The sequence below is a fragment of the Streptomyces sp. P9-2 genome (assembly GCF_051903975.1).
Lineage (GTDB): Bacteria > Actinomycetota > Actinomycetes > Streptomycetales > Streptomycetaceae > Streptomyces > Streptomyces cellulosae.
This window is the reverse complement of sequence record NZ_CP192633.1, coordinates 1642471-1755852: the sequence shown is the minus strand read 5'-3', so window position 1 is coordinate 1755852 and position 113382 is coordinate 1642471. Positions and strand designations below refer to the sequence as shown.

General features: G+C 71.5%; 101 protein-coding genes, 6 tRNA genes, 3 rRNA genes, 1 pseudogene and 1 riboswitch (2 of these 112 cut by a window edge). Of the genes and pseudogenes, 52 read left to right on the top strand and 59 right to left on the bottom strand.

Translation table 11 applies throughout. The annotated features are described in order from the left end of the window. The 4 genes from ACQY0Z_RS08290 to ACQY0Z_RS08275 form a co-directional block, all read right to left on the bottom strand. On the bottom strand, positions 1-1513 hold the 5' portion of the coding sequence (locus ACQY0Z_RS08290; RefSeq protein ID WP_439812021.1) for a HelD family protein. 527 nt of this gene lie to the left of the window's left edge; the window shows 1513 of its 2040 coding nt (coding positions 1-1513); the start codon lies at positions 1511-1513; its stop codon lies off the left edge, out of view. A gap of 40 nt (positions 1514-1553) precedes the next feature. Continuing rightward, positions 1554-2165, bottom strand: coding sequence for a TetR family transcriptional regulator (locus ACQY0Z_RS08285; RefSeq protein WP_439812020.1), 612 nt, complete (start codon positions 2163-2165; stop codon positions 1554-1556). A gap of 36 nt (positions 2166-2201) precedes the next feature. Continuing rightward, the gene (locus tag ACQY0Z_RS08280) at positions 2202-4292 is read right to left on the bottom strand and encodes an aminoglycoside phosphotransferase family protein (protein WP_347224946.1); all 2091 of its coding nucleotides are present in this window, start codon (positions 4290-4292) and stop codon (positions 2202-2204) included. A gap of 290 nt (positions 4293-4582) precedes the next feature. Continuing rightward, entirely contained in the window at positions 4583-5458 is an 876-nt protein-coding gene (locus ACQY0Z_RS08275; protein ID WP_275981413.1) for a winged helix-turn-helix domain-containing protein, read from the bottom strand. 184 nt (positions 5459-5642) lie between these two features. On the opposite strand from ACQY0Z_RS08275, the gene ACQY0Z_RS08270 reads away from it, so the two are divergent. Continuing rightward, the gene (locus ACQY0Z_RS08270; protein WP_189896347.1) at positions 5643-5825 is read left to right on the top strand and encodes a hypothetical protein; all 183 of its coding nucleotides are present in this window, start codon (positions 5643-5645) and stop codon (positions 5823-5825) included. Here ACQY0Z_RS08270 and ACQY0Z_RS08265 read toward each other — a convergent pair. Beyond that, positions 5816-6550 carry an HAD family hydrolase gene (locus tag ACQY0Z_RS08265; protein ID WP_189896349.1) on the bottom strand — a complete coding sequence of 245 codons (735 nt, stop codon included), beginning with the start codon at positions 6548-6550 and terminating at the stop codon, positions 5816-5818. The genes ACQY0Z_RS08270 and ACQY0Z_RS08265 overlap by 10 nt on opposite strands. 29 nt (positions 6551-6579) lie before the next feature. Next, positions 6580-7464, bottom strand: coding sequence for a GntR family transcriptional regulator (locus tag ACQY0Z_RS08260; RefSeq protein WP_254587717.1), 885 nt, complete (start codon positions 7462-7464; stop codon positions 6580-6582). A gap of 173 nt (positions 7465-7637) precedes the next feature. Here ACQY0Z_RS08260 and ACQY0Z_RS08255 point away from each other — a divergent pair, with 173 nt between their 5' ends. Continuing rightward, entirely contained in the window at positions 7638-7826 is a 189-nt protein-coding gene (locus ACQY0Z_RS08255; protein WP_439812019.1) for a hypothetical protein, read from the top strand. Positions 7827-7887: 61 nt separating this feature from the next. On the opposite strand, the gene ACQY0Z_RS08250 is transcribed toward ACQY0Z_RS08255, so the two are convergent. Continuing rightward, on the bottom strand, positions 7888-8802 hold the full coding sequence (locus ACQY0Z_RS08250; protein WP_189896351.1) for a winged helix-turn-helix domain-containing protein: 915 nt from the start codon (positions 8800-8802) through the stop codon (positions 7888-7890). A gap of 175 nt (positions 8803-8977) precedes the next feature. Between ACQY0Z_RS08250 and ACQY0Z_RS08245 the strand changes: the two genes are divergently transcribed. Next, on the top strand, positions 8978-9163 hold the full coding sequence (locus ACQY0Z_RS08245) for a hypothetical protein (RefSeq protein WP_254587720.1): 186 nt from the start codon (positions 8978-8980) through the stop codon (positions 9161-9163). A 193-nt stretch (positions 9164-9356) separates the two neighbouring features. Here ACQY0Z_RS08245 and ACQY0Z_RS08240 read toward each other — a convergent pair whose 3' ends face one another. Together ACQY0Z_RS08240 and ACQY0Z_RS08235 are read right to left on the bottom strand one after the other, a co-directional pair. After that, positions 9357-10613: a GNAT family N-acetyltransferase gene (locus tag ACQY0Z_RS08240; RefSeq protein ID WP_381725088.1), complete on the bottom strand. Its 1257-nt coding sequence runs from the start codon at positions 10611-10613 to the stop codon at positions 9357-9359. A gap of 84 nt (positions 10614-10697) precedes the next feature. Beyond that, positions 10698-11369, bottom strand: a complete 672-nt coding sequence (locus ACQY0Z_RS08235; RefSeq protein WP_347224941.1) for an RsiG family protein — start codon at positions 11367-11369, stop codon at positions 10698-10700. Positions 11370-11546: 177 nt separating this feature from the next. On the opposite strand from ACQY0Z_RS08235, the gene dtd reads away from it, so the two are divergent. Further along, on the top strand, positions 11547-11972 hold the full coding sequence (dtd, locus tag ACQY0Z_RS08230; protein WP_189896354.1) for a D-aminoacyl-tRNA deacylase: 426 nt from the start codon (positions 11547-11549) through the stop codon (positions 11970-11972). Between the two features lie 49 nt (positions 11973-12021). On the opposite strand, the gene ygfZ is transcribed toward dtd, so the two are convergent. From ygfZ to ACQY0Z_RS08215, 3 genes are read right to left on the bottom strand one after another with little or no spacing between them, the layout of a single operon-like run. Beyond that, positions 12022-12987, bottom strand: coding sequence for a CAF17-like 4Fe-4S cluster assembly/insertion protein YgfZ (ygfZ, locus tag ACQY0Z_RS08225; RefSeq protein WP_189896356.1), 966 nt, complete (start codon positions 12985-12987; stop codon positions 12022-12024). A gap of 9 nt (positions 12988-12996) precedes the next feature. Continuing rightward, a complete protein-coding gene (locus ACQY0Z_RS08220) occupies positions 12997-13434 on the bottom strand; it encodes a Fur family transcriptional regulator (protein ID WP_439812018.1) in 438 nt (145 codons plus the stop codon). A gap of 48 nt (positions 13435-13482) precedes the next feature. Continuing rightward, positions 13483-14058, bottom strand: a complete 576-nt coding sequence (locus ACQY0Z_RS08215) for an FABP family protein (protein WP_189896358.1) — start codon at positions 14056-14058, stop codon at positions 13483-13485. Between the two features lie 234 nt (positions 14059-14292). On the opposite strand from ACQY0Z_RS08215, the gene ACQY0Z_RS08210 reads away from it, so the two are divergent. After that, positions 14293-14655, top strand: coding sequence for a DsrE family protein (locus tag ACQY0Z_RS08210; RefSeq protein ID WP_189896360.1), 363 nt, complete (start codon positions 14293-14295; stop codon positions 14653-14655). A gap of 4 nt (positions 14656-14659) precedes the next feature. Here ACQY0Z_RS08210 and ACQY0Z_RS08205 read toward each other — a convergent pair whose 3' ends face one another. From ACQY0Z_RS08205 to ACQY0Z_RS08165, 9 genes are all read right to left on the bottom strand, one after another. Further along, a complete protein-coding gene (locus tag ACQY0Z_RS08205; RefSeq protein WP_189896362.1) occupies positions 14660-14920 on the bottom strand; it encodes a DUF3099 domain-containing protein in 261 nt (86 codons plus the stop codon). A gap of 72 nt (positions 14921-14992) precedes the next feature. Next, positions 14993-15280, bottom strand: coding sequence for a DUF1416 domain-containing protein (locus ACQY0Z_RS08200; protein ID WP_004986406.1), 288 nt, complete (start codon positions 15278-15280; stop codon positions 14993-14995). Between the two features lie 32 nt (positions 15281-15312). Further along, on the bottom strand, positions 15313-16158 hold the full coding sequence (locus tag ACQY0Z_RS08195) for a sulfurtransferase (protein ID WP_019524015.1): 846 nt from the start codon (positions 16156-16158) through the stop codon (positions 15313-15315). Between the two features lie 127 nt (positions 16159-16285). Further along, complete coding sequence (locus ACQY0Z_RS08190; RefSeq protein ID WP_350328463.1) at positions 16286-16393, bottom strand: putative leader peptide; 108 nt, start codon at positions 16391-16393, stop codon at positions 16286-16288. A gap of 182 nt (positions 16394-16575) precedes the next feature. Then, a complete protein-coding gene (locus tag ACQY0Z_RS08185) occupies positions 16576-17316 on the bottom strand; it encodes an LmeA family phospholipid-binding protein (protein ID WP_189896363.1) in 741 nt (246 codons plus the stop codon). A gap of 118 nt (positions 17317-17434) precedes the next feature. After that, entirely contained in the window at positions 17435-17812 is a 378-nt protein-coding gene (locus ACQY0Z_RS08180; protein ID WP_189896365.1) for a nuclear transport factor 2 family protein, read from the bottom strand. Positions 17813-18446: 634 nt separating this feature from the next. After that, on the bottom strand, positions 18447-19511 hold the full coding sequence (locus ACQY0Z_RS08175) for a hypothetical protein (protein WP_439812017.1): 1065 nt from the start codon (positions 19509-19511) through the stop codon (positions 18447-18449). Positions 19512-19514: 3 nt separating this feature from the next. Further along, complete coding sequence (locus ACQY0Z_RS08170) at positions 19515-19769, bottom strand: MoaD/ThiS family protein (RefSeq protein ID WP_189896369.1); 255 nt, start codon at positions 19767-19769, stop codon at positions 19515-19517. 40 nt (positions 19770-19809) lie between these two features. Beyond that, the gene (locus ACQY0Z_RS08165) at positions 19810-20718 is read right to left on the bottom strand and encodes an alpha/beta fold hydrolase (RefSeq protein WP_189896371.1); all 909 of its coding nucleotides are present in this window, start codon (positions 20716-20718) and stop codon (positions 19810-19812) included. Between the two features lie 245 nt (positions 20719-20963). On the opposite strand from ACQY0Z_RS08165, the gene ACQY0Z_RS08160 reads away from it, so the two are divergent. The 6 genes from ACQY0Z_RS08160 to ACQY0Z_RS08135 all read left to right on the top strand — a co-directional run bounded on the left by ACQY0Z_RS08160 (position 20964) and on the right by ACQY0Z_RS08135 (position 26787). Further along, positions 20964-21743 (top strand): winged helix-turn-helix transcriptional regulator, encoded by a 780-nt coding sequence (locus tag ACQY0Z_RS08160; protein ID WP_019527477.1) that lies wholly within the window; start codon positions 20964-20966, stop codon positions 21741-21743. A 107-nt stretch (positions 21744-21850) separates the two neighbouring features. Next, positions 21851-22873, top strand: coding sequence for a LacI family DNA-binding transcriptional regulator (locus tag ACQY0Z_RS08155; RefSeq protein ID WP_189896373.1), 1023 nt, complete (start codon positions 21851-21853; stop codon positions 22871-22873). A gap of 455 nt (positions 22874-23328) precedes the next feature. Then, positions 23329-24288 (top strand): S1C family serine protease, encoded by a 960-nt coding sequence (locus ACQY0Z_RS08150; RefSeq protein WP_189896375.1) that lies wholly within the window; start codon positions 23329-23331, stop codon positions 24286-24288. A gap of 99 nt (positions 24289-24387) precedes the next feature. After that, complete coding sequence (locus ACQY0Z_RS08145; protein WP_019527474.1) at positions 24388-25122, top strand: response regulator transcription factor; 735 nt, start codon at positions 24388-24390, stop codon at positions 25120-25122. Then, positions 25119-26588: a HAMP domain-containing sensor histidine kinase gene (locus ACQY0Z_RS08140; protein ID WP_381725079.1), complete on the top strand. Its 1470-nt coding sequence runs from the start codon at positions 25119-25121 to the stop codon at positions 26586-26588. Before ACQY0Z_RS08145 ends, ACQY0Z_RS08140 begins: the two co-directional genes overlap by 4 nt. Positions 26589-26601: 13 nt before the next feature. After that, entirely contained in the window at positions 26602-26787 is a 186-nt protein-coding gene (locus ACQY0Z_RS08135; RefSeq protein WP_189896379.1) for a DUF1737 domain-containing protein, read from the top strand. A 58-nt stretch (positions 26788-26845) separates the two neighbouring features. Here ACQY0Z_RS08135 and ACQY0Z_RS08130 read toward each other — a convergent pair whose 3' ends face one another. Continuing rightward, positions 26846-28660, bottom strand: a complete 1815-nt coding sequence (locus ACQY0Z_RS08130; RefSeq protein ID WP_189896381.1) for a bifunctional metallophosphatase/5'-nucleotidase — start codon at positions 28658-28660, stop codon at positions 26846-26848. A 183-nt stretch (positions 28661-28843) separates the two neighbouring features. On the opposite strand from ACQY0Z_RS08130, the gene mshD reads away from it, so the two are divergent. After that, positions 28844-29770 (top strand): mycothiol synthase, encoded by a 927-nt coding sequence (mshD, locus tag ACQY0Z_RS08125; RefSeq protein WP_189896382.1) that lies wholly within the window; start codon positions 28844-28846, stop codon positions 29768-29770. A 56-nt stretch (positions 29771-29826) separates the two neighbouring features. On the opposite strand, the gene ACQY0Z_RS08120 is transcribed toward mshD, so the two are convergent. The 5 genes from ACQY0Z_RS08120 to ACQY0Z_RS08100 form a co-directional block, all read right to left on the bottom strand. Continuing rightward, entirely contained in the window at positions 29827-30609 is a 783-nt protein-coding gene (locus ACQY0Z_RS08120; protein WP_439813352.1) for an ABC transporter, read from the bottom strand. Beyond that, positions 30606-32126: an ABC transporter permease gene (locus ACQY0Z_RS08115; RefSeq protein ID WP_189896385.1), complete on the bottom strand. Its 1521-nt coding sequence runs from the start codon at positions 32124-32126 to the stop codon at positions 30606-30608. Before ACQY0Z_RS08115 ends, ACQY0Z_RS08120 begins: the two co-directional genes overlap by 4 nt. Next, positions 32123-32983, bottom strand: a complete 861-nt coding sequence (locus tag ACQY0Z_RS08110; protein WP_189896387.1) for an ABC transporter ATP-binding protein — start codon at positions 32981-32983, stop codon at positions 32123-32125. Before ACQY0Z_RS08110 ends, ACQY0Z_RS08115 begins: the two co-directional genes overlap by 4 nt. Before the next feature lie 681 nt (positions 32984-33664). Continuing rightward, complete coding sequence (locus ACQY0Z_RS08105) at positions 33665-34516, bottom strand: zf-HC2 domain-containing protein (protein WP_189896388.1); 852 nt, start codon at positions 34514-34516, stop codon at positions 33665-33667. Further along, positions 34513-35064, bottom strand: coding sequence for a sigma-70 family RNA polymerase sigma factor (locus tag ACQY0Z_RS08100; RefSeq protein ID WP_189896390.1), 552 nt, complete (start codon positions 35062-35064; stop codon positions 34513-34515). The genes ACQY0Z_RS08105 and ACQY0Z_RS08100 overlap by 4 nt, the downstream gene beginning before the upstream one ends. 145 nt (positions 35065-35209) lie before the next feature. Here ACQY0Z_RS08100 and ACQY0Z_RS08095 point away from each other — a divergent pair, with 145 nt between their 5' ends. The 11 genes and pseudogenes from ACQY0Z_RS08095 (at position 35210) to pstB (ending at position 46697) form a co-directional block, all read left to right on the top strand. Further along, positions 35210-35635 (top strand): GntR family transcriptional regulator, encoded by a 426-nt coding sequence (locus ACQY0Z_RS08095; RefSeq protein WP_189896392.1) that lies wholly within the window; start codon positions 35210-35212, stop codon positions 35633-35635. Beyond that, complete coding sequence (locus tag ACQY0Z_RS08090; RefSeq protein ID WP_254588280.1) at positions 35632-36513, top strand: ABC transporter ATP-binding protein; 882 nt, start codon at positions 35632-35634, stop codon at positions 36511-36513. The genes ACQY0Z_RS08095 and ACQY0Z_RS08090 overlap by 4 nt, the downstream gene beginning before the upstream one ends. After that, positions 36510-37514, top strand: coding sequence for an ABC transporter permease (locus ACQY0Z_RS08085; protein WP_439812016.1), 1005 nt, complete (start codon positions 36510-36512; stop codon positions 37512-37514). Before ACQY0Z_RS08090 ends, ACQY0Z_RS08085 begins: the two co-directional genes overlap by 4 nt. 267 nt (positions 37515-37781) lie before the next feature. After that, the gene (locus tag ACQY0Z_RS08080) at positions 37782-40016 is read left to right on the top strand and encodes an RNA degradosome polyphosphate kinase (protein ID WP_189896396.1); all 2235 of its coding nucleotides are present in this window, start codon (positions 37782-37784) and stop codon (positions 40014-40016) included. Continuing rightward, positions 39997-40248, top strand: a pseudogene (locus ACQY0Z_RS08075) (CHAD domain-containing protein); the annotation flags it as partial. The gene ACQY0Z_RS08080 and the pseudogene ACQY0Z_RS08075, both read left to right, overlap by 20 nt. Positions 40249-40914: 666 nt before the next feature. After that, the gene (locus tag ACQY0Z_RS08070) at positions 40915-41889 is read left to right on the top strand and encodes a CHAD domain-containing protein (RefSeq protein ID WP_381730283.1); all 975 of its coding nucleotides are present in this window, start codon (positions 40915-40917) and stop codon (positions 41887-41889) included. Between the two features lie 20 nt (positions 41890-41909). Further along, positions 41910-42329, top strand: a complete 420-nt coding sequence (locus ACQY0Z_RS08065; RefSeq protein WP_189896398.1) for an NUDIX hydrolase — start codon at positions 41910-41912, stop codon at positions 42327-42329. A gap of 221 nt (positions 42330-42550) precedes the next feature. Next, positions 42551-43678, top strand: coding sequence for a phosphate ABC transporter substrate-binding protein PstS (gene pstS, locus ACQY0Z_RS08060; protein WP_189896400.1), 1128 nt, complete (start codon positions 42551-42553; stop codon positions 43676-43678). Between the two features lie 136 nt (positions 43679-43814). Continuing rightward, complete coding sequence (pstC, locus tag ACQY0Z_RS08055) at positions 43815-44819, top strand: phosphate ABC transporter permease subunit PstC (protein ID WP_189896402.1); 1005 nt, start codon at positions 43815-43817, stop codon at positions 44817-44819. Next, positions 44816-45874 carry a phosphate ABC transporter permease PstA gene (pstA, locus tag ACQY0Z_RS08050; protein WP_189896403.1) on the top strand — a complete coding sequence of 353 codons (1059 nt, stop codon included), beginning with the start codon at positions 44816-44818 and terminating at the stop codon, positions 45872-45874. The genes pstC and pstA overlap by 4 nt, the downstream gene beginning before the upstream one ends. Positions 45875-45920: 46 nt before the next feature. After that, positions 45921-46697, top strand: coding sequence for a phosphate ABC transporter ATP-binding protein PstB (gene pstB / locus ACQY0Z_RS08045; RefSeq protein WP_189896405.1), 777 nt, complete (start codon positions 45921-45923; stop codon positions 46695-46697). 105 nt (positions 46698-46802) lie between these two features. On the opposite strand, the gene ACQY0Z_RS08040 is transcribed toward pstB, so the two are convergent. Both ACQY0Z_RS08040 and ACQY0Z_RS08035 read right to left on the bottom strand, forming a co-directional pair. Further along, on the bottom strand, positions 46803-47801 hold the full coding sequence (locus ACQY0Z_RS08040; RefSeq protein ID WP_189896406.1) for an inorganic phosphate transporter: 999 nt from the start codon (positions 47799-47801) through the stop codon (positions 46803-46805). A gap of 7 nt (positions 47802-47808) precedes the next feature. Further along, a complete protein-coding gene (locus ACQY0Z_RS08035; protein ID WP_026244101.1) occupies positions 47809-48429 on the bottom strand; it encodes a DUF47 domain-containing protein in 621 nt (206 codons plus the stop codon). Positions 48430-48666: 237 nt separating this feature from the next. Between ACQY0Z_RS08035 and ACQY0Z_RS08030 the strand changes: the two genes are divergently transcribed. Next, the gene (locus ACQY0Z_RS08030; RefSeq protein ID WP_163090955.1) at positions 48667-49089 is read left to right on the top strand and encodes a metal-sensitive transcriptional regulator; all 423 of its coding nucleotides are present in this window, start codon (positions 48667-48669) and stop codon (positions 49087-49089) included. Between the two features lie 37 nt (positions 49090-49126). Here ACQY0Z_RS08030 and ACQY0Z_RS08025 read toward each other — a convergent pair whose 3' ends face one another. Together ACQY0Z_RS08025 and ACQY0Z_RS08020 are read right to left on the bottom strand one after the other, a co-directional pair. Further along, entirely contained in the window at positions 49127-49312 is a 186-nt protein-coding gene (locus ACQY0Z_RS08025; protein ID WP_189896408.1) for a hypothetical protein, read from the bottom strand. A 117-nt stretch (positions 49313-49429) separates the two neighbouring features. Then, positions 49430-50278 (bottom strand): hypothetical protein, encoded by an 849-nt coding sequence (locus tag ACQY0Z_RS08020; RefSeq protein ID WP_189896409.1) that lies wholly within the window; start codon positions 50276-50278, stop codon positions 49430-49432. Between the two features lie 102 nt (positions 50279-50380). Between ACQY0Z_RS08020 and ACQY0Z_RS08015 the strand changes: the two genes are divergently transcribed. Both ACQY0Z_RS08015 and ACQY0Z_RS08010 read left to right on the top strand, forming a co-directional pair. Beyond that, the gene (locus tag ACQY0Z_RS08015; protein WP_439813405.1) at positions 50381-50542 is read left to right on the top strand and encodes a hypothetical protein; all 162 of its coding nucleotides are present in this window, start codon (positions 50381-50383) and stop codon (positions 50540-50542) included. A 117-nt stretch (positions 50543-50659) separates the two neighbouring features. Next, positions 50660-52204 (top strand): FAD-binding oxidoreductase, encoded by a 1545-nt coding sequence (locus ACQY0Z_RS08010; protein ID WP_439812015.1) that lies wholly within the window; start codon positions 50660-50662, stop codon positions 52202-52204. Positions 52205-52288: 84 nt separating this feature from the next. Here ACQY0Z_RS08010 and ACQY0Z_RS08005 read toward each other — a convergent pair whose 3' ends face one another. Continuing rightward, a complete protein-coding gene (locus tag ACQY0Z_RS08005; RefSeq protein ID WP_189896423.1) occupies positions 52289-52996 on the bottom strand; it encodes a phosphatase PAP2 family protein in 708 nt (235 codons plus the stop codon). A 209-nt stretch (positions 52997-53205) separates the two neighbouring features. After that, positions 53206-54216 (bottom strand): bifunctional lytic transglycosylase/C40 family peptidase, encoded by a 1011-nt coding sequence (locus ACQY0Z_RS08000; protein ID WP_347224933.1) that lies wholly within the window; start codon positions 54214-54216, stop codon positions 53206-53208. A gap of 351 nt (positions 54217-54567) precedes the next feature. Between ACQY0Z_RS08000 and ACQY0Z_RS07995 the strand changes: the two genes are divergently transcribed. The 6 genes from ACQY0Z_RS07995 (at position 54568) to ACQY0Z_RS07970 (ending at position 61677) form a co-directional block, all read left to right on the top strand. Next, positions 54568-54876: a hypothetical protein gene (locus ACQY0Z_RS07995; RefSeq protein WP_006136301.1), complete on the top strand. Its 309-nt coding sequence runs from the start codon at positions 54568-54570 to the stop codon at positions 54874-54876. Positions 54877-55074: 198 nt separating this feature from the next. Continuing rightward, a complete protein-coding gene (locus tag ACQY0Z_RS07990) occupies positions 55075-55875 on the top strand; it encodes a hypothetical protein (RefSeq protein ID WP_189896424.1) in 801 nt (266 codons plus the stop codon). Next, positions 55865-57193 (top strand): hypothetical protein, encoded by a 1329-nt coding sequence (locus tag ACQY0Z_RS07985; RefSeq protein ID WP_189896426.1) that lies wholly within the window; start codon positions 55865-55867, stop codon positions 57191-57193. The genes ACQY0Z_RS07990 and ACQY0Z_RS07985 overlap by 11 nt, the downstream gene beginning before the upstream one ends. Further along, entirely contained in the window at positions 57190-58749 is a 1560-nt protein-coding gene (locus ACQY0Z_RS07980) for an SCO6880 family protein (protein WP_189896428.1), read from the top strand. Before ACQY0Z_RS07985 ends, ACQY0Z_RS07980 begins: the two co-directional genes overlap by 4 nt. A 14-nt stretch (positions 58750-58763) precedes the next feature. Continuing rightward, positions 58764-60173 carry an ATP-binding protein gene (locus ACQY0Z_RS07975; RefSeq protein WP_189896430.1) on the top strand — a complete coding sequence of 470 codons (1410 nt, stop codon included), beginning with the start codon at positions 58764-58766 and terminating at the stop codon, positions 60171-60173. A 22-nt stretch (positions 60174-60195) separates the two neighbouring features. After that, positions 60196-61677: a type VI secretion protein gene (locus ACQY0Z_RS07970; protein WP_189896431.1), complete on the top strand. Its 1482-nt coding sequence runs from the start codon at positions 60196-60198 to the stop codon at positions 61675-61677. On the opposite strand, the gene ACQY0Z_RS07965 is transcribed toward ACQY0Z_RS07970, so the two are convergent. Continuing rightward, positions 61666-62223: a GNAT family N-acetyltransferase gene (locus tag ACQY0Z_RS07965; protein WP_347224929.1), complete on the bottom strand. Its 558-nt coding sequence runs from the start codon at positions 62221-62223 to the stop codon at positions 61666-61668. The genes ACQY0Z_RS07970 and ACQY0Z_RS07965 overlap by 12 nt on opposite strands. Before the next feature lie 91 nt (positions 62224-62314). Here ACQY0Z_RS07965 and ACQY0Z_RS07960 point away from each other — a divergent pair, with 91 nt between their 5' ends. Genes ACQY0Z_RS07960 through ACQY0Z_RS07945 form a run of 4 tightly spaced genes read left to right on the top strand, consistent with a single transcriptional unit; the run spans position 62315 to position 65938 of the window. Continuing rightward, complete coding sequence (locus ACQY0Z_RS07960) at positions 62315-63238, top strand: ABC transporter ATP-binding protein (protein ID WP_439812014.1); 924 nt, start codon at positions 62315-62317, stop codon at positions 63236-63238. Then, a complete protein-coding gene (locus tag ACQY0Z_RS07955; RefSeq protein ID WP_254588635.1) occupies positions 63235-64008 on the top strand; it encodes an ABC transporter permease in 774 nt (257 codons plus the stop codon). Before ACQY0Z_RS07960 ends, ACQY0Z_RS07955 begins: the two co-directional genes overlap by 4 nt. Continuing rightward, entirely contained in the window at positions 64005-65279 is a 1275-nt protein-coding gene (locus tag ACQY0Z_RS07950) for a sensor histidine kinase (protein ID WP_381730243.1), read from the top strand. The genes ACQY0Z_RS07955 and ACQY0Z_RS07950 overlap by 4 nt, the downstream gene beginning before the upstream one ends. Next, on the top strand, positions 65276-65938 hold the full coding sequence (locus ACQY0Z_RS07945; RefSeq protein WP_189896438.1) for a response regulator: 663 nt from the start codon (positions 65276-65278) through the stop codon (positions 65936-65938). The genes ACQY0Z_RS07950 and ACQY0Z_RS07945 overlap by 4 nt, the downstream gene beginning before the upstream one ends. Before the next feature lie 64 nt (positions 65939-66002). Here the strand turns inward: ACQY0Z_RS07945 and rrf are convergent. The 4 genes from rrf to ACQY0Z_RS07925 form a co-directional block, all read right to left on the bottom strand. After that, positions 66003-66119, bottom strand: a 5S ribosomal RNA gene (gene rrf / locus ACQY0Z_RS07940). Positions 66120-66208: 89 nt separating this feature from the next. Then, positions 66209-69332: ribosomal RNA gene (locus ACQY0Z_RS07935) — 23S ribosomal RNA — on the bottom strand. Between the two features lie 310 nt (positions 69333-69642). Further along, positions 69643-71170: ribosomal RNA gene (locus ACQY0Z_RS07930) — 16S ribosomal RNA — on the bottom strand. Together the 16S, 23S and 5S rRNA genes form the textbook arrangement of a ribosomal RNA operon. Before the next feature lie 622 nt (positions 71171-71792). Beyond that, complete coding sequence (locus ACQY0Z_RS07925; protein WP_189897339.1) at positions 71793-72341, bottom strand: MarR family winged helix-turn-helix transcriptional regulator; 549 nt, start codon at positions 72339-72341, stop codon at positions 71793-71795. Positions 72342-72463: 122 nt separating this feature from the next. On the opposite strand from ACQY0Z_RS07925, the gene ACQY0Z_RS07920 reads away from it, so the two are divergent. After that, positions 72464-73732, top strand: a complete 1269-nt coding sequence (locus ACQY0Z_RS07920) for an MFS transporter (RefSeq protein ID WP_439813351.1) — start codon at positions 72464-72466, stop codon at positions 73730-73732. 9 nt (positions 73733-73741) lie between these two features. Here the strand turns inward: ACQY0Z_RS07920 and ACQY0Z_RS07915 are convergent, their stop codons facing one another. Further along, on the bottom strand, positions 73742-75397 hold the full coding sequence (locus ACQY0Z_RS07915; RefSeq protein WP_189897338.1) for a SpoIIE family protein phosphatase: 1656 nt from the start codon (positions 75395-75397) through the stop codon (positions 73742-73744). A gap of 169 nt (positions 75398-75566) precedes the next feature. Then, on the bottom strand, positions 75567-76943 hold the full coding sequence (locus ACQY0Z_RS07910) for an NAD(P)/FAD-dependent oxidoreductase (protein WP_439812013.1): 1377 nt from the start codon (positions 76941-76943) through the stop codon (positions 75567-75569). A 377-nt stretch (positions 76944-77320) separates the two neighbouring features. Between ACQY0Z_RS07910 and ACQY0Z_RS07905 the strand changes: the two genes are divergently transcribed. Continuing rightward, complete coding sequence (locus ACQY0Z_RS07905) at positions 77321-78040, top strand: TetR family transcriptional regulator (RefSeq protein ID WP_189897333.1); 720 nt, start codon at positions 77321-77323, stop codon at positions 78038-78040. A gap of 618 nt (positions 78041-78658) precedes the next feature. Here ACQY0Z_RS07905 and ACQY0Z_RS07900 read toward each other — a convergent pair. Further along, positions 78659-80782, bottom strand: coding sequence for an asparagine synthase-related protein (locus ACQY0Z_RS07900; protein ID WP_347226097.1), 2124 nt, complete (start codon positions 80780-80782; stop codon positions 78659-78661). Between the two features lie 738 nt (positions 80783-81520). On the opposite strand from ACQY0Z_RS07900, the gene ACQY0Z_RS07895 reads away from it, so the two are divergent. From ACQY0Z_RS07895 to ACQY0Z_RS07880, 4 genes are all read left to right on the top strand, one after another. Further along, on the top strand, positions 81521-82945 hold the full coding sequence (locus ACQY0Z_RS07895) for an MFS transporter (RefSeq protein ID WP_189897330.1): 1425 nt from the start codon (positions 81521-81523) through the stop codon (positions 82943-82945). 65 nt (positions 82946-83010) lie between these two features. Continuing rightward, positions 83011-84234, top strand: coding sequence for an L-2-hydroxyglutarate oxidase (gene lhgO / locus ACQY0Z_RS07890; protein WP_347226098.1), 1224 nt, complete (start codon positions 83011-83013; stop codon positions 84232-84234). A 109-nt stretch (positions 84235-84343) separates the two neighbouring features. After that, positions 84344-85180, top strand: a complete 837-nt coding sequence (gene trmB, locus ACQY0Z_RS07885; protein ID WP_439812012.1) for a tRNA (guanosine(46)-N7)-methyltransferase TrmB — start codon at positions 84344-84346, stop codon at positions 85178-85180. A gap of 60 nt (positions 85181-85240) precedes the next feature. After that, positions 85241-86560: a PrsW family intramembrane metalloprotease gene (locus ACQY0Z_RS07880; protein WP_254587789.1), complete on the top strand. Its 1320-nt coding sequence runs from the start codon at positions 85241-85243 to the stop codon at positions 86558-86560. A gap of 107 nt (positions 86561-86667) precedes the next feature. On the opposite strand, the gene ACQY0Z_RS07875 is transcribed toward ACQY0Z_RS07880, so the two are convergent. The 5 genes from ACQY0Z_RS07875 to ACQY0Z_RS07855 all read right to left on the bottom strand — a co-directional run bounded on the left by ACQY0Z_RS07875 (position 86668) and on the right by ACQY0Z_RS07855 (position 91257). Next, entirely contained in the window at positions 86668-87690 is a 1023-nt protein-coding gene (locus tag ACQY0Z_RS07875) for a M23 family metallopeptidase (RefSeq protein ID WP_189897323.1), read from the bottom strand. Between the two features lie 12 nt (positions 87691-87702). Then, positions 87703-87860: riboswitch (cyclic di-AMP (ydaO/yuaA leader) on the bottom strand. Between the two features lie 303 nt (positions 87861-88163). Beyond that, positions 88164-88237 (bottom strand) — tRNA-Met (locus ACQY0Z_RS07870). A 63-nt stretch (positions 88238-88300) separates the two neighbouring features. Then, positions 88301-89434: a dihydrofolate reductase family protein gene (locus tag ACQY0Z_RS07865; protein WP_189897321.1), complete on the bottom strand. Its 1134-nt coding sequence runs from the start codon at positions 89432-89434 to the stop codon at positions 88301-88303. A gap of 86 nt (positions 89435-89520) precedes the next feature. Next, positions 89521-90180, bottom strand: a complete 660-nt coding sequence (locus ACQY0Z_RS07860; RefSeq protein WP_189897320.1) for a response regulator — start codon at positions 90178-90180, stop codon at positions 89521-89523. A gap of 30 nt (positions 90181-90210) precedes the next feature. After that, positions 90211-91257, bottom strand: a complete 1047-nt coding sequence (locus ACQY0Z_RS07855) for a HAMP domain-containing sensor histidine kinase (RefSeq protein WP_189897318.1) — start codon at positions 91255-91257, stop codon at positions 90211-90213. 392 nt (positions 91258-91649) lie between these two features. Here ACQY0Z_RS07855 and ACQY0Z_RS07850 point away from each other — a divergent pair, with 392 nt between their 5' ends. Further along, positions 91650-91943 (top strand): DUF3040 domain-containing protein, encoded by a 294-nt coding sequence (locus ACQY0Z_RS07850; protein WP_189897317.1) that lies wholly within the window; start codon positions 91650-91652, stop codon positions 91941-91943. A 98-nt stretch (positions 91944-92041) separates the two neighbouring features. Here ACQY0Z_RS07850 and ACQY0Z_RS07845 read toward each other — a convergent pair. The 4 genes from ACQY0Z_RS07845 to ACQY0Z_RS07830 form a co-directional block, all read right to left on the bottom strand. Continuing rightward, positions 92042-92114 (bottom strand) — tRNA-Lys (locus tag ACQY0Z_RS07845). Between the two features lie 154 nt (positions 92115-92268). Then, the gene (locus tag ACQY0Z_RS07840) at positions 92269-94464 is read right to left on the bottom strand and encodes a DEAD/DEAH box helicase (protein WP_439812011.1); all 2196 of its coding nucleotides are present in this window, start codon (positions 94462-94464) and stop codon (positions 92269-92271) included. A gap of 228 nt (positions 94465-94692) precedes the next feature. Next, a complete protein-coding gene (locus ACQY0Z_RS07835; protein ID WP_254585760.1) occupies positions 94693-95241 on the bottom strand; it encodes a hypothetical protein in 549 nt (182 codons plus the stop codon). Positions 95242-95314: 73 nt separating this feature from the next. Further along, positions 95315-95665 (bottom strand): metallopeptidase family protein, encoded by a 351-nt coding sequence (locus tag ACQY0Z_RS07830; RefSeq protein WP_033273422.1) that lies wholly within the window; start codon positions 95663-95665, stop codon positions 95315-95317. Positions 95666-95749: 84 nt separating this feature from the next. Here ACQY0Z_RS07830 and ACQY0Z_RS07825 point away from each other — a divergent pair, with 84 nt between their 5' ends. The 7 genes from ACQY0Z_RS07825 (at position 95750) to ACQY0Z_RS07795 (ending at position 102468) form a co-directional block, all read left to right on the top strand. Beyond that, the gene (locus ACQY0Z_RS07825; RefSeq protein WP_189897312.1) at positions 95750-97399 is read left to right on the top strand and encodes a metallophosphoesterase family protein; all 1650 of its coding nucleotides are present in this window, start codon (positions 95750-95752) and stop codon (positions 97397-97399) included. Between the two features lie 80 nt (positions 97400-97479). After that, positions 97480-97552: transfer RNA gene (locus tag ACQY0Z_RS07820), tRNA-Glu, on the top strand. Positions 97553-97591: 39 nt separating this feature from the next. Then, a tRNA-Asp gene (locus ACQY0Z_RS07815) sits at positions 97592-97666 on the top strand. Positions 97667-97690: 24 nt separating this feature from the next. Further along, positions 97691-97764: transfer RNA gene (locus ACQY0Z_RS07810), tRNA-Phe, on the top strand. 107 nt (positions 97765-97871) lie between these two features. Beyond that, on the top strand, positions 97872-101852 hold the full coding sequence (hrpA, locus tag ACQY0Z_RS07805) for an ATP-dependent RNA helicase HrpA (protein WP_189897310.1): 3981 nt from the start codon (positions 97872-97874) through the stop codon (positions 101850-101852). 91 nt (positions 101853-101943) lie between these two features. After that, positions 101944-102018, top strand: a tRNA-Asp gene (locus ACQY0Z_RS07800). A gap of 219 nt (positions 102019-102237) precedes the next feature. Beyond that, complete coding sequence (locus ACQY0Z_RS07795; RefSeq protein ID WP_189897308.1) at positions 102238-102468, top strand: DUF6274 family protein; 231 nt, start codon at positions 102238-102240, stop codon at positions 102466-102468. Between the two features lie 436 nt (positions 102469-102904). Here ACQY0Z_RS07795 and bldC read toward each other — a convergent pair whose 3' ends face one another. Next, on the bottom strand, positions 102905-103111 hold the full coding sequence (gene bldC, locus ACQY0Z_RS07790) for a developmental transcriptional regulator BldC (RefSeq protein WP_003949541.1): 207 nt from the start codon (positions 103109-103111) through the stop codon (positions 102905-102907). Positions 103112-103651: 540 nt separating this feature from the next. Continuing rightward, complete coding sequence (locus ACQY0Z_RS07785) at positions 103652-104494, bottom strand: hypothetical protein (RefSeq protein WP_381729741.1); 843 nt, start codon at positions 104492-104494, stop codon at positions 103652-103654. A gap of 219 nt (positions 104495-104713) precedes the next feature. Here ACQY0Z_RS07785 and ACQY0Z_RS07780 point away from each other — a divergent pair, with 219 nt between their 5' ends. Together ACQY0Z_RS07780 and ACQY0Z_RS07775 are read left to right on the top strand one after the other, a co-directional pair. Beyond that, positions 104714-105802: a Leu/Phe/Val dehydrogenase gene (locus ACQY0Z_RS07780; protein ID WP_189897304.1), complete on the top strand. Its 1089-nt coding sequence runs from the start codon at positions 104714-104716 to the stop codon at positions 105800-105802. Positions 105803-106119: 317 nt separating this feature from the next. Further along, positions 106120-106368 carry a DUF3073 domain-containing protein gene (locus ACQY0Z_RS07775; protein ID WP_006133346.1) on the top strand — a complete coding sequence of 83 codons (249 nt, stop codon included), beginning with the start codon at positions 106120-106122 and terminating at the stop codon, positions 106366-106368. Positions 106369-106491: 123 nt separating this feature from the next. On the opposite strand, the gene purM is transcribed toward ACQY0Z_RS07775, so the two are convergent. The 7 genes from purM to purL form a co-directional block, all read right to left on the bottom strand. Next, positions 106492-107559: a phosphoribosylformylglycinamidine cyclo-ligase gene (gene purM / locus ACQY0Z_RS07770; protein ID WP_189897302.1), complete on the bottom strand. Its 1068-nt coding sequence runs from the start codon at positions 107557-107559 to the stop codon at positions 106492-106494. Positions 107560-107592: 33 nt separating this feature from the next. After that, a complete protein-coding gene (gene purF, locus ACQY0Z_RS07765; RefSeq protein ID WP_189897300.1) occupies positions 107593-109119 on the bottom strand; it encodes an amidophosphoribosyltransferase in 1527 nt (508 codons plus the stop codon). Between the two features lie 62 nt (positions 109120-109181). Further along, positions 109182-109967 carry an META domain-containing protein gene (locus ACQY0Z_RS07760; protein ID WP_254585764.1) on the bottom strand — a complete coding sequence of 262 codons (786 nt, stop codon included), beginning with the start codon at positions 109965-109967 and terminating at the stop codon, positions 109182-109184. A gap of 76 nt (positions 109968-110043) precedes the next feature. After that, a complete protein-coding gene (locus ACQY0Z_RS07755) occupies positions 110044-110841 on the bottom strand; it encodes a maleylpyruvate isomerase family mycothiol-dependent enzyme (protein WP_189897296.1) in 798 nt (265 codons plus the stop codon). Between the two features lie 9 nt (positions 110842-110850). Beyond that, positions 110851-111687, bottom strand: coding sequence for a M23 family metallopeptidase (locus tag ACQY0Z_RS07750; protein WP_439812010.1), 837 nt, complete (start codon positions 111685-111687; stop codon positions 110851-110853). A 26-nt stretch (positions 111688-111713) separates the two neighbouring features. Next, positions 111714-112214, bottom strand: coding sequence for an ArsR/SmtB family transcription factor (locus ACQY0Z_RS07745; RefSeq protein WP_439812009.1), 501 nt, complete (start codon positions 112212-112214; stop codon positions 111714-111716). A gap of 150 nt (positions 112215-112364) precedes the next feature. Next, a protein-coding gene (purL, locus tag ACQY0Z_RS07740) for a phosphoribosylformylglycinamidine synthase subunit PurL (protein WP_439812008.1) crosses the window boundary here: on the bottom strand, positions 112365-113382 show its end. The gene runs 1241 nt beyond the window's last position; only the last 1018 of its 2259 coding nucleotides appear in the window; the start codon falls outside the window, past its right edge; the stop codon is at positions 112365-112367.

The window sequence follows — 113382 nt, the reverse complement described above, 5'->3', positions numbered from 1 at the left end:
GTGATGCCCAGGGTGTCGTCCCCTGCGCCAGGTCGCCCAGCACCGTGAGCGACCCGAAGGCGGCCCTGCGGGCGATGGCCCTGCACTCCATCGGGGACAGGTCCTGCGCCTCGTCGACCACGACGTGCCCATACCCCTCGGGGTGCTCGATCAGCCCGGCCACCTCGTCGAGCAGCAGCAGATCGGCGGCCGACCAGACCGCCGACCGCCATGACCGCGGCGGGCACGCCCACAGCAGAGCCTTCTGCTCCTCCGCGTCCAGGATCCCGTCGGCCGCCCGCGCCAACCGGTCGGCGTCGGACAGCAGTTCCGCCACCACCTGCTCCGGCCGCACGAGCGGCCAGACGGCGTCCACGTACGCCGACACCGGCCGCGCCCGCTCGATCCGGCGCACCCAGGCGGCGCCCCGCGGACCGCTGCGCCGCTCGGCCTGGTCCTGGACGGCCCGCACGATCCGGGCCCGCACCCGCTCCCGCCCCACGGCGTACGGCGGTTCCTCGTGCAGCACGCCGGCGACGATCCGGGCGAGTGCGTCCCCGTCGACCCGCCACCGGTAGGAGCCGTCCGGGACGGCGAGGGAGTCCGCGTGATCGGTGTGCACCCGCGCGTACAACGCCCGGCGCAGCACCTCTGCGGTGCGGGCGTCGTGCTTGAGGAGGGCGGTCCGCTCGTCGTCCTCACCGGTCACCGGGTGCCGGGCGATCTCCTCGGCGAGGGTCGACTGCCGTACGCCGGTCTCGCCGAGGGAGGGCAGCACCTCGGCGATGTAGGTGAGGAAGGTCCGGTTCGGGCCGAGGACGAGGAGGCCGCCGCGGCGCATCCGCTGCGGATGGGTGTAGAGCAGATAGGCCGCCCGGTGCAGGCCGACGGCGGTCTTGCCGGTGCCGGGAGCGCCCTGCACGCACACGGTGAGGTCCAGGTCGCCGCGGACGAGGTCGTCCTGCTCGGGCTGGATGGTGGCGGCGATGTCCCGCATCGGCCCGACACGCGGCCGCTCGATCTCCCGGGCGACGATTCCGCTGACCCGGTCCTCGCCCCGCTCCAGGTGCTCGTCCTCCAGGCCGGTGAGGTCACGGGAGTCGCCCTTGCTGCCGGGCGCCCAGCCGAAGCGGCGGCGCACGGCCACACCGTGCGGGTCACGGGCGGACGCCTGGTAGAAGGTGCGGGACACCGGTGCCCGCCAGTCGACCACCAGGGGCGGGGCGGCCGGGTGTTCGGTGATCCGCAGGCGTCCGACGTGGTAGCTCTGCCCGGCGTGGTCGGGTTCGTCCCGGCCGAAGTCCAGCCGCCCGAAGAACAGCGGGCCGGGCGGCAGTTCACGCAGTTCCTTGGCCCGGCTGCGCAGCCGGTACCCGAGAACCTCGGCGTCGGCGCCGGACGCGGAGACGTCCTCACCGGAGATCACCTGCTCGTCGGCGCCTCCGGTCATGGCGGCGAGGGCTGCACGGCAGCGGTCGTGATGGGCGCGTTCCTGGTGGAGGGCGTGCTGGGGCACGGGGGCGTCGGACGTCATTCCCCCGAGCGTAGCAAGAAACGTTACTCAGTAATCTTTTTTACTTGGTTACGAAACCCGGAAGGCTGTGCTCCAGCACCCCGAACGCCCGCTCCGCCGCGGCCACCGCGTCCTCCCGTACGGCGTCGAGGCGCTCCCCCGCCGCGATCCGCCGCCAGTTCTCCTGCGCGAGGATCCGCCGTACGGCGATGATCTGTCCGGCGGCCAGCCGGGCGTCGAGCCCGCCGCCGAGCGCCTCGGCCAGCGCCTCCTCGGCGCGCTCGAGATGGCTGTGCAGCCGGGCGACCAGGGACGGTGTGCCGTAGAGCAGGGCGTGGAAGGAGAGCACCTCGGGGTCGTCGTTGAGCCCCGTCACCGGGTCCCGGCGCTCCAGCCCCTCCAGGAAGTGACGCTTCAGCGCCTCGATGGGTGTCGGCCCCTCCCGCACGACCCGGGCGGGCTCCTCCTCGTGGTCCGCGATCCGGTACAGGACGAGGTCCTCCTTGGCGGGGAAGTACCGGAAGAGCGTCGGCTTGGAGATCTCGGCCGCGGCGGCCACCTCCGCGACGGACACCGCCTCGAACCCGCGCTCCAGAAACATCCGGATCGCGAGGTCCGACACCGTCCGGTACATCCGCCGCTTCTTGCGCTCCCGCAGCCCGATCTCGCTCATGCGGCGAGCCTACGCACTGCCCGGGCCGCGCCCGCCTCAGCCCAGCGCGCGGGCCAGGTACGGGTTGGCCGTGGCCCGGACCGGCAGGCCGAGGGCGCCCGTGGCGACCGCCAGGGTCACCGCGTACGAGGCGACCGCCCGGCGGACGTTGGGGGCGTCGAGGCTCGCGCCGGTGACGATGCGGTCGAGGTCGATGTACGCGGAGCGGACAACCTCGAGGCGCCGGTACACCGGCCAGTCCTTCTGCCAGCCGCGCGTGTACTCCGGCGGGAGCTTGCGTGCCCAGCGGCGGAACATGCGGTCCCGGATCTCCGGGCGGGTCGGGGTGAGGTGCATGTGCCGGACCAGGTCGTAGAGGGGATCGCCGATGAGGGCCATCTCCCAGTCGATGATGCTCAGCCCGCCGTCCCGGCGCACCAGGTTCCACGGGTTGAGGTCGCCGTGGAGGAGGGAGGGCTTCCGGTGGCTCACCTCCTGTCGGGACAGGATGTGGGCGAGGCGTTCGGCGTCCGGCAGTCCCAGCTGCCGGGCGAGCTGCTGCGTCTTTCTGGGGAGCTCGGCGACGAGGCGCACCAATTGGGCCGTGAGCCACCGGTGGAAGCCCGGCTCGCCGGCCGTCGGGTCGATCTGCTTGTAGTCCACCCGGGTCAGGGCGCAGAGCTGGTCCACCAGACCGTCCGCCTCGTGGGGCAGAAGGCCGTGCACGGGGTGGTTCGGGGGGCGGTCGACATCCTCCGGTCCCATGTAGGTGTGGATCGCGAAGTGATCGTTCGCGTACGTCTCGCCCAGTGCCAGCGCCCTGGGCGCGTTCACGGCGACCTTCGCCTCCTCGATGCTGCGCAGCACGGCGTGCTCGCTGAGGAAGTGCGGCTCCAGCCGGGTGACGTCGGGCAGCCTGCGCCGGACGACCACCGGGTAACAGACCCCGGGAACCCGAACCACGGTGTTGAGGTGGGCCGTTCCCTTGAAGACGCGGCTGGCCGGGGCCGCGCCCTCGACCGACAGGGCATCGAGGACGTCCCTCTCACCGAAGTCGTCCGGCAGCGTGAGGCGCCGGTCCGGCAACCACCCGACGACCTGAGCGCCGCGCACCTCGCGTGACGCCAGCCAGCGGAACAGGGCGCGCTCGATCTCCTTCGGCCCGGGGAGGCTCCGCAGTCCGAGCGGCCGCGCGGCCGCGTGCAGCGCCCGGTCCACCTCTGCCGTCGCCTCGTCCAGGTTCTTCTGCGAGTACGCCTGCTCGAGGGACTGCGCCGCCCTCATCACGTCCGGGAACACGGACTGCGCGCGCTCGAAGTCGAGGTAGTGCTGGAGGTCCTTGCCCAGCCCGTTGACGGCCGCCGGGCGGACGCGACGCATGGCTTCCTCCCAGGCGGCGATCACCTCGGGCCACTGGTGATCCGGGTACCGCATGCGCACCAGGTGGGTCGCCAGGTCGTGGAGGGGGTCGCCGTAGGTCGCCAGCTCCCAGTCGACGCAGATCAGGGGGAGCGATTCGCCGTAGGAGACGATCACGTTGTCCCGGTGCAGGTCGGCGTGGAGCAGGCTGTACGGCCGCCGCGCCATGGCGGGGGTGCGCTCGGCCAGCCGGACCAGGGCGTCCTCCGGGATGCCGAGCGCCGCGAACAGTCCGCCGAAAGCAGTCCAATTGGGCCGGCGGATCTGCTCGTCCGCGAGATGCGCGAGGGTGCGCAGGAACGCCTGGCTGTCGGTGTCGTTGCTCGGCCAGTGGAGAGGCAGGGGTGGCAGGGAGCTGCGTCTGACCCGGGTCATCTGGGCGAGCAGTCCGGCCAGTGCCCGCACGAGCAGGGGGTCCACGGGCTTTCCGTTGGCGCAGATGCTGGAGAGCGGCACGCCTTCCACATAGCTGTGGACGGCGAAGTCCTCGCCCTTCGCGAGACACTGCGGTACATGCGGCAGCGCGTCCTTGACCGCCCCGAGGATCTCGTCCTCGTTGTCCCAGGTTCGGATCACCACCGGCAGCGCCCCGGCCCGGCGGATGCGCACCGTCACCGACGTCCCCGGCTCACGGCCCAGTAACCGCGCCTCGGGCTCGTCCGGTGCCAGCACGTAGTTCTGATTGTGGTGACCGCTGGCGGCCGTACCGCACAGCGTGGCGCGTGCCACGAAATCGCGGAGCCGGTCGTCCGGCGAAGTGGGCACCCCGAGGGCCGGTCGGGGAAGAGGTGGTGCGCCCACTGGCCGCTCCGTGACGTACGAGGGAGACACAAATGACGGTAGGCATGCGGCCTCCGTTTCCGCACGCGGAAGTCAACCGCATGGCGTCTGGCGCCGGACAGCGGGGTGTCACCCAAGTGCCCGAGTCACGGAAGCCCGTCCCAGTCGCTGATGTGCTCCCTGGTACGAACGGGGTAAGAGCTTTGCTCAATCGGTGGCCGGATCGTACAGCACCACGGTCACCGGGCGAGGTGATTCCACACGGAGTCGAACCATTCCTGGAGGCTGTCGACGAACACGGTTCCGGGAGCCCCGGAACCGCCCGGATCCTTCACATGGTGGGTGAGGGTCGCGCCCAGTCCCAGCACGTCCAGCGCGGTCACCACCTCGCCGTCCCTCAGCTCGAGCTGCCGCTCGATGATCTCGTACATGCCGTGCAACGCCTCGACCTCGTTGAGCAGGTAGAGCTTGAAGGTCGGGGTGAGCGGGGTGTGCCGCACCTGCACGTTGACGGTGGGGACCAGTCCCTCGGTCCGCAGGTCCCTCAGTGCGCCGACCAGGGAGTTCGTGTGCGTCTCCGTGATCGCCCGCAACCGCTCCCGCATCCGCGAATCGTCCGAATCCCCCTTCACCCGCGGATACGGCAGCGGAAGTGACGGGTCCGGAAGGAGCATACGGAGCGTGATGCGCTGGGGCGAGATGAAGCCACCGCGGATGCGTTCCGACTGGAGCCGGATGTGGGCGTCCAGGGACTCCGAGGTCAGGGTGTAGACGTCGAGCGTGACCTCCGGGCGCTCGAAGGCCTCGCTGATGAAGGGCGCCAGCGTCACCTGGCCGCGGAGGCGGGTCGCCTTGGCCGTCGACGACTGGATGCGCTGCACCTTCTTGACCCGCGAGCCGCTGCCGCGCCGTGACTCGATCCAGCCCTCGTTCACCAGTTCCCGCAGCGCCCGCTGCACGGTGTCACGGGAGACGCCCAGTTCCACGGCGAGGGCGCGCTGCGCCGGCAGGAAGGAGCCCAGGGGATAGACGTTCCCTATCCGCGCGCGCAACTCGTCGGCGACCCGCTGGGCCTCCCGCCCGCCGCCGCTTGACTCGCCACCCCTCCCGGCCATGCCCGGAACGTACCGCTTTCGGTCCACCGGCAAACCAACCGTCCACAACTCACATAGGCAGGCGGACTGTTGGTTAAGGGATCAACCGGTCCGGGCAGACAACCCTCAGGCCAACCAGTCCAATTGGACCGCGAGTTGAGGCCTTCCGGACGGTGCCGGAAAGTGGAGGGGAGATGGTCGGCTCATGTACCGCCTTCAGTTGATCACAGCGCTGGGCAAGCTGCTGATGAGCCTGCTGGCCGAGACGCGCCTCGGCGTGCTCGGCCTCCTGCTGCTCCTCCTCGTGGGCGTGGGCATACGGGCCCGCCGTGAGGGCCTCGCCGTCGGGGCGGCCGTGCTGCTCACCGCCCTGATGATTCAGGCCTGACCCAGCTCACCGGCTTCCCACACCCCCTTCAGCAGCGGCTCCAGCGACCCCACGATCCGCTCCGCCCCCGCCTCCCGCAGCACCTTGTGCTTCCGCTCGTTCCGCGCGTACCCCAGGAACGGCACCCCCGCCGCCCGCGCCGCGAGGAAGTCGGACGGGGTGTCCCCGATCATCAACGCCGTCGACGGGGCCGCGCCCATCGCGTTCAACGCCCGTTGTATGCAGTGCGGATGCGGCTTCAGGTGGCGGAGTTCCTGGGTGCGGCCGTAGATGTGCGGGGCGAAGCACGGCAGGATGCCGCGGGTCGTCAGGTACTCCTTCACCACCCGCGGCGAGTTGTTCGTGGTGATGGCCAGGCGGGCGCCCACCGCCGTCCAGGTGCGGACCAGGGGGTCGGCGTACGGCGTCGGTCTCGCCGAGGCCGCGGCCTTCAGCTCCTCCTGGGTGAGACGTTCCTCGAGTTCCGCCACGAGGTCGCTGCCGGGATGCCGGCGGTCCACCGCGCGCAGAACGAAGTGCGGGTCCAGGGACTCGCGCTCGGACTCTTCGAGCAGTCCGTGCAGCCCCTGCCCCTCCAGCCAGTCCACCAGGTCCCTGGCCACCCGCTCGGCGGAGTGGCCCGCGAACAGCCGGCAGACCGGGCCGTCGAAGTCCCACAGCACGACTCGGGCGCCTTCGATCAGGTTCCGCAGGTCGTTCGGTTCCGTCTCGGTCTCGGTTGTCACCGATTCAGTCTGCTGCGTCTCAGAAGTCACTAGGAGAGTGTCAGGTCCGTCGTGATGGTTTCCCAGAGGGCGTCGAACCACTTCTGGGATTCCTCCACGAACGCCTGGTCCCGCTGCCCCGCCCGCTTGGCGAAGGAGAAGAGGAGGGAGGCGGAGCCGAGGGCGTCGTACATCTCCAGGGTCCGGCTCTCCCACTCCTCCTCGCGCCGGGTCAGCATGTAGTAACCGATCAGCGCCTCCTCGCCGTTGAGCAGGTACAGCTTCACCGGCGGGGTGAAGGGCAGTGCCCGGAAGGACACGTGCACGTCGATGCCGTGCGTGGCGCGCAGCGCCTGGAGGTTGTGCTGGAGCACGCGGGCCTGGGAGTTGCGCTGGGCCAGCCAGCGCTCGTGCACCGGGTCCTCGTCGCCCGCGTCCCGCCCGTCGACCGGCACGGGGAAGGCGAGGTTGATCCGCCGGGACGGCAGCATGATGCGGACGTCGATCGCCTCGGGGCGGATACGGCCCTCGTGGATGTGCCGGACCGGCTCGCCGACCGCCAGCATGAAGCTTTCGGCGGTGAGGCACACGGCATCGACCCGCACGCGGGGCGTGGAGAACGCCTCCGTGAGCCGGGGCGCCAGTCCCACCATCGTCGGCTGGGGCTCCTCCCGGGCCGGTGCGGGCGCCGCGATGCGGGGCGGGCTGCCCTTGCTGACGTTGCTGAGGAGCCCGTCGTCCTGGAGGGCGCGCAGGGCCTGACGGACGGTGCCGCGCTCCACGCCGAACTCTTCGGCCAGCTCGGCCTGTGTGGGCAGCCGGTCGCCCGCCTTCAGTTCCCCCCCGCGGATGCGTTCCCGCAGGATGTCGGCGATCTCCTGGGCCGAGAGCCTGCTGCTGCCGTTCACTGACACGTTCTCCTGGGCCACGACCAAACGCTACAACTTTGATCCATCTAAAGGCAGTTGTTTGAAAGTTGTTTATGAGTAGGAGCCAAGCGGGGACAACTTAACTGAAGTTGGTTGCCAACTTGCCGCAGTTGGCGGAAGTTAGCGTTCCGCTCGCGCCGCCGCCCCGTACCACCGTCTCCGCCCGAAGGGGGTACACCATGCCCGTCATCGCCCTGATCTCCGCCGTCGTCGTCGTCACCGTCGAGCAGCTCGTCCGGTGGAGGTACGGCGCGGCCGGCCTCCTCGGCCTGCTACTGGTCACCGTGGGCATCCACGCGAACCGGCCGGGCGTCAGCTCGGCCGGAGCGGTGCTGCTGGCACTGCTCGTGGCCCGCCCGGCCCTGTGACCGGCCCGCCCCGGCCGCCACGGGACCGTGGCCGGCCCCGACCCGACCCCTGTGGGAGACGTCAGTCCGTGAGCTCCAGCTCCGAACTGATCGTCTCCCACAGTGCGTTGAACCACAGGTGGGACTGTTCCACGAAGGTCGTGTCGCGCAGGCCGCCGCCCTGCTCGAAGGCGAACAGCATCGACCGTACGCCCTGCGCGTCGTACGTCGGCAGGGTCTCCTGGCCGATCAGCGCCTCGCTGCGGGTCACCGTGTAGTAGGCGAACAGCGCCTCGGTGTTGTTGAGCAGATACAGCTTCACCGGCGGTGTGAACGGCAGCGCCCGGAAAGACACCCGCACGTCGATCCCGTGCGTCGCGCGCAGCGCCAGCAGGTTGTGGCGGAGCACCTGCCCCTGGGCGTTGCGCTGGGCCAGCCAGCGCTCGTGCACCGGGTCGTCGTCGCCCTGGCGCCCGCCGACCGGCACCGGGAAGGCCAGATCGATGTTCCGGCCGGGCAGCAGCACCCGGACGTCGACCTTGGCCGGTTTCAGTCGCCCCGCGTAGATCTGCCGCAGCGGCTCCCCGATGGCGAGAGTGAGCGAGACGGCGGTGAGGCAGACGGCGTCGATCTCCACGTGCTCCGCCTCGAAGGCGGAGGCTATCCGGGGTGCGAGCGCCACCGTGGTGGGCTGCGGCGGGGCCGCGGGACCCGCCGGGGCGCGGTCGGCACGGTCCGCGACCGTCGCCGGCGCCCCTTTGGAGATGTTCGTCAGCAGATGTTCCGACTGCAGGATGCGCAACGCGCCCCGCACGGCCTGCCGCTCGACGCCGAACTCGGCGGCCAGCTGCGCCTGCGTGGGCATGCGCTGGCCCGGCCGCAGCACCCCGGACCGGATCCGGGCGCGCAGCTCGTCGGCCACCTCACGATGCGTCCGCTGTGGCCGCTGTGGCTTCTTCCGTCCATTGACGGAGGCGTGTTCCGGCTCCACGGCCAAACACTACAACTTCTCGCCATCTTGCGGCAGTTCAATCGAGGGTGGTTATAGGACTCTTCCAAGTGGAGATAACTAAGAACAAGTTGGTCACCAACTCGCGCAACCTGGCAGACCCATACAGGGGTTGGCTCACCAGGAAGGCGGTGGGGAGGCCACCGGACTAAGGGGGACCGCCATGCCGTTCATCGCCGTCGTCGTCGCCGCACTGGCCATCGGGTTCGAACAGCTCGTCCAGTGGAAGTACGGCCCGATGGGGATCATCGCCTTCGTCGCCCTCACGGTGGGCATCAAGGCGCGCAACACCGTGATCAGCGGCATCGGCGCGGTCATCCTCGTGATGCTGTTCGCCCAGTCCGGCTGACGGCACTCCGCACGGACCGCCGGCCGGGCTCCCTTCCGGAGGGGAGCCGGGAGCCCGCCGGCGGGCGGCACCACCACAACCACAACTGAACAGCTCGCTACGGATGCACGAGCACGCCCACCCGTCCCCGCCGGAAGGAGGAAGCGGTACCAGGAGCGCGGCCACGCGAGCCGCGCTCACCCAGCGACAGCACTCAGAAGATGTCCGGGCACCACGGTCGCCTGGACGTACGCAGCAGGGCGTCGGCCTGACGGGCGGCGCCCGCTCGTTCTTCCCGGACCCGGCCCAGCGCCGCGAGCCGCACCGCCGACTCGTCGCCGAGCCACAGCGTGGCCAGGTCGGCCACGTCGAGGGAGAGGTCCGGGTTCTCGGTCGTCGGCGCGCAGGCCCCGGCGCCGTCCGCCGACGCCTCCAGCCGGTACCGCCCGCCGGCCGGCCCGCCCGCGTCGGCCACCTCCAGCACCAGCGCCCCCGCCCCCTCGTAGGTCCGCGCCTCCAGGGCCCGTACGACGTCGAGGATGCGCACCCACAGCCAGTCGGCGTGGGTGGTGACCGCGGCGGCGCGCGGGTCGGGGAGGAAGTGCGGAAGCAGGTCGTCCGGGGCGCGGTAGCCGGTCTTGACCTTGACCACCCAGTCGATCGAGCAGAGATACCGCCACAGCGCCCGCTCGGCGGCCGGGGTCACCCCGGTCAGCCACTTCACCTTGGCGGTGTTCAGCGGCTGCTTGGCGTCGCCCCACGTCTCGTCCGTGGTGTAGGCGGCCATGCCCTCGATCTCGCCGGCGGCCGAGCGGTAGGTCACGAAGTACGGCTCGTGGAACCCCGGAAGGAAGCGCACGGAGCCGGTGGTGAGCTGCCACCACAGCTCGTCGCGGCTCACCGCGCCCGGCTGGGACCGGCGCAGCCGCTGGTGCAGTTCGGGGCCGAGCTTGCGGACGTCCTCGGGGTCCACCAGGTCGATCCGGCCGCCGTCCTCCGGGCCCGCCCAGCGCGGGTCGAGCCCGGTGCGCGGCACGTCGATCGTCCACTGGGTGGTCCAGGTGGCCGGGCCGAAGCCGTACCGCCCGTAGATCGGGTACTCGGCGGCGATCAGCGTGGCGACGACGTCCCCGCGCTCCTTCGCCGCCGCCAGGTCCTGCGCCATCATCCGGGTCAGCAGCCCGCGCCGGCGGTGGGTCGGGGAGACGGTGACGTTGGTGACCGCGTCGGCCGGCACGGCCGCCCCGCCGACCGCGGTGAGCTCCTGAGAGAAGGAGCGGAAGGTGGCGACGCACCGCCCGTCGTCGAAGGCGCCCACCGTGCGTCCGGGTGTGAACTGCGCCCGGCGCGCCTCGAGAAGGTCCTCGCTGATGGTCGGTTCCCTCAGGAATCCGACGTTCATCGCCCGGCTCCAGTCGGGGAACTCGGACTCGTCGATGGGGCGTACGTCGATGTCGGCACGGGAGGTCATGGGCTCACGGTAGGTCGGCCTCCGGGCGGGTGTCGACGCGGTTTTCACCGGCCTCCGCCCGCCCCGCGTCCCCCGGCGTCCGTGTCACATCAGCAGGTCGTCGACCTGTGCCTCCCCCTCCCGGTAGCGCCGGGTGATCTCCGCCCCGCACGCGTCGGCGGTGCGCTGCAGCCGCTGCCGGCGGCGCGACACCTGCTGCTCGTACCCCACCAGCCGGCCCATCGCGGTGTGCAGCTCGCCGTCCGTGCGCGCGCCCAGGTCGGAGAGCTCCACCTCGGCGAGCATCTCGGAGGCCAGCCGCCGGTACTCCTCGCTCCGCGGTGTGCCCAGCGTCAGATGGCGGACGGAGGACCGGTGACGCGCGGGGGTGTCCCGCAGGATCTCCGGCAGCCGCTGCACGACGGAGGCCTCCCCCGGCGCGACGGCCGCGGGCACCCCTCCCGGCAGGTCACGCCGGGCCAGCTCCGCGCGCAGGATGTCGATCCGCCCCTGCAGCAGCCTCCGTACATAACTGAGGTCCGCCTCGTCGCGCTGCGCGTCCCGCCGCTTCGTGCGCAGCTCGGCCAGGCTCAGCCCGGTCAGTTCGTCCTCCGCCCCGTCCCCGGGCAGCGCGGGGCTGTCCGTGCGCTGCGTGGGCGGCCGGCGGAACTCCCGTTCCCCGCCGCCCCCTTGGGGCACCCCCTGGGCGAGCCCTTGGGTCAGCCCTTGGGTCAACGCGACAGCCGCGGACGACTGCCCGATCCCCGATGTGCTCATGTGCCTCAACCGTCCCCTCGACCGGCATGTGCCAGCATCGTGCCACCCCTGGCGGCCGCAATGTGAGCGAGTGGCACCGATCCGCCCCAGATGGGCGCTAAGGAGTAAAAATAGCCCGACCGGGGTGGATCGCGGGCCGCCGTCGGCCGTCTGTTCGCGGACCGGCATCATGGGCGTATGCGTGCAGTGGTGCAGAGGGTGGACGGCGCGAGCGTCGTCGTGGACGGCGAGACCGTGGGGGAGATCGAGGGCGAGGGCCTGTGCGTCCTGGTCGGCGTCACCCACGAGGACACCAAGGAGAAGGCGGCGCAGCTCGCCCGCAAGCTGTGGTCGATCCGGATGCTGAAGGACGAGAGGTCCTGCAGCGACGTCGGCGCCCCGCTCCTGGTGATCAGCCAGTTCACCCTCTACGGGGACGCCCGTAAGGGCCGCCGCCCCACGTGGAACGCGGCCGCCCCCGGCGACCTCGCCGAGCCGCTGGTCGACGAGGTGGTGGCGCGGCTGCGCGCGCTGGGCGCGACGGTGGCGACGGGCCGGTTCGGCGCGCAGATGCGGGTGTCGCTGACGAACGACGGCCCGTTCACGGTGCTGCTGGAAATGTGAGCCGCTCGGAGAGGTGAGCCGCACCGGACGTACGGCTCACTGCCACCGGTCACGGCTCGACGACGGTCTCCTGCGCGGCGGCCGTGTCCCCGGCGAGCAGCCGGGCGTCCACCGGGACGTTCCGCTTCACCAGGGCGAGGGCGACAGGGCCCAGCTCGTGGTGGCGTACGGAGGTCGTGATGAAGCCGATCTTCCGGCCGTCGGGGCCGTCGTCCGCCAGGCGCAGCTCGGTGCCCGGCGCGGGCAGGTGCACCTCACTGCCGTCCAGGTGCAGGAAGACCAGCCGGCGCGGCGGCTTGCCCAGGTTCTGCACGCGGGCGACCGTCTCCTGGCCGCGGTAGCAGCCCTTCTGGAGGTGCACGGCGGAGCCGATCCAGCCCAGCTCGTGCGGGATGGTGCGGTGGTCGGTCTCGAAGCCGAGCCGCGGCCGGTGCTGCTCGACGCGCAGCGCCTCGTGGGCGAGGAGGCCGGCCGCGGGGCCCGCCTTGCCGGCGAACTCCTCCAGGTCGCCGCGGGGCAGGAAGAGGTCCCTGCCGTACGGCGTCTCGCGCACGGCGACGCCCTCGGGCACCTCGGTGATGGACCCGGCGGGCAGGTGCACCACCGCGATGTCCTCGGTGCGGTCGGCGACCTCGACCCGGTAGAAGAACTTCATCGACTCCAGGTACGCGACCAGCGCCTCCTGGGTGCCGGGCTCGACGTGCGCCCAGGTCGTCTCGCCGTCGTCGACCAGGTAGAGCGCGTGCTCGATGTGGCCGTTGGCGGACAGGATCAGCGCCTCGGTGGCCTGGTGCGGCGGCAGCTCCTGCACGTGCTGGGTGAGCAGCAGGTGGAGCCAGCCGAGCCGCTCGGGGCCGGAGACGGTGACGACCCCGCGGTGGGACAGGTCGACGAAGCCGGTGCCGTCGGCGAGGGCGCGCTGCTCACGGAACAGGTCGCCGTAGTGGGCGGCCACGCCTTCGTCCACGCCCTCGGCGGGGACGGCGCCGGGCAGGGTCAGCAGGGGGCTTTTCATACGCCTAGCCTACGACTCGGTAGTTGGAGTCTTCAGGGAACAGTCCTGGCACCGGCCGAAGATCGCGAAGTGCTTCATGTCGGTGTCGAAGCCGAAGGTGCCCCTCAGCTTCTCCGTGAACTCGGCGGCCACCTCCACGTCCGCCTCGATCACCTTGGTGCAGTCGCGGCAGACCAGGTGGAGGTGGTGGTGGCGGTCGGCGAGGTGGTACGTCGGCGCGCCGTGCCCGAGGTGGGCGTGGCTGACCAGGCCCAGCTCCTCGAGGAGCTCGAGGGTGCGGTAGACGGTGGAGATGTTGACCCCCGACGCCGTCTTCCTCACTTCCACGAGGATGTCGTCGGGGGTCGCGTGCTCCAGGGTGTCGACGGCTTCGAGCACGAGCTGGCGCTGGGGCGTCAGCCGGTAGCCGCGCTGCCTGAGGTCGCTCTTCCAGTCGGTGCTCACCACACCACGAGTCTAGGGCCTGGTGTGTGGATCACCCTGGGGCCGGACGGCCTACTTGAAGAAGGCGATGCCGTCGTCCGGCATGTCGTCGGGCAGGGCCTTGGCCCAGCGCTCGACCTCCTCCGGGGTGACGACCTTCTTCAGGTGCGCCGACATGTAGGGGCGCAGCTCGACCTCGGGGGTCTGCTTCTCGCCGACCCACATCAGGTCGCCCTTGACGTAGCCGTAGAGCCGCTTGCCGCCGGTGTACGGGCCGGAGGCGGCGGTGCGCGCGACGGCGTCCGTGACCAGGTCGATCTGCGGCTTCTTCTCGGCCAGCTCGCCGTACCAGATCTCGACGACGCCGTCGTCGCGGACCATGGTCACCTCGATCTTGCGGTCGGCGTCGATCCGCCAGTAGCCGTGCTCCGACTCCAGCGGGCGGACCTTGTTGCCGTCGCCGTCGAGCACCCAGGTGCGCGAGCTGTACTCCAGGAAGTCCCGCCCGTCGTGGGTGAAGGTGACCTCCTGGCCGAAGTTGCACTTCTCGGAACCGGGGAAGTCGTGCACGCCCGCGCCCGCCCAGTTGCCGAGCAGGAACGCGAGCGGGACGAGGTCCTTGTGCAGGTCGGACGGGATCTCGATCATGAGGGGAACTTCCTGGCGTCGGTGATCAGCGCTGGCCCTGGAACAGCTTCTTCACGGTCAGCCCGGCGAAGGCGAGGACGCCGACGGCGACGAGGACCAGCAGGACTTCGAAGAAGATGATCACGGGGTGCTCCTTGAGCGGGGGGTGCGAGGGTTGCACGGGGCCGGCCCCCAGCTTACGCGGCCGGGTACGGGCCCCGTCGTGCGAGGTGGGCCGGTGACTACGATGCGGTCATGGCGAAAAAGCTCGTGATCAAGGTGACCGCCGGGGCCGACGCACCCGAGCGCTGTTCTCAGGCGTTCACGGTGGCCGCCGTGGCCGCGGCCAGTGGGGTCGAGGTGTCGCTGTGGCTCACCGGGGAGTCGGCGTGGTTCGCGCTGCCGGGGCGTGCCGCCGAGTTCGAGCTGCCGCACGCCGCTCCGCTGCCGGACCTGCTGGACTCGGTGCTGGCGGCCGGCCAGGTCACGCTGTGCACGCAGTGCGCCGCGCGCCGGGAGATCACGGAGAAGGACGTGATCGAGGGCGTGCGGATCGCGGGCGCGCAGGTCTTCGTGCAGGAGGCCATGGCGGACGGCACGCAGGCCCTCGTGTACTGAGGGGCTAACGGGGCCCTTTCCTGCCGTCGAGCTCGTCCCACCACTCGTCGGACTGCGGGTCGCCGGAAGGGTCGTCCCACCAGCGGTCGTCGGGGCCGCGCCGGTTGGCGACCACGGCGGCGACCGGTGGGATCACCATGGCGACCAGGCACATGGCCACGGCGGCGGGCACCGACCAGAGGCGCACGACGCCCCAGGCCAGGACGAACAGCCCGATGCAGCCGCCCATCAGCACGAAGTAGGCATGCCGCCTGCGCGCGTACATGTCTCAAGCGTAGATCCGAACATGCCGAAGGGCCGCGTCCGTCACCGACGCGGCCCTTCGTACGGACCCTGCTCAGACCGCGATCGCGACCTCGGCCAGGCCGCCCTGCTGGGCGACGACCGTGCGGTCGGCGGTGCCGCCGGGCACCAGGGCGCGGACGGTCCAGGTGCCCTCCGCCGCGTAGAAGCGGAACTGTCCGGTCGCGGAGGTCGGGACCTCCGCGGTGAACTCGCCGGTCGAGTCGAGGAGACGGACGTATCCCGTCACCGGCTCGCCGTCACGGGTCACCTGACCCTGGATGGTGGTCTCACCGGGCTTGATCGTCGAGGCGTCCGGGCCGCCGGCCTTCGCACCGCACATGTCTTACTCCTGAGAGGTCGGTCGGGGAGGGATTACTTGCCGGAGCCGAGCTCGATCGGCACGCCGACGAGGGAGCCGTACTCGGTCCAGGAGCCGTCGTAGTTCTTGACGTTCTCCACGCCGAGCAGCTCGTGCAGCACGAACCAGGACAGCGCGGAGCGCTCACCGATGCGGCACAGGGCGATGGTGTCCTTGGACAGGTCGATCTCCTCGTCCTCGTAGAGCTTCTTGAGCTCCTCGTCGGACTTGAAGGTGCCGTCGTCGTTGGCGTTCTTCGACCAGGGGATGTTGCGGGAGGTCGGCACGTGGCCGGGGCGCTGCGACTGCTCCTGCGGCAGGTGGGCCGGGGCGAGCAGCTTGCCGGCGAACTCGTCGGGCGAGCGCACGTCGACGATGTTCTGCTTGCCGATGGCGTCCACGACCTCGTCGCGGAAGGCGCGGATGGAGGTGTCCTGCGGCTTGGCCTTGTACTCGGTCTTCGGGCGCTCCGGCACCTCGTCGCCGGGGACCAGCTCGCGGGCGTCGAGCTCCCACTTCTTGCGGCCGCCGTCGAGGAGCTTGACGTTCTCGTGGCCGTACAGCTTGAAGTACCAGTACGCGTACGCGGCGAACCAGTTGTTGTTGCCGCCGTACAGGACGACCGTGTGGTCGTTGGCGATGCCCTTGTCGGACAGGAGCTTCTCGAAGCCCTCCTGGTCGACGAAGTCACGGCGGACCGGGTCCTGCAGGTCCTTGGTCCAGTCGATCCGGACGGCGTTCTTGATGTGGTTCTTGTCGTAGGCGGACGTGTCCTCGTCCACCTCGACGATCACGATGGTCGGGTCGTCCAGGTGCTCCTGGACCCAGTCGGCGTCGACCAGGACGTCGCTGCGAGCCATGCTGTTCTCCTCCGGGGCAGTTACGGGGGGCGTGCGGGTACGGGGGTGCGCGGCGCCCGGGCCGGGGCGGCGCACGGGTTCCCTGATCAGGGAACGGAACGGGAATGCGGACGGAAGACGCGTCCGCTCAGAAGGTGCGACAGAGCATGGCGGCGACACGGCACAGGTCCACTGCCCGCCGCTTCGTGAGATCCGCCTGTCCCCTCGGACGGAGGACGCTCGTCTGACACTGCATGGGGACGATCGTAGGGACGGACGAGGGGCCCTGTCACCGGCATGTCGCATACTGAGACAAGATCGTCCATCCATCGATACGGCGACCGGGAAAACGCCCCGCTCGGTCACCCGCGGCCCCACCCCCGAAGCCGCCGCATCTGTCCAGCGGACGAGACCGTCTCGCCCACCGGACACCCCGGCTCATCCCGCCAGGCGTACGTCCTTCCCCGTCACCGTCACGTCCACACCGTCCTCGGCCGCCTGGACCTTCTCCAGGCTGATCCCGCCGGGCAGTCCGTCGATCTTCTGCTCGAAGTCGGTGATCCGCCGCACCCGCGACTCGGCGATCTCCACCCCGCCCAGCACAGGCAGGGCGTCCGCCCGCACCCGCACGGTGTTCCCGTCGACGACGGTCACCGAGCTGAGCACGGACACCGGCTCGGGCAGCTTGGCGCCGAGCACGGTGGTCTCGAGCGCGACCTTGATCTTCCCGTTGCCCCCGTCGGACAGCGCCACCACCTCGGCGGTGATGCCGGGCGCGACCTGGGTGGGCTCGGCCTTGGCGTTCCTCAGCAGCTCGTCGTACGCGATGGTCGCCGTGCCGGTGGCGGTGTCGGCGACGGCGGAGCCGAAGTCACCGGAGAACTCGACGCCGCGGAGGTCGGCGCGGAGGTCGGCGATGCGGAGGGTCTTTCCGCCCTCGCCGGCGTCGGCCTCGTAGTCGGAGATGCCGACCCGCACCTCGTCGAACGTGCCGCCGAGCACCTGGGTGAGGAAGGGGAAGCCCTGGATGTCCACGTCGGGGGTGGAGGCCAGGCCCTCGGAGGCACGGACGCGGTCGGCGGCCTCGCCCTCGGCGAAGTGGACGGCGACGCGGTCGACGATCACGAAGATGCCGCCGAGTACCACGGCGATGACCAGCAGTATTCGCAGTGCGCGCATGCGGAGTCCCCCCACCTGACGTGTGCCCGTGCCGACGACCGGCGGCCGCCCTCACGCGAGCGTAGTGCGGGGGTGGTGGGGGAGCCGGGGATTGTGGATCACCTGTGACAGGGACGCCTCAGAAACGCTCGACATAGGGCGCCCTCCAGGCCGGGGAGGGGTCGGCGCCGAGCTCCGTCCAGTACTCGCGGCCCCGGGTGACCAGGCCGTCCCTGACCGTCCAGAGGGACACGACGCGGTGGGTGCCGAGGGTGGCGTGGGGGACCTCGACCTCGGAGACGACGTGGTCGCCGGCGTCGAGGACGCGGAGGATCTTGATGGACCAGCCCTCGGGGTATTCCGCGTTGACGCGGATGTAGTTGTCCTTGCCGCGGATGCGTTCTGCGCTGACGGGCCATTCGACGACTACGTCGTCGGCGAGGAGGGAGGCGAGGGCGGGCCAGTCCCGGGACTGCATGTGTGTCCACAGGGCGTGGATGGTGGCTGTCGGGTGCATGGTCGACATCCTGCACGGGGGTTGGGCGGGCGCGGGGGTGTTTCCGCGACCCTGGGTCCCGCTGCACGGGTGCCTGTTCGCGCACCTGGCGCCGACGAGGTGGCGCCGCGCCCACCCCAGTCGGCGGGGGCAACAGGCACCGGCGTGAGTGCGGGCCGGGGGGTGTTGGCGCACCTCGGCGCCAACGAGGCGCCGCCGCGCCCACCCTCCCCCACTCTCGGCTTCGCTCGAGCGGGAGGTACCCCCATCGCCCCAGGCAGCACGATTGCCCGCAGTTGGCGGGGGCCCCGCCGCCGGTGTCGGGGTAGCCGCACGCGGCGGGGAGGGGACGGGGTGGGGGTGGGCGCCCGCAGCGGCTGGCGCGTCCGCCCCGTTCACCACACAACACGCACTCTCGCGCCAGACCGAGGACGACCGCCCCCACCGCGGCCCCGCACCACCCACCACCCGCAGGCGCTACACCCGCCCCCACCGGACAGGTGACTGCGCCGCAGGCGTCACACCGCAACCCCCACCAGGCGTCGGGGGCACCGGACCTCAGCCCTCACCGCACAGAACCCCGCGCCGCAGGCGTCCGGGGAACAACGGACCCCAGCCCCCACCGCGCAGAACCCCACGCCGCAGGCATCGAGCCTCAGCCCAGTACCCGGCCCAGGGTGTAGACCACCGGGCCCGCCGCCGCCAAAGGCAGCGCGACTCCCGCCGTGAAGTGGACGAAGCGCGACGGATAGTCGTAGCTGGCCACCCTGTGGCCGATCAACGCGCAGACCGCAGCCCCCGCCCCCACCAGCGCCCCCTCCGACGACATCCCGCCGACGGCGTACCCCGCCCCGGCCCCCGCCGCCAGCGCCAGCACCGCCGACGCCGCCGTCCCCACCGGCAGCGCCCGCACGACCATCGCCGCCGCCACCGCGACCGCCCCGGCGACCACCGCGTCCGCGTCCGCCGCGAGGTAGCCGCCCGCCGCGATCGCCAGGGCCGCCGCGACCACCGTCGCCATCAGGCCGTACATCCGCTCGTCCGGATCCGCGTGCGACCGCAGCTGCAGCACCAGCGACAGCAGCACCCACACGCCCAGCGTCCCGAGGAGCACCCCGGGCGACCGGTCCGAGAGCAGCATCGCCGCGTCCGCGACCAGCGCCCCGAGGAAACCGAGCGCGATGCCCTGCCGCGCCGGCCACATCCCGTTGAGCCGGAACCAGCCCGCCGCGGTCACGCCCTGCAGCACCACCAGCGGCACGAGCAGCGCGTACGTACCCAGCGCGGCGCCGCCCGCCAGCAGCAGACCCAGCACCGCCGTCAGCACCGCGGGCTGCGTCCCGGGCTCGATGATCGGCGACCGCCCCTCGGCGCGGGCGCGCTGCGCGTCGGTGATCCGGGCGTTCCCGGCGAGGGTGGCGGGGCCGTACTCCGGCTCCGGTTCACCCCCTCCCACAGGAGCGGGCTCCGGGACCTGGACAGGAGGAGCCGCAGGAGCCGCCGCCACCGGCGGCTGCATCTGCGTCTCCCACGTCTGCCCCTGCCACTGCTGCGTGTGCTGCTGATCCGCGTACGGATCGTCGTACCCCTGCCCGGGCCATGCCTGCGGCTGGACATGCGGCTGCGACTGCGGCTGCTGGTACGGCACGTGAGGCTCCTGAGCTCCGTAGCTCCCGTGCCCCCCGTACGACCCGTACGACCCGTACGGCTGGTTCGTCATCCCTCACCCTCCTGCGAACGGCGGAAGCACCTCGACCGTGCCGCCGTCGGCCAGCCGTACCGTCTCATGCGCGCGCTTGCCCACGGGATCGCCGTCGACCAGGAACGAGCACCTCAGCAGCACGCGCGCCAGCTCGCCGGGGTGCCGTTCGCGCACGGCGGCGAGCGCGTCGGCGAGCGTGCCCGCCTCGTACGGCTCCTCGGCCACCCCCGCCGCGGCCTTGGCGGCGGCCCAGTACCGCACCGTGACCTTTGCCATCTGCTCGTTCCTCGATCTGTTGACGGTGAACACGGTCAGGCTAGCCCGCCCGGGCCGCCGCCCAGTCCCCGATCCGCCGCAACAGCGGCTCGGGCGCCGCGTTCTCGGCGTGCCCCATGCCGTGCTCGACCCACAGCTCCCCGTGCTCCCCGGCGGCGTCCGCCAGCATCCGGGGATGGTCCAGGGGGAAATACGCGTCCTGGTCGCCGTGCACGACCAGCAGCGGTGTCGGCGCGATGCGGGGCACGGCCTCGACGGGGGACAGCGGCACGGGGTCCCACTGCCGGTGGTGGATGCGGGTGCGCAGCCCGTACCGCCCGACCAGCCGCCCGGAGGGCCGCGTCACCAGCCAGTGCAGCCGCCGCATGGGCGGGGTCCCCCGGTAGAACCACCGCGCCGGCGCGCTCACCGATACGACGGCGTCGACATCACCCCCGTCCAGCGCCGCGTGCCGCAGCACCACCGACCCGCCCATCGAGAACCCCACGGTGACCACCCGCGTGTGCCCCAGCTCCCGCGCCCAGCGGACGGCCGCCGCGAGATCGAGCACCTCCCGGTCGCCGACGGTGGACCGTCCGCCGGACCGCCCGTGCCCCCGGAACGAGAAGGTGACGACGGCGCCGTACCGCGCGAACTCCCCGGCGACGCGCCGCACGTGAGGGCGGTCGGCGTCCCCGGTGAAACCGTGCGCGATCACGAAAACGAGCCCTCGGGAAACATCGGAGATCGCATTCCCGGAACCGTTCGGCGACCCCTCATCCGCCCGTTCGTATACGACCTTCTCCGGGTCGTATACAACGCATCCCGGTTCGTATACGGAATCGATCGCCACCCCGTCCGTCGTGCGCAGGAACGTCCGCATTGGCGCGCTGCCCCGTGTCACATTCAGCGTCTCGGAATATGGACGAATGGTGGATCGCGCCACATGACCTGCCGCATCGGTGCTCATGTCGGCTATTCTGCTGCGAAGAGGACTCGGGCAGCGAAGCCCCCGGGTCCTTTTGTGCTTTCGGAAGCGTTGTATACGAAGGCGGGAAAGCGCCGGGTGTACGGGCCGTCGAACGCACGCAGCAATGCCGTAAACGTCCTCGCGGGGACCGAGGAGGAACCAGACGTTATGGGCGAGCGAACCGTGCACCAACGCAGGACGGCCGTGTTCCGGGCGGCCACCATCCGAGCAGGTGAGGCGACCCGATGAGTTCCCTGCTGCTTCTGACCAACGCGCTCCAGCCGTCGACGGAGGTGCTCCCCGCCCTCGGTCTGCTCCTGCACAACGTCCGGGTGGCGCCCGCGGAGGGCCCGGCGCTGGTGGACACCCCCGGCGCCGACGTGATCCTCATCGACGGCCGCCGCGACCTCCCGCAGGTGCGCAGCCTGTGCCAGCTGCTGCGCTCCACCGGCCCCGGCTGTCCCCTCGTCCTGGTCGTGACCGAGGGCGGCCTCGCCGCGGTCACCGCGGACTGGGGCATCGACGACGTGCTGCTCGACACGGCCGGCCCCGCGGAGGTCGAGGCGCGGCTGCGGCTCGCGATGGGCCGCCAGCAGATCGTCAACGACGACTCCCCGATGGAGATCCGCAACGGCGACCTCTCCGTCGACGAGGCGACGTACTCCGCGAAGCTGAAGGGGCGGGTCCTGGACCTGACCTTCAAGGAGTTCGAGCTGCTCAAGTACCTCGCGCAGCACCCCGGCCGGGTGTTCACCCGCGCCCAGCTGCTGCAGGAGGTCTGGGGCTACGACTACTTCGGCGGCACCCGCACGGTCGACGTGCACGTCCGCCGGCTGCGCGCCAAGCTCGGCCCGGAGCACGAGTCGCTGATCGGCACCGTGCGGAACGTCGGTTATCGATTCGTTACGCCGGAGAAGGTGGAGCGCGCTGCCGAGGAGGCCAAGGCGAAGGGCGCCCGGCAAAAGGCGGCGGAAGCGGACGAGACGGCCGCGCAGGACGCCGACGGCGTGCGGGCGAAGGCCTGAGGGTCGCACGCATGAGCGGCGCATTCGCGCAGACGAGCCGCCTTTCCGCTGTTCACAACCTCCGGCACGCCCTGCCCGGAGGGGATATATCCGCGTAGACTCCGCGCGTGGCCAAGGTAACCAGGGATGACGTGGCGCGACTGGCGGGGACGTCGACCGCGGTCGTCAGTTATGTCATCAACAACGGACCCCGGCCGGTCGCCCCGGCCACGCGCGAGCGGGTGCTCGCCGCGATCAAGGAGCTGGGGTACCGGCCCGACCGCGTCGCCCAGGCGATGGCGTCCCGGCGCACGGACCTCATAGGTCTGATCGTGCCGGACGCCCGCCAGCCGTTCTTCGGCGAGATGGCGCACGCGGTGGAACAGGCCGCGTCCGAGCGCGGAAAGATGGTGCTGGTCGGCAACTCCGACTACATCGGCGAGCGCGAGGTCCACTATCTGCGCGCCTTCCTCGGCATGCGGGTCTCCGGGCTGATCCTCGTCAGCCACGCGCTGAACGACCTCGCCGCGGCGGAGATCGAGGCGTGGGACGCCCGGGTGGTGCTGCTGCACGAGCGGCCGGAGGCCATCGACGACGTCGCCGTCGTCACCGACGACCTCGGCGGCGCGCAGCTCGCGGTGCGCCATCTGCTGGAGCACGGCTACGAGTACGTCGCCTGTGTCGGCGGTACGGCGGACACGCCGGCCGTCGGTGACCCGGTCTCCGACCACGTCGAGGGCTGGCGGCGCGCGATGGACGAGGCCGGGATATCCACGGAGGGGCGCCTCTTCGAGGCCCCGTACAACCGGTACGACGCCTACCGGGTCGCGCTGGAGATCCTGTCGGGGCCTCGGCGGCCCCCCGCGATCTTCTGCTCCACCGACGACCAGGCCATCGGTGTGCTGCGGGCCGCGCGTGAGCTGCGGATCGACGTGCCGGGGGAGCTGGCGGTCGCCGGGTTCGACGACATCAAGGAGGCGGCGCTGGCGGATCCGCCGCTGACGACGGTGGCCTCGGACCGGCCGGCGATGGCTCGGGCGGCGGTGGATCTGGTGCTGGATGACGGGTTGCGGGTGAGTGGGTCGCGGCGCGAGCGGCTGAAGGTGTTTCCGTCGCGGTTGGTGCTGCGGCAGTCCTGCGGTTGTTCTTGACGGCGGTTGTGCCGGGTGCGGGTCGTGGGTGGCTGGTCGCGCAGTTCCCCGCGCCCCTGAGGTGTGCTGCCGCCGCGGCCCTTGAAAGCGTCCCACCGCCGGTGTCGAGCAGTAGTCCGCCTAGCTGCGGGCAATCGTGTCTCCCCCAGTGCCTCAAGGGCCTGGGAGGTACCCCCAGGGCGGCACGGGTGGGCGCAGCGGCACCCTTGCGACACCGGGTGCGGGACGTCCGTGGCTGGTCGCGCAGTTCCCCGCGCCCCTGAGGGGCGCTCCGCAGCGGCACCCTTGCGACGCCGGGTGCGGGCAGTCCGTGGTTGAGCGCGCAGTTCCCCGCGTCCCTGAGGGGCGCCGTCGCTGAACGCGCCCCGCGTCCTTATGCCGGGCGTACGTACTTCTGCCGGGCTTCTCAGGCCGCCCTCAGGAAGCTTTCATCCCCGCGCGGGACGCTCAGGTGCATGAGCGAATACTCCCGTCCTCATCAGGTGAACCCCGAGTGGCCGCCCCCGCCGGCCTACGCTCCCCCGGCTCCCGCGCACAAGCGGACCCGCGGACCCGCCAGGCTTCTCGTCGCCGTCGCCATCGTCGCCGCCGCCGTCGGCGGGACCACCGCCTACGGTGTGCAGGAGCTGACCGGCGGATCGGGCTCCGGCGTCGCCGCGTCCTCCGCCACCGAGACCGACGTCGTGCCGGCGTCCATGAAGGGCACGGTCGCCGGAGTCGCCAAGTCCGTCAGCCCCAGCATCGTGGAGATCAAGGCCGCCTCCTCGTCCGGTTCGGCCACCGGGTCCGGTGTGATCGTCACCGAGGACGGTGAGGTCGTCACCAACAACCACGTCGTGGCCGGCGCCTCGCAGATCCAGGTGCGGACGCACGACGGCAAGACGTACAGCGCCCGCGTCGTCGGCACCGACAGCAGCAAGGACCTGGCGCTGATCAAGCTGGAGGACGCCTCCGGCCTCAAGGCCGCCACGCTCGGCGACTCCGAGGGTGTGCAGGTCGGCGACCAGGTCGTCGCGATCGGCTCGCCCGAGGGCCTCACCGGCACGGTGACCAGCGGCATCGTCTCCGCGCTCGACCGGGACGTCACCGTGTCGAAGGACGAGAGCCAGGGGCAGCAGCAGTGGCAGCGCGGCGGCGGCTGGCCGTTCGAGTACGGCGGCCAGGAGTTCAACGGGGACACCGGCGGCTCCACGACCACGTACAAGGCGATCCAGACCGACGCCTCGCTGAACCCGGGCAACTCCGGCGGCGCGCTGATCGACATGAACGGCAACATCATCGGCATCAACTCCGCGATGTACGCGCCGAGCGGCGCGGAGTCGTCCACGGCGGGCAGCGTCGGTCTCGGCTTCGCCATCCCGGTGAACACGGTCAAGGCGGACCTGCCGGACCTGCGGGCCGGTGCGACGAACTGACGCGCGGGCCGGGAAACGTGCGACGCTGAAGATCCGACAGCCCGTCCCCTCCCCCGCCGCGCCCGCCGCGCGGCGCGCAGACGAAGGACCCGCCACCCGATGAGCCCCGCAGACGGCGACCGTGCCCCGCAGCGCATCCTGATCGTCGACGACGAGCCGGCGGTGCGTGAAGCACTCCGGCGCAGCCTGGCCTTCGAGGGATACGACACCGAGGAGGCCGTGGACGGCGTGGACGCCCTGGAGAAGACGGCGGCCCACCACCCCGACCTCCTCGTCCTCGACATCCAGATGCCCCGGATGGACGGGCTGACCGCCGCCCGCCGTATCCGCGCCACCGGCGACACCACGCCGATCCTGATGCTGACGGCCCGGGACACCGTGGGCGACCGGGTGACGGGGCTGGACGCGGGGGCGGACGACTACCTGGTGAAGCCGTTCGAGCTGGACGAGCTGTTCGCGCGGATCAGGGCGCTGCTGCGGCGCAGCTCGTACGCGGCGGCGGTGGCCGCGTCCGCCGAGACCGACGACGTCCTCACCTTCGCCGACCTGACGATGAACCTGGCCACGCGGGAGGTGACCCGCGCCGGGCGCCCGGTGGAGCTGACCCGCACGGAGTTCACCCTGCTGGAGATGTTCATGGCGCACCCGCGCCAGGTGCTCACCCGTGAGCAGATCCTCAAGGCGGTCTGGGGCTTCGACTTCGAGCCGTCGTCCAACTCGCTGGACGTGTACGTCATGTACCTGCGCCGCAAGACCGAGGCGGGCGGCGAGCCACGCCTGGTGCACACGGTGCGGGGGGTGGGGTACGTGCTGCGGCAGGGCGGCGCGGAGTGACCGGACCGGTGCGCCGTTTCCGCGCACTGCCGATCCGGGCGCGGCTGTCCCTGCTGGTCGCCGCGGCGGTGGCGTTCGCGGTGGCGGCGGTGTCGGTGACCTGCTGGTTCATCGTGCAGGGCAAGCTGTACGAGCAGGTCGACGAGGATCTGAAGAAGGCGACCGTGCTGCAGGGGCCGCAGCGGGTGGACGAGATCCGCAGCGCCCTCACCGACTGCGTGGACACGCCCCGCGACAGCGGCGCGGGCGGTTTCCAGTACACGTACTCGCAGGTGGTCAAGGAGGACGGCACGGTCTGCCTGTTCCCCAGCTCGGTGGGGAGCGTGAAGGTCACCGCCTCGGACCGCAAGGTGATCGAGAACGCGGGCAGCGGCTCCAGCGGCATCTTCCGCGACGGCACCGACCAGGACGGCGACGACGTGCGGGTGCTGACCCTGCCGCTCGTCATCAACGACCCGTCCACGCTGACCAGCACGCACGCGGCCGTCATCGTCGCGGTCCCGCTGAAGGGCACCCGGTCCACGCTGAACGACCTGGCGCTGATCCTGCTGCTGGTGTCCGGCATCGGGGTGCTCGGCTCGGCCGCCGCGGGTCTCGCCGTGGCCCGCACCGGACTGCGGCCGGTCGACAAGCTCACCGAGGCCGTGGAGCACGTGGCCCGCACCGAGGACCTGGGCGTCCGCATCCCGGTGGAGGAGGAGTCGGAGGACGAGATCGCGCGCCTGTCGCGCTCCTTCAACTCCATGACGTCCGCGCTCGCCAGCTCCCGCGACCTCCAGCAGCAGCTCATCGCGGACGCCGGGCACGAACTGCGCACCCCGCTCACCTCGCTGCGCACCAACATCGAGCTGCTGACCCGCAGCGAGGACACCGGGCGGCCCCTCCCGCCGGCCGACCGCAAGGCGCTGCTCGACTCGGTGAAGGCGCAGATGACGGAGCTGGCCGCGCTGATCGGCGACCTCCAGGAGCTGTCCCGCCCCGCCCCGGGTCATCAGGCGGGCCGTGTGGAGATCGTCGCCTGGCAGGACGTGGTGGAGGCGGCCCTGCGCCGGGCCCGGCTGCGCGGCCCGGAGCTGACCATCACCGCCGATCTGCGCCCCTGGTACGTGCGGGGCGAACCGGCGGCGCTGGAGCGGGCGGTGGTCAACGTGCTGGACAACGCGGTGAAGTTCAGCCCGCCGGGCGGCAGGATCGAGGTGCGGCTCGCCGACGGCGTGCTCACCGTCCGGGACCACGGTCCCGGCATCGCGGCCGACGAACTCCCGCACGTCTTCGACCGCTTCTGGCGCTCCCCCGGCGCCCGCGCCCTGCCCGGCTCCGGCCTCGGACTGTCGATCGTGGCGCGCACGGTGCAGCAGGCGGGCGGTACGGTCGCGCTCACCCCGGCCGAGGGCGGCGGCACCACCGCCATCATCCGCCTCCCGGGCGCCCCGACCCCTCCCCCGGACGTGCCCGGGACCCCATGACACGCTGGGACGCATGGCGAATCCACCCGACGGACTGCCCGTCTACCGCGTCCTGACCGGCCCCGACGACTCCGCCTTCTGCCGGCGGGTCAGCGAGGCGCTGGAACTCGGATACCGGCTGCACGAGGGGCCGGCCGTGACCTTCGACGGGGAGCGCGTGATCGTCGCGCAGGCGGTCGTGTGGGACGCGGAGGACTGAGACACGGAAGAGGGCCGGTGCTCGGCACCGGCCCTCTCCGTCGTACGCGTGCCGCGGGTTACTGCGTGATCGTGATGCGGTCCGCCGCCGGCGGGGCCAGCGGGGAGGCGGCCGAGGAGTTGGCCGTCAGGTACTGCTCCAGCGCCTTCAGGTCGTCGTCGCCGACCAGGTCGTCGGTGCCCTCGCCCAGCGTGGTGAAGCCGTCGCCGCCGCCCGCGAGGAAGCTGTTCGTCGCGACGCGGTAGCTCGCCGACGGGTCGATCGCCTCGCCGTTCAGACGGATGGAGTCCGTGACGACCCGGTCGGCCCCGGACTTCGTCAGGTCCAGCGTGTAGGTCAGGCCGTCGGACACCTGGAGGATCTTCGGGGCTGCCTCGTTGGAGCCGCTGACCTGCTCCTTGAGCACCTGGATCAGCTGAGCGCCGGTGAAGGTCTGCAGGTTGACCGTGTTGGCGAACGGCTGGACCGTGAACGCCTCCGCGAAGGTCACCACGCCGTCGCCCTCGGCGCCGCTCGCCGCGTAGGTGAGGGAGGCGCGGATGCCGCCCGGGTTCATCAGCGCGACGTCGGTCTCCGCGTCCAGCGTGCGGGCGTACTCCAGCTGCGCGTCGGCGATCAGGTCGCCCAGCGGGGACTCGGTGCCGTCCTTGACGATGTCACCCGAGATGTAGCCGATCGCGCGGTTGCCGATCGGGGCGGCGAGGGTGTTCCACTTGTCGATCAGGCGGGTGATGTCGGGCGCCTTGGCGACGTCACGGGACACCACGTGGTTCGCGGACTTCACGGCCGTACGGGCGATGTCGCCCGTCTTGCGGTCGTAGGTCAGCGTGGTGTCGGTGTAGAGCCGGCCGAAGGACGCGGCCGAGGTGACCATGCGGGGGTTGCCCGCCGGGTCGGGGACAGTGCAGACGTACGCGTTGTGGGTGTGGCCGGTGACCAGCGCGTCCACCTCGGGCGAGACGTTCTTCGCGATGTCCGCGACGGGGCCGGAGATGCCGTCGCCGGCGCCCGGGGCGTCGCAGTCGTAGTTGTAGTTCTGCGAGGCGGGGAAGCCGCCCTCGTGGATCAGCGCCACGATGGACTTCACGCCCTTGCGGCGCAGCTCCTCGGCGTACTTGTTGATCGTCTCGACCTCGTCCTTGAAGACGAGGCCCTTGACGCCCTCGGCGGAGACGATGTTCGGGGTGCCCTCGAGGGTCACGCCGATGAAGCCGACCTTGACGTCCTTCTTCTGCCACACCCAGTACGGCTTGAGAAGGGGCTTCTCGGTCTTCTCGTTCAGGACGTTCGCCGACAGGTACGGGAAGTCGGCGCCCTGGAACTTCCTGTCGGTGTAGCAGCCGTCCGTCGGGTGGCAGCCGCCGTTCTGCAGGCGGGACAGCTCCTTGGCGCCCTCGTCGAACTCGTGGTTGCCGACGGAGGTGACGTCCAGTTCGAGCTTGTTCAGCGCCTCGATGGTGGGCTCGTCGTGGAACAGGCCCGAGATCAGCGGGGAGGCGCCGACCATGTCGCCGCCGGCCGCGGTGATGGAGTACGCGTTGCCCTTGCGGGCCTGGCGCAGATGCGTCGCCAGGTACTCGGCGCCGCCCGCGTCGATGGTCTTCGTCGTGCCGTCCGGCTGGAGTTCGGTGACCCGGCCGGAGGAACCGGTGGGCGGCTCCAGGTTGCCGTGCAGGTCGTTGAACGACAGCAGTTGCACGTCCTGGTAGCGGCTCGGCTGGTGGCCGTGGCCCTTGCCGTGCTCGCCCGCGCTCGCCGACCCCGGCAGGGCCGCGGCGGCCACGGCACCGACGGTGAGGACACCGGCGGCGGTCGCGAGGAGACGGTTCGTACGGCGTCTGCGGCGCGGGTGCGCCGGGGATGTGGCTGGCATACGCCCCCCTGTCGGTGCGAGTGGGTACCGGCGCAGCCTAGGGTCAACGCGCGTAGCGCGACAGGGGCTTCCGGGTTACAGCCTGGTTTATCTTTTCTCGCCACCGTCGAGGCCTCCGCCGCCGCGGGTCCTGCGCGCCCCGCTGCCACCCCCTCGCCGCGCCGTCCCTTTACCCTCGTACGCATGACCAGCGACGCGTTCTCCCGGCCCGGCCGCCCCCGTTCGCTCCAGACGTACACCGCGCTCGACCAGGCGCAGGTCGACGCGGTTCTCGCGCTGCTCGACGAGGCGGCGCGCGCCGACGGCCGGCAGGCCGTGTCCGAGCAGGGCCGGCTGCAACTGCGCGGCGGGGAGCGGGAGGGCGTCCAGCATCTGCTGCTGACGGTCGGCGAAGAGCTGGTCGGATACGCCCAGTTGGAGGACACCGACCCGGTGGAGCCGCCCGCCGCGGAACTGGTGGTGCACCCCTCGTACCGCGGTCAGGGGCACGGGCGGGCGCTCGGCACGGCGCTGCTCGCCGCGTCGGGCAAGCGGCTGCGGGTGTGGGCGCACGGCGGGCACTCCACCGCCCGGCATCTGGCGCAGGTGCTCGGGCTGACGCTGTTCCGTGAACTGCGTCAGATGCGGCGGCCGTTGGCGAACCTGGAACTGCCCGACCCGGTGCTGCCGGAGGGCGTCACCGTGCGCACCTTCGAGCCGGGGCGGGACGACGCGGCGTGGCTCGCGCTGAACGCCGCCGCGTTCGCCCACCACCCCGAGCAGGGTTCCTTGACCCAGCGGGACCTCGACGACCGCAAGGCGGAGCCGTGGTTCGACCCCGAGGGCTTCTTCCTCGCGGAGCGCGAGGGACGCCTGGTCGGCTTCCACTGGACGAAGGTGCACGCCGAGGAGGGCCTCGGTGAGGTGTACGTCCTCGGGGTCGCCCCGGACGCACAGGGCGGCGGGCTGGGCAAGGCGCTGACCACGATCGGGCTGCGGCACCTGGCGGAGCGGGGGTTGCCCACCGCCATGTTGTACGTCGATGCGGACAACAAGGCGGCGGTTTCCGTGTACGAGCGGCTGGGGTTTGTCACGCACGAGACGGATCTGATGTACCGGACGGAGACGTGAGGGCCGGCTGAGGCCGGCACTCTGTTCGATCACGCGGGGCCTGAACGCCGCCCGCGTCACGGGCGTGGGGATTCGCCCCCGCCGCCCCTTCCCTTCCCGTCCCTGGGGGCCGCGCCCCCAGACCCCCCTTTCGGCCCTTCGGGCCTCGTCCTCAAACGCCGGACGGGGTGGATGCGGCGGACCGGTTCCGTGCAGCACACCGCCGCCGCCAGGAGCGCTCCGCACAGCAGCAGCGTCCAGTGGCCGTGGCCGTCCGCCCAGTGCGGGTCGCCCGGTGCGGTGAACAGTGACCAGTCCGAGGGGCTCAGCAGCGGTGCCAGGACCGCGGCCGTCAGCAGGGAAGCGGAGACCGCCTGGCCCGGCCGGTCGGCGCCCCGGCGCCGTACCGCGTAGGCCGCGCCGGCCAGGGCGAGGGCGAGGGTGGTCGCCGCCTCCAGGGTGACGTCCCCGGCCGGGGGGCGTGCCTCCTGCGGGACGAGCAGGACGGCCGCCGTCCACCACGCGGCGGCGGGCGGCAGTACGAGCGCGTACCGCAGCGCGTGCCGGAGGACGCGGCGCACGGGCACGGCGGCGGTGCTCCGCCGGGCCGGGTCGTCCAGCAGGAACGCGGCGCCGAGCGCGAAGCACAGGGCGGCGGCCCGCAGGGCGGTCACCCCGGCCCACGGGGTGACCTCGCCGCCCGACAACCGGGGCACGGCGGCCGCCAGCAGTCCGAGCCCTCCGCCCGCCGCGAGCGCCCACCAGGGCACCGTGCGGGCGACCGGGCGGACCAGTTGGAGCAGGACACCCCGCCGGGCCTCGCGCACCGGGGTGTCCCCCGCCGGCCTGGTTTCGATCACAGGCACTCGTTCTCCCCCTCGGGCTTCTCCAGGCCCAGAACCCGCGCCACGTGGTCCGTCGTCACCTTCGGGGCGGTCAGCTCGGCCCAGCCGGCCTTCACCTTCGCGGCGGCCTTCTCGCGGGGCAGCTCCAGCAGTTCGCGCAGCAGTTCCGTCTGGGCGGAGGTCATCTGCAGCGGCTCCGTCTGCGAGATCACGAGCGCCGACCCGGTGTCGCTGTCGTCGAGCCGCACCCGGCGCAGGTCCGCGAGCGGGTCGGGCCGGTCGGCGAGGGCCAGCCACATCACGGTGACCATCCGGCCGTCGCACATCTCGCCCGCCGTGGCCTCCGAGCCGGTGACCAGCACGCCGGCCACCGCGACCGCGAACTCCGGCACCCGGTTGCCGCCCCAGGCCGTCCCGACCGTCACCTCGCCGGGGCGGGTGAGCGGGGAGAGGGTCGCGTCGGCGTCCAGGCCGTAGCGGGCCTCGACCCGCTGCCGTACGGCCAGCGGACGGTCCTGGGCGTCGCCGCCGGCCAGGGCGCGGACGTCGTCGACGATCCGGGCCCAGTCGCCGGTGCGCGGCTCCCACTCGGGAAAGGCGCAGTACGTCGTGGCGTCCCGTTCGACGCAGGTGTGGAGCCTCTCGGGGGTGACCGAGGCCCGTACGCGTGCCTCGGTGACGGACTCCGGCACGTCCCGGGACTGGCCGACCGCGCCGACCAGGGCCAGCGCCACCGCACCGGCCACCGCGGCCTGCGCGGTGCGCAGCCGGGCGCCGCCGGACAGCAGCACCGCCGCCGCCATCAGGGTGAGGGCGAGTCCGCCCAGGTAGAGGGCGTGCCAGGCGGCAGGGCGTCCGATCAGGTCGGACGGCAGGGTGACGACGCTGTACGTGCCGACGGACGGCATCAGCCACCGCGTCCAGCCTTCACCGGAGAAGCCGAGGAGGGTGGCGAGGACGAGCATCAGGACGATCAGCAGCGGGGCGGCGAAGGGCGCGGTGACCAGGCGGGCGAGCAGCACCCCGAACGCGCCGAGGAGCAGCACCGACAGCGGGCCGACGAGGAGTTCGCCCGGCGAGCCGTTTCCGACCGCGCCCGGCTTGAGCGCCTCCCAGGCGAACTGCCCGCCCACGCACAGCGCGGTCACGAGGGCGGCCGCCCCGACGGACAGCAGGTGCGCGACCGTGCGCCCCCAGCGCGGCAGCACCAGCACGTCGAGGTGCCGTTCGGTGTCCTGGCGCCGGGAGCGCAGCATGGCGTGGTTGGCGCTCAGCAGCACCGCGAGCCCGACGAGGAGCGGCCCGTCCTGGGTGGCGCGGTCGGCGTCCTGCAGCGCGGGGAAGCCGTCGAAGGAGACGCGGGTGCGCCACACGGTCCAGGCGACGTACACCGCGAAGGCGACGAGCACCGGCACGCGGGTGAGGAGCTTGCGCGTCTCGAAGCGGGCGAGGGCGAGGACGGCCGCCCGGGAGGCGCCGGGCTGCGACTTCACGGGGGCCGGGGCCGGGACGGGGGTGGTGGCCGTGGTCATGCGGTCACCTCCGTGGCGGCGCCGTCCAGGGTGAGCAGGTAGCCGTCCTCGAGGGTGGGTTCGAGGAGTGCGGCGCCGGGGGGCGGGTCGCCCACGTTGCGGAAGGTGCCGAGTCCGGTGCGCCAGCCGGCCAGGGCGCCGGGGTCGCGGCCCTCGCTGCTCCACACGCGTCCGGCGGCTCGTGCGGTCAGCTCGGCGGGGGTGCCGTCGAAGCGGACGGTGCCGCCCGCGAGGACGACGACCCGGTGGCAGAGCATCGCCACGTCCTCGGTCTGGTGGGTGGACAGCAGCACGGTCCGCCCCTCGCCCGCGGTGGCGATCAACTCGCGGAACCGCATGCGCTGTTCGGGGTCGAGGCCGACGGTCGGCTCGTCGAGGACGAGGAACGCCGGGTCGCCCACCAGCGCCGCAGCCAGCGCCACCCGCTGCCTCATGCCGCCGGACAGCTTGCGGATCCGCTTGCCGCGCACGTCGGCCAGGCCGACCTCGTCGAGCACCCGGCGCACCTCGCGGTGGCGGGCGGCGCGGTCGGTCAGTTCCTTGAGGATCGCCACGTAGTCGACGAACTCGAAGGCGGTGAAGTCCGGGTGGAAGCCGGGGGTCTGCGGCAGGTAGCCGAGCCGGCGGCGCACCTCCTGGCGGCCGCGCGCGGTGGACGGGTCGTGGCCGAGCACGGTGAACGCGCCCCTGTCGGCCGGCACGGCGGTGGCGAGGACCCGCAGCAGCGTGGTCTTGCCCGCGCCGTTGGGGCCGAGCAGCCCGGTGACGCCGGGCGACAGCCGCAGCGACACGTCGTCCAGGGCGCGGGTCGCGCCGTAGTGGAGGCTCAGCCCGGAGGCCGAGACGGTGGGGGTCATGAGTACTCCCGTGGCAGGTGGTTGGGTCAGGGACGGTGGTCCGCCCCGGCCGGTGGGATGCCGGACGCGGCGGGACCGCGGGGCCCCGGCTCAGGTCGGTGCGGGTGCGGTCAGACCGCGGAGCCCCGGCTGAGGCCTTTGCCGGGCACGGTCGAACCGCAAGCCCCCGGCACGGACCGACGCCGGACGCGGCAGGACCGCGGGGCCCCGGCTCAGGTCGGTGCGGGTGCGGTCAGACCGCGGAGCCCCGGCTGAGGCCGTCGCCGGACGCGGTCGGACCGCGAGCCCCCGGCCCAGACCGAAGCCGGACGCGGCAGGACCGCGGGGCCCCGGCTCAGGTCGGTGCGGGTGCCGTCAGACCGCGGAGCCCCGGCTGAGGCCTTTGCCGGGCACGGTCGGACCGCGAGCCCCGGCCCAGACCGAAGCCGGACGCGGCAGGACCGCGGGGCCCCGGCTGAGGCCTTTGCCGGACGCGGTCGGACCGCGAGCCCCGGCCCAGACCGAAGCCGGACGCGGCAGGACCGCGGGGCCCCGGCTGAGGCCTTTGCCGGGCACGGTCGGACCGCGAGCCCCCGGCCCGGACCGACGCCGGACGCGGCAGGACCGCGAGCCCCCGGCTGAGGCCTTTGCCGGGCACGGTCGGACCGCGAGCCCCCGGCCCGGACCGACGCCGGGGCGCGGTCAGACCGCGGGGTCCCGGTTCAGGTCGAAGCGGTCCCTCAGCAGGACCAGCAGTCCGGCGCCGAACACGGCGACGGCCGCCGAGACGCCCTGTCCGGCCGCGGTGAACGGGGCGAGCGTCTCGTGTGCGCCGGAGCGGACCGCGTCCGCCGCGAGCAGCAGCGCGACCCAGCCGCCGCCGGTCAGCGCGGGCGCCAGGACGGGCCCGAGCCGGGCCGACAGCGCGAGCGCCGTGGCGGTGAGGGCGAGCGCGGGCAGCAGCCAGCTCAGGGCGAGCAGCCCGTACCCGGGCAGGGCGAGCGTGGCCAGGCCGTTCAGGCCGAGCCCGGCGGTCAGCACGGCGACCGTGCGGATCATCAGCAGCCGGAACCCGTGCATCGGCGCGACCACGGCCATCTCGTACGTCGGGTCCATCCGCGGCCCGTACGACAGCGCCACCCCCGCGAGCGGCAGCAGCGGGGCGAGGGCGAGGAAGAGGGTGGGCCGGCCGCCCTCGGCGTGGCCCGCGGTGACGGCCACGGTGAGCAGCAGCACCGCCGACACCGCGCCCAGCCAGGAGCGGCGCAGCGCAGGGGTGGCCGCGAGCAGCCGGGCCGTGTGGTCCCGGACGCCGAGCCTCAGCAGCAGCGACTCCAGCAGCCCCGGCCGTGGCGCGTCCAGTTCGGCGTCCAGCCGCTCCCAGGCGTCGTCCAGGGCGACGGTGTCGCCGAAGCCGGCGAGCACCGCACGGCAGTGCGCGCACGCCGTGAGGTGGGTGTCGGCCGACCACAGCGCGGGCGCCTCGAGACCGCCGCGCGCGTAGGCCCGCAGGTCGTCCTCCGGCACGTGCCAGAGCCTGTCCTCGTACGTCATGCCAGCGCCTCCCGGAGTTGCCTGCGGGCACGCATGGCCCGCGTCTTGACCGTGCCCGGCGGGATGCCGAGCAGGACCGCGGCCTCACGGGTGGTCAGCCCGTCGACCACGGTCGCCTGGAGCACCGCGCGCAGTTCCGGCGACAGCCGCACCAGGGCCCCGGCGAGATCCCCGTGCTCCACCCCCGCGAGCACGCGCTCCTCCGCCGACACCTCGTCCCGGTGCCGCAGCCGCGCCAGCGCCTGTCGCAGCCGCCCCCGCGCCCCGGCCCCGCGCAGCGCGTCGACCAGCCGGCGTGAGGCGATCCGCCACAGCCAGCCGGCGGCGTCCGCGCCCGCCGCGTCCTCACGCCAGCGGGCCGTGCCGCGCCACACCGCGAGGAAGGTCTCCTGCACGACGTCGTCGACGAGGGCCGCGTCGGCGCACCGGGTGCGCATGCGCGCGGTCAGCCACGGCGCGTACCTCCGGTACAGCTCCTCGAAGGCGCGCCGGTCGCCGCCGGCCGTGACGGCGCGCAGCAGCTCGCCGTCGCTTCTCATCTCGCTCACGTCTCCTCATCGGACGGGCCGTGCCGATCGGTTCACGGTCCGGCGGTCGAATGCGCGGCCGGGTTCGCGATCGGGTCCCGGTTGACTTTCGCACCACGCATGCACCACCCTTTCACTACTCAATTAGTGAAAGGGTGGTTGTCGAGTGGTCGACTACCGCATCGACCGGCGCAGCGGCGTGGCCACCTACGTCCAGATCGTCCAGCAGACCAAGCAGGCGATCCGCCTGGGCCTCCTGGCCCCCGGCGACAAGCTCCCCACGGCCCGCGAGGTCGTGGAGGCCACCGCCGTCAACCCGAACACCGTGCTCAAGGCGTACCGGGAGCTGGAGCGCGAGGGCCTCGTCGAGGCCCGGCGCGGCCTCGGCACCTTCGTGCGCCGCTCCCTCGGCGCGGCCCCCGCCGACTCCCCGCTGCGCGCGGAGCTGGAGGACTGGGCGGCCCGGGCGCGAGAGTCGGGCCTGGAGCGGGAGGACGTCGCCGCGCTGTTCACCGCCGTACTCGAGACGCACTACCCGGAGCGGGCCGCGCACGCCGCGCCCGCGCACACCCCACAGGGAGACCCCTCATGACCGTCCCAGCCCTCGAGGCGGACGCGCTCGGCAAGCGCTTCGGCCGGCGTGCATGGGCGCTGCGCGACTGTTCCTTCCGACTGCCCGCCGCACGCGTGTGCGCCGTCGTCGGCTCCAACGGCGCCGGCAAGTCCACGCTCCTCGCCCTCGCCGCCGGACTGCTCGCGCCCACCGAGGGCACGGTCCGCGTCCTCGGCGCCCACCCGGCCGCCGCCCGCCCCCGCGTCGGCTTCGTCGCCCAGGACAAGCCCCTGTACCCGCAGCTCACGGTCGCCGAGACGCTGCGCATGGGCGCCGATCTCAACCCCGGCCGCTGGGACGCGGACACCGCGCACCGGGCCGTGGCCGGCGGCGACCTGGACCCGGGCAGGCGGATCCGGGCCCTCTCCGGCGGCCAGCGCACCCGGGTCGCGCTCGCCCTCGCCCTGGGCAAGCGGCCCGAACTGCTGCTCCTGGACGAGCCGATGGCCGACCTCGACCCGCTCGCCCGGCACGAGCTGATGGGCCTGCTGATGGGTGAGGCCGCCGCCCACGGCACCACCGTGGTGATGTCCTCGCACGTCGTCGCCGAGCTGGAGGACTCCTGCGACCACCTGCTGCTGATCGGCGGCGGCCAGGTCCGGCTCTCCGGCGAGATCGACGACCTGCTGGCCGCCCACACCCGGGTGACCGCCCCCGCCGGGGCCGACCTCGCCCCGCACGAGGTCGTCGAGTCCCGCACCACCGGCCGCCAGCTCAGCGCGGTGATCCGTCCGTCCGGGCCGCTCTCCGACGACTGGCGCACCCACACGCCGTCCCTCGAGGAACTCGTCCTGTCCTACCTGCGCAACCCCACGGCCCCGGCCCCCGCGCCCGAGATTCTGGAGGCCGCCGTATGACCGCCGCCCTCACCGCCCCGGCCGCGCCCGCCGCCCGCCCCGCCGGCGTCCCCCGCCAGTGGCGCTGGCTGGCCCGGCTGCACCGCTCGGCCCTGATCGGCGGCGGCGCGCTGGTGCTGCTCACCGCGGCGGCCCTGGTGTGGCTCGGCGGACCGCTCACCGACGCGTCCGCGGCGGCGTGGAAGGCGTACAACGCCTGCGGGTTCACCCCGCGCTGCTCCTACGACCAGAGCGCCATCCTGCTCTACAAGGACGTCTACAACTACGTGACGTTCGCCGTGCTGGCCGTGCCGTTCCTGGTGGCCGCCTGGGCCGGGGGCGCGCTCGTGGGCCGCGAGACGGAGTCCGGCACGGCCCGCCTCGCCTGGACCCAGGGGGTCTCCCCGGCCCGCTGGCTGGCGTCCCGGCTGGTCCTCCCGGCCGTGCTCACGGTCGCCGGGACGGGTCTGCTGGCGGCACTGCACCGCTGGGCCTGGGAGACGGGCAGGGACCGCATCGACACGGCCAAGTTCTGGTACGACGCGGCCACCTTCCACGCCAACGGCATCGTCCCCGTGGGCCTGGCGCTGGCCGGTCTCGCGGCGGGCGCGCTGGCCGGGCTGGTGCTGCGCCGCGCCATGGCCGCGCTGGCCGCAGCAGCGGTCGCCGTCGGCGTGCTGTGGGGCGCCGTGCACGCGGCCCTGCCGTACCTCTGGCCGTCCGTGACCCGGGTCACCGCCCTGGACGAGGGACCGCTCGGGCGCGGCCTCCACGTCGGCGAAGGGGTGCTGACCGCCGGGGGCGGCCGGGCGGCGGCCCCGTGCCTCACCAGCCGGATGCAGGGCTGCCGCGACACCCTGGCCGACATGGGCGCCACCGCCTTCTACCGCGACCTGCACCCCGCCTCGCACTACTGGCCGCTCCAGTTGGTCGCCACGGGCATCCTGCTCGCCGTCGCCGGCCTGCTGACGTACGCGGCCTTCCGTGTGCTGCGCCGCACGACCGGGACAACACGCGGCTGACGCGTCCCCGTACCGGGGGGCGTGCCTGTGATGCACGCCCCCTCTTGTCGTGAACACCCCGCGGGCCACCGCCCGCTGCCCTGGACGTCATGTCGCCGTAACCACGGATTCAGACAGCCTTGCGACGCTCGGTGAATGCATCCCGCCGCGGCAGAGCCCTCACCCCGCCGGGTGAACGGGGGGTACGGGAGCGCCTCAGGGCCACCGCCGCTCCCACCCGCGCTTTCCGACGAGCCCGTGACGCCCTTCGCGCGGAAGAATGGGGTCATGAGCCAGCCCAACACCCAGGCACAGGTCCAGCACTCGCAGCCCTCCGTGGGCTCCATCGCCGCGCACCGGCCGCACACCGTGGCCGGAACGGTGTCCGACCTGGAACCCGACATCGACGCCGACCTGGACGGCTACGAGGAGGCGCAGCCCGACGGCGCCGCCCCGCTGCCGCAGGGCCGTTTCCTCGACCGCGAGCGCAGCTGGCTGGCGTTCAACGAGCGGGTGCTCGAACTGGCCGAGGATCCCGAGACGCCGCTGCTGGAGCGTGCGAACTTCCTCGCGATCTTCGCCAGCAACCTGGACGAGTTCTTCATGGTCCGGGTGGCGGGACTCAAGCGGCGCATAGCCACCGGCGTGGCCACCCGCTCCGCGTCCGGCCTCCAGCCGCGCGAGGTGCTGGAGATGATCTGGGCCCGATCCCGGGAGCTCATGGCGCGGCACGCCGCCTGCTACCACGAGGACGTCGCCCCCGCCCTCGCGGAGGAGGGCATCCACCTGGTCCGCTGGAACGAGCTCACGGAGAAGGAGCAGGCCCGCCTCTTCACCCTGTTCCGGCATCAGATCTTCCCGGTGCTGACTCCGCTCGCGGTGGACCCGGCGCACCCCTTCCCGTACATCTCGGGGCTGTCGCTCAACCTGGCCGTGGTGGTGCGCAACCCGGTCACCGGGCACAAGCACTTCGCCCGGGTGAAGGTGCCGCCGCTGCTGTCCCGCTTCCTGGAGTCCTCCCCCGGCCGCTACGTCCCGATCGAGGACGTCATCGCCGCGCACCTGGAGGAGCTGTTCCCGGGCATGGAGGTGCTGGAGCACCACGCCTTCCGGCTCACCCGCAACGAGGACCTGGAGGTCGAGGAGGACGACGCGGAGAACCTCCTCCAGGCCCTGGAGAAGGAGCTGATGCGGCGCCGCTTCGGGCCGCCCGTGCGCCTGGAGGTGGAGGAGTCCATCGACCGCGAGGTGCTGGACCTCCTCGTGCGCGAGCTGAAGATCTCCGAGGCCGAGGTGTACCCGCTGCCCGGCCCGCTCGACCTGACCGGTCTGTTCCGCATCCACAGCCTGGACCGGCCGGAGCTGAAGTACCCGAAGTTCGTCGCCGGCACCCACCGCGACCTGGCGGAGGTGGAGTCCGCCTCGGCGCCGGACATCTTCGCCGCGCTGCGCAACAAGGACGTGCTGCTGCACCACCCGTACGACTCCTTCTCCACCTCCGTGCAGGCCTTCCTGGAGCAGGCGGCGGCCGACCCGGACGTGCTGGCCATCAAGCAGACGCTGTACCGGACCTCCGGCGACTCACCGATAGTCGACGCGCTCATCGACGCCGCCGAGTCCGGCAAGCAGGTCCTCGTCCTGGTGGAGATCAAGGCCCGCTTCGACGAGCACGCCAACATCAAGTGGGCGCGGAAGCTGGAGGAGGCCGGCTGCCACGTCGTCTACGGCCTGGTCGGCCTGAAGACCCACTGCAAGCTGTCGCTGGTGGTCCGTCAGGAGGGCGAGACGCTCCGGCGGTACAGCCACGTCGGCACCGGCAACTACCACCCGAAGACGGCCCGGCTGTACGAGGACCTCGGGCTGCTCACCGCGGACCCACAGGTCGGCGCGGACCTGTCCGACCTGTTCAACCGCCTCTCCGGCTACTCCCGGCGCGAGACCTACCGGCGGCTCCTCGTCGCCCCCAAGTCCCTGCGGGACGGGCTGATCTCACGGATCGACAAGGAGGCGCAGCACCACCGCGCGGGGCGGCCCGCGTACGTACGCATCAAGGTGAACTCGATGGTCGACGAGGCCGTCATCGACGCCTGCTACCGGGCGTCGCAGGCGGGCGTGCCCGTCGACATCTGGGTGCGCGGCATCTGCGCGATCCGGCCCGGCGTGCCGGGGCTGTCGGAGAACGTGCGGGTACGGTCCATCCTCGGCCGCTTCCTCGAACACTCGCGGGTGTTCGCCTTCGGCAACGGCGGTGAGCCCGAGGTGTGGATCGGCAGCGCCGACATGATGCACCGCAACCTCGACCGGCGGATCGAGGCGCTGGTGCGGGTCACCGACCCGGCGCACCGGGCCGCCCTCAACCGGCTGCTGGAGACGGGGATGTCCGACACCACGGCGTCCTGGCACCTCGGCCCGGACGGCGAGTGGACCCGGCACTCCACGGACGCGGACGGCCAGCCCCTGCGGAACATCCAGGAGATGCTCATTGACGCCCGGAGGCGCCGGCGTGGCACAGCGGCACCCTGATCCCGCGGACGTCCTGGCCCGCCATCTGCGGGCCAGGGCCACCGAGTTCCTCCGCGCGCTGCGCCTGAACCGGGGCGCGGCGACGCCGGAGGACTCCGCGGAGGCGGCCCGCGCCCTGCGCCGCGCGGCCCGCCGCATCAGCGCGGCCCTCTACACCTTCCAGCCGGCTCTGGACCCCGCCTGGTCCCAGAGGCTGGGCCCGGAACTGGCCTGGGTCTCGGGCACCCTCTCCCAGGAAGACGCCTGCACAACCCGCCTGCTCCGCCTCCAGCAAGCCCTCCACCACCTCTCGGGCCACACGCCCCCTTCACCCCGGCGTCCCGCACGCCGGACACCCGCCTCCGACGGAGCTCCGGCCCTCACGGGCACCTCCGCAGGCGGGCACACGGGCGCGCCCGGGACAGGCCCGCGAAGCGTGGCCCTGATGCCCGGCGGGCCCGCGTCCGCGGCGGGCAAGCCTTTGAGCCCCGCCGGGTCCCTCGAGACGGGCCCGCCGGACGACACCACCGCCCCCCGCACCCCCGAAGGGCCCACCTCCACGACGCACGACGACAACGAGCCTTCGCGCCCCCGCTCCCTCACAACAGGCCCGCCGGACGACACCACCGCCCCCCGCACCCCCGAAGGGCCCACCTCCACGACGCACGACGACAACGAGCCTTCGCGCCCCCGGTCCCTCACAACAGGCCCGCCGGACCACACCACCGCCCCCCGCACCCCCGAAGGGCCCGCCTCCGCCGCGGCACGCGACGGCGCAGCGGACGAGCCGCCCGCGCCGTCCGCCGAGGGATTCCGTGGGACGCCGGCCCCGGCACGCGGCCTCGGAGCACCCGTCACCGGCCCCGCGCGCACCGCGGCTCCAGCGGCAGACGGCCCGTCCTCGACCCGCGGCCTCGGTGTGCCGGCCACCCGGCCCGCACCGCGCGCCCCCGGTACACCCGCGCCGGCCGACGGCACCCCGCCGGACGTCCCCCGTCATGCCGACCCGGCGTCCGACGCGCAGTCCCCTGTTCGCGCCGTCCGCGCGACCGAAGCACTGCCCCGTGCGGCCCGCGCCGCGGCCGTGACCGCCACCGCCCAGGCCCCGGCCTCGGCCCCGGCCGACCGGCGTCCCGGGAGTGAGCCCGGTGCCGCCGGTGTCCGGCGCGCGGAGGGCGACACGCGTGCCCCCGACCGTCCAGGGAGCGTTTCCGCGGCGGGCGGCCCGCGCCCGGGGAGCCGTGCCCGCACCGCCGAGCCACGCCGCGACAGCGCACCTCTCGCCATCGGCGCCGCCAAAGCCTCCGCCCTGCTCGAGCGGCAGCTCACCCTTGCCCGGACGCGGGCGCACTCCGCCGCGCTGCAGGCGCTCGGGTCCGCGCGGTTCCATGCCGTCGTCGATCAGGTGGCCGTGCTGGCCAGTGAGGTGCCGTTGGTAAGCCGGGCCGGGGATCCCGATCTGCGGCCGTTCGCCGAGGCCGCGCGGGAGCGGCTCGTGGACGCCGTCGCCGCGCTGCCGCTGGTCACGGCGGGGAGTCCGTACAACGCGGAGGCGCTGGTGCACGGTCTGTCGCCGGACCCCGCCCCGCACCCGCAGGACGCCCCCTGGCACCAGGTGCGGCTGCTGCTGCGCCTGCACCGGTACGCGCAGGAGGTGCTGGACCCCGCCGCGGGCGACGACCCCCGGCTGCGCGCCGCGGGCCAGGCGCTCGACCGGCATCGCGACGCCGCCGAGGCCGCGGCCGCCGCCGCGCAGGCCGCCCGCACGCCGAGGATCGCCCCGGCGACGGCGTACGCGCTGGGCGTGCTCCACGCCGGCCAGCGGCATGAGGTGGAGGCGGCGCGGTACGCGTTCCAGCGTGCCTGGCAGCAGCCGCCCGCCGGCACACCGTAGAACGACACGGGGAGGCCCCGGTGCGCACCATCCCACCGATCGAGGCAGCCGGCTGCGTCCTGTGGCGCCGCTCGCCCGTCACCGGCGAGCTGGAGCTGTGCCTGGTCCACCGGCCCAAGTACGACGACTGGTCCTGGCCGAAGGGCAAGCTGAGGCGCGGCGAGGACGCGCTCGCGGGCGCCCTGCGCGAGGTCGCCGAGGAGACCGGGTACACCGCCGTGCCGTCCGTCGAGCTGCCCAGCACCCGCTACCTCGCGCACGGCCGCCCCAAGCGGGTCCGCTACTGGGCGGCCGAGGCGGTCTCCGGCACGTTCACCCCGAACGAGGAGGTCGACCGCATCCTCTGGCTCCCCCCGGACGAGGCCCGCCGCCGCCTCACCTCGCCGATGGACGCGGGCCTGGTGGACGCCCTCCTCGCCACCCTCCGCCCGGCCCGCTGAAAGCGCCCGCGCCGCCACCTCACCGCACCGTCCTCAGGGGTTCACCCCTCGTTCATGTACGCCCTTCGGCCGCTTCACCTCTTCTGCCTAATTTCGGCCTTACGCGGTGCGGACCGCCCGTACAGGAACCCGTACAGGAACCCTTACAGGACGAGGCGCCCCGCCTCACCACACTTCGCACGCCGCCGAATTCAGGACGGCGGCCACTGGAAGGAACACAAGTGAAGCTTCAGCGCATGAACCGGCGGGCCCTCGCTCTCGGTGCTCTCGCCGTCACCGGCGCCCTGGCCCTCACGGCGTGCGGCTCCGACGACACCGGCAACGGCAACGGCGGCGACGCCTCCGCCACCGCGCAGGCCGGGAACATCGACTGCGGCGACGCCAAGGGCCAGCTCCAGGCGTCCGGCTCCTCCGCTCAGAAGAACGCCATCGACGCCTGGGTGAAGCAGTACACCGCGGCCTGCAAGGACGTGCAGATCAACTACAACCCGACCGGCTCGGGCGCGGGCATCACCGCGTTCACGCAGGGCCAGACGGCGTTCGCCGGCTCGGACTCCGCGCTCAAGCCCGACGAGGTCGAGGCGTCGAAGAAGGTGTGCACGGACGGCCAGGGCATCGACCTGCCCATGGTCGGCGGCCCGATCGCGGTCGGCTTCAACGTCCCCGGCGTGGACACCCTCGCCCTGGACGCCCCGACCCTCGCGAAGATCTTCGACAACAAGATCACCAAGTGGAACGACCCGGCGATCGCCAAGCTCAACCCCGACGCCGACCTCCCCGACCTGAAGATCCAGGCCTTCCACCGCTCCGACGAGTCCGGCACCACGGACAACTTCACCAAGTACCTGAAGGCCGCCGCGCCCAAGGACTGGACGTACGAGCCGGGCAAGTCCTGGGAGGCCGAGGGCGGCCAGTCCGCGCAGGGCTCCTCCGGCGTCGCCCAGCAGGTGAAGCAGACCTCCGGCGCCATCTCGTACTTCGAGCTGTCCTACGCCTCGGACGGCATCAAGACCGTCGACATCAAGACCGAGGCGACCCAGCCGGTGAAGGCGACCATCGAGAACGCCACCGCCGCCATCGGCGCCGCCAAGGTGGTCGGCACCGGCAAGGACCTCGCGCTGGAGCTGGACTACACCCCGTCCGCCGAGGGCGCGTACCCGATCGTCCTGGTGACGTACGAGATCGTCTGCGACAAGGGCAACAAGGCCGACACCCTGCCCGCCACCAAGTCCTTCCTGAACTACATGGCCTCCGAGGAGGGTCAGGGCCAGCTCGCCGAGGCGGGCTACGCCCCGATGCCGCAGGAGATCATCACCAAGGTCCGCGAGACGGTCTCGAGCCTCAGCTGACCCGAGTGTGCGGCCCGCGCCCGATCCGGGGCCGGGCCGCACCGTCCGGTGCACCGCCCACAGGAGCCCCCAGGGTTCCGGACGGCTCCGACCGAGCCGCCCGGCCGCCCGACGGCTCCGCAGACCGGAGAACCCGATGGACACCACCACGCAGAAACCCGCCGCACCGCCGGCGCCCGGCCCGGCCGCGCCCGTGGACAGCAGTGCCGCACGCGGCGTCACCCGCCCCGGCGACCGGATCTTCCTCGGGCTGTCCCGGGGGTCCGGCATCCTCGTCCTGGTGCTGATGGCCGCCATCGCGGCCTTCCTCACCTACCGCGCCTCGCTCGCGATATCCAAGGACGAGGCCAACTTCTTCACCACCTTCGAGTGGAACCCCAGCGGCCTCCCGCCGGAGTTCGGCATCGCCGTCCTGGCCTTCGGCACCGTCGTGTCGTCGGTCATCGCGATGGTCATCGCCGTGCCGGTCGCCGTCGCGATCGCCCTGTTCATCACGCACTACGCCCCGCGCCGCCTCGGCGGCCCCATCGGCTACGTGATCGACCTGCTCGCCGCCGTCCCGTCCATCGTCTACGGCCTGTGGGGCGCGCTCGTCCTGGTGCCGCACCTGGACGGCCTGTACGGCTGGCTCGACGACTACCTGGGCTGGACCGGGATCCTGGAGTGGAACGACGGCGCCCCGCGCTCGCTGTTCACCGTCGGCATCCTGCTGGCGGTGATGATCCTGCCGATCATCACCAACGTCAGCCGTGAGGTGTTCCGCCAGGTCCCGCGGATGCACGAGGAGGCCGCCCTGGCCCTCGGCGCCACCCGCTGGGAGGTCATCCGCATGTCGGTGCTGCCGTTCGGCCGCTCCGGCGTGATCTCCGCGTCGATGCTGGGCCTCGGCCGCGCCCTCGGCGAGACGATGGCCGTCGCCATGGTGCTCTCCCCGAGCTTCACGATCAGCGCCAGCCTGCTCGACCCGGGCGGCGGCACCTTCGCCCAGAACATCGCCAGCAAGTTCAACGAGGCCACCGAGATGGGCCGGGACGCGCTGATCGCCTCCGGTCTCGTGCTGTTCGTCATCACGCTGCTGGTCAACGGCGCGGCCCGGCTGATCATCGCCCGCCGCAAGGAGTACTCGGGGGCCAACGCATGACCCACGCACTGCACGACACCCGCCCGTCCGGCTCGCTGCGCGGGGCGACCCTGCCGAAGTGGTTCCCCTGGGCCGTCGCCGGCGCCTCCGCCGCGCTCGGGTACGGGATCAGCGCCGCGGCCGGGCTGGAGAGCGACATCCAGTGGGCGCTGATCGCGGCGCTGCTGTTCGTCGGCGGCTCGTTCGCCGTGTCCGCCAAGGTCGAGGGGCGCCGCCAGGCCCGGGACCGCACCGCGACCAGCCTGGTGTGGGTGGCGTTCCTGCTGGCGGTGATCCCGCTCGCGTCGCTGACCTGGGAGACGGTCAAGCGGGGCATCGAGGTCCTCGACGGCTACTTCCTCACGCACTCCATGGGCGTGGTCGCCGACACCGAGCCGGGCGGCGGCATCTACCACGCCCTGCTGGGCACGCTGGAGCAGGTCGGCCTGGCCACCGCGATCTCCGTGCCGGTCGGCGTGCTCACCGCGATCTACCTGGTGGAGTACGGCCGGGGCCGGCTGGCGAAGGCCGTCACCTTCTTCGTCGACGTGATGACGGGCATCCCGTCCATCGTCGCGGGCCTGTTCGTCCTCAGCCTGTGGATCCTGATCCTCGGCATGGGCTACTCCGGCTTCGCCGGCTCCATGGCGCTGTCCATCCTGATGATCCCGGTGGTGGTGCGCTCCACGGAGGAGATGCTCAAGCTCGTCCCGAACGAGCTGCGCGAGGCGTCCCTCGCCCTCGGCGTCCCCAAGTGGCGCACCATCCTCAAGGTGGTCCTGCCGACGTCCGTCGGCGGCATCACCACGGGCGTGATGCTCGCGATCGCCCGCATCACCGGCGAGACGGCCCCCGTGCTGCTCCTGGTGTGGGGCACGAACTTCATCAACGCCAACCCGTTCCAGGACCCGCAGGCCTCCCTGCCGATGTACATCTACCTGCAGTACACCAACGGCTCCGAGGCGGCGTACGACCGTGCCTGGGCGGCGGCCCTGACGCTCATCGCGTTCATCATGATCCTCAACCTGGCGGCCCGCGGCATCGCCCGCTGGAAGGCCCCGAAGACCGGTCGCTGACCGGCTCCCCCGCACAGTCGGCGACCCGAAAGAAGCAGTGATACCCATGGCCAAGCGCATCGACGTCAGCGGCCTCAACGCCTACTACGGATCCTTCCTGGCCATCGAGGACATCTCGATGACCATCGAGCCCCGCTCCGTGACGGCCTTCATCGGCCCCTCCGGCTGCGGCAAGTCGACCTTCCTGCGCACCCTCAACCGCATGCACGAGGTGACCCCGGGCGGCAGGGTCGACGGCAAGGTCATGCTCGACGACGAGAACCTCTACGGCGCGGGCATCGACCCCGTGGCCGTGCGGCGCGAGGTCGGCATGGTCTTCCAGCGCCCGAACCCCTTCCCCACCATGTCGGTCTACGACAACGTGGCGGCGGGCCTGCGTCTGAACGGCAAGTACAAGAAGTCCCAGCTGGACGACGTCGTCGAGAAGTCCCTGCGGGGCGCCAACCTGTGGAACGAGGTCAAGGACCGGCTCAACAAGCCCGGCTCGGGCCTCTCCGGCGGCCAGCAGCAGCGCCTGTGCATCGCGCGGGCCATCGCGGTCGAGCCGAACGTGCTGCTGATGGACGAGCCGTGCTCCGCCCTGGACCCGATCTCCACCCTCGCCATCGAGGACCTGATCGGCGAGCTGAAGGAACGCTTCACGATCGTCATCGTGACGCACAACATGCAGCAGGCGGCACGCGTCTCGGACCGCACGGCCTTCTTCAACCTGGCGGCGGTCGGCAAGCCCGGCAAGCTGATCGAGATCGACGAGACGGAGCGGATCTTCTCCAACCCGTCGGTCCAGGCCACCGAGGACTACATCTCCGGCCGCTTCGGCTGATCCGGCTCCTCGCGACGCTGCATGGCGGTGCCGCCGCGAGGCACGAAGGGCCCGCCCCCACTCAACGGGGGCGGGCCCTTCCACGCGTACGTGCCGGCGCGCCGGCTACAGCGCGATCAGATGCACCAGACCGAAGCAGGCCGCGGCCACCAGGGCGGCGGCCGGCATGGTGATGAACCAGCCGAGGACGATGTTCTTGGCGACGCCCCAGCGGACCGCGTTGACCCGCTTGGTGGCGCCCACGCCCATGATCGCGGAGGTGATCACATGGGTGGTGGAGATCGGCGCGTGGAAGATGAACGCGGAGCCGAACATGATCGACGCGCCGGTGGTCTCGGCGGCGAAGCCCTGCGGCGGGTCCAGCTCGATGATCTTCCGGCCGAGGGTGCGCATGATGCGCCAGCCGCCCGCGTAGGTGCCGAGCGACAGCATCAGCGCACAGGCGATCTTCACCCACACCGGGATCGGGTCGCCGTAGTCCTCGACGTCGGCGATGACCAGGGCCATCACCACGATGCCCATGGTCTTCTGGGCGTCCTGGAGACCGTGGCCGAGGGCCATGCCGGCCGCGGACACCGTCTGAGCGATGCGGAAGCCGCGCTTCGCCTTGTGCGGGTTGGCCCGCCGGAACATCCACAGGATCGCCGTCATCACCAGGTAACCGGCGATCAGACCGACCACCGGCGACACGAACATCGGGATGACGATCTTGTCGACGACGCCGTGCCAGTACACCGTCGTCCCGCCGGCCAGCGCGGCGCCGACCATGCCGCCGAACAGGGCATGGGACGACGACGAGGGCAGACCGAAGTACCAGGTGATCAGGTTCCAGACGATGGCGCCGATCAGGGCCGCGAAGAGGATCCCCATCCCCGTCGACCCCTCGGGCGTCTCGATCAGCCCCTCACTGACGGTCTTGGCGACCCCGGACCCCAGGAAGGCGCCGGCCAGGTTCATCACGGCCGCCATGGCGAGCGCGGCGCGGGGCGTCAGCGCACGGGTGGAGACGGACGTGGCGATGGCGTTGGCCGAGTCGTGGAACCCGTTGGTGTAGGTGAAGAAGAGCGCGACCCCGATGGTCAGGATCAGAGCGAAGGTGTCCATGAAGGGCTCAGGACTCCTTGACCGCGATGGTCTCCACCGTGTTCGCGACGTGCTCGAAGGCGTCCGCCGCCTCCTCCAGCACGTCCACGATCTGCTTGAGCTTCAGCACCTCGATCGCGTCGTACTTGCCGTTGAAGAGGTGGGCGAGCAGCTTGCGGTGGATCTGGTCGGCCTGGTTCTCCAGCCGGTTGACCTCGATCCAGTACTCGGTGAGGTTCTCCATGGTCCGCAGGTGCGGCATGGCCTCGGCGGTGAGCTCCGCGGCCCGCGCCAGCACCTCGATCTGCTGCTCGACGCCCTTGGGCAGTTCCTCGACGTTGTAGAGGACGACCAGGTCGACGGCCTCCTCCATGAAGTCCATGATGTCGTCGAGGGAGGACGCCAGGTTGTAGATGTCCTCGCGGTCGAACGGCGTGATGAACGAGGAGTTCAGCTGGTGGAAGATCGCGTGCGTGGCGTCGTCACCTGCGTGTTCCGCGGCCCGCATACGCTCTGCGATCTCGGCCCGGGCGGAGGTGTCCGCCCCGAGCAGTTCCATCAGGAGCTTGGAGCCCGTGACGATGTTGTCCGCGGACGCGGCGAACATGTCGTAGAAGCTCGTCTCCCTGGGGGTCAGACGAAAGCGCACGTGGGGTCCTCGGTATGCGTCGGTTTCGGTCAGGCTGATGCTAGGCGCATCATCCGGCCACCAATAACGGCCGCCCCCCAGTGTCGCCCATCGGGCAGAGTGATGAGTACGGGGGCGGCAGGTACGGTCCGGCGGATCCCGTGACCGGCGCGGACCGGCCATCCGCGGACCGGCGAAGTTCGGTAACATATACCCACCAGGGGTATATAGCGCCCATCAGGACACCAGGAGGACGCGATGACCACCACCGGAACCGGCGCGCACGCGCCCTCCTCGCCGGACGCGGACGGCGCCGTGGACACCGCGCCCGCCGCGGGCACCCCGGAGACGGCGGATGTGACGGATGTAACGGACATCGTGACCGATCACGACCGCGGGATACACGGGTACCACCACCAGAAGCAGGAGCACCTCAAGCGGCTGCGCCGTATCGAGGGCCAGATCCGCGGACTGCAGCGGATGGTCGACGAGGACGTCTACTGCATCGACATACTCACCCAGGTGTCCGCCTCCACGAAGGCGCTGCAGTCGTTCGCGCTGCAGCTGCTGGAGGAGCACCTGCGCCACTGCGTCGCGGACGCGGCCGTCAAGGGCGGCGACGAGATCGACGCGAAGGTCAAGGAGGCCACGCAGGCCATCGCCCGCATGCTGCGGACCTGACCGGCCGGATCCGGTCCGTTCCGCGGGAGCCGGGGCCTCAGGTCCCGGCGGTGTCCGTGCGAGCCTCGGCCACCCGCAGCACCTCGTCGATGCTCTCCAGACTCAGCCGGTCCTCCGCGTTGGACGCGGCGATGATCAGCTCGCCGCACAGTTCGATCTCGGCGAGCGCCACGTGATCCTGGACCGGAACCGTCCCCCTCCCGAGCGGAGCCACGCGCCTCACCTCACTCTGTCGTCACCGACTTCCTAGAGTAGGGAGCGCCCTACGGGCCGCGCATGGCACGGAAGGGCTAGTTCGGCCCGGCCACCACGGACCCCGTCCCCGGCCGTCGGGCGCCGTTCACTCCAGGGCGATCCGCCCGGCGTAGATGTCCTCGTCCGCCGGAAGCCGCACGTCGGCGGGGGCGCCGAAGTCGTACAGCAGGGTCGTGGAGGCGACCGCGACGGGCTCCTGCCGCTCGCCGTTCACGAAGCTGAACCGGTGCCGGATCTTGCGGATCCGCCCGTCGTCGTCGAGGTACACGTCGAACGGCACCCGCGCCGTGGCGAACCCTTCCGCCGCCGCGCCCAGCGGACCACGGTTGCCCTCCGACGCCGCCTGCGAGGCCGCGTCCAGGTCGGCGGTGCCCCGGTAGTGCCGCACCCGCGCCCCCGCCACCTCGGTCCGCCCGACGAACTCCGCCGAGCGCGTCCCGCGCAGCACCTCCGCCGCGGCGAACGGATCGGTCGCCCCGCCGGTGACCAGGTTCCCGTCGGACAGCGTCGCGGTGTCCACCCGTACCCACTTGTCGGCCGGCACCCCGGCGCCCCGGTTCTTCATGTACAGCGCGCCGGGGGCGAGCAGTTCGGTGATCGGCCGGCGGTCGGCGGCGCCCGCGGGGTCCTGCGGCAGCCGCACCTTCAGCCGCCCGAGCCGCCTGCGGTAGTCGTAGACCCCCTCGCCCCGGATGGTGACCCGGGTGCCTCCGGTGGCCATCTCCAGCGAGGTGCGCGCCTGGGAGGTGCCGGCCTCCACCAGCGCGTCGGCGGCCGTGCGCAGCACCTGGACCGGATCTCCGGCGGGCGGCCCCTGCGCGACGGCGTCACCGCCCGCGCACCCGGCAGCACCGAGGCCGAGCCCGAGACAGCAGACGACCCCGGCCACGGCCGTCGTGCCGTGCGTCCGCCTGTGCTGTCTCGATCGCGTCATCCCCGTCTACCCCCGCTCCGTCCGACACGGGCCGCTGTCAGTGCCCTTAACGACGGGTCAGGGGCCCCGTCACGCGGCCCGGCGGGCGTTACCGTGGGCGGCGTGCCGCACCAGGACGACGCGCCGGAGCCCCAGCCCCATGTCACGACCACCACCGAGCAGGGTCCCTTCTGCACGGCCCGCTGCACCTGCGGATGGCGCGGCCCGGCCCGCAGAGCCAGGAGCCTGGCCCGCAGGGACGCCGAAAACCACACGGGGGAGTGACGCGGCCCTGGCGGGGTGCCGAGAATGGCCCGGCGCCCGGTCCTGAGACCTCGTGCGGTCCGCCGCTCCCGGGTGCCGTGACAGGCCGTCCCCCACCCGACGTCCGGAAGGCCGCCCGTGAACCGCCGCACCTTCGTCGCCGGCGCCGCCGCCGCGCTCACCGCCTCCGCGTGCACGTCCTCGGAACCCCGGCCCGCACCCCCCACTTCACGCGTCCCGTCGTCCCGCGCCCCGTCCCGCACCCCGCGCCCCGCGACGCCCGCCGACTGGACCGCCCTGGCCGGGCACCTCGACGGCCGCCTGGTGCGCCCCGGCGACGCCGACTGGACCACCGCGCACCGCCTCTACAACACGCGCTTCGACAGCCTCCGCCCCGCCGCCGTCGCCTATGTCCGGCACGCCGACGACATCCGCACCGCCCTCACCCACGCCCGCGAGCACGCCGTCCCGCTCGCCGTGCGGGGCGGCGGCCACTCGTACGCGGGCTGGTCCTCCGGCGACGGACGGCTGATCGTCGACGTGTCCGACCTGGCCCACATCCGCGTGGAGGGCGACACGGCCGTGGTGGGCGCCGGCGCCAAGCTGATCGACGTCTACCGCACGCTCGCCGCCCGCGGGCTCACCGTCCCCGGCGGTTCCTGCCCCACCGTCGGCATCTCCGGCCTCACCCTCGGCGGCGGCCACGGCGTCACCTCCCGCGCCTACGGCCTGACCTGCGACAGCCTCACCGAGGCCACCCTGGTCACCGCCGACGGCCGACAGCTCACCGCCTCCGACTCCGAGCACCCGGACCTGTTCTGGGCGCTGCGCGGCGCGGGCAACGCCCAGTTCGGCGTCGTCACCGAGTTCCGCTTCCGCACCCACCCCGCCCCGCAGAGCGTCACCGGTTATCTGACCTGGCCGTGGGAGCGGGCGGCCGCCGTGGTCGCGGCCTGGCAGGAGTGGGGCCCGGACCAGCCCGACGAGATCTGGTCCGCCCTCCACCTGGAGAACACCGGCGCAGGACCCTCCGTCTCCGTCGCCGCCTTCTCCCTCGGCGCCTACGGCGAACTGCAGAACGCCGTCGACCGGCTCGCCGACCGCATCGGCGCCTCCGCGAGCAGCGTCCTGCTGCGCCGCCGCTCGTACCAGGAGTCGATGGAGCTGTACGCGGGCTGCACCTCGTTCACGGACGAGCAGTGCCGGCTCCCCGGCGGGACGCCCGGCCTCAGCCCCGAGGGCGCCCTGGCCCGCGAGACGTACGCGGCTCGCTCCGACTTCTACGACCGTCCCCTCGACGACGCCGGCATCACCACCCTGCTCGACCGCATCCGGGCGGCCGGCGGCGGCTCGGCGAGCATCGCGCTCACCGCGCTCGGCGGCGCCGTCAACCGGGTCGCGCCCACCGCGACGGCGTTCGTGCACCGCCGCTCCCGCGTGCTGGCCCAGTACCTCGCCTCCTGGAACCCCGGGAGCTCGGACGGCGCCGCGATCCGATCCTGGCTGACGGCCACTCACCAGGCGCTGCGTCCGCACGCGTCCGGGGCCGCCTACCAGAACTACACGGACCCCGACCTGACCGACTGGCGCCGCGCCTACTACGGCGACGCCGCCCCGCGCCTGTCCCGCCTGAAGCGGCGTTACGACCCGGGCCGCGTCTTCACCACCCCGCAGGCGCTCTGAGCCCCGCGGACAGACGAAGGGCCCGTGACCACCCGCCCCTCAAGGGGACGGAGATCACGGGCCCTCGCCGTACGTGTGTTGTCGTCAGGCCGCCAGGTCCCGCTCCTCGGGACCGGCGCCGGCGGCACTGCCCCGGCTGCGCTCGGCGACCCGCCGGCGCTGGCCCTGCGGCCGGGCGGACACCAGCCAGCCGGCCTTCGGCGACCGCTCCACCGCCCGCATCAGCGGCGTCAGCAGCGCCATCGCGAGCGGCGACAGCAGCAGCGCGACCGCGGTGCCGAGCGCCAGGCCGCCCACCACGTCGGTCGGGTAGTGCACGCCCATGTAGACGCGGATGAAACCGCCGAGCAGGCCCAGCACCAGGGCCACCAGGCCGAAGCGCCGGTTGGCCAGGAACAGACCCACCGCCAGCGCCATGCAGAGCGTCGCGTGGTCGCTCACGAAGGAGAAGTCGTCCTTGCCGTCGACGAGCACCTCGAGCCCCTCGTGGTCGTTGAACGGCCGTGGCCGCTCGACGAATCCACGGATCGGCACGTTCACCAGGACGGCGACGCCCGCCGCGAGCGGGGCCCACACCAGGGCCGCCACCGATGACGCCGCGTCAGGTCCGCCCTGCCTGCGCACACCCCACCAGCACCACAGCACCATCGCGAGCAGGCCGAAGAGCACGCCGTACTCTCCGACGAACTCCATGACGTGGTCGAACCACGGTGGGGCGGCCTTGGCGAGGCCGTTGATGTCGTAGAGCAGGTCGACGTCGGGGTTCGACCCGGAATCGGCGAGTCCAGCCATGGTGCTGCGGCCCCTTCGTCAAGTCGTCCGGCGCGCGGACGCGCGCCGTTCTGCCACCCCCGTGGTCTGTAGATCCGCTCGTCCGCTCGGCTACGAGAACAGGAACGCACGGCCCCCGCCGATCCGTTCCGCACTCCACCGAAAGATCACGCAGACGTTATCGAAGAGAGATGCGTTGTCGCAGCTCAGGGGGGTGTCTGTCGCTCCGCTCACACCGTCGTGGGGAGCGCTTTCGCGCCATCTTCCGTGACCCGGGTGGCACCAAAGTAGTCAGGAGTGTCGATCGGGTCGAATCGGATCACCGCGCCGGGACGCGGCGCGTCGATCATGTACCCGCCGCCGACATAAATACCCACATGCCGGATGGCCCGCGAATTGGTCAGGTCGTCCGAGAAGAACACCAGATCGCCCGGCAGCAGCTCGTCCCGGTCCGGATGCGGCCCCGCGTTGTACTGGTCGTTCGCCACACGCGGCAGCGTGATCCCCACACTCTCGTACGCGGCCTTGGTCAGACCCGAGCAGTCGAAGCGTCCGCCCTGGTCAGCGGTGCCGTTGCCGCCCCAGAGATAAGGAGTGCCGAGCTTCTTCTGCGCGAACGCGATCGCCCCGGCCGCCTGCCGCGACGGGTCCACCCGCCCCACGGGAGCCGCGAAGCTCTTCTCCAGCTCGCGGATGCGCTTCACATAGTTCTGCGTCTCCTTGTACGGCGGGACACCCCCGTACTTGATGACCGCGTACGCCCCCGCGTTGTACGAGGCGAGCATGTTTTCGGTCAGATTCCCGCCGACGTCCTTCACGTACGACGCGAGCGTGCAGTCGTAGGTCGCCGCGGACGGGATCGCGTCCGCCGGGTCCCACACGTCACGGTCGCCGTCCCCGTCGCCGTCGATGCCGTGGACGGCCCAGGTGCCGGGGATGAACTGCGCGATGCCCTGCGCGGCGGCGTGGCTCTGCGCCTTCGGGTTGAACCCGCTCTCCTGGTAGAGCTGCGCGGCGAGCAACGCCGGGTTGATGGCGGGGCAGAGGTTGCCCCAGCGGGAGACGAGCTGCTGATAGGCCGCCGGCACACTGCCCTTGGCCAAGGACTTGGCGGCGCCGCCGCCCACCCCGTTCACCAGGTTCCCTGCGACGACGTACACCCCGACGACGAGCAGCATCACGAAGGCGAGCGCGGATCCGACGGCAAGGGTCGCACCGATCCACACCTTACGCACCGTCAACCACCCCTCACCGTCCGGCAGTCCGCCGCCGCCCGACAGTGTAGAGGCGCGACGGCCGAACGGGAGTGATCAGATACGACGACATGCACGGTCCGCGCCACCGGGAACGAGCCCCGCTTCATTGCCCGGCGTTACCCAGCGTGATACACAGAGTGACGATACGACTCTTCACCCTTCGGAGCGCGCCCCTCCCGGAGTCCGGCGCGCGCCGGTGGCAAGCTATTCCCACGAAACCCGCCAACTGATGACGCCAAGTCGACATACGACGGCGTCATCGTCGGCGACAATGAGGCCTGACCTCTGCACCCCCGCAGAGGATGCGGAACTACCCATACAGGGGCGGTGACTTACATGCTCTTTGCGGCCGACGAGGGAGACATCAACACCATCATCGGCGGGATCGCTCCGGACTGGGGCCCCTTCGGCAGCCTGGGCAACGAGGCCAAGGTGATGATCGAAGTGGTCATGGCCGTCGCCATCCTCATCTGCCTCGGCATCGCCATCTGGGGGGCGGCCAAACAGCGCATCGGCGCCACCGCGTTGAGGGACACGTTCAGCGCCGAACAGGGCAAGGGCCTCATCATCGCGGGGCTCACGGGCGTCTTCATCATCGGTTCGCTCGGCACCCTGTTCACCATCGTGTACGGCATGGCCGTCTGATCCCGCACCATCGGTCCCGACCGGGCACGCCCGGCCCCCTCCATCCCACCCGCCCGTCGTGCCCACCGGCTGAGGTTGCGTTTCCCTGATGTCCAGTCACCACACCACGCCCGAGCGGCGGCCGGTACGGCTACCGTCGTACGTGGAGTACACGGAGTACGAGGTGTTCCCGCACGACGCTGAGGGGGCGTACGCGGCATGAGTCTCGGAGACGACACGGGCCGGACCCGCACCCGCCTGCCCGAGGCGAGCGGCGACCCGTACGGCGGCGCGCGCAGAAACGGCCGGTCGTCGTCGCGCAGCCTGGTCACCGTCGTGGGCGTGGTGGTCCTCCTCATCGCTGCGATCGCCTTCGCGAACCGTGGAGGCGGGGATTCCGACGCGGAGGAGGGCGGCGACGCGCCCAAGGCGGCGGCGACGGCCCCGACGGGCGAGAAGCCGGTCGCGGCGGGCGCGTCCGGCATCCCGGCGGGCTTCGCCCACGACCGGCAGGGGGCGGAGAGTGCGGCGGCGAACTACGCGGTGGCCCTCGTTTCCGCCGACATCCTCAAGCCGGACCGGCGCGCCGAAATCGTCCGCCAGGTCTTCGTGGCCGACAAGCAGGCGTCCCTCGAGGACCGGTTCGACAAGGCCTACTCCAAGGAGTTCCTGAGCAGCATCGGCCTGGACGAGAACGGCAACGCCGCTCCGGGCGAGACCTACGTGTCCCGCACCATGCCGATCGGCACCAAGGTCACCGGCTACTCGGACACGGAGGCCGGCGTCGACGTCTGGTGCTCCGGTGTGTTCGGCACGGCAGGCGAGAAGACGACCAACCCGGTCACCAGCGACTGGTTCACCATGACGCTGCAGCTGCGCTGGGCCGACGGCGACTGGAAGGTCGACAGTTTCGCGCAGAAGGACGGCCCCGCGCCCGTCCCCGGGGACGACAAGGCGTCCACCGCCGAGGAGATGGCCAAGGCCGTCCAGGAGTACGGAGGCTTCACCTATGCCCGGTAGCCCGCGCCGCGTACTCAAGCTGGCCACGGCCGTCACAGCCGCGCAGGCCGCGCTGCTCATGGCGGCCACCCGCGCCACGGCGGCACCCACACCCTCCCCGACCCCGTCGGACGACAACTGCGACCTGATCGTCGGCCCCGCCAAGGACTACTGCGAACGAGGCGAAGGCGGCTCCGGCGGAGGCGGCGGTGGAGGGCGCTCCACCTTCAACGACCCCACCTCCGCCCTCGACCCCCTCGCCTCCCTCGCCCGCGGCTGCGCCGACGCCGCGTCCTGGACGGTCAAGCAGCTCAGCGCCGCCGTCGAGGACACCGCGAAGGTGGACTTCACCAACGACACCTTCCTCCAGCAGTACGCCGTCGTCTTCGCCGCGTCGACGATCCTCACGCTGCTCCTCTGGCTGCTCGCGGTCGCCAAGCGGGCGGTCCGCGGCGTGCCGCTCGCCACCGCCCTCTCCGAGGCGATCGGCTTCCTCTGGCTGACCGTCCTCGCCTCCGCCTTCACCCCGCTGATCCTCTACACCGTCGTGTCCGCGACCGACGGCGTCACCGACGTGCTGGCGAAGGCGACCGGCGACCAGACGGACACGTTCTTCGGGACGTTCTCCGCCGCCCTGGAGAAGGGCAACGACATCGGCGGCGGCCCGATCATGCTGATCGTCGTCTCCCTCGTCTCCATCCTCGCCGCCGGCGTCCTCTGGCTGGAGCTGGTGATCCGCGCCGCCCTGCTCTACGTCGGCGCCCTCCTCGGCACCGTCGTCTACGCGGGCCTCGTCGACAAGAACCTGTGGGGCCACGTCCGCCGCTGGGCGGGCATCATGATCGCCGTGATCATGGTGAAGCCGGTCATCGTGATCGTGCTCGGGCTGGCCGGCGCGCTCTCCGCCGACGACGGCCCGGACGCCTTCTCCGCCGTGGTCTCGGGCCTCGCGATCATCCTGCTGGCCATCTTCGCCTCGGCGATGATCTACCGCTTCGTCCCCGGCTTCGGCGACGAGATCGCCGGCTCCCGCAACAACCGCATCATGCAGGGCGCCGAGGGCAAGGCCGCCGCCGTGATCAGCTCCCCGGCCACCCTGGTCGCCCAGGGCATCAAGACCCACAGCACCCGCGCCGACAACCACGGCGGCGGAGGCCAGTCCTCCGCGCCCCGCCCGTCCAACCCCGCCTCCGGGGGAGTCGCCGCGCACAGCTCCCGCCCCTCGGGGAGCGGCGGATCCGCCGCAGCGCCCCCGCCCCGGACGGGCAGCCCGGTGAACACCCCGCACGCCGGCACCCGCAACAGCAGCAACAACCGCACGGGAGGTGAAGGGCGTTGACGACCGAGTCCCATCTGTCCCCCACGGTCACGCCCCGCCGTACGTATCTGATCGGCCGCGCCCGGCCGAACGCGATCGTCGGCCGTAATCGCGAGACCGGTGAGATCGCGCTCATCGTCATCGGCGCGTTCCTCGGCATGATGTGCGGGCTCCTCGTCCCCGTCCTGTCCGTGCGGATCGTGCTGCTGGCAGGCCTGCCGATGCTCGCGCTCGCCGCCGTGTACGTGCCGTACAAGCACCGCACGTTCTACAAATGGTTCGAGATCAACCGCAGTTACAAGCGCACCCTGCGCCGCGGCGCCACCTACCGCTCCGGCGTCATCGAGGCCGGCACCCGGCTCGACGGCCGCGAGATCGAGGTCGGCCCGCCGCCCGGCATCGGCAGGATCACCTGGCTGTCCGCGCCGTTCGGCCCGGACGAGATCGCCGTGCTGCTGCACGCGGACCGCAAGACCGTCACCGCCGCCATCGAGATCGAGGGCCCCGGCGTCGGCCTGCGCGACTCCGAGGACCAGGAGGCCCTCGTCGACCGCTTCGGCACGCTGCTCAAGCACGTGGCCAACGGCGACGGCTTCGTCACCCGCATCCAGATGCTCGCCCGCACCCTCCCCGCCGACCCGGACGCGCACGCCAAGGACGTCGCCGTCCGCGGCGACGACAAGGCGCCCGCCTGGCTCCAGCAGTCGTACGACCAACTCCAGTCGATGGTGTCGACCAGCAGCGAGCAGCACCGCGCGTACCTCGTCGCCTGCATGCACTACAACCGCGAACTCGCCGCCGAGGCCACCACGATGGCCCGCGCCATGCGCAGCCAGGGCGGCGGACGCGTCGACCGGGACGCGGGCCTCGCCGTCGTCATGGCCCGTGAGCTGACCGACATCTGCTCCCGGCTCCAGGAGGCCGACATCCGCGTACGCCAGCCGCTCGGCCAGAGCAGGCTGTCCTCGCTGATCCACTCCATGTACGACCCGGACCACCCGATCGACCACATCCAGGCGATGTCCCAGCGCAACGCCTGGCCGGCCGAGCTGGACGCCACGGAGCCCACGTACCTCCAGGCCAAGACCCGCGAGTCCGCCACCCGCGCCCCCTGGTGCCACGCCACGGCCTGGGTGAAGGAGTGGCCGATGACCCCGGTCGGCGTGAACTTCCTCGCACCGCTCCTCGTCCACACCCCGGACGTCATCCGCACGGTCGCCGTCACGATGGACCTCGAACCCACCGAGGTCGCCATCGAGCGCATGCTCACCGAGAAGACCAACGACGAGGCGGAGGCGTCCCGCGCCGCCAAGATGAACCGCACCGTCGACCCCCGCGACGTCGCCGCGCACAGCAGGCTCGACCAGCGCGGCGAGGACCTCGCCAGCGGCGCCGCGGGCGTCAACCTGGTCGGCTACATCACCGTCTCCTCCCGCACACCCGAGGCCCTGGCCCGCGACAAGCGGACGATACGGGCCTCGGCCGGAAAGTCGTACCTGAAGCTGGAGTGGTGCGACCGCGAGCACCACCGCGCGTTCGTGAACACTCTCCCGTTCGCCACCGGCATTCGTAGGTAGGGGCTGAGCTGAAGATGCGGGATCCGCTGTCCGTCGTCACCGACGCCTTCACGTCCTTCCTGTTCGGGAAGGTCGAGACGACCCGGCTGCCGGTGCGCACGTCCACGGGCCAGGCGCAGGCGGTGTACCTGCCGACCGCCGCGCCCGGCCTCGGCGACTCCGGCGTCATCATCGGCCGCGAGGTCTACTCCGGGAAGGGCTACATCTACGACCCCTTCCAGCTCTACGGCCAGCAGCTCCCGGCCCCCCACTGGCTGGTCCTCGGCGAGTCCGGCAACGGCAAGTCGGCACTGGAGAAGACGTACGTCCTGCGCCAGCTCCGCTTTCGCGACCGCCAGGTCGTCGTCCTGGACGCGCAGGGCGAGGACGGCGTCGGCGAGTGGAACCTCATCGCGCAGGAGCTGGGCATAACGCCCATCCGGCTGGACCCGATGGCCGCCCTGGACCACGGCATCCGGCTCAACCCGCTCGACCCGTCCATCACCACGACGGGCCAGCTGGCGCTGCTGCGCACCATCATCGAGGTCGCCATGGGCCACGGCCTGGACGAGCGCTCCGGCTTCGCCCTGAAGGTCGCGCACGCCTACGTCAACGAGACCATCGTCGAACGCCAGCCGGTGCTGTCCGACATCGTCGAGCAGCTCCGCCACCCGGAACCGGAGTCGGCGGAGGCGATGAACGTCGCCATAGACGACGTCCGGGCGTGGGGCCTGGACGTCGCGCTGGTCCTCGACCGCCTGGTCGACGGTGACCTGCGCGGCATGTTCGACGGCCCGACGACCGTCGGCATCGACCTGGACGCCCCGCTCATCGTCTTCGACCTGTCCCACATCGACCGCAACTCCATCGCCATGCCGATCCTCATGGCGATCGTCGGGGTGTGGCTGGAGCACACGTGGATCCGCCCCGACCGGAAGAAACGCATCTTCCTGGTCGAGGAGGCCTGGCACATCATCAACAGCCCGTTCGTGGCGCAGCTGTTCCAGCGGCTGTTGAAGTTCGGCCGGCGCCTCGGCCTGTCCTTCGTCGCGGTCGTCCACCATCTGTCCGACGTGGTGGACGGAGCGGCGGCGAGGGAGGCCGCGGCCATCCTGAAGATGGCCTCCACCCGCACCATCTACGCCCAGAAGGCGGATGAGGCACGGGCCACGGGCCGGGTGCTCGGCCTGCCCAGGTGGGCCGTGGAGATCATCCCGACGCTCACCCCGGGCATCGCGGTCTGGGACGTCAACGGCAACGTCCAGGTGGTCAAACACCTGGTCACCGAGACGGAACGCCCGCTGGTCTTCACCGACCGCGCGATGACCGAGTCGTCCGCCGACCTCGCCGACGACGCCCTGCGCGCCGCCGAACTGGAGGCCGAGGAGCGGGCGGCGGCCTTCGTGGAGCAGCACGTCGGGGACTCCGAGTCGACGGTGGCGTAGGAACGGCGCAGGAGGGGGACGCGTGAGACCGGACGAGCGGCGCGGGCACGACGGCGGCCAGAACGGCGGCATCCCGGACGGACTGCTGGTCGGGGTGCTCGCGTTCCTCCTCGGCATGACGGCGATGGTGTGGACGGCCACCGGCTTCGCGGGCCTCTTCGCCCACGGCCGCTGGCCGTCCGGCCTCACCTTCACCCGCACCCCGCTCGCCATGCGCCACCTGATCGCCGAACCGCACGACCTCCCCGGCGCCTGGCCCGACACCCCGCCCGCCGACCTCTCCGGCTACGGCCTCTTCTGGGGCCTGCTCATCGGCCAGCTGATGATCCTGGTGGTCCTCACCGTGTTCGTCCTGGGCACGGTGGCCCGCTGGAGGGCGGTACGGGCACGACGGCGGGAGGAGGCGGCGGTGCCGCGGGCGCCCGAGCCTCCGAAGGAGATGCCGGACCCGGAGCCGGTGCCTGTTCCGAAGCCGGCGCCTGAGCCTGCGCCTTTGACGGAGCCTGCCCCGACGCCGGTGCACGAGGTCCCCGCCCCCAGGCCCCCCGAGCCGGACCCTCAACCCCTCGCGGAGACGACCACCCCCGGCCTCCACTACGGCCCCCCGGCCACCCGCCACACCACCGCCGCGCAGGCCGTACGCGACGCCGAGGGCCCCGCGCTCGTCCTCACGTCCGACCCGGCCCTCTGGTACGAGACCAAGGACGCCCGCGCCAAGCTCGGCCCCACGCACGTCTACGACCCCACGCACCTGTGCGACACCCCGGCCCGTCTCCACTGGTCGCCCACCGCCGGCTGCGAGGACAAGGACACGGCGACCGCCCGCGCGGCGGCCCTCCTGGCCCCCGTCCGCCCCACCTCACGGCTCGACCAGCAGCTCGGCGACACCGCCGAACTCCTCCTCCGCAGCTATCTGCACGCGGCCGCCGTCGACGGCCGCACCGTCCGCCACGTCCACCGCTGGGCGCAGGGCCTCCAGGTCCAGGACGCGGTACGGGTCCTGCGCACGCATCCCAAGGCGGCGTCCGGCTCCGCGGGCGAGCTGGAGGCGGCGCTCACCGCGCACCCCGAACGCCGTGACATGGCGCAGCAGCTGACGGCGCGTGCGCTGGCGGCCCTCTCCACGGTCAACGTCCGCGAAGCCTGCAATCCGCACCGAAGTGATGCCCTCGCCTTGGATTCCTTCATCCACGAAGGGGGAACGCTTTACGTCGTGGGCGAATCCATCGAGGATCCGCGCACCGGTCCGGGCGCCATGCCTCTGCTCACGGCGCTCGTCTCGTACGTGGTCGAGCACGGCCGGCGCATGGCCGAACGGTCATCCTCCGGTCGGCTCGACCCACCACTCACGCTCGTCCTGGACGACGTGGCGGCCGTGGCCCCTCTCCCCCAGCTCCCTGAGCTGCTCACCGCGGGCCCCGAGCGCGGCATGCCCACGGTGGCCCTTCTGCGCTCCCGCGAACAGGCCCGCGCCCGCTGGCCGCACGCGGAACTACCCGTCTGACTCCGGCCGCTCCACGGCCAGTTCGAGCTCCCGCTCGCCCTTGTCGGGACCCAGCGTGGTGGTGACCCCGGTCTCGGTGAACCCGGCCTTGCGGTAGGCCCGCAGCGCCCGCGCGTTGTCCTCGTGCACCAGCAACCGCACCCGCTCGGCGCCCTGCGACCACGCCCACTCCAGTCCGGCGTCGAACAGCACCTCCGTGAGCCCGATCCCCCGGTGCCCCGGCTGCACGTACACCCCGACGAGATGCCCCTGGAGCCGCTCGACGGGCATCCCGGCCCAGTCCGCGGACCCGGGCTTCTCCATCAGCACGGTGACGGTCCCGACCCACTCCCCGTCGGGCCCCTCGGCGATGATCTGCTGCGCCCCGGACGCCCCTTCGGCGCTCCGCTCGGCCCGCTCCCGCCAGAAGGAGTCGGGCCGGCCGGCGGCAGCCTCGTAGGTCTCCATGAAGGCGATGGACGCCACGGGATCCCGCAGCGCCTCGAGCCGCAGGGCCTTGGCCCGGGGCCACTCGTCGACACGCAGGGACCGCACCTGGTAGTTCATGCGGTCACGGTAGTACCGGGGTACCACGGCCTCCTACGGAATAAGCCCGCCGTCCGACGCCCGCCGCCCCCGCGCCGACGAGCATCGACCCATGATTACCGCGCAGCACCTCACGAAACGCTACGGCGGCAGGAACGGGAAGACGGCCGTCGGCGATCTGTCCTTCACCGTCCGCCCCGGCACCGTGACCGGCTTCCTCGGCCCGAACGGCGCCGGCAAGTCCACCACCATGCGGATGATCCTCGGCCTGGACACCCCGACGTCGGGCAAAGTCACCGTCGGCGGCCGCGCCTACGCCGCCCACCCCGCGCCCCTCACGGAGGTCGGCGCCCTGCTGGAGGCCCGCTCCGTCCACCCGGGCCGCACCGCCCGCCATCACCTGCGCGGCCTGGCCCTCACCCACGGCCTCCCGGAAAGGCGCGTCGACGAGGTCCTGGACCTCACCGGCCTCACCGAGGTGGCCGACCGCAGGGTCAAGGGCTTCTCCCTCGGCATGGGCCAACGCCTCGGCATCGCGGCCGCGCTGCTCGGCGACCCGGCCACCCTCGTCCTCGACGAACCGGTCAACGGCCTCGACCCCGAGGGCGTCCGGTGGATCCGCACCCTCCTCAAGTCCCTCGCCGCCGGGGGCCGCACGGTCCTGGTCTCCTCCCACCTGATGAGCGAGATGGCCCTGACCGCCGACCACCTGATCGTCATCGGCCGCGGCCGCCTCCTCGCGGACACCACGGTCACCGACTTCGTACGGGACTCGGGAGCATCGGCGGTCCGCGTGGTCACCCCCGCCCCGGACACCCTCACCGCCCTGCTCCGCGCCCCGGGCGTCGACGTCACGGACACCGCGGAGGCGCTGGAGATCCGCGGCACGACCGCCGAACACATCGGCCGCACCGCCGCCGCCCACGGCATCCCCCTCTTCGAACTCACCCCGTCCAAGGCCTCCCTGGAGGACGCCTTCATGACCCTCACCCACGACGCCGTCGAGTACTCCGGCCCTCAGGGAGCAGCCGCATGACTGCCACCTACCGGATCACCCCGGCCCGCGTCCTGCGCTCCGAGTGGCACAAGCTGACGACGCTCCGGTCCACCTGGATCGGCCTCGGCCTGACCGTCGTCCTCACCCTCGGCACCGGCCTGCTCATCGCCGCGAGCTACGAGGGCGGAGGAGGCGACGACGACATCGACACCGTCCTGATGATCCTGCTCGGCATGCAGTTCACCTACGTCGTGCTGGGCACCCTCGGCGTCCTGACCACGGCCGGCGAACACTCCACCGGCCAGATCCGGGCCACCATGACCGCCGTGCCCGACAGACTGCCGGTGCTCTGGTCCAAGGCGGCCGTGCTGGCCGGCGCCGGCTTCCTCACCGTGCTCACCGCCAACTTCCTCACCTTCCCGCTGGCGCAGACCTTCCTTGCCGACACCGCGCACGCCGCCTCCCTCACCGACCCCGGCGTGGCCCGCGCCCTCGTCACCAACGCCGCAGGCCTCGCTCTTCTCGGCGTCCTCGCCCTGGCGCTCGGCTCGATGCTCCGCTCCGTCCCGGCAGGCATCGGCGCACTGATCGGCCTCACGATGATCCTGCCGGAACTCCTCCCCCTGATCCCCTACGACGTCGTCGACGACGCCGCCCGCCACTTCCCCTCCAAGGCCGTCGAGGCCCTCACGTACGCCGACCCCCGGCCCGGCATGCCCTCACCCGGTGCGGCCCTCCTCTCGATGACCCTGTGGACGGCGGGAAGCCTCGCCCTGGCGGCGCTCCTGCTCAGGCGCCGGGACGTATGACGGCCTTCCCCGCGGGCGGCGCGACCAGCACCATGGACCGCGTGCCGGAGGAACAGACAGCGGAGCCGATCACCCAGTACCTCCAGCGGACCGTGCAGCGGGTGCGCGCCGTCGACCGGCGCCGCCCGCTCCTCTGGGACCTGCACCTCACGGCTTTCTGGACGACGGCCGCTCTCATCGACCTCTACGGCGGCGGCTGGACCCGCGTCACCCGCAACCCCGGCGTCCCCGAGGGCCTGGTGCTCGCCTTGAGCCTCGCGCTGACCGTCCCTCTCCTCCAGCGCCGGTCCCACCCGCGCACGGTGCTGCTGGTGATGACGCCGGCCCTGCTGGTCAACGCCTGGACGGGCGCGATGCTCCAGGCCGCCCTCCTCCATCTGCTCGTCGTCTTCCACATCACCCTGCGCCGCCCGCTGCGCTCCCTGTGGTGGGTGGCGGCCGTGTCGACGGCCCCCGTCGTCCTGGCGGTCCTGCGCCACCCGAGGGGCCCCGCCGACGAGGACCTCGGACCGCACCTGATGTCCCTCCTCGTCGCGGTCGCCGTCGGCGTCACGGTCCGCACCCGCCGCGATCACACCGTGGCCCTGGAGGACCGCGCACGCCGCCTGGAGATCGAACGCGACCAGCAGGCCCGCCTCGCCGCGGCCGCCGAACGCACCCGTATAGCCCGCGAGATGCACGACATCATCGGCCACAACCTGTCCGTCATCACGGGCCTCGCCGACGGCGGCCGCTACGCCGCCGCCAAGTCTCCCGAGCGTGCGACCCAGGCCCTGGACGCCATCGCGGGCACCAGCAGACAGGCCCTCACCGAGCTGCGCCGCCTGCTGGACGTCCTGCGCGACGACGAGCCCGCCCCCGCCGACCTCACCCCCCAGCCCGCGCTCACCGACCTCGACCGCCTCCTCGACGGAGTGCGCCGGGCCGGACTGCCCGTCGGGGCGACCGTCGAAGGCGAACCGGCCATCACCCCCGGCCGCCAGCTCACCCTGTACCGCGTCATCCAGGAAGCCCTCACCAACACCCTCAAGCACGCCGGCCCGGACGCCACCGCCGACATCGCCCTTTCCTACGCCGCCTCGGGAGCCGTGACGCTCACCGTCACCGACACCGGCCGCGGCGGCGCCCCGACGACGAACGACGGCCGGGGACTTACCGGAATGCGGGAACGCACCGCGCTGTACGGCGGCACCCTGGAAGCCGGCCCGCGCCCGCACCCGGAACGCGGCTGGCGCGTCCACCTGCGTCTCCCGGAGGAATCCGCCCCGTGACCACCGTCCTCATCGCCGACGACCAGCCCCTCCAGCGCTTCGGCTTCCGCATGCTGCTGGAGAGCCAGGACGACATGACGGTCCTGGACGAGGCAGCGAACGGCACGGAAGCGGTCCGCAAGACCGCGGACCTCAGACCGGACGTCGTCCTGATGGACGTCCGCATGCCGGGCCTGGACGGCATCGAGGCCACCCGTCGCATCACCGCCTCCGGCGACCGCACCCGCGTCCTGATCCTCACCACGTTCGACCTCGACGAGTACGCCTACGCGGGACTCCGCGCCGGTGCCTCCGGTTTCCTCGTGAAGGACGCCCAGCCGGAGGACCTCCTCTCCGGCATACGGGCGGTCGCGTCCGGTGACGCCGTGGTGGCCCCCGGCCTCACCCGCCGCCTCCTGGACGCCTACGTCCACCATCTCCCCGCCGGCGGCACCGAATCCGCGCAGCCCGACCCCAGACTGGCCGCGCTGACGGACCGCGAACGCGAAATCCTGACAGTCATCGGAAAGGGCTGGACGAACACGGAGATCGCCGAGCGTCTCCACCTCGCCGAATCCACGGTGAAGACCCACGTGGGCCGCGTCCTGGCGAAGACGGGCTCACGGGACCGGGTCCAGGCCGTTATCTGCGCATATGAAACGGGTCTGGTGCAGCCTTAGAAAATGGCCAGTAAACGCAGAAAGCCCCCGTGCCGAATGGCACGGGGGCTCTCATTGAAGAATTGTTCGGCGGCGTCCTACTCTCCCACAGGGTCCCCCCTGCAGTACCATCGGCGCTGTAAGGCTTAGCTTCCGGGTTCGGAATGTAACCGGGCGTTTCCCCTACGCTATGACCACCGAAACACTATGAAACTGACAACCGGCACCACACCGTGACCTGGCATGGGGTTGTTCATGGTTTCAGAACCAACACAGTGGACGCGAGCAACTGAGGACAAGCCCTCGGCCTATTAGTACCGGTCAACTCCACACGTTACCGTGCTTCCATATCCGGCCTATCAACCCAGTCGTCTACTGGGAGCCTTACCCTCTCATGGAGGTGGGAGTCCTCATCTCGAAGCAGGCTTCCCGCTTAGATGCTTTCAGCGGTTATCCCTCCCGAACGTAGCCAACCAGCCATGCCCTTGGCAGAACAACTGGCACACCAGAGGTTCGTCCGTCCCGGTCCTCTCGTACTAGGGACAGCCCTTCTCAAGACTCCTACGCGCACAGCGGATAGGGACCGAACTGTCTCACGACGTTCTAAACCCAGCTCGCGTACCGCTTTAATGGGCGAACAGCCCAACCCTTGGGACCGACTCCAGCCCCAGGATGCGACGAGCCGACATCGAGGTGCCAAACCATCCCGTCGATATGGACTCTTGGGGAAGATCAGCCTGTTATCCCCGGGGTACCTTTTATCCGTTGAGCGACGGCGCTTCCACAAGCCACCGCCGGATCACTAGTCCCGACTTTCGTCCCTGCTCGACCCGTCGGTCTCACAGTCAAGCTCCCTTGTGCACTTACACTCAACACCTGATTGCCAACCAGGCTGAGGGAACCTTTGGGCGCCTCCGTTACTCTTTAGGAGGCAACCGCCCCAGTTAAACTACCCATCAGACACTGTCCCTGATCCGGATCACGGACCCAGGTTAGACATCCAGCACGACCAGACTGGTATTTCAACGACGACTCCACCCGAACTGGCGTCCGAGCTTCACAGTCTCCCAGCTATCCTACACAAGCCGAACCGAACACCAATATCAAACTGTAGTAAAGGTCCCGGGGTCTTTCCGTCCTGCTGCGCGAAACGAGCATCTTTACTCGTAGTGCAATTTCACCGGGCCTATGGTTGAGACAGTCGAGAAGTCGTTACGCCATTCGTGCAGGTCGGAACTTACCCGACAAGGAATTTCGCTACCTTAGGATGGTTATAGTTACCACCGCCGTTTACTGGCGCTTAAGTTCTCAGCTTCGCCCACCCAAAGGTGAGCTAACCGGTCCCCTTAACGTTCCAGCACCGGGCAGGCGTCAGTCCGTATACATCGCCTTACGGCTTCGCACGGACCTGTGTTTTTAGTAAACAGTCGCTTCTCGCTGGTCTCTGCGGCCACCCCCAGCTCGAGCAGCACGTGCTCTCACCAGGAATGGCCCCCCTTCTCCCGAAGTTACGGGGGCATTTTGCCGAGTTCCTTAACCATAGTTCACCCGAACGCCTCGGTATTCTCTACCTGACCACCTGAGTCGGTTTAGGGTACGGGCCGCCATGAAACTCGCTAGAGGCTTTTCTCGACAGCATAGGATCATCCACTTCACCACAATCGGCTCGGCATCAGGTCTCACCCTTATACGAGTGGCGGATTTACCTACCACTCGGGCTACACCCTTACCCCGGGACAACCACCGCCCGGGATGGACTACCTTCCTGCGTCACCCCATCACTCACCTACTACCAGCTCGGGTCACCGGCTCCACCACTCCGACCTCGTCCGAAGACTCAGCCGGCGGCTTCACGGGCTTAGCATCACTGGATTCGATGTTTGACGCTTCACAGCGGGTACCGGAATATCAACCGGTTATCCATCGACTACGCCTGTCGGCCTCGCCTTAGGTCCCGACTTACCCTGGGCAGATCAGCTTGACCCAGGAACCCTTAGTCAATCGGCGCAAACGTTTCTCACGTTTGTATCGCTACTCATGCCTGCATTCTCACTCGTGAACCGTCCACAACTACCTTCCGGTGCTGCTTCACCCGGCACACGACGCTCCCCTACCCATCCACACAGGCGTTGGCCCTATTGTGTGAATGACACGACTTCGGCGGTACGCTTGAGCCCCGCTACATTGTCGGCGCGGAATCACTAGACCAGTGAGCTATTACGCACTCTTTCAAGGGTGGCTGCTTCTAAGCCAACCTCCTGGTTGTCTGTGCGACTCCACATCCTTTCCCACTTAGCGTACGCTTAGGGGCCTTAGTCGATGCTCTGGGCTGTTTCCCTCTCGACCATGGAGCTTATCCCCCACAGTCTCACTGCCGCGCTCTCACTTACCGGCATTCGGAGTTTGGCTAAGGTCAGTAACCCGGTAGGGCCCATCGCCTATCCAGTGCTCTACCTCCGGCAAGAAACACACGACGCTGCACCTAAATGCATTTCGGGGAGAACCAGCTATCACGGAGTTTGATTGGCCTTTCACCCCTAACCACAGGTCATCCCCCAGGTTTTCAACCCTGGTGGGTTCGGTCCTCCACGAAGTCTTACCTCCGCTTCAACCTGCCCATGGCTAGATCACTCCGCTTCGGGTCTTGAGCGTGCTACTGAAACGCCCTGTTCGGACTCGCTTTCGCTACGGCTTCCCCACCCGGGTTAACCTCGCAACACACCGCAAACTCGCAGGCTCATTCTTCAAAAGGCACGCAGTCACGACGCAAGGACAAGTCCTTGCGCGACGCTCCCACGGCTTGTAGGCACACGGTTTCAGGTACTATTTCACTCCGCTCCCGCGGTACTTTTCACCATTCCCTCACGGTACTATCCGCTATCGGTCACCAGGGAATATTTAGGCTTAGCGGGTGGTCCCGCCAGATTCACACGGGATTTCTCGGGCCCCGTGCTACTTGGGTGTCTCTCAAACGAGCCGCTGACGTTTCGACTACGGGGGTCTTACCCTCTACGCCGGACCTTTCGCATGTCCTTCGCCTACATCAACGGTTTCTGACTCGTCTCATGGCCGGCAGACCATGAAAGAGAGATCCCACAACCCCCACGACGCAACCCCTGCCGGGTCTCACACGTCGTAGGTTTGGCCTCATCCGGTTTCGCTCGCCACTACTCCCGGAATCACGGTTGTTTTCTCTTCCTGCGGGTACTGAGATGTTTCACTTCCCCGCGTTCCCTCCACACTGCCTATGTGTTCAGCAGCGGGTGACAGCCCATGACGACTGCCGGGTTTCCCCATTCGGACACCCCCGGATCAAAGCCTGGTTGACGACTCCCCGGGGCCTATCGTGGCCTCCCACGTCCTTCATCGGTTCCTGGTGCCAAGGCATCCACCGTGCGCCCTTAAAAACTTGGCCACAGATGCTCGCGTCCACTGTGCAGTTCTCAAACAACGACCAACCACCCATCACCCCAAGCCATACGGCTCGAGTGCACTGGGGCCGGCACTGAAGGCGACCACACGGCCGTACCCTCAGACACCCAACAGCGTGCCCGACACAGTCAGTTGACCAGATCAGCGTTCCACGCCCCGAAGAGCAGTACTAGCGCCTGGTCCATCCTGGACCGTGCCGAGTAGTCAACGTTCCACCCATGAGCAACCAGCATCAGACGTTCGCTGATGAACTGGCCTCTGGACTGCCGAGGCAGCCTAGAAGTGCTCCTTAGAAAGGAGGTGATCCAGCCGCACCTTCCGGTACGGCTACCTTGTTACGACTTCGTCCCAATCGCCAGTCCCACCTTCGACAGCTCCCTCCCCACAAGGGGGTTGGGCCACCGGCTTCGGGTGTTACCGACTTTCGTGACGTGACGGGCGGTGTGTACAAGGCCCGGGAACGTATTCACCGCAGCAATGCTGATCTGCGATTACTAGCGACTCCGACTTCATGGGGTCGAGTTGCAGACCCCAATCCGAACTGAGACCGGCTTTTTGAGATTCGCTCCACCTCGCGGTATCGCAGCTCATTGTACCGGCCATTGTAGCACGTGTGCAGCCCAAGACATAAGGGGCATGATGACTTGACGTCGTCCCCACCTTCCTCCGAGTTGACCCCGGCGGTCTCCCGTGAGTCCCCAGCACCACAAGGGCCTGCTGGCAACACGGGACAAGGGTTGCGCTCGTTGCGGGACTTAACCCAACATCTCACGACACGAGCTGACGACAGCCATGCACCACCTGTACACCGACCACAAGGGGGACCCTGTCTCCAGGGTTTTCCGGTGTATGTCAAGCCTTGGTAAGGTTCTTCGCGTTGCGTCGAATTAAGCCACATGCTCCGCCGCTTGTGCGGGCCCCCGTCAATTCCTTTGAGTTTTAGCCTTGCGGCCGTACTCCCCAGGCGGGGCACTTAATGCGTTAGCTGCGGCACGGACGACGTGGAATGTCGCCCACACCTAGTGCCCACCGTTTACGGCGTGGACTACCAGGGTATCTAATCCTGTTCGCTCCCCACGCTTTCGCTCCTCAGCGTCAGTATCGGCCCAGAGATCCGCCTTCGCCACCGGTGTTCCTCCTGATATCTGCGCATTTCACCGCTACACCAGGAATTCCGATCTCCCCTACCGAACTCTAGCCTGCCCGTATCGACTGCAGACCCGGGGTTAAGCCCCGGGCTTTCACAACCGACGCGACAAGCCGCCTACGAGCTCTTTACGCCCAATAATTCCGGACAACGCTCGCGCCCTACGTATTACCGCGGCTGCTGGCACGTAGTTAGCCGGCGCTTCTTCTGCAGGTACCGTCACTTTCGCTTCTTCCCTGCTGAAAGAGGTTTACAACCCGAAGGCCGTCATCCCTCACGCGGCGTCGCTGCATCAGGCTTTCGCCCATTGTGCAATATTCCCCACTGCTGCCTCCCGTAGGAGTCTGGGCCGTGTCTCAGTCCCAGTGTGGCCGGTCGCCCTCTCAGGCCGGCTACCCGTCGTCGCCTTGGTGAGCCATTACCTCACCAACAAGCTGATAGGCCGCGGGCTCATCCTGCACCGCCGGAGCTTTCGATCACCAAGGATGCCCAAGGCGATCAGTATCCGGTATTAGACCCCGTTTCCAGGGCTTGTCCCAGAGTGCAGGGCAGATTGCCCACGTGTTACTCACCCGTTCGCCACTAATCCACCCCGAAGGGCTTCATCGTTCGACTTGCATGTGTTAAGCACGCCGCCAGCGTTCGTCCTGAGCCAGGATCAAACTCTCCGTGAATGTTTACCCGTGATCGGGTGCACACATCACGAGAGCGGAACATCGGGAGGAATAATCCCGACGTTCACAGCGTCCTCGCTGTGTATTTCTTCAAAGGAACCTCGTCTCAGAGAGACGGGGTATCAACATATCTGGCGTTGACTTTTGGCACGCTGTTGAGTTCTCAAGGAACGGACGCTTCCTTTGTACTCACCCTCTCGGGCTTTCCTCCGGGCGCTTCCCTTCGGTCTTGCGTTTCCGACTCTATCAGATCTTTCCGATCCGATTTCCTCGGTGCTTTCCAGTCCGGCGTTTTCGCGCTTTCCTTTCCGGCGGTTCCGACTTTATCAGATCCTGTTCTCGGCCTGACCCCCAGTCAGCGGGGTTCGTCTTCCCGGCCGTTGCGGGCCGTTCCGACGTCTCAAACCTTAGCGGACTCTCTCCGTGTCTCCCAAATCGGGGGTGCGGAATTGAATTCAGGCATGCGGGCATACCGAAGTCGTTCCCACTGGGAGGTCGTACTGAGGTTTGGTTGCCGCTTTCGCGGCGGAAGTGCTGCCGGAGAACCGTTACGGCCCCGTGGCAACCCGAAGAACCTTACGGATCGCCCGGGGCTGCGTCAAGTGGCGCAGTCCAAGATCTTTCAGTCCAGGTCGGTGAGGCGTCCGCCGGCGTCCGGCTGGGCGTCCTCCACCCTGCGCAGCAGGCGCGTCAGCACCTCACCGAGGGCGGTCCGCTCCTCCGGGCTGAGGTCCTGGAGCAGGTCCGCCTCGAAGACGGTGGCCATCCGCATGACCTCCTGCCACTTCTCCCGGCCGGCCGGGGTGAGCTCCACGATGACGCGAACGCGGTTGTTCTCGTCCCTCTCCCGGGTGACCAGCCCCTCGGCGACCATCCGGTCGATGCGGTGGGTCATGGCTGCGGGGGTCAGGCCCAAGCGCTTGGCGAGGTCGCTGGGGCCCATCCGGTAGGGGGCGCCGGAGAGGACGAGCGCCTTGAGGACCTCCCAGTCGGCGTTGGTGATGCCGAGCTCGGCGGTCTGGCGGCCGTAGGCGACGTTCATGCGGCGGTTGAGCCGGGACAGCGCGTTGACGATCTTCTCGACCTGCGGGTCGAGGTCCTGGAACTCGCGCTGGTACGCGGCGATCTGCTCTTCGAGGGTCGGCTCTTCCACGCCGGGGGTGTCGCCCATGCCCGCAGTATGGCACGCCCCATCTTTGCCTTGAAGTCCTTCTCTATGTAATCTTTAGCTTCGAACTTTAGCTTCTAAGTCTTCACTCCTAACTACTGAGAGAGGTGAACGTGACCAGGGCGATGGGCGCAGCGATGCGCCGGATCCACGTGGGCAACGCACTCAGCGCCTTCGGGCTGGGCTTCACGGTCCCGTACCTGTACGTCTACGTGGCGCAGGTGCGCGGGCTGGGGCCGATGACGGCGGGGCTGGTCCTCGCCGTCTTCGCCGTGGCCGCGCTGATCGTGCTGCCGCTGGCCGGACGGGCGATCGTCCGGCGCGGCCCCCTTCCGGTGCTGCTCGCCGCCCTGCTCACCGCGGCGATCGGCTCGCTCAGCCTGGGGCTGTCGGCGAGCGCGGCGGCCGTGCTGCTGTCGGCGGCGGCGCTCGGCGCCGGTCAGGCGGTCATGCAGCCGGCCCTGGCGACGATGATCGTGGACTGCTCAGGTCCTGAGACCCGGTCGCGCGCGTTCGCCATGCAGTTCTTCCTCCAGAACCTCGGGCTGGGCGTCGGCGGGCTCATCGGCGGCCACCTCGTCGACCCGACGAAAGCGGGCTCCTTCACCCTCCTCTTCGCCATCCAGGCGGCGATGTTCCTGCTGCTGGTCGTGGTGATGTCGACGGTGCGGATGCCGCACTCGCCGCGCATCGAGGGCACGCCCGCGCAGTCGGCCAAGGGCAGCTGGAAGCAGCTGCTGGGCAACCGCGCCATGGTGCAGCTGTGCGTGCTGGGCTTCGTGCTGTTCTTCGCCTGCTACGGCCAGTTCGAGTCGGGCCTGAGCGCGTACGGCGTCGAGGCCGCGGGGATCTCCACCTCCACGCTGGGGACGGCGCTGGCGGCGAACACGCTGATGATCGTCGTCGCGCAGTTCGCGGTGCTGCGCTTCGTGGAGCGGCGCAAGCGGTCGCGTGTGATCGCGTCCGTGGGTCTGATCTGGGCCGTGGCGTGGGCCGTGGCCGGGTACGCCGGTCTGGGCGGGGCGAGCCAGGAGATGGCGACGGCCGCGTTCGTGTCGACGTACGCGCTGTTCGGGCTCGGGGAGGCGATGCTGTCGCCGACGCTCGCGCCGCTGGTCGCCGATCTGGCGCCGGCCGGGATGGCCGGTCAGTACAACTCGGCGTTCGCCCTGGTGAAACAGCTCGCGCTGGCCGTGGGTCCGGCGGTGGGCGGGCCGATGGCGGCCTCGCTGCACGCGCCGTACATCGTGGTGTTCCTGCTGTTCTCGCTGGGGATCACCGTGCTGGCCCTGCGGCTCGGGCAGCAGCTCACCGCCGTGCAGGACCATCCGTCGGCCGCGGGCAGCCGGGTCGTGGCGCAGGGCGGCGCGGAGCAGGCCCCGGCGCGCGCCTGACCGCGCGCGTCAGACGACGGCGCCGGCCGTCTTCGGCAGCAGGAATTCGCACCAGACGGCCTTGCCGCCGCCCGGGGTGCGTCTGCTGCCCCACGCGGAGGCGATCGTCGCGACGATGGCGATGCCCCGGCCCGACTCGTCGCCGGGCTCCGCGCGGCGGCGCCTGGGCAGATGGTCGTCCCCGTCGGTGACCTCGATGATCAGGCGGCGGTCGGTGCGGCGCAGGCGCAGCCGCATCGGGGGTGTGCCGTGCTGGAGGGAGTTGGCGACCAGTTCGCTGGTCGCCAGGACCCCCAGGTCGTGCAGCTCGGGCGGGAAGCGCCAGCTGGTCAGGACGCCGGACGCGAAGGCACGCGCGCGTGGCGCCGCTTCCACGCCGCCGAGCAGTTCCAGCGCGGCGTTGCGGAACAGTTCGCTCTCGGGTCCTGAGCGCGCCGGGTGCTGGAGGACGAGGACGGCGACGTCGTCGTCGTGGTCCGGGGTGACGCCGGCCGAGCGGACCAGGCGGTCGCAGACGACCTGGGGGCCGCCGGTCGCTCCGGCGAGGGCGCGCTCCAGGGAGGCGATGCCCTCGTCCAGGTCCTCGTCGCGGCGCTCGACCAGGCCGTCGGTGTAGAGGACGGCGGTGGACCCGGGGCCGAGCGGCACGGAGCCCGACGCGTGCATCCAGCCGCCGGTGCCGAGCGGGGGGCCGGTCGGTTCGTCGGCGCGCCGGACGGTGCCGTTCTCGTCGCGCACCAGGATGGGCAGGTGCCCCGCGGAGGCGTACACCAGGCGGCCCTCGTTGGGGTCGTGGATGGCGTAGACGCAGGTGGCGATCTGGTTGGCGTCGATCTCCATGGCGAGGCCGTCGAGCAGCTGAAGCACCTCGTGCGGCGGGAGGTCCAGGCGCGCGTACGCCCGTACGGCCGTGCGGAGCTGGCCCATGACCGCCGCCGCGCGGACCCCTCGTCCCATCACGTCGCCGATGACCAGGGCGGTGCGGCCGCCGCCGAGGGTGATGACGTCGTACCAGTCGCCGCCGACCGCGGCCTCGGTGCCGCCCGGGTGGTAGGTGGCGGCGACGCGCAGGTCGTCGGGCTCCTCCAGCTCCTGCGGGAGCAGGGAGCGCTGCAGGGTGACGGCGGTCTCGCGCTGCCGGCGCTCGCTGGCGCGCAGCCGCTCGGCGGCCTCGGCGTGGTCGGTGACGTCGGTGGCGAAGATCAGCACCCCGCGGCCGTCGCCCTCTCCCGCGGGTGTGCAGGTGAACGTGTACGAGCGGCCGTCAGGGGCCTTGCGCGACTTGACCGTCCGGGGTCTTCCGCTGCGGAGGACCTGGTCGAGGAGGGGCAGCAGGCCCAGCTCGTCGAGCTCCGGGAGCGCTCCCCGGGCGGGCGCGCCGACGGGGCGGAGGCCGAAGGCGGCCGTGTAGGCGTCGTTCAGGTAGGCGATGCGGTGGTCCGGGCCGTGCACCAGGGCGACCAGGTACGGGACGCGGTCCAGGACCTCGCGGACCCCGAGCTCGTCGACGGCCGGCAGCGGCCGGTCCCCGTGGGTGAGGCTCTCCGCGCGGGCCGCGGGCACGGAGCCCTCTCCCCGCCGGTCCGGGGGTGCCGTCTGCTCGGTCCGCGCTGCGGCGCGGCGCTGCGTTCCGGGGAGCCGGGCGCTCCAGCGCGTGAAGTTCACGAATCCTTGCCTCGTGTAGTTGTCGGCGGCCGGATACCGGAACCGGCCGGGGCCCGGGGGCCGCACCGGGGCGGGCCCTCCCGCCCGCGGTGGTGGACCAGTGTGGCAGGGTCCGGCCGGGCCGACATCCGCTAGACGCCGGTCCGGCCCCAGGAGTTCCTGGGTCCGGTCAGGACGACCCCTTCGGGTTGTGCGGTGGGTCTTGGGAAGGCTTTCCACCGGCCGCCAGTTCGAACTCCGCCCGAGGATGTTCGAGTGATCCGAGCGAGACGACCTCTCGCTTGAAGAGGCCCGCGAGCGTCCACTCCGCGGCCACGCGCGCCTTCCGGTTGAAGGTCGGCACCCGGCTGAGGTGGTAGGTCCGGTGCATGAACCAGGCGGGGTAGCCCTTCAGCTTGCGCCCGTAGATCTGTGCCACGCCTTTGTGCAGCCCCAGGGAGGCCACGGAACCGGCGTACGTGTGGGCGTACGTCTCCAGGGGCTCGCCGCGCAGGGAGTGGACGACGTTGTCACCGAGCACCCGGGCCTGGCGCAGGGCGTGCTGCGCGTTGGGGGCGCATTCACGGCCCTCCTCGCGCGCGGTGACGTCGGGTACGGCGGCGGCGTCGCCGGCGGCCCAGGCGTGGTTGACGCCCTCGACGGCCAGTTCGGCGGTACAGCGCAGCCGGCCCCGCTCGTTCAGGGGCAGGTCGGTGGCGGCGAGCACGGGGTGCGGTTTCACCCCGGCCGTCCACACGACGGTCCGCGTGGGGAACCGCGACCCGTCGCTCAGCACAGCGACACGATCCGCACAGGACTCCAGCCGCGTCTCAAGGCGCACATCGATGTTGCGCCGCCGCAGCTCGGTGACGGTGTAGCGCCCCATCTCCTCGCCTACCTCGGGCAGGATCCGGTCTGAGGCCTCCACCAGGATCCACTTCATGTCCTCCGGGCGGACGTTGTGGTAGTACCGCGTGGCGTAGCGGGCCATGTCCTCCAGCTCGCCGAGCGCCTCCACGCCCGCGTAGCCGCCGCCGACGAAGACGAACGTCAGGGCGGCGTCCCGCACGCCCGGATCACGCGTCGACGAGGCGATGTCCATCTGCTCGAGCACGTGGTTGCGCAGCCCGATGGCCTCTTCCACCGTCTTGAACCCGATGGCGTGGTCGGCGAGCCCCGGAATGGGCAAGGTACGCGCCACGGACCCCGGAGCGAGCACCAGCTCGTCGTACGCGATCCGCCGGCCGTCCGTGCCCTCCTCCTCGGTGGCCGGGGTGCGGACGGTGGCCGTGCGCGCGGCGTGGTCGACGGCCGTCGCCTCCCCGATGACGACGCGGCACCGGTCGAGGACACGACGCAGCGGTACGACGACATGACGAGGGGAAATGGCACCGGCGGCCGCTTCGGGCAGGAACGGCTGGTACGTCATGTACGGGTCCGGGGTGACGACCGTGATCTCGGCCTCGCCCCGCGCGAGCTCGCGTTTCAGTCTCCGCTGCAGGCGCAGGGCCGTGTACATCCCGACGTAGCCGCCGCCGACAACGAGAGTGCGCGCACGTTCCTTCACCCTCCCATGACGCACCTGTCGCTTCCGTTTGTCCACAGCCCCGACGAATTGTGTGACCGGAGATCGGCTCTGCCCGTGGTTGGCCGAATTACCGATCCAAGTCGGATCACCGCAGGTCACACCACATGATCGACACCCACGCACCGGCACATTCTGGACGTATACGACCCGTGCTCCGATCGAGGGGCGCTCCGTGCGGAACGTGCCCCTTCTGAATTGACCCCCTCTCAACTATGTTCATACGTCGACGGGGTGCAGGGGGATGTGCTCATCGGGTCCGCGACGGGCGGGACCGACAGGCCGGTCCCGTTTCCACGCCCCGGACGTCAATGGCGGGGAGAGTCTCCGGGGGGAGACGTCATTACCGGGGGATACACATGCATGTTCAGGACTCTCGATGGTCGTCCGCTGTCGCCTCTGGCGCGACGATGAGCGCCGCCTCCGGCGGGCGCCCGGACGGCACACGCACGACACCGCTGCGTGTCGACGCCCAGCGCAATCTGGAGCACGTGCTGCGCGCGGCGCGTGAGGTCTTCGGCGAGCTGGGGTACGGCGCGCCGATGGAGGACGTGGCGCGGCGGGCGCGGGTCGGCGTCGGCACGGTGTACCGGCGGTTCCCGAGCAAGGACGTGCTCGTCCGGCGCATCGCCGAGGAGGAGACGTCCCGGCTGACGGAGCAGGCGCGTGCGGCGCTGGGTCAGGAGGACGAGCCGTGGTCGGCGCTGTCGCGCTTCCTGCGCACGTCGGTCGCCTCCGGCGCGGGGCGGCTGCTGCCGCCGCAGGTGCTGCGGGTCGGCGTCGCGGAGGAGCGGGGGCTGTTGCCGCAGCAGCGGACGCAGCCGGCCGGTGAGCTGCGGCTGGTGTCCGAGGAACGGCGGGAGGACGACGGCGGGGCCGCCGAGTTGCTCGACGTGGTCGGGCAGTTGGTGGAGCGGGCTCGGGCGGCAGGGGAGTTGCGGGCGGACGTGTCGGTGTCCGACGTGCTGCTGGTGATAGCGACGGCTGCGCCGTCCCTGCCGGACGCGGCTCAGCAGGCAGCCGCGTCGGCTCGCCTCCTGGACATCCTCCTGGAGGGCCTCCGCAGCAGGCCTGCCTGACCTGCGGTCACTTTCAACTCGCGTGGGCTGGTTCCCGTACGGCACGGGGCCGGCCCTCGCGTGTTGCACCTGCGGTACTGGCAAGCACGCTGGGCGTAGGGGCGGGGACAACGCGTGTCGCACCTACGGTGCTGCGTGCACGCCCGGCGTGGGTGTGGGCCGGGGGTGTCGGCGCACCTGGCGCCAACAGGGCACCGCCGCGCCCACCCGCCCCCACTCTCGGCTTCGCTCGAGCGGGAGGTACCCCCATCGCCCTGGGGGCACCTCCCAAGCCCTTGAGGCACTGGGGGAGGCACGACTGCCCGCAGTTGGCGGGGGCCCCCGCCACCGATGTCCGGCTGGCCGCCCGCGGCGGGGAGGGGACGGGGTGGGGGTGGGCGCCCGCAGCGGCTGGCGCGTCCGCGCCCCGCACGTACAAACACGCACTCTCGCGCCAGACCGAGGACGACCACCCCCACCGCGGCCCCGCACCACCCACCACCCGCAGGCGCTACACCCGCCCCCACCGGACAGGGCGATGCGCCGCAGGCACCAGACCGCAACCCCCACCAGACGCCGGGGGGACCGAACCTCAGCTCCCACCGGACAGAACCCCGCGCCGCAGGCGCACCACCCCCCTCAGCGCGACCCCGCCGCCCCCGCCCCCAGCGCCCCCCTCTGCGGCGCGATCCCCCCAGGCACCGCCCTCTGCCGCGCGGGCGTCCCCGTCCAGCACGTCCCCCGCCTCGCCAGCAGGCGACGCAACCACACCTCCAGCGCCACCAGGTCCGCCAGCCCGTCCAGCGGCAGCGGCTCCCCCTCCGCCGCCCCCCGCAGCGCCTTCCGTACGACCCGGGCCTCCACCAGTCCCGCCTCCGCCAGCAGCGGCGTGTCGAACAGCGCGATCAGCGACCCCGCCGCCACCCGCAGCCCCGTCCGCGCGGCCACCGCCGATGTGGGGACCCCCGGCGCCCCCCACCCCGCCGGCAGCTCCCGCACCCCCGCGCCCTCCAGCACCGACCGCAGGATCGCCGCCCGCGCCCCCGGCCGTACCCGCAGCGCTTCCGGCAGGGCCCTGCACGCCCGCACCACCTGGTTGTCCAGGAACGGCGTGTGCAGCCGTTGCGAGCGGATCTCCGCCGCCTGTTCCAGCACCCGCACGTCCGCTGCATACCGCGCCAGCGCCGCCCGTGCCCGGAAGTCCCCCGGCCGCTGCCCGGGACCGACCTCCGAGCGCCAGGTCGACGCCTGGAGGCGAACCGATACTTCAGCCAGCGCCTCCCCGGTCAGCCACCGCGCCGCAGGCCCGGGGCGGCCCCAGGTCAGCGCGGCCAGAGAGGCGTCCGCGGCACCCCCGGGCCCGTCGTCGTCCAGCTTCTTGTGCAGCAGCCGCTGCGCGAGCGACTCCAGCCCCGCCCGATAAGGCGTCCGCGCCAGTCTCCGCGCCGCCGCGTACACCCGCGCCGGCACCATCACGGACCCGTCGGCCTTGGCCAAAGCGGCCACCGGCCGCACCAGATGCCGCCGCTTCCGGTCCATCAATAGATCAGCCAGCCGCGCCGGATGAGCGTCAAGCACCTGCTTGGCGCCGTACCCCGTGAAGTGGTCCGCGCTGCCCGCCGCCAGCCGCGCCCGGTGCCGCGCCGCGGCGACCAGCGAAGGGCCCGGCTCGTCCGTCAGCGGCACGTCCAGTTCGACGTACGGAAGGGTCGACTCCTCACCGGCGACCACCACGTGGTGCAGCCGGGGATTGGCGGCGAGTGCGCCCGCCCGCTCCAGCTCACCCTCGTCGCGCCCCCCTGCCCCGCCGGCGGCGAGGTCGTTGAAGGTGACGGCCAGCAGCCGCTCCCCCGCGCCGGTCCCGTGCCCCAGCACGGTGCCGGGTCTCCCGGGCAGCCCGGCTGCCAGCAAGGCGAGCGCCCCCGACGCCGGCCCCCCGGACAGATCCGCCCCGATCCCCGCCACCGGCGTCCCCCGCGCCGCACGCCGCTCCGCGGGCCCCATGCCCGGCACCGGCCCGGGGTCTATGTCGGCCCCGGGGACGTGCCGAGGCGCGGCGAGCCGCGTGCGCACCGCCTCCACCAGCGCGTCCCGCACGGCGTCCACCGCGTGCTCGGGGTCGGCGGGCGGGGCGGCGACGGCGAGGGAGGCGACGGGTTCGTACCCGGCGATCTCACGGGCCCCGGCGCGCAGGATCAGCGCGTGCCCCGGCGGAACGCGCTTCACGCCCTCGTACGGGGTGGAGTCCTGGAGCGCGGCGGGCACGTCGGGCGCCGCGAGCAGCGCGGCGAGGTGCCCGAAGTCGAGGTTGGCTTCTACGAGGTCGGCGAGCGGCAGGGCTGCGGTGGCGTAGGCGACGCCCCGTTCGAAGGGGGTGTAGAAGACGGGCCGGGCGCCGGCGAGGTCCCCGCACACGGTGATACGGCGTCCGACCTGGACGACGGCCGTGTAGCTGCCGGGCCAGGCGGTCAGATGGCGCAGGGCGCCGCCGCGCGCGGCGAACAGGGCGACACGGAGCTGTTCGTCGGTGGCGCCACAGGTGCCGAGGACGGCGATGCGGGTCTGTTCGTCGGCGGAGACCACCCGCACCTCGTCGGGGCGCCAGTCGCCGACCGCCCACAGCGGGTCGGGGTCGCCCCACAACGGGTGGGAGCCGACGGGCTGCAGGGTCTCACCGTCGACGCCGGTGGCGCCGGCGGAGCCGACGGGGCCGTGTCCCCCGGCCGCCGCGGCGGTGCTGCTCCATCCCACCAACCACCGCATCGCCGCCTCCACAAGCTGTGGACAACCAGTGCACCGTACGAACCGGCTCCCCATGCTGCCATGAAGGAGGCGCCCGGTAACGCTGCCGGAGCGGTGTGTGCTCCGTCGAATGCGCCCCGGCGGATACACCCACCCTCCGCGGGCGTTGAGCCCACGCACGCCCGAACACCCGCCCGAGACACGGAGATCGACATCCGGGCGGTCGCCGCCCACCAGGCCACTTCGACGCGAATGCGCCCCCGCAGCGCGCCCCCAAAACCACCAACGCGCCCTTAACTACCTGGATAGAAGCGCGGATACACCAAAACGGGTGGCGTCGATTTTCAGCCAAATCGGAGCGGTGAGATCACCCTCGAACACGCTCCGTACAGGCTGTGCGCACCACCGCGGCGCGTACGGTCCGGGAGGCGCAGCACGCCTCCCGGACCGATCCGCCGCCCGCGGGGATGAAGGCGACGGTGTTCCCCCAGCCCACTGGATCCAGTACAGCGGGCCGACCCACGCACCGACCATGGAACCGCTCCCGGGATGGCCGGAGAAGAGCGCACGGACGGGCGCACGGCCACACACCGGGAGCACGCCGCAACTGCGCGTATCGGACCCGTACTTCAGTACGGACCACAATCCCGCCATCCGGAAGAATGCCCCTTAACGCTTGGGATGCGGCGAACTACGCTGGGTTTACGAATGCCGCGTGGTTATGCCAGAGCGGCAGCCGTCTGTGTCGAGGGGTGGCGCATGTCCAGGGAGCAACGCGGGCCGAACGAAAAACTCGGCGCCGTTCTCGCCCTCGCGGGAATCAGCAACGCCGGCCTCGCGCGGCGCGTCAACGATCTTGGCGCCCAGCGGGGACTGACGCTTCGCTACGACAAGACGTCGGTGGCGCGCTGGGTGTCGAAGGGAATGGTGCCGCAGGGCGCCGCCCCGCACCTGATCGCGGCCGCCATCGGCCAGAAGCTGGGCCGCCCCGTGCCGCTGCACGAGATCGGGCTCGCGGACGCCGATCCCGCGCCCGAGGTGGGTCTCGCCTTCCCGCGCGACGTCGGCCAGGCGGTGAAGTCCGCGACGGAGCTGTACCGGCTGGACCTCGCGGGCCGCCGCGCCGGCTCCGGCGGCATCTGGCAGTCCCTCGCCGGTTCGTTCGCGGTGAGCGCGTACGCCACGCCCGCCTCACGGTGGCTGATAACCCCGGCCGACAGTTCGGTCGCGCGCGAGGCGAGCCCGTCCGACGGCTCCGGCGCACCGCTCAAAGTCGGCCACAGCGATGTGCGGAAACTGCGGGAGGCCGCGGAGGACGCCCGGCGCTGGGACTCCAAGTACGGCGGCGGCGACTGGCGTTCGTCGATGGTCCCCGAGTGCTTAAGGGTCGAGGCGGCGCCGCTGCTGCTCGGCTCCTACTCCGACGACGTCGGCCGCTCCCTCTTCGGCGCGGCGGCCGAACTCACCCGTCTCGCGGGCTGGATGGCGTTCGACACCGGCCAGCAGGAGGCGGCGCAGCGCTACTACATCCAGGCCCTGCGCCTGGCCCGTGCGGCGGCCGACGTGCCCCTCGGCGGGTACGTCCTCGCGTCGATGTCGCTCCAGGCGACGTACCGCGGCTTCGGCGACGAGGGCGTGGACCTCGCCCAGGCCGCGCTGGAGCGCAACCGCGGTCTGGCCACCGCCCGCACCCTGAGCTTCTTCCGCCTCGTCGAGGCACGCGCGCACGCACGCGCCGGGGACGCGCAGGCGGCCGGCGCCGCGCTGAAGTCGGCGGAGAGCTGGCTGGAGCGGTCCCGTCCCGGCGACAGCGACCCGAGCTGGCTCGGCTTCTACTCCTACGACCGTTTCGCCGCCGACGCCGCCGAGTGCTACCGCGACCTGAAGGCGCCCCGCCAGGTGCGCCGCTTCACCGAGCAGGCGCTGTCGAAGCCCACGGAGGAGTTCGTGCGCTCGCACGGGCTGCGCCTGGTGGTCTCCGCCGTCGCCGAACTGGAGTCCGGGAACCTGGACGCGGCCTGCGAGCAGGGCGTACGCGCCGTGGAGGTGGCGGGGCGCATCTCCTCCGCGCGCACCACGGAGTACGTCAAGGACCTGCTGCACCGGCTGGAGCCGTACGGCGACGAACCGCGCGTGGTCGAGCTGCGCGAGCGCGCCCGCCCGCTGCTGATGACCACGGCCTGACCCGTCCCGCCCCGCCCTTGGTTTGAAGCCGTTGTCAGTGGCGCAGTGCACTATCGACGCGGGAGGTGGCGCAGGTGGTGGCGGGGTCGTACGACTGTGACGTGGTGGTGATCGGCGGCGGGATCGTCGGCCTGTCGACGGCGTATGCCATCGGGCGGGCCGTCCCGGGCACGCGGGTGACCGTGCTGGAGAAGGAGCAGGACACGGCCCGGCACCAGACGGGCCGCAACAGCGGGGTGATCCACAGCGGCGTCTACTACCGCCCGGGCTCCCTGAAGGCGCGGTACGCGGTCTCGGGCGCGGCCGAGATGGTCAAGTTCTGCGCGGAGTACGACATCCCGCACGCGGTGACGGGCAAGCTGATCGTCGCCACGGAGCGGGAGGAGCTGCCCCGGCTGCACGCCCTGGTGCAGCGCGGCCGGGAGAACGGCCTGTCGGTGCGCGAGCTGTGCGGCGCGCAGATCGCGGAGTACGAGCCGGAGGTCGAGGGCCTCGCCGCGATCCACGTCGGCACCACCGGCATCTGCGACTACGGGGCGGTGGCCCGCCGGCTCGCGGAGGCGTCCGGCGCCGACGTGCGGCACGGCGCGGAGGTGGTCCGCATCGACCGCCGCCCCGACCGGGGCGTGGCCGTGCTGACGGCGGCCGGCGACATCGTGCGCGCCCGGATGCTGGTGAACTGCGCGGGACTGCACTGCGACCGGATCGCGCTGCTCACGGGCGACGAGCCGGACGCCCGCATCGTGCCCTTCCGCGGGGAGTACTACGAGCTGGCCCGCCCCGAACTGGTGCGCGGCCTGGTCTACCCGGTGCCGGACCCGGCGTTCCCGTTCCTCGGCGTCCACCTCACCCGGGGCACGGACGACAGCGTGCACGTGGGACCGAACGCGGTCCCGGCGCTGGCCCGCGAGGGGTACGACTGGCGGACGGTGCGGCCGCGCGAGCTGGGGGCGACCCTGGCCTGGCCGGGCTCCTGGCAGCTGGCCCGCCGCCACTGGCGGTACGGCGCCGGGGAGCTGCACCGCTCGCTGTCCAAGCCGGCCTTCGCGCGGGCGGTGCGGCGGCTGCTGCCCGCCGTGCGGGACGAGGACCTGGTGCCGACCGCGGCGGGGGTGCGGGCGCAGGCGGTGCTGCGCGACGGCACGCTGGTGGACGACTTCCTGATCCGGGAGGCGCCCCGCGCGGTGCACGTGCTGAACGCCCCGTCGCCCGCCGCGACCGCCTCGCTGCCGATCGGCCGGGAGATCGCCCGCCGGGCGCTGGCCGGCCTCGCCGAGAGCGAGCGGTGAGCGCGCGGGACGGAGCCGGTGACGGGAGCGGGCGTCGGGCCGGTGCGCGCGGCCGGGCGGCCGTGTGCGTCGTCCCCGTAAAATCGAGGGCACTGTGTCTGATTCCGTGATGAGCACCCCCGAAGCACCGCACGCCGAGCGGACCGCCGGCGAGCCGGCCCCCCGCGCCCGCGCGAAGGGGGAGCCGCGCTTCCCCGACGGCCCGAAGGCCGACCCCGCCGGGTCGCACTTCGAGCGCCGGATCCGCAGCTTCCAGCCCCGCCGCAGCCGCGTCACCGCGGGCCAGGCGGACGCGCTGCAGCGGCTGTGGCCGGTGTGGGGGCTCGACATCGACGGCAGCCGCCGGCTGGACCTGGCCGAGCTGTTCGGCAACGGCCGGCCGGTCGTCCTGGAGATCGGCTTCGGCATGGGCGAGGCCACCGCGGAGATGGCCGCCGCCGACCCGGGGACGAACATCCTCGCGGTGGACGTCCACACCCCCGGCCAGGGCCATCTGCTGCTCCTCGCCGAGGAGCGCGGGCTGACCAACGTGCGCGTGGCGAACGGCGACGCGATCATCCTGCTGCGCGAGATGCTCGCCCCGGACTCGCTGAGCGGGCTGCGTGTCTTCTTCCCCGACCCCTGGCCGAAGAAGCGGCACCACAAGCGGCGGCTGATCCAGCCCGAGTTCCTGACCCTGGCCTCGTCCCGCCTGGCGCCGGGCGCGCTCGTGCACTGCGCCACCGACTGGGAGCCGTACGCGGAGCAGATGCTCGAGGTGCTGACCGCGCACCCCGACTTCGAGAACACCCGGGAGGACGGCGGTTTCGCGCCGCGTCCCGAGTTCCGGCCGCTCACCCGTTTCGAGCGTCAGGGGCTGGACAAAGGTCATGTGGTGAACGACCTGCTCTTCCGCCGCGTACCGCACGACGACCGCGCCGGGCAGCGGGACGGGGGCGCCGCCTGACCTCCCCGACCCTCCTGAGCCGGCACGCAGCCCTGCCCCCTTCTCGTTAGGGTCGAATCCGTGGCCAGCAGCCCTCCGTATCCGCCGTACCCCGGCGCAGCTCCCGGCAGCACGCTGCGGCACCCGCACTGGTGGCGGCGCCCGGCGGTCCGCTACGGAGCGGTGGTCACCCTGCTGGCCCTGTCCGGTCTGGTGATCCTCGCGCTGGTACGGGAGCAGACGGGCACGCAGGGCTTCCTCGTCGGTCTGGGGCTTGCCGTGCTGCCGGTGCCGCTGCTGCTCGCGGCGTTCCGCTGGCTGGGGCGGGTGGAGCCGGGCCCCTGGCGGAACCTGCTGTTCGCCTTCGCCTGGGGCGCGTGCGCGGCGGCGCTGATCGCGATCGTGGCGAACAGCTTCGCCACCCGGTGGATAGCCACGACCACCGCCGACCCGGCCGGCGCCGACACCCTGGGCGCGACGGTCATAGCGCCGGTGGTGGAGGAGACGGCGAAGGCGGCGGCGGTGCTGCTGCTCTTCCTGTTCCGCAGACGCGACTTCCACGGGATCCTCGACGGCGTGGTGGCGGCCGGGTTCACCGCGACCGGTTTCGCGTTCACCGAGAACGTCCTCTACCTGGGCAACGCCTTCGGCACCGACCAGCTCACCGGCGGCAGCGGCATCGCCTCCGTCACGGCGGCGACCTTCTTCGTCCGCATCGTCATGTCGCCCTTCGCGCACCCCCTGTTCACCGTGCTCACCGGCATCGGCTTCGGCGCGGCCGCGCTGGCCGCCGACCGGCAGCGGGTGCGGCGTGTCCTCCTCCCCCTGGCCGGGCTGCTGCTCGCGATGGGCATGCACGCCCTGTGGAACGGCTCGGCCACGCTCGGCCAGTTCGGCTTCATCGCGGTGTACGGGGCGTTCATGGTGCCGACGTTCGGGCTGCTGACCTGGCTGGTGGTGTGGACGCGGCAGCGGGAGCTGCGGACGGTGCGCACGGAGCTGCCCGCGTACGCGGTGGCGGGCTGGCTGCGTCCGGCGGAGCCGTTCGCGCTGGGCTCGATGCGGGCGCGTCGCCTCGCCCGGAAGTTCGCCCGCGAGCACGGAGGGAAGCCCGCGGCCCGCGCGGTCACCCAGTACGAGGCGTACGCGACCCAGCTGGCGTTCCTGCGGAACCGGGGCCGCGCGGGGAAGGCGGGGGCGGACTTCGTGACGCGGGAGCGGGAGCTGCTGCTGGAGCTGTGGCGCCGGCGCGCGGCGGCCCGCCCCGCGCTGGAGCACGCGGCCCGGCTCACGGCGCCCCCGGTGCCGTACGGCGCGGGGTGGGCGTACGGGCCCATGCCCGCCGTGTGGCCGGCGCAGCCGCCGTACCCGGCGTACGGGGAGAACCCCTACCGCCGCTGAGGAAAGAACCCCGGACATACCGAACCGGCAGCCCTGACGTCGGGGGGTCGTCGTCGGGGCTGCCGGCGTTCACGGCGTCGGCGGCCGGGAGACGGCCGCCGGGTGGTTCAGATGGAAAGGCCCTTGCCGGCCAGCCAGGCGGCCGGGTCGACGCTGCCGGAGCCGGTGTGCACCTCGAGGTGGAGGTGGGCGCCGGTGACGTTGCCGGTGGCGCCGACGCGGCCGATCACGTCGCCGGTGTTGACCTTCTGGCCGACGCTGACGTTGATCGACGACTGGTGGGCGTACCAGACCTCGGTGCCGTCGTCGAGGGTGAGCACGGTCTTGTAGCCGTACGAGCCGTCCCAGCCGGCGGAGGTGATCGTGCCGGTGTGCACCGCCTTGATCAGGGTGCCGGTGGGGGCGGCGAAGTCGAGGCCCGTGTGGTAGCCGGAGGACCAGTAGGCGCCGGCCTGACCGAAGGTCGAGGTGATGGTGTACGAGGAGGTCGGCAGCGCGTACTGCTTGGCCAGCTCGGCGAGGCGCTCGGCCTCGGCCTTCTTCGCGGCCTCCTCCTCCGCCTTCTTCTTGGCGGCCTCGGCCTTCTCCTTGGCCTCCTTCTCCGCCTTGGCGGCGGCCTCGGCGGCCTCCTTCTCGGCGGCGGCGAGGGCGGCGGCCTGCGCCTTGTTCTGCGCCTGGCCCTGCTGCTGCTCGACCTGGGCCATGATGCGGGCGCGCAGCGCCTCGCCGGCGTCGGCGGCGCCCTCCTCGGCGCCCGCGTCGGCGGCGGCCATCCGGCCGATGTCGCTGAGGGGGGTGCTGGAGCCCTTCGGTGTTTCCTCGTCGGAGATGAGGGAACCCACGTTGGGCAGGTCGGGCATGGAGATGGAGACGGGCGGCTTGCCGGTCTGGGCGCTGGCCATGCCGCCGGCGCCGACGGCGGCTATGACGCCGACGCCCAGGACGGTGGAGCTGCGGGCGAGTCCGCCTCCGCGCTGCTTGGCGACGCGGTGCCGGCCGCGCACGGGCCGGACGGACTCCGCGGTGGGGTTCCACTCCTCGAAGGGGCCCTCTTCGGCGCCGGGGGCGCCGTAGGCGAAGGTGTCGCTCGGCTTGAACGGGGCCTCGGGGGCAGGCGGGTTGGACGCCACGTGGGCGCGCTCCTTTCCTTCCTTCTTCGCCTACCGGGTTAGCTGACGGGTTCGGAGCAGGAAGGTCTCCTACGCGCGTATACGAACCGTGTTCCCACGGCGGTATCCGCCCGATTCACCCCATGGTGGTGGTTCCCCGGTTCCCTTGCGGGATTCGGCGCGTGCGCACGGAGCCGACTTCTGTGACGGCTGGGACGACCGCGCTGCGTTATCGAACGTTAATAGACGCGGGGGCCGGATTCCAAGCCGTTCCTCTTGATCGTTAACGATTTCCGCACGGACTTAAGCACCATGAGCGGGCGAAAACGGGCGAGTTGACCGGGCGTCCGACGACCCGTCGAATCTGACGGTGCCTCAGTTGTTATGCGCTGCGGCGCCGTTCGCTCACTGTGCGTGAAAGGCGGGGCGGCGGTGGTGTCGTGGAGAAACACCGAGGGCCGGAACCCTTTCGGATTCCGGCCCTCGGCCTTCAGTAGCGGGGACAGGATTTGAACCTGCGACCTCTGGGTTATGAGCCCAGCGAGCTACCGAGCTGCTCCACCCCGCGTCGGTGAACACCAGTGTACGGCATCCGCGGGGTGCTCCGCACATCCCTTCCCTGTGGGTGCGTTCAACCGCCCAGCAGGTGCGCGTTCGGCGCTTTCGCAAGCTGCTCGAACTCCGGCAGCACCACCACCGTGGCGCCCCCCTCGGCCAGTACGGCGCTGCCGTCGGCGTCCGTCACGAAGGTGTCCGGCTCCCGCCAGGCGGTGACCACCCGGCGCACCCCCGCGTCCAGGATCAGCCGCGCGCAGGGCGCCGGCCGGGACGCGCGGCGGGCGCACGGCTCCAGGCTGGAGTAGACGGTGGCGCCGGCCAGCCGCGGGTCGGTGGGGTCGGCCTTGGCGAGCGCGGCCTCCTCCGCGTGCACCACGGGGTCGTCGCCCTCACGGGAGTGGCCCCGCGCCAGCTCGGTGCCGTCGGCGGCGACCACGACCGCGCCGACGCTGAACGCGGTCTCGGAGGGCGGGCACCGGGCGGCCAGCTCGCAGGCGAGGGCGAGCCAGTGGCGGTCGGCGGCGGACGGCAGCGGACCGGTGCCCGGCGCGGTGGGCTCGTAGCGCATCAGGACGACGTCGCCGATCGGCCGGGTCTCGACCAGGCGCAGCCGTCCGCCCTGGTAGGCGCCGGGGCCGAACAGGCGGGGGGCGTCCGGGTCGCCGACGAACAGCGGGGCGAGGACGAGCTGGATCTCGTCGGCGAGGCCCTCGGTCATCAGCTGGGTGTGGATCCGCCCGCCGCCCTCCACCATCAGCCGCCGCACCCCGCGCGCGTCGTGCAGGTGCTCCAGCACCCGCCGCCAGTCCAGGGCGTCGCCGAGCGGCACGACGTCGGCGGCGATGCCCAGGGCGCGGGCCCGTTCGGCGCCCTTGTCGGTGGTGTAGAGCACCTTCTCGCCGCCGGTGTGCCAGAAGCGGGCCGTCGGGTCGAGGTCGCCGGAACCGCTCACCGTGACCTTCAGCGGGTACTCCGGCAGGCCGTCGGCGACCCGGGCGGCGCGGCGCCCGGGCGAGTTGACCAGCAGCCGGGGGTTGTCGGCGCGGATCGTGCCGGCGCCGACCAGGATGGCGTCCACGGACGCCCGTACCTCGTCGACCCGGTCGAAGTCGGCCGGGCTCGACAGCAGCAGCCGCTCCGGGCCGGTGTCGTCCAGGTAGCCGTCGAGGGAGACGGCGGCGGACAGCAGGACGTGCGGGTACGGCATCGGCGGGCTCTCCCGGGTGCGGGCGGCGGCGGGACCGCTGCGCGGTCCGTCCCCAGTCTGGCAACCCGTGCGGCCGGGGGCGGAGGTCAGGGCTCGATCAGGCCGACCCGGATCGCGTACCGGGTGAGCTCCAGGCGGTCCTTCAGGCCCAGCTTGGCGAGCAGGTTGGCGCGGTGCCGCTCCACCGTCTTGGGGCTGATCACCAGCATGTCCGCGATCTGCTGGGAGGTGTGGCCCTCGGCGACGAGCTTGAGGATCTGCTCCTCGCGGTCGGTGATGGCCTTCGCGGGCAGGGTCCGGCCCTCCCGCGCGAGGTCCAGGTAGTTGTGGATGAGGGCGTTGACCGCCCCCGGGTAGAGGAAGGGCTCGCCGCGCATGGTGGCGTGGCAGGCCTGCACGAGGTCCTGGTCGGCGACCGACTTCAGGACGTAGCCGGAGGCCCCGGCGGCCAGCGCCTCGAAGAAGAACTGCTCGTTGTCGTACATGGTCAGCACGAGGATCCGGGTCTCCGGCAGGGTGCGGGAGAGTTCACGGGCCGCCTGGAGACCGGTCAGGCGCGGCATGGCGATGTCGAGGATGGCCAGGTCGGGGCGGTGCTCGCGGGCCAGTTCGAGGGCTTCGGCGCCGTCGGCGGCCTCCGCCACCACGGTCAGGTCCGGTTCGCCGTCCAGGATGAGACGGACCCCCCGGCGGACCAGCGCGTGGTCGTCGGCGAGGAGGATACGGGTGGGGGAGGCGTCGGTCATGGTTCAGCGTTTCCGGTCGGTGGACGTCGGTCACGGGGGCGGCGCGTGCGCGGGCGCGGAGCCGCGCACGACGGCCGGGGTGGTCGAGGGGACGGACTTGCGCACGGGCCGTACGGGGACGAGCGCGTGCGCGGGGAAGCGCGCGGGGACGGGCACGGCGAGCCGCAGCTCGGTGCCACCGCCCGCGCGGGGCTCCACGGTCAGTTCGGCGCCCACCAGCAGCGCCCGCTCCCGCATGCCGCGGATGCCGGCGCCCTCGTCGGCACCGCCGATGCCGCGGCCGTCGTCGCGGACCCGCAGCTCGACCCCGCCGGGCGTGCGGCGCAGGGCCAGCTCGGCGCGGCGCGCCCTCGCGTGCCGCGCCACGTTGGTGAGGCCCTCCTGCGCGACCCGGTAGAGCACCAGCTCCGACTCGCGGTCCAGCTCGGGCAGGTCGGGGTCGAGGCAGTGCTGCACGGACAGCCCGGGGCCGCCGAACTCGGTGGCGAGAGCCCTGAGGGCGCTGGCCAGGCCCAGTTCGTCCAGCACGCCGGGGCGCAGCCGGCGGGCGATCCACCGGATCTCCTCCAGGGAGGCGCGGGTGGTCTCCTGCACCTGGCGGAGCTCGTCGCCGAGCTCCGCGGGGGCGTGGTCGGCGGCCCGCTTCAGCTGGAGCAGCACGGCGGTCAGCGACTGGCCGACCTCGTCGTGCAGCTCACGCGCGATACGGCGGCGCTCCGCCTCCTGCGCGGACAGGGCGCGTGCGCTGCTGGTGGCCCGCTCGTCCTCGAGCCGGTCGAGCATCGTGTTGTACGTGGTGATCAGCTCGGCGATCTCCCCGCGCCCGCCGACCGCGGTCCGGTGCCCGGGACGCAGCAGGTCGGTGGTGTTCATGGCGCGGGTGAGGCGCTGCAGCGGGGCGAGTCCCACGCGCAGCAGCAGGGCGTTGGCGACGAGCATCGCCGCCAGGCCCACGGTGAGCACGGCCGCCTCGGTGAGCAGCACGGGCGTGGACACCGTGACGGGTCCGAGGAGCAGGGCGGTGGCGACGATCAGCACGACGGCGTTCAGCAGGAAGATGCGCCAGAACAGAGGCACCCGGTTCCGCCTCCTCGCCGTCGGTACGCTCAAGGCCCCGACAGCCCGCGGCCGGGGGCGCGGCGCGGGCCGTCACCGTCCAGCCTCCGCTCCCGCGCGGGGCGGCGCCATCGGTGACAGTCCCCATTTTCCGGGCGTGGGCGGACCCGGGGCCACGGTGCCGTGCGTACCGGTCCCCCGGGGAGTTGGGGGGCGCGACGGATGGTTCCGGCCGTGCGCCCCGGGCGACCCTGGAGGCACCGTACCGGGCGGGTGACGACCTCGGCGCACGGGCAAACTCCTGGACATCGGCCCGAGTTCGCGGCATGCCGGCGGTTCGCGCACGTCCCGGTGCTCGGAGCGACGGCCGTCGACGGTGTGACCGGACGGCCACCTTCTGGGAAGGAGGAGCCGTGCCCCAGTCCGACGACGACCGCCTGGTCGACCTCGCGGCCCGACTCGAGCACGAGGACCCCCGTTTCGCCCGCTCCCTCGCCGCCGGCCGCCCGACGCGCCCGCGCGAGTACCGGCGGACCCGTGCCTGGTGGGTGCTGGTCGCGGGGCTGGGCATGCTGGTCGCGGGCATCGTCGTCCCCGACGGGCTGCTGATCGCGGCCGGCCTGGTGACCAGCGGCATCGGCGTGCAGCTCATCGACCCCTACCGGCGTCCTGACGAGGACGACGCCCGACGCCCGTCACCCCGCTGACCCGCCCCCTTCCGGGAACGCGAACGGCGCCCGTACCGGTCTGGCCGGTATGGGCGCCGTTCGCGCGCGCGTCGGGGTGCTTCCCCTCCCGCGGGAGGTAGGCCCTGTGGGACTCGAACCCACAACCAATGGATTAAAAGTCCACTGCTCTGCCAATTGAGCTAAGGGCCCCTGGCGATGTTGCCTCCCCGAGCATAGCCGGACGCGGGCGGGGAGCCGATCGGGTATCGGGCAGGCGCGTGGCGGTCACCGGGGGCACACAGGCGCGAGGGCCCGCGCGACGGTTGTCGCGCGGGCCCTCGGCGGTCACTTCGGTGAGGCGGTGTCAGCCGTTGCGCTTCCAGCGCGGCTTGTCCTCGCGGCGCTGGAACGAGCCGCCGCCGCGGTGGTCGTCACGACGACCGTAGGGGCGGTCGTGGCTGCCGGAGCGGAAGCCCGGGCGGTCGCCCTGACGGTCGCGGTTGAACGGGCGGTCGCTGCCCCGGTGGCCGGGACGGTCGTCGCGGCGGAAGCCGCCGCGGTCGCCGCCGTCACGGCGCTCGAAGGAACGGCCACCGCGGTCACCGCCACGGTCGTCACGGCGCTCGAAGGAGCGGCCGCCACGGTCGTCGCGTCGGTCGTCGCGTCGGTCGTCCCGGCGGTCGTCACGACGGAAGCCGCCACGGTCGCCACCACGGTCACGGTTGAAGTTCCCGCGGTCGCCGCGGTCGTCACGGCGGAACCCACCGCGGTCACCGCCACGGTCGTCACGGCGCTCGAAGGAACGCCCGCCACGGTCACCGCCGCGGTCGTCACGACGGAAGCCGCCACGGTCGCCACCACGGTCACGGTTGAAGCCGCCACGGTCGCCACGGTCGTCGCGACGGAACCCGCCGCGGTCGCCGCCACGGTCGTCACGGCGGAAGTTGCCGCGGTCACCGCGGTCGTCACGGCGGAACCCGCCACGGTCGTCCCGGTCGTCCCGCCGCTCACGCCGCTCGTACGGGGCCGAGGCCGCCGGGCGCTCGGCGCGCTCGGTCCGCTCGACGTCCCGCGCGGTCGGCTGCTCCGGCAGCGTCGCCTCGGCCTCGGCCACCACGGCGGCCGCCTCGGCGATCACGGCCTGCGGGTCGTCGCCCCGCTCACGCGCGGCGCGGGCCAGCAGCCGGTCGGCCTCCTCACGCAGCTCGGTGGCACGGCGCTGGGCGCGCTCCAGCTCCTTGGTGAGCTGGGCGACCTCGCGCTCGGCCTGCTGCGCGGCGTTGCCGGCGGACTCGGCCTGCACCTCGGTCATGGACCGGGCGCCGGTGATCTCGGCGACCTCCGGGTCGAAGGCCGCGCCCCCCTGGATGATGTGGCGCGTGGCGTCGACGCCCGCGTCCTCCATCAGGCGGAAGATCTGGCGCCGCTGGTGCGGCAGCGACAGGGAGACGACCGTGCCGGTGCGTCCGGCGCGCGCGGTGCGGCCGGCGCGGTGCAGGTAGTCCTTGTGGTCGCCGGCCGGGTCGACGTTCAGCACCAGGTCGATGCCGTCGACGTGGATGCCGCGGGCGGCGACGTCGGTGGCGACCAGGACGTTGACGTAGCCGTCCTTGAAGTCGGCGAGGGTGCGGGTACGGGCGCCCTGGGTCATGCCGCCGTGCAGCGCCTCGGCCTTCACGCCGGAGTCGCGCAGCTGCTCGGCGACGCGGTCGGCGCCGAGCTGGGTGCGGACGAAGATGATGGTGCGGCCCTTGCGGGAGGCGATGGCCGCGGTGACCGGCGCCTTGTCCTTGGGCTTCACGACGAGGATGTGGTGCGACATGGTCGTCACCGCGCCCTGTGCCGCGTCCACCTCGTGCGACACCGGGGAGTCGAGGTAGCGGTCGACGAGGGTCTTGATCTCGTTCTCCATGGTGGCGGAGAAGAGCATGCGCTGACCGCCCGCGGGAACCTGGTCGAGCAGCTCCGTCACCTCGGGCATGAAGCCGAGGTCGGACATCTGGTCGGCCTCGTCGAGGACCGCGATCTCCACGTTCGCAAGCGAGCAGGCGCCTCGGTTGATGATGTCGCGCAGGCGGCCCGGGGTGGCGACGAGGACGTCGACGCCGCGCTCGAGGGCGTAGATCTGGTTGCCCATGGAGGTGCCGCCGCAGACGACCTTCATCTTGAGGCCGAGGACGTCGCCGTAGGGCTGGAGGGCGTCGGCCACCTGCATGGCCAGCTCGCGGGTCGGCGTCAGGATGACCGCGCGCGGCTTGTGCTTCTCGGTGCGGCCGCCGGCGAGCTGCGCCAGGGTCGGCAGACCGAAGGAGAGGGTCTTGCCGGAGCCGGTGCGGCCACGGCCGAGGATGTCCTTGCCGGCCAGGGCGTCCGGGATGGTCGCGGCCTGGATCGGGAAGGGGGTGGTCACGCCGTTCTGCGCGAGCTTGCGCACGACGCCCTCGGGCAGACCGAGGGAGGCGAAGGTGATCTCGGGGGCCGCCGTCTCGACGGCGGCGGTGGTGTCGGTGTCCTCGGTGTTCTCGGGCACGACGACGTGATCAGTACTGGCGATGGGCATACGAATGCGAAACCTTCCGGAGTCTCTTCGGCACGCGCCCGTCAACTCCGTGATTCGCAGTTCGCAATTACGACCGCCTCAATGCGGTCCACCACGGCAAGGGAGAGAGTACGCGCCACACGGCGCGCTCTGTTGTGGCGCCGGGCAAATAGGATCAAACGATCTGCCACCATACGCACCCCGGCACCTCGGATGCAAATCCGCAGGTGAACGGGGTACCGGAGGGGGCTAGGCGGGCGCTCCCGCCCTCGGCGCGGGCTCCCGCTGCCCGAGCTGGGTGTCGGGCGGCTGGTGGGCGGACGAGGACGGCTCGGCCTGGGTCGGCTCGGACGTCGGCCCCGGGTCCTGCGGCGGGTCCGAGGGCTGCGAGTCCGGGGTGCGGCTGGGCTCGGGCGGGTCGGGGCGGTCGTCGGGGGTCGGGCGCGCGGGCTCGTCGGGGCCGCCGCCGTCGGACGCGGGGCGGCTCTCCTCGGCGGACGGCCGCCCGCCCGACGGGGACGGGCGCTCGCCCTTGCGCTTCTTCTTCCCGTCCTTGTCGTCCTTGTCCTCGCCGCTCTCCTCGTCGCGCCCGCCGTCGGCCCCGGCCGCTCCGTGGCCGGCCTTGCCGCCCACCCGGTCGGTGCCGCCGTCCGGGGCCTCGCCGCCCGAGCGTCCGGCGGAGTGGGACGGCGCGGCCTTCCCTCCGGCGTCGTCGTCACCCACGCTCACGCATCCGGCGGCAGCGGCGACGGCCACGACCGTGGCGGCCAGGCGGACGGGTACGTACAAGCGGCGCACGGGGCCACCTCCGGTTGGAGTACAGGGTCGACAAGCCCAACTCCCGTCACCCGCAAGAGGACACGCGAACGGCCTATCCGTAGCCGAGTGCGTGCAGCCGGGCGTCGTCGATCCCGAAGTGGTGCGCGATCTCGTGCACCACCGTGATCTCGGTCTCCGTGACCACGTCCTCCCGGGACTCGCACATCCGCAGGGTCGGCCCCCGGTAGATGGTGATCCGGTCGGGCAGCACCCCGGCGTACCACTCCCCCCGCTCGGTCAGCGGCGTCCCCTCGTAGAGCCCGAGCAGCTCCGGGTCGTCCGCCGGCGGCTCGTCCTCCACGAACACCGCGACGTTGTCCATGAGCCGCGTCAGCTCCGGGGGGATCCGGTCCAGCGCCTCGGCAACCAGCTCCTCGAACTCCTCGCGCGTCATCTCCAGCACGAAGCCATTGTCGGGGACGATCGGTCCGTACGAGAGGCGGGCGACGCCCGCATATCCGGCCGCCCGCACGGGCATAGGGGATCAATGGCCCGCGTCCCGACTGCCGTCATGAACCTGATCCACCGCCTCCCACGGCTCCCGCAGGCCCCGACCCGCCGCCACCCCTCGGGCGGCACCCGGCCCCCGGCCGCGCCGGCACTCGCGCTCACCCCCGGTGCACGGCCGCGCCCTTGGGCGCGCGCCCTCGGTCTGGTCGCGGTGGTGCTGCTCGGCGCATGGCTGGGCCTGCTCGTCGTCGGCAACGTCCGTGTGCCGGTCGGCCCGATGAACACCACCATGACCCTGCGCCCGTCCTTCAGCGGCGGCACGAAGATCAACATCTCGCCCCTGGGCGCGCTGCAGCTCGACAGCCACATCGCCCCGGTGCGTCTCGACGTCAACGTCGACCAGCTCGACCCCGAGCGCTCCCGTGCCCTGGTCGACCACCCGGAGCGTCTGTCGGGGCTCCAGGACGAGGTGACCGAGGACATCGCCCGCGGCACCGCGGACCTCGCCGTGCGCTCCTGCGTCGCCGTCGTCACCGGCGCCGCCACGCTCGGCCTGCTCGTCTACCGCCGTCCGCGCCGCGCCCTGGCCGCCGGAGGGCTCGCCCTCGGCCTGCTGGCCGCGTCCGGCGGCACGGCGTACGCGACCTGGAACCCGGACTCGGTGCTGGAGCCGAAGTTCTCCGGCCTGCTGTCCTCCGCGCCCTCGCTGGTCGGCGACGCGCGCAGCATCGTCACCGAGTTCGACGTCTACCAGCAGGAGTTGGCCCGTCTGGTCACCAACGTGACCAAGCTCTACGACGCCACGTCCACGCTCCCCGTCTACCAGCCGGACCCGACCACCATCCGCGTCCTGCACGTCTCCGACATCCACCTCAACCCCGCGAGCTGGAAGATCATCGCCTCGCTGGTGGAGCAGTACCGGGTGGACGTGATCGTCGACTCCGGCGACACGATGGACCACGGCACGGCCGCCGAGAACGGCTTCCTGGACCCGATCGAGAACCTGGGCGCGCCGTACGTGTGGGTGCGGGGCAACCACGACTCGCTCGTCACCCAGCGCTACCTGGACCGGATGAGGAACGTGCACGTCCTCGACGACGGCCGGGCGCGGACCATCGCGGGCCTGCGCTTCGCCGGCATCGGCGACCCGCAGTTCACCCCCGACCGCACCCAGAGGACCGGCGCCGAGCAGTCCCAGGAGCTGGCGGGCGCCCGACTGGCCTCCGCGATGCTGGACCAGAAGCGGGCAGGCACCCCGGTGGACGTGGCGGTCGTCCACGAGCCGTCGGCGGCCCGCGAGGTCGACGGCACCGTGCCGCTGGTCCTCTCCGGCCATCTGCACCGCGAGGACACCGAGGTCATGCGGTACGGCACCCGGCTGCGCGTCGAGGGGTCCACCGGCGGCAGCGGGCTGCGCGCGATCGAGGGCAAGTACCCCGACCCGATCGAGACGTCGATCCTCTACTTCGACCGGGACACCAAGCGCCTCCAGGCGTGGGACTCGATCGAGCTGGGCGGTCTCGGGCTCACCACGGCGGAGGTCAGCCGGCACCTGCCCGAGGAGAACCAGCCGGGCGCGGACAGCTCCCCATCCCCCTCCGGCAGCTCCCCCGGCACCTCGTCCGGCAGCCCCTCGGGAACCACCCCCGGATCACCCCCCGCCACGCCGTCGCGACCCCGCTCCTAAACCGTTTTGGCGAACCATCCCGCCATCCCATATGCTTCTCACGTCCCCGACGCGCTGAGAAGCGCCCAGGCGGGCCGATAGCCCTCATCGTCTAGCGGCCTAGGACGCCGCCCTTTCAAGGCGGTAGCACGGGTTCGAATCCCGTTGGGGGCACGCACCACCCTGTGCAACACTGTCGTACGACACAAGCTTGGTCCTGTGGAGCAGTTTGGAGTGCTCGCCACCCTGTCAAGGTGGAGGCCGCGGGTTCAAATCCCGTCAGGACCGCTGATGTTTCACGTGAAACATCGCGGCTGGGTAGCTCAGTTGGTACGAGCGTCCGCCTGAAAAGCGGAAGGTCGCCGGTTCGACCCCGGCCCCAGCCACAGCAAAGGCCCCGATCTCTGATCGGGGCCTTGTTGTGTGCCCTGGTCGTACGCCCGGGCAAAATGGCTCGCCGCCTTTTTCCGCGGTCTGAGATCCTGGAGTCCGTATGTCTACGCACTCTGCCCCCGCCCTCGGTTCTCTCGCCTCCCGCCTCTCCGAGCTGTCGCTGCGCGATGCGCACCGGCTCGGGAGGCGGCTCGAGGGTGCCCGCAAGATCCGTAAGCCGGAGGCGCGTGCCGCCGTGCTCGGTGAGATCGAGGCGGAGGTCGCCGCGGCCGAGGAGCGGATGGCGGCGCGCCGGGCCAGGGTTCCGGAGGTCCGGTATCCCGAGCAGCTGCCCGTCAGCCAGAAGAAGGACGCCATCGCCGAGGCCATCCGTGATCACCAGGTGGTGATCGTGGCCGGTGAGACGGGCTCCGGCAAGACCACGCAGATCCCGAAGATCTGCATGGAGCTGGGGCGCGGCGTCCGCGGCATGATCGGGCACACCCAGCCCCGGCGGATCGCGGCCCGTACGGTGGCCGAGCGGGTCGCCGAGGAGCTGGACACCCCGCTCGGCGAGGCCGTCGGCTGGAAGGTCCGCTTCACCGACCAGGTCGACCCGGAAGCCACGTTCATCAAGCTGATGACGGACGGCATCCTGCTCGCGGAGATCCAGACCGACCGCGAACTGCGCGCCTACGACACGATCATCATCGACGAGGCGCACGAACGGTCCCTGAACATCGACTTCCTGCTCGGCTATCTCGCGCAGCTGCTGCCGAAGCGTCCCGACCTCAAGGTCGTCATCACCTCGGCGACCATCGACCCCGAGCGCTTCTCCCGGCATTTCGGCGACGCCCCGATCATCGAGGTCAGCGGGCGGACGTATCCGGTGGAGGTGCGCTACCGGCCGCTGCTGGAGGAGGACTCCGAGGACGCCGACCGGGACCAGATCACCGCGATCACCGACGCCGTCGAGGAGCTGATGGCGGAGGGTCCCGGCGACATCCTGGTATTCCTCTCCGGTGAGCGGGAGATCCGGGACACGGCGGACGCGCTGAACAAGAAGCGGTACCGCTCGACCGAGGTGCTGCCGCTGTACGCCCGGCTGTCGCACGCCGAGCAGCACCGGGTGTTCCAGCAGCACAGCGGCCGCCGGATCGTGCTGGCGACGAACGTGGCCGAGACGTCCCTCACCGTCCCCGGCATCAAGTACGTCATCGACCCCGGCTTCGCCCGTATCTCGCGCTACAGCCACCGCACCAAGGTGCAGCGGCTGCCGATCGAGCCCGTTTCGCAGGCCAGCGCCAACCAGCGCAAGGGCCGCTGCGGCCGTACCTCGGACGGCATCTGCATCCGGCTGTACAGCGAGGAGGACTTCCTCTCCCGTCCCGAGTTCACCGACGCGGAGATCCTGCGGACCAACCTCGCCTCGGTCATCCTCCAGATGACGGCCGCCGGCCTGGGTGAGATCGAGAAGTTCCCCTTCATCGACCCGCCGGACCACCGCAACATCCGCGACGGCGTCCAGCTGCTCCAGGAGCTCGGCGCGCTGGACCCCACGCAGAAGGACCCGCGCAAGCGCCTCACGCAGACCGGCCGGAAGCTGGCCCAGCTGCCGGTGGACCCGCGACTGGCGCGCATGGTGCTGGAGGCGGAGCGCAACGGCTGCGTCCGCGAGGTCATGGTCATCGCCGCCGCGCTGTCGATCCAGGACCCGCGCGAGCGGCCCGCCGACAAGCAGACGCAGGCCGACCAGCAGCACGCCCGCTTCCGCGACGAGACCAGCGACTTCCTCGCGTTCCTCAACCTGTGGCGGTACATCCGCGAGCAGCAGAAGGAGCGCGGCTCCTCGTCGTTCCGCCGGATGTGCAAGCAGGAGTACCTGAACTTCCTGCGCATCCGCGAGTGGCAGGACATCTACGCCCAACTGCGGACCGTCGCCAAGCAGATGGGGATCCACCTCGACGACCAGGACGCCCCCGCCGACCGCATCCACGTCTCCCTGCTGGCCGGTCTGCTCTCGCACATCGGCATGAAGGACGTGAAGGAGTCCAAGGACTCCGGTCAGGGCGGCGGCCGGCGCGAGGGCGGGCGCAACGAGTACCTCGGCGCGCGCAACGCCAAGTTCGCCATCTTCCCGGGCTCCGCGCTGTTCAAGAAGCCGCCGCGGTTCGTGATGTCGGCGGAGCTGGTGGAGACGTCCCGGCTGTGGGCGCGGGTCAACGCGAAGATCGAGCCGGAGTGGGTCGAGCCGCTCGCCGAGCACCTGGTCAAGCGCACCTACAGCGAGCCGCACTGGGAGAAGGACCAGGCGGCCGTGATGGCGTACGAGAAGGTCACGCTGTACGGCGTGCCGATCGTGGCGCAGCGGAAGGTGAACTACGGGCGGATCGACCCGGAGCTGTCCCGGGAGCTGTTCATCCGCAACGCCCTGGTCGAGGGCGACTGGCGCACGCACCACAAGTTCTTCGCGGACAACCGCAAACTGCTGACCGAGGTCGAGGAACTGGAGCACCGGGCGCGGCGCCGGGACATCCTGGTCGACGACGAGACCCTCTTCGACTTCTACGACCAGCGGATCCCCGACCATGTGGTGTCGGGGGCGCACTTCGACTCGTGGTGGAAGCACAAGCGGCGCGAGCAGCCCGACTTCCTCGACTTCGAGCGGGAGATGCTGATCCGTGAGTCGGCGGACGCGGTCACCAAGGCCGACTACCCCGACACCTGGCGCCAGGGCCCGCTCACGTTCCGTGTGACGTACCAGTTCGAGCCCGGCGCGGACGCGGACGGCGTGACCGTCCACATCCCGCTCCAGGTGCTGAACCAGGTCACGGACGAGGGCTTCGACTGGCAGATCCCGGGTCTGCGCGAAGAGGTCGTCACGGAGCTGATCCGCTCCCTGCCCAAGCCGATCCGGCGCAACTACGTGCCGGCGCCGAACTACGCGAAGGCGTTCCTGGAGCGGGCCGTGCCACTGCAGGAGCCGCTGACCGTCACGATGGCCCGCGAGCTGAAGCGGATGGTCGGGGTGCCGTTCGAGGCGGAGGACTTCGACTGGTCCCGTGTCCCCGACCACTTGAAGGTGACGTTCAGGATCGTCGACGAGCGGCGCCGCACGCTCGCCGAGGACAAGGACCTGGAGGCGCTGAAGCTCAAGCTGCGTCCCAAGGCGCGCAAGGCGCTGTCGCAGGCGGCGGCCGCCACGGCGCAGCGTCAGGGCGGGGAGTCGCTGGAGCGCAAGGGGCTGACGGACTGGACGATCGGTTCGCTCACCCGGGTGTTCGAGACGCGCAGGGCCGGCCAGCCGGTGAAGGCGTATCCGGCTCTGGTGGACGACGGCGACTCGGTGTCGGTGCGGCTGTTCGACTCGGAGGCCGAGCAGGCGGAGGCGATGTGGAAGGGCACCCGGCGGCTGATCCTGCTGAACATCCCGGTCAACCCCGCGAAGTTCGCGTCCGAGAAGCTGACCAATCCTCAGAAGCTCGCCCTGTCCGCCAATCCGCACGGTTCGGTGCAGGCGCTGTTCGACGACTGCGCCATGGCCGCGGCGGACAAGCTGATCGCGGACTTCGGCGGCCCGGTGTGGGACGAGGAGTCGTACCGGAAGCTGTTCGACAAGGTGCGCGCGGAGATCGTCGACACGACGGTCCGAGCGGTCGGGCAGGTGCAGCAGGTGCTGGCCGCCTGGCAGGCCTGTGAGCGCCGTCTGAAGGGCGTCCGCAGCCCCGCGCTGCTGCCGAACCTCCAGGACGTCCGCACGCAGCTGGACGCGTTGGTGAAGCCGGGCTTCGTGACCGAGGCGGGGCTGCGCCGGCTGCCGGACCTGATGCGCTACCTGGTGGCCGCGGACCGCCGGCTCCAGCAGATGCCGACGAACGTGCAGCGGGACACCACGCGCATGGCGAAGGTCCACGAGATGCAGGACGAGTACGCCTGGCTCCTGGAGCAGATGCCGCGGGGGCGGCCGGTGCCGCAGCAGGTGCGGGACATCCGCTGGATGATCGAGGAGCTGCGGGTCAGCTATTTCGCGCACGCGCTGGGCACGGCGTACCCCGTGTCGGACAAGCGGATCGTCAAGGCGATCGACGCCGCCGCGCCGTGACGGGAACCGTACACAGGGTGAGTTCGACCAGGGGGCTCCTGCTCCTGTACAGTCCTTCTCGCAGCGCAACGCAGGAAAGCGCCGCGACTGAGGTCCTGTGGAGCAGTTTGGAGTGCTCGCCACCCTGTCAAGGTGGAGGCCGCGGGTTCAAATCCCGTCAGGACCGCATACCGGAAGGCCCGCCCCCCGTAAGGGATGGCGGGCCTTCCGCATGTGCGGACCCGTCAGGACAGCCCGGAGGCGCCGTGAAGGCTCCTCCGCAGGCCGTGCCCCGAGAGGGACCCCGACGCCCTTCTCGCGGGCGCCTGCGCCGTCTTGACGGCCTCGCGGTCCCTCGGTACTCCAGGAACAGGACATGTGTCCGTGGGGGGACCGGAGGTGGGGCATGACGGCATCGGCCAGGCATGAGACACGGGCGCTGCTCCGCGCGCATCTCGCGGCCGCGTCGTCGTACCGGCATCTCACCCGTCACTGCCCGGTCTGCCACCGTCTCCAGCGTCTGGCGATGGACTCCGCGCCCCTCGACGGCGCCGAGGCCCCGGAGGCGCCCCAGGGGCCGCCCGAACCCGCCGAGGACCCCCAGGAACAAGCGGCCGCCGACGCGCGTTCCGTCTAGCGCATATGCCGTCGGCTCAACAACCCAACTGGTCTGTGACGGGTGTCACCGCATGAGTTTTCACAAGGGTGGAACTTACGCCTCGCCTACAACAGGTCAATTTAATATGTGCAATTGCACTCTCCCGAGTACTCCGCCCCGGCCCCTCCACAGCTGATCCCACAGGCGCCCTCAGACTCCGACAAGCCCGCGCACAGAAGGCCGTTGAGGCCGTCCGGCCCCGCACGGAGACCCACCACCGGCGCACAAAAAAGATCGCGCTGGACTCGGCGGAGTCCAGCGCGATCGACGACGCACCCGGTGTTCAGTTGGCTGTGAAGCTCTGATTCGGTGGGGCGAGGGGGCTGTTGGGGCAGTCCCCGCGTCGCTTGGAGCTAAAGTTCCCGGGCGTCGCGGCCGGTGGGGGACCAGCCGGTTCTGCCCGGTTCATGCAGGTTCAGGCCTCGCTGCGCTGCTGCGGGATGCCCGCGAGCAGTGCGCGGACCTCGGCCTCGCGGTAGCGGCGGTGGCCGCCGAGCGTGCGGATCGACGTGAGCTTGCCGGCCTTCGCCCAGCGCGTGACCGTCTTCGGGTCGACGCGGAACATGGTGGCAACCTCAGCGGGGGTCAGCAGCGGCTCGGCATCAGGGGTGCGAGCGGTCATGAGCGGCCTCCTCGGGAGAACCGAACCTTCTCGGTTCTTTCCTCTAAATTCTGCACCTTGACCCGCGTTGCCCGAAATGGCGGACGCGAGTCGAGTCGGTTATAGGACGAACGGCTTGTCCTCGGCACTACAACTACACCATCTGTCCAGCCACGTCGGCCAAACCGATGGAATTGCCCTCCCAGGTGCTCATCAGCCGCGGAAGCCGATGGACCATGCCATAGCGGACAGTCACGCCCCTGTGACGATCAGTCACAGCAACGCGCAGGAGTCACCGGACCCCCCAAAGCGTGCAATGCTGAGATTCCGCCCATAGTGGAGCACAGCAGGACGGAGGAGTCCTCCCCGGACTCCTTGTCCTATTTTGGCATGAGGAGGGGCAAGGGGCGCAAGAGTCTTGTGCGTGCGGTCCGTCACGCTTGACACGCTTGGGACTTACGCCCGGTAAGGCTGCTACGTCCGATGTCGCATCCGGATTGACGCGACTTCAACGAGCCTCAGGGCGAAGACAAAACCCCAAGAAGGGCGTTTGGTCAAACGTCAGTTCGCCGATCGCAGGTCACGGACCGCGCGCCAGCGCTCGACGAGGCGCCCGTACGCGTCCGCCGCACCCCCTTCGTCGCCCCGCCGCAGTGCCGCGATCCCCTCGCCGACGTCGGCCGCCGAGTGGTCGTCCGCCAGGGCGCCGGCCGGCACGGCGTGCACCAGTCCCCCGTAGTCCAGCTCGACCAGCGAGCGCGGGTGGAACTCCTCCAGCCAGCGGCCGACGTCCACCAGGCCGTCGATCAGCAGGCTCTCGTCCACGGCGTCCCGCAGCGCCCGCAGCGCCCGCGCCACCCGGCGCCGCGCCTGGACCATGGGCGTGCGGTAGCGCAGGACCGGGACCTCGCCGGCGGAGCCCTTGGCGTACTGGCGCTCCTCGTCGGTGAAGAGCACGAACCAGTTGATCGGCACCTGCCAGGTGGAGGTGCGGATCCACGGGCGCGCGTCGGGGTGCTCGGCCAGCCAGCGCTCGTAGTCCCGGCTCGCCTCGTGCCGCACGACCGGGGGCAGCAGGGCGTCCAGGACCGGCAGCGGGTACTCCTCCGCGAGCTCGCCCAGGGCCTGCCAGCCGCGCAGCCGGGTGCGCCACGGGCAGACCCGGACCTCGCCGTCCGTCTCCAGCACGAAGGCGTCGCCGCTCTCGTGCACCGGGACCGGCGCCGGCGGGACCGCCGCGAGGTCGGCCAGCGACCGGCGCAGCTCCTCCTGGTACGAGGGGAGGTCGTCGCGCCGGGCGTACCGCTCCCAGTGGCCGCGCTCCGGCTCGGGGAAGGCGGCCAGTGGTTCGTACACGCGCAGGTAGGAGGCGTAGGGGACGATCACCGAGGACACCTTGGTCACGCTCTGCTCCCTCCCCCGCGGACCGCCGCGAAAACCTGCCGGGACTCCGCCCGGACGGGTGGGAAACCCCGGCAAATCGTCGCACGCGGTACTCCGGACGGAGGTGATCCGGGACACGGTGCCGCCGACCGGCGGGTAAGGATCTACTCTCGTGCCACAGCCCCCGCCACCCGTACGGGAGCCGTCCCACCCGCCGCTACTTACTCAGGAGTCACCACAGTGACCGACGTATCTGACGGCGTCCTGCACACCCTGTTCCGTTCGGACCAGGGCGGCCACGAGCAAGTCGTGCTCTGCCAGGACCGTGCCAGCGGCCTCAAGGCCGTCATCGCCATCCACTCCACCGCGCTGGGCCCCGCGCTCGGCGGTACGCGGTTCTACCCGTACGCCTCCGAGGAGGAGGCCGTCGCCGACGCGCTCAACCTCGCGCGCGGGATGTCGTACAAGAACGCCATGGCCGGTCTCGACCACGGCGGCGGCAAGGCCGTGATCATCGGCGACCCGGAGCGGATCAAGACCGAGGAGCTGCTGCTGGCCTACGGCCGGTTCGTCGCCTCCCTCGGCGGCCGCTACGTCACCGCGTGCGACGTCGGCACCTATGTCGCCGACATGGACGTCGTGGCCCGGGAGTGCCGCTGGACCACCGGCCGCTCCCCCGAGAACGGCGGCGCGGGCGACTCGTCGGTGCTCACCTCCTACGGCGTCTACCAGGGCATGCGGGCCGCCGCCCAGCACCTGTGGGGCGACCCGTCGCTGCGGGACCGCAAGGTCGGCGTGGCGGGCGTGGGCAAGGTCGGGCACCACCTGGTGGAGCACCTGCGGGCCGAGGGCGCCGAGGTCGTGATCACCGATGTGCGTGAGGACGCCGTCCGCCGGATTCTCGACCGGCACCCCGAGGGCGTGTCGGCCGTGGCCGACACCGAGACGCTGATCCGCACCGAGGGCCTGGACATCTACGCCCCGTGTGCGCTCGGCGGCGCCCTGAACGACGACACCGTGCCCGTGCTGACCGCCAAGGTGGTCTGCGGCGCGGCCAACAACCAGCTCGCCCACCCGGGTGTGGAGAAGGACCTCGCCGACCGCGGGATCCTCTACGCGCCGGACTACGTGGTGAACGCCGGCGGCGTGATCCAGGTGGCGGACGAGCTGCACGGCTTTGACTTCGACCGGTGCAAGGCGAAGGCGTCGAAGATCTTCGACACCACGCTCGCCATATTCGCACGTGCGAAGGAGGACGGTATTCCGCCGGCCGCCGCGGCCGACCGGATCGCCGAGCAGCGGATGGCGGAGGCGCGTCCGCTGCGATGAGGTCCGTGCGGGCCCCCCGATCGGGGTGCGTTCGCACACATGAGCGGTACCCGCCGGGGGGCACTTGGAGAGAACTCTCACTTCTCCCGGCGGGTCGACCGGCGATAAGTGGTTAAAATCGCGGTTGACCAGCGAGGACAGGGCGCCTCGACGGTCCCGGGCGCGGGCACGTCATGCGGGCGACGTACCGTATGGGCGCGGGCTCAGGTACCGTGGAAGCCCTACGGACCGGTCTCTCCACGGAGAGCCCGTTCTGGACCATGAACGCGTGTCAAGACTCTGGGGCCGTCGAGCCCCGTCGTTGAGGGGGTCGAGCCATGGGGCGCGGCCGGGCCAAGGCCAAGCAGACGAAGGTCGCCCGCCAGCTGAAGTACAACAGCGGTGGGACTGACCTCTCACGCCTGGCCGAGGAGCTGGGCGCATCGACGTCGAATCAGTCACCGAACGGTGATCGTTTCGAGGACGATGAGCAAGACGACGACCTGTACGCAAAGTACGCCGACCTCTACGAGGACGACGAGGAGGACGAGGACGGCCCGTCCTCGCAACAGCGTCGCGGCGCTTGACCTTGCGTGAAGCTTGAACCCGGTCGGTGACCCAGGTCACCCGCCGGGTTCAGTGCTGCCCGGACCGGCTCCGTCGGCCGGTGTGCTGCCCGCCCGGTGACCGGGCGGGCAGCCTTTCCGTGCTCAGTTCGCGTAGTCACCGACAAGAGCAGCACCCGTGGTGTGGTCCCCGCGCTCGGTGATCTCGCCGGCCACCCAGGACTCCACGCCGCGGTCGGCGAGCGTCGTGAGCGCCACGTCGACGGACTCCTGCGGCACGATCGCGATCATGCCGACGCCCATGTTCAGCGTCTTCTCCAGCTCCAGCCGCTCGACCGAGCCGGTCCGGCCGACCAGGTCGAACACCGGTCCGGGCGTCCAGGTGGAGCGGTCCACCGTGGCGTGCAGCCCGTCCGGGATCACCCGGGCCAGATTGGCCGCGAGTCCGCCGCCGGTGACGTGGCTGAACGCGTGCACCTCGGTGGTGTGGATCAGCGACAGGCAGTCCAGCGAGTAGATCTTGGTGGGCTCCAGCAGCTCCTCGCCGAGGGTGCGGCCCAGCTCGTCGATCCGGGCGTCCAGCGACAGACCCGCCTGGTCGAGCAGTACGTGGCGGACGAGCGAGTAGCCGTTGGAGTGAAGTCCGGAGGACGCCATGGCGATCACCGCGTCACCCGAACGGATGCGGTCGGCGCCGAGCAGACGGTCGGCCTCCACGACGCCCGTGCCGGCCCCGGCGACGTCGAAGTCGTCCGGACCCAGCAGACCGGGGTGTTCGGCCGTCTCGCCGCCCACCAGGGCGCATCCGGCCAGCACACAGCCCTCGGCGATGCCCTTGACGACGGCCGCGACACGCTCGGGGTGGACCTTGCCGACGCAGATGTAGTCGGTCATGAACAGCGGCTCGGCGCCGCACACCACGATGTCGTCCATGACCATGGCGACCAGGTCGTGCCCGATGGAGTCGTAGACGCCCATGCGGCGGGCGATGTCGACCTTGGTGCCGACGCCGTCCGTGGCGGAGGCGAGCAGCGGGCGCTCGTAGTTCTTCAGGGCGGAGGCGTCGAAGAGGCCGGCGAATCCGCCGAGGCCGCCGAGGACCTCGGGGCGCTGCGTCTTCTTCACCCACTCCTTCATCAGCTCGACCGCGCGGTCGCCCGCTTCGATGTCGACGCCCGCCGCTGCGTAGCTGGCACCAGTGTTCTGGGACATGGCTGTGAGAGCTTTCGTGTCGTCCGTCAGGGCTTACGGGCGGCGGATCGCGTCGACCGCGGCCGGGGCGGCGGTGCCTGCGGCCAGCTCGGTCTCCAGCAGCTGCTTGCCGAGGAGCTCGGGGTCGGGCAGGTCCATCGGGTACTCGCCGTCGAAGCAGGCGCGGCACAGGTTGGGCTTGGCGATGGTGGTCGCCTCGATCATGCCGTCGAGCGAGATGTACGCCAGGGAGTCGGCGCCGAGCGAGGTGCCGATCTCCTCGATGGTCATGCCGTTGGCGATCAGCTCGGCGCGGGTGGCGAAGTCGATGCCGAAGAAGCAGGGCCACTTCACGGGCGGCGAGGAGATCCGGATGTGGACCTCGGCGGCGCCCGCCTCACGGAGCATGCGGACCAGGGCCCGCTGGGTGTTGCCGCGCACGATGGAGTCGTCGACGACGACCAGGCGCTTGCCCTTGATGACTTCCTTGAGCGGGTTCAGCTTCAGCCGGATGCCGAGCTGCCGGATGGTCTGCGAGGGCTGGATGAACGTACGGCCGACGTACGCGTTCTTGACCAGGCCGGCGCCGAAGGGGATGCCGGAGGCCTCCGCGTAGCCGATGGCGGCGGGGGTGCCGGACTCCGGCGTCGGTATCACCAGATCGGCCTCGACCGGCGACTCCGCGGCGAGCTTGCGACCCATCTCGACGCGCGAGAGGTAGACGTTCCGGCCGGCGATGTCGGTGTCGGGGCGGGCCAGGTACACGTACTCGAAGACGCATCCCTTGGGCTTCGCTTCCGCGAATCGGGACGTTCGCAGGCCGTTCTCGTCGATGGCGACGAACTCGCCCGGCTCTATCTCGCGGACGTAAGCGGCGCCGCAGATGTCGAGGGCGGCGGACTCGGAGGCGACCACCCAGCCGCGCTCCAGCCGGCCGAGGACCAGCGGGCGGATGCCCTGCGGGTCACGGGCGGCGTAGAGGGTGTTCTCGTCCATGAAGACGAGGCTGAAGGCGCCCTTGACCTTGGGCAGGACCACGTGCGCGGCCTGCTCCACGGTGACCGGCTCGCCGTCTGCGGCGCGCTGGCCGGCCAGCAGGGCGGTGATCAGGTCGGTGTCGTTGGTCGCGGCCACCTTGGGCGCGCGGCCGTTCTCCTTGGGGAGCTCGGCGACCATCTCGGCGAGCTCCGCCGTGTTGACCAGGTTGCCGTTGTGGCCGAGCGCGATGGAACCGTGCGCGGTCGCGCGGAACGTCGGCTGGGCGTTCTCCCACACGGAGGCACCGGTGGTCGAGTAGCGGGCGTGACCGACCGCGATGTGTCCCTGGAGAGAACCGAGGGAGGTCTCGTCGAAGACCTGGGACACCAGGCCCATGTCCTTGAAGACGAGGATCTGGGAGCCGTTGCTGACCGCGATTCCCGCGGATTCCTGGCCCCGATGCTGGAGGGCGTAGAGCCCGAAGTACGTGAGCTTGGCGACCTCTTCGCCCGGAGCCCAGACACCGAAGACGCCGCAAGCGTCCTGGGGGCCTTTCTCGCCGGGGAGCAGGTCGTGGTTGAGTCGTCCGTCACCACGTGGCACGCCTCCGAGTGTAGGCGAGATCGACCACTGGTCCGAATGCGGGATGCGGCCCCGCGGCTGGATCAGCGGGCCGCGACGGCCCGTACCTCGGTTCCGTTTTCGCTGGTCAGCGTGAGGGTGTCACCGTCGACCGCGTACCGGGCTGCGCCGTCGAAGAGCTTCGTCAGGGCCTTCTCGGCGTCCATGAGTGAGTCTTCGCACATCATTCGGGTCAGGGACGGGAGGCCGAGGGTGATATGGCCGTCGCGCACGGTGGCCCTCGCGTTGACCTGGTTGCAGCCCAGGTTCCCGGAGACCGTGCCGTCCTGCTGATCGAAGGTGAGGTGGGCGCGGCCCGCGCCGTCGGGGGTGGTGACGTTCCAGCGGGTGCCGTGCAGAGGGCGGTCCTTCGCCTCGGTGAGGCGCACGGTGTCGCCGGACGCGGTGGTCAGCGTGAGGCGGTCGCCGTTGACGTCGGCCTTCAGCTCTCCGGCGGCCAGGGCGCGGGAGACGGCGCTCTCGCCCGCCATGACCTGGTCGTCGCAGGCCCGCAGGGTGGTCTCCGGGTCGGAGAGGCGGACGCGGTCGCCGTCGGTGCGGAGGCGGGCCTCGAAGAGGTTGCAGCCGTAGCTGCCGGTGGCCCGGCCGTCCTCGCCGAGGGTGAGGTGGGCGCCGTCGGGGGCGCGGTGCGTGGCGCCGTCCACGGTGACGCTGTCGACGGTCCAGCGGACGCCGGTGACCGGCCGCTCCGCCTCGGCGGCGTCGCTGCCGGCGCCCGCCTTCTCGCTGCCGCAGGCCGCGGCGAGCGGGACGACGAGCACGGCGACGGCCGCGAGGGTCCTGCGCGAGGTGTGCGTCTGTCGGTCCATGCCGCTTCGACGGAGAGGCGGAGCAGGCGGTTCCCCCGGTTTCGCCGCCGCTTTCCCGCCGCTTCTCCGCCGCCGCTCAGCCGAGCAGCGGCAGGTACGGCCCGAGGTCGGCGCGCTCCCCGCTGGCACTGACCTCGGCGGAGTCCACGGCGTCCGGCCAGGAGAGCCGCCCGGAGGCCAGCCGGATCCAGGTGAGCGGGTCGGTCTCCACCACGTTCGGCGGGGTGCCGCGGGTGTGCCGGGGTCCCTCGACGCACTGCACCACCGCGAACGGCGGGACGCGCACCTCCGTGGAGCCGCCGGGCGCCTTCGCGGCCAGCGCGTCGGCCAGCAGCCGCACGCAGGTGGCCAGCGCCTGCCGGTCGTACGGGACGTCCAGGCCGGGGACGGCGGCGTTCAGGTCGTCGGTGTGGACGACCAGCTCCACGGCGCGGGTGACCACGTAGTCGGTGAGGGGCAGGGCGCCCGCGCTGGTCGGGAGCAGCCGGCCGCTCGGGTGGGCGTCGAGGCGGGCGGTGAAGCGCCGCTCGGCGTCCGCCAGGTAGGCGCCGAGGTCGGGGTGGCCGGCCGCGAGCCGGTGCGCGGTGTCGGCGATGGCCCCCGCGTCGGCGGCGATGGCGGCGGGCCAGTCGGTCAGCCGGGCGTCCTGCCCGGCGGGCTCCGGCTCGTCCAGCAGCCGGTCGACGGCCAGCAGCGCGGTGCCGATGTGGGCGACCAGCTCCCGGACGGTCCAGTCGCCGAGCCGGGTCGGCGCGGCGAGCTGCTCCGGGGTGAGGGCGCCGACCGCGGCGCGCACGTTCCCGAACTGGGCCAGCACGGCGGCGCGGGTCTTGGCGGGGTCGTAGGAGCGGGGGCGTTTCCTGGCCGGTGGCATGGCGGAAGCCTATGCGCGGGCGCCGACAGGCCGGGCCGGGATCTCGAACACCTCGTTGTTGCGGGGGACGCCCGTGCCGCGCCAGCTGAACGGTATGCCGCGCGCGGTGTCCGGGTCGGGGCCGTCCATGAGCTGGAAGTGCAGGTGGGGCTCGGTGGAGTTGCCCGAGTTGCCGACCTGGGCGATGACCTGGCCCCGGCGCACCCGCTCGCCCTCGCGGACGGTCAGGGAGCCGCGCCGGAGGTGGGCGTAGAGGGCGTACGTGCCGTCGCCGAGGTCGAGGATCACGTGGTTTCCGAGGATTTTCCCGGCGCCGAGCAGGTCGCGGACGTTCGCCTCGAGGATCATCAGATACGCGAGCGCGGGCAGCGAGCTGCGGCTGAGGTGATCGCGTGCCGTGTCGGTGGCCCGGACGACGGTGGCGTCGGCCACCGCGTGCAGCGGGGCGCCGTAGGCGGGGAAGCCGGCGTTGCGCCGGGCTGTCGGCCACAGCATGCGGAAGGCCGGGCGGGAGCCCGGTTCGGGCTCGGCGACCACGTCGATGGCGAAGGTCTGGCCGTAGGCGTGGGTGTGGTGGCTGGGCGTGTGGTCGGCCGGGCTGTTCAGCGCGATCCAGCGGCCGGTGACCGGGGGCTCGACCTCGACGGGTACCCGGGCCGCGCGGGGGCTGTCCGGGGCTCCGCCCCACCGGTTGACGACGATCAGCACGGCGTACGCCAGCACCAGCGGCAGGAAGTCCCACCACACCGGGTGGCCGAGGTCCAGCGCCACATGGGCGATCACCAGGGCGAAGAATCCGATCTGGAGCGCCCGGACCGTGGTCATGGCGAGTTTGCGTGCGGACATGCTTCCCCCAGTGCTCGTCGGTGCGGTCAGGGCCGCGCAGCCGCCAGCGCCACCAGCAGCGGCACCACCCGGCCCGCCGGGACCTCGTGGCGGCCCCGGCCGGTGCTGTGCAGCCAGCCGGCGGCGGTGAGCTGGCGCAGGTGGTGGTAGATCTGCCCGGTCGTGCCGATGTCGTCCAGCTCCGCCAGTTCGGCGGCGGTGCGACGGCCGTCCGTTATCTCGCGGAGCAGCCGGAGCCGGACCGGGTGGCCGAGGGCCGCGAAGGACTCGGCGGCGTCCGGCCACTCGTAGGTGAGCAGGTCCGAGGTGAGCGCGCCGTGCTGCCAGTCGTACCGCTCACCGGTCGGCAGCCGCACCGCGCCCGTGAACAGCACGCCTCCGTCGGCGGCCTTCAGCTCGGCGAGCTGCTCCTTGAGCCCTTCCAGGGCCCAGAGGTCGCCCTCCCCCACCTGGGGAGCCGTGCGGTCGGCCACTTCGAGCGCCGCGATACGGCGCTCCAGCTCGGTCATGCGCTCTTCCAGTTCCACGGCTTCGAGATTACGTAACTACGTAATATTGCGCAAGGGGCTGTGCACACCTGTGGACAACCACCGGGCGACCGCCCCCGGCCCGGCGTCCGGACACGACGAAGCCCCCGCCGAAAAAGCGGGGGCTTCGCATGCGTGAGGTACTGCGACTCAGGCCAGCAGCGCCGGGATCGTCCCCTCGTGGGCCTCGCGCAGGTCGGTCAGAGGGAGGGAGAACTGGCCCTGGACCTCGACCGTGTCGCCGTCGACGACGCCGATGCGGGTGGCCGGGAGGCCGCGCGCACCGCACATGTCGTTGAAGCGGACCTCCTCCGAGCGCGGCACGGCGACGATCGCGCGGCCGGCCGACTCGGAGAACAGGAAGGTGAACGCGTCCAGCCCGTCGGGCACCACCAGACGCGCGCCCTTGCCGCCGAGCAGCGCCGACTCGACCACGGCCTGGATCAGACCGCCGTCGGACAGGTCGTGCGCGGAGTCGATCATGCCGTCGCGGGAGGCGGAGATCAGGATCTCGCCGAGCAGCCGCTCACGCTCCAGGTCGACCTTCGGGGGCAGGCCGCCGAGGTGGTCGTGGACGACCTGGGACCAGGCCGAGCCGCCGAACTCCTCGCGGGTGTCGCCGAGGAGGTAGAGGAGCTGGCCCTCCTCCTGGAAGGCGACGGGGGTGCGGCGGGCCACGTCGTCGATGACGCCGAGGACGGCGACCACCGGCGTCGGGTGGATGGCGGCCTCTCCCGTCTGGTTGTAGAGCGAGACGTTGCCGCCGGTCACCGGCGTGCCGAGCTGCTGACAGCCGTCGGCCAGACCGCGCACGGCCTCCGCGAACTGCCACATGACCGCCGGGTCCTCGGGCGAGCCGAAGTTGAGGCAGTCGGAGACGGCGAGCGGCTTGGCGCCGGTCGTCGCCACGTTGCGGTACGCCTCGGCGAGGGCCAGCTGCGCGCCCGTGTAGGGGTCGAGCTTGGCGTACCGGCCGTTGCCGTCGGTGGCGATCGCGATGCCGAGGCCCGACGCCTCGTCGATGCGGATCATGCCGGAGTCCTCGGGCTGGGCGAGAACGGTGTTGCCCTGCACGAAGTGGTCGTACTGCTGGGTGATCCACTGCTTGGACGCCTGGTTGGGCGAGGCGACCAGCTTGAGGACCTGGTCCTTCAGCTCCTCGCCGCTC

Excerpts from the sequence above, each read along its gene's own strand:
- ACQY0Z_RS08285 (WP_439812020.1), bottom strand. The coding sequence starts at position 2,165 with ATGAGCGAGATCGGGCTGCGGGAGCGCAAGAAGCGGCGGATGTACCGG.
- ACQY0Z_RS08275 (WP_275981413.1), bottom strand. The coding sequence starts at position 5,458 with ATGGCCGGGAGGGGTGGCGAGTCAAGCGGCGGCGGGCGGGAGGCCCAG.
- ACQY0Z_RS08270 (WP_189896347.1), top strand. The coding sequence starts at position 5,643 with ATGTACCGCCTTCAGTTGATCACAGCGCTGGGCAAGCTGCTGATGAGC.
- ACQY0Z_RS08255 (WP_439812019.1), top strand. The coding sequence starts at position 7,638 with ATGCCCGTCATCGCCCTGATCTCCGCCGTCGTCGTCGTCACCGTCGAG.
- ACQY0Z_RS08245 (WP_254587720.1), top strand. The coding sequence starts at position 8,978 with ATGCCGTTCATCGCCGTCGTCGTCGCCGCACTGGCCATCGGGTTCGAA.
- ACQY0Z_RS08240 (WP_381725088.1), bottom strand. The coding sequence starts at position 10,613 with ATGACCTCCCGTGCCGACATCGACGTACGCCCCATCGACGAGTCCGAG.
- ACQY0Z_RS08235 (WP_347224941.1), bottom strand. The coding sequence starts at position 11,369 with ATGAGCACATCGGGGATCGGGCAGTCGTCCGCGGCTGTCGCGTTGACC.
- dtd (WP_189896354.1), top strand. The coding sequence starts at position 11,547 with ATGCGTGCAGTGGTGCAGAGGGTGGACGGCGCGAGCGTCGTCGTGGAC.
- ygfZ (WP_189896356.1), bottom strand. The coding sequence starts at position 12,987 with ATGAAAAGCCCCCTGCTGACCCTGCCCGGCGCCGTCCCCGCCGAGGGC.
- ACQY0Z_RS08215 (WP_189896358.1), bottom strand. The coding sequence starts at position 14,058 with ATGATCGAGATCCCGTCCGACCTGCACAAGGACCTCGTCCCGCTCGCG.
- ACQY0Z_RS08210 (WP_189896360.1), top strand. The coding sequence starts at position 14,293 with ATGGCGAAAAAGCTCGTGATCAAGGTGACCGCCGGGGCCGACGCACCC.
- ACQY0Z_RS08205 (WP_189896362.1), bottom strand. The coding sequence starts at position 14,920 with ATGTACGCGCGCAGGCGGCATGCCTACTTCGTGCTGATGGGCGGCTGC.
- ACQY0Z_RS08200 (WP_004986406.1), bottom strand. The coding sequence starts at position 15,280 with ATGTGCGGTGCGAAGGCCGGCGGCCCGGACGCCTCGACGATCAAGCCC.
- ACQY0Z_RS08195 (WP_019524015.1), bottom strand. The coding sequence starts at position 16,158 with ATGGCTCGCAGCGACGTCCTGGTCGACGCCGACTGGGTCCAGGAGCAC.
- ACQY0Z_RS08190 (WP_350328463.1), bottom strand. The coding sequence starts at position 16,393 with ATGCAGTGTCAGACGAGCGTCCTCCGTCCGAGGGGACAGGCGGATCTC.
- ACQY0Z_RS08185 (WP_189896363.1), bottom strand. The coding sequence starts at position 17,316 with ATGCGCGCACTGCGAATACTGCTGGTCATCGCCGTGGTACTCGGCGGC.
- ACQY0Z_RS08180 (WP_189896365.1), bottom strand. The coding sequence starts at position 17,812 with ATGCACCCGACAGCCACCATCCACGCCCTGTGGACACACATGCAGTCC.
- ACQY0Z_RS08175 (WP_439812017.1), bottom strand. The coding sequence starts at position 19,511 with ATGACGAACCAGCCGTACGGGTCGTACGGGTCGTACGGGGGGCACGGG.
- ACQY0Z_RS08170 (WP_189896369.1), bottom strand. The coding sequence starts at position 19,769 with ATGGCAAAGGTCACGGTGCGGTACTGGGCCGCCGCCAAGGCCGCGGCG.
- ACQY0Z_RS08165 (WP_189896371.1), bottom strand. The coding sequence starts at position 20,718 with ATGAGCACCGATGCGGCAGGTCATGTGGCGCGATCCACCATTCGTCCA.
- ACQY0Z_RS08160 (WP_019527477.1), top strand. The coding sequence starts at position 20,964 with ATGAGTTCCCTGCTGCTTCTGACCAACGCGCTCCAGCCGTCGACGGAG.
- ACQY0Z_RS08150 (WP_189896375.1), top strand. The coding sequence starts at position 23,329 with ATGAGCGAATACTCCCGTCCTCATCAGGTGAACCCCGAGTGGCCGCCC.
- ACQY0Z_RS08145 (WP_019527474.1), top strand. The coding sequence starts at position 24,388 with ATGAGCCCCGCAGACGGCGACCGTGCCCCGCAGCGCATCCTGATCGTC.
- ACQY0Z_RS08135 (WP_189896379.1), top strand. The coding sequence starts at position 26,602 with ATGGCGAATCCACCCGACGGACTGCCCGTCTACCGCGTCCTGACCGGC.
- ACQY0Z_RS08130 (WP_189896381.1), bottom strand. The coding sequence starts at position 28,660 with ATGCCAGCCACATCCCCGGCGCACCCGCGCCGCAGACGCCGTACGAAC.
- mshD (WP_189896382.1), top strand. The coding sequence starts at position 28,844 with ATGACCAGCGACGCGTTCTCCCGGCCCGGCCGCCCCCGTTCGCTCCAG.
- ACQY0Z_RS08115 (WP_189896385.1), bottom strand. The coding sequence starts at position 32,126 with ATGACCACGGCCACCACCCCCGTCCCGGCCCCGGCCCCCGTGAAGTCG.
- ACQY0Z_RS08110 (WP_189896387.1), bottom strand. The coding sequence starts at position 32,983 with ATGACCCCCACCGTCTCGGCCTCCGGGCTGAGCCTCCACTACGGCGCG.
- ACQY0Z_RS08105 (WP_189896388.1), bottom strand. The coding sequence starts at position 34,516 with ATGACGTACGAGGACAGGCTCTGGCACGTGCCGGAGGACGACCTGCGG.
- ACQY0Z_RS08090 (WP_254588280.1), top strand. The coding sequence starts at position 35,632 with ATGACCGTCCCAGCCCTCGAGGCGGACGCGCTCGGCAAGCGCTTCGGC.
- ACQY0Z_RS08085 (WP_439812016.1), top strand. The coding sequence starts at position 36,510 with ATGACCGCCGCCCTCACCGCCCCGGCCGCGCCCGCCGCCCGCCCCGCC.
- ACQY0Z_RS08080 (WP_189896396.1), top strand. The coding sequence starts at position 37,782 with ATGAGCCAGCCCAACACCCAGGCACAGGTCCAGCACTCGCAGCCCTCC.
- pstC (WP_189896402.1), top strand. The coding sequence starts at position 43,815 with ATGGACACCACCACGCAGAAACCCGCCGCACCGCCGGCGCCCGGCCCG.
- pstA (WP_189896403.1), top strand. The coding sequence starts at position 44,816 with ATGACCCACGCACTGCACGACACCCGCCCGTCCGGCTCGCTGCGCGGG.
- pstB (WP_189896405.1), top strand. The coding sequence starts at position 45,921 with ATGGCCAAGCGCATCGACGTCAGCGGCCTCAACGCCTACTACGGATCC.
- ACQY0Z_RS08040 (WP_189896406.1), bottom strand. The coding sequence starts at position 47,801 with ATGGACACCTTCGCTCTGATCCTGACCATCGGGGTCGCGCTCTTCTTC.
- ACQY0Z_RS08030 (WP_163090955.1), top strand. The coding sequence starts at position 48,667 with ATGACCACCACCGGAACCGGCGCGCACGCGCCCTCCTCGCCGGACGCG.
- ACQY0Z_RS08020 (WP_189896409.1), bottom strand. The coding sequence starts at position 50,278 with ATGACGCGATCGAGACAGCACAGGCGGACGCACGGCACGACGGCCGTG.
- ACQY0Z_RS08005 (WP_189896423.1), bottom strand. The coding sequence starts at position 52,996 with ATGGCTGGACTCGCCGATTCCGGGTCGAACCCCGACGTCGACCTGCTC.
- ACQY0Z_RS07995 (WP_006136301.1), top strand. The coding sequence starts at position 54,568 with ATGCTCTTTGCGGCCGACGAGGGAGACATCAACACCATCATCGGCGGG.
- ACQY0Z_RS07990 (WP_189896424.1), top strand. The coding sequence starts at position 55,075 with ATGAGTCTCGGAGACGACACGGGCCGGACCCGCACCCGCCTGCCCGAG.
- ACQY0Z_RS07985 (WP_189896426.1), top strand. The coding sequence starts at position 55,865 with ATGCCCGGTAGCCCGCGCCGCGTACTCAAGCTGGCCACGGCCGTCACA.
- ACQY0Z_RS07975 (WP_189896430.1), top strand. The coding sequence starts at position 58,764 with ATGCGGGATCCGCTGTCCGTCGTCACCGACGCCTTCACGTCCTTCCTG.
- ACQY0Z_RS07965 (WP_347224929.1), bottom strand. The coding sequence starts at position 62,223 with ATGAACTACCAGGTGCGGTCCCTGCGTGTCGACGAGTGGCCCCGGGCC.
- ACQY0Z_RS07960 (WP_439812014.1), top strand. The coding sequence starts at position 62,315 with ATGATTACCGCGCAGCACCTCACGAAACGCTACGGCGGCAGGAACGGG.
- ACQY0Z_RS07955 (WP_254588635.1), top strand. The coding sequence starts at position 63,235 with ATGACTGCCACCTACCGGATCACCCCGGCCCGCGTCCTGCGCTCCGAG.
- ACQY0Z_RS07950 (WP_381730243.1), top strand. The coding sequence starts at position 64,005 with ATGACGGCCTTCCCCGCGGGCGGCGCGACCAGCACCATGGACCGCGTG.
- ACQY0Z_RS07925 (WP_189897339.1), bottom strand. The coding sequence starts at position 72,341 with ATGGGCGACACCCCCGGCGTGGAAGAGCCGACCCTCGAAGAGCAGATC.
- ACQY0Z_RS07920 (WP_439813351.1), top strand. The coding sequence starts at position 72,464 with ATGGGCGCAGCGATGCGCCGGATCCACGTGGGCAACGCACTCAGCGCC.
- ACQY0Z_RS07905 (WP_189897333.1), top strand. The coding sequence starts at position 77,321 with ATGCATGTTCAGGACTCTCGATGGTCGTCCGCTGTCGCCTCTGGCGCG.
- ACQY0Z_RS07900 (WP_347226097.1), bottom strand. The coding sequence starts at position 80,782 with ATGCGGTGGTTGGTGGGATGGAGCAGCACCGCCGCGGCGGCCGGGGGA.
- ACQY0Z_RS07895 (WP_189897330.1), top strand. The coding sequence starts at position 81,521 with ATGTCCAGGGAGCAACGCGGGCCGAACGAAAAACTCGGCGCCGTTCTC.
- trmB (WP_439812012.1), top strand. The coding sequence starts at position 84,344 with ATGAGCACCCCCGAAGCACCGCACGCCGAGCGGACCGCCGGCGAGCCG.
- ACQY0Z_RS07865 (WP_189897321.1), bottom strand. The coding sequence starts at position 89,434 with ATGCCGTACCCGCACGTCCTGCTGTCCGCCGCCGTCTCCCTCGACGGC.
- ACQY0Z_RS07860 (WP_189897320.1), bottom strand. The coding sequence starts at position 90,180 with ATGACCGACGCCTCCCCCACCCGTATCCTCCTCGCCGACGACCACGCG.
- ACQY0Z_RS07840 (WP_439812011.1), bottom strand. The coding sequence starts at position 94,464 with ATGCCCATCGCCAGTACTGATCACGTCGTCGTGCCCGAGAACACCGAG.
- ACQY0Z_RS07825 (WP_189897312.1), top strand. The coding sequence starts at position 95,750 with ATGGCCCGCGTCCCGACTGCCGTCATGAACCTGATCCACCGCCTCCCA.
- hrpA (WP_189897310.1), top strand. The coding sequence starts at position 97,872 with ATGTCTACGCACTCTGCCCCCGCCCTCGGTTCTCTCGCCTCCCGCCTC.
- ACQY0Z_RS07795 (WP_189897308.1), top strand. The coding sequence starts at position 102,238 with ATGACGGCATCGGCCAGGCATGAGACACGGGCGCTGCTCCGCGCGCAT.
- bldC (WP_003949541.1), bottom strand. The coding sequence starts at position 103,111 with ATGACCGCTCGCACCCCTGATGCCGAGCCGCTGCTGACCCCCGCTGAG.
- ACQY0Z_RS07775 (WP_006133346.1), top strand. The coding sequence starts at position 106,120 with ATGGGGCGCGGCCGGGCCAAGGCCAAGCAGACGAAGGTCGCCCGCCAG.
- purM (WP_189897302.1), bottom strand. The coding sequence starts at position 107,559 with ATGTCCCAGAACACTGGTGCCAGCTACGCAGCGGCGGGCGTCGACATC.
- ACQY0Z_RS07760 (WP_254585764.1), bottom strand. The coding sequence starts at position 109,967 with ATGGACCGACAGACGCACACCTCGCGCAGGACCCTCGCGGCCGTCGCC.
- ACQY0Z_RS07755 (WP_189897296.1), bottom strand. The coding sequence starts at position 110,841 with ATGCCACCGGCCAGGAAACGCCCCCGCTCCTACGACCCCGCCAAGACC.
- ACQY0Z_RS07750 (WP_439812010.1), bottom strand. The coding sequence starts at position 111,687 with ATGTCCGCACGCAAACTCGCCATGACCACGGTCCGGGCGCTCCAGATC.